General features: G+C 70.8%; 95 protein-coding genes, 2 tRNA genes and 1 riboswitch (2 of these 98 only partly in view). Of the genes, 54 read left to right on the top strand and 43 right to left on the bottom strand.

What is annotated here, in order from left to right:
- On the top strand, window positions 1-121 hold the final stretch of the coding sequence (locus ACZ4N5_RS29615; RefSeq protein WP_467760095.1) for a hypothetical protein. It extends 761 nt beyond the left edge of the window; the window shows 121 of its 882 coding nt (coding positions 762-882); its start codon lies beyond the left edge, outside the window; it ends in the stop codon at window positions 119-121.
- 49 nt (window positions 122-170) lie between these two features.
- Here the strand turns inward: ACZ4N5_RS29615 and ACZ4N5_RS29610 are convergent, their stop codons facing one another.
- Both ACZ4N5_RS29610 and ACZ4N5_RS29605 read right to left on the bottom strand, forming a co-directional pair.
- A complete protein-coding gene (locus tag ACZ4N5_RS29610; RefSeq protein ID WP_467760094.1) occupies window positions 171-491 on the bottom strand; it encodes a hypothetical protein in 321 nt (106 codons plus the stop codon).
- Between the two features lie 40 nt (window positions 492-531).
- Window positions 532-2,232, bottom strand: coding sequence for a sodium:solute symporter family protein (locus ACZ4N5_RS29605; protein ID WP_467760093.1), 1,701 nt, complete (start codon window positions 2,230-2,232; stop codon window positions 532-534).
- A gap of 179 nt (window positions 2,233-2,411) precedes the next feature.
- Between ACZ4N5_RS29605 and galT the strand changes: the two genes are divergently transcribed.
- From galT to galK, 3 genes are read left to right on the top strand one after another with little or no spacing between them, the layout of a single operon-like run.
- Window positions 2,412-3,500, top strand: coding sequence for a galactose-1-phosphate uridylyltransferase (gene galT, locus ACZ4N5_RS29600; protein ID WP_467760092.1), 1,089 nt, complete (start codon window positions 2,412-2,414; stop codon window positions 3,498-3,500).
- Window positions 3,497-4,462: a UDP-glucose 4-epimerase GalE gene (gene galE, locus ACZ4N5_RS29595; protein WP_467760091.1), complete on the top strand. Its 966-nt coding sequence runs from the start codon at window positions 3,497-3,499 to the stop codon at window positions 4,460-4,462. Before galT ends, galE begins: the two co-directional genes overlap by 4 nt.
- A gap of 11 nt (window positions 4,463-4,473) precedes the next feature.
- Window positions 4,474-5,616, top strand: a complete 1,143-nt coding sequence (gene galK, locus ACZ4N5_RS29590) for a galactokinase (protein WP_467760147.1) — start codon at window positions 4,474-4,476, stop codon at window positions 5,614-5,616.
- 122 nt (window positions 5,617-5,738) lie between these two features.
- On the opposite strand, the gene ACZ4N5_RS29585 is transcribed toward galK, so the two are convergent.
- Complete coding sequence (locus tag ACZ4N5_RS29585) at window positions 5,739-6,197, bottom strand: GNAT family N-acetyltransferase (protein WP_467760090.1); 459 nt, start codon at window positions 6,195-6,197, stop codon at window positions 5,739-5,741.
- A 255-nt stretch (window positions 6,198-6,452) separates the two neighbouring features.
- Between ACZ4N5_RS29585 and ACZ4N5_RS29580 the strand changes: the two genes are divergently transcribed.
- The gene (locus tag ACZ4N5_RS29580; protein ID WP_355845887.1) at window positions 6,453-7,220 is read left to right on the top strand and encodes a response regulator transcription factor; all 768 of its coding nucleotides are present in this window, start codon (window positions 6,453-6,455) and stop codon (window positions 7,218-7,220) included.
- Here the strand turns inward: ACZ4N5_RS29580 and ACZ4N5_RS29575 are convergent.
- Window positions 7,179-7,676, bottom strand: coding sequence for a MarR family winged helix-turn-helix transcriptional regulator (locus tag ACZ4N5_RS29575; RefSeq protein ID WP_467760089.1), 498 nt, complete (start codon window positions 7,674-7,676; stop codon window positions 7,179-7,181). The two genes, ACZ4N5_RS29580 and ACZ4N5_RS29575, sit on opposite strands and share 42 nt — an antisense overlap.
- Window positions 7,677-7,867: 191 nt before the next feature.
- Between ACZ4N5_RS29575 and ACZ4N5_RS29570 the strand changes: the two genes are divergently transcribed.
- Both ACZ4N5_RS29570 and ACZ4N5_RS29565 read left to right on the top strand, forming a co-directional pair.
- Window positions 7,868-8,686, top strand: coding sequence for a trans-aconitate 2-methyltransferase (locus tag ACZ4N5_RS29570; RefSeq protein WP_467760088.1), 819 nt, complete (start codon window positions 7,868-7,870; stop codon window positions 8,684-8,686).
- A complete protein-coding gene (locus tag ACZ4N5_RS29565) occupies window positions 8,686-9,054 on the top strand; it encodes a VOC family protein (RefSeq protein WP_467760087.1) in 369 nt (122 codons plus the stop codon). Before ACZ4N5_RS29570 ends, ACZ4N5_RS29565 begins: the two co-directional genes overlap by 1 nt.
- A gap of 102 nt (window positions 9,055-9,156) precedes the next feature.
- Here the strand turns inward: ACZ4N5_RS29565 and ACZ4N5_RS29560 are convergent, their stop codons facing one another.
- Entirely contained in the window at window positions 9,157-9,834 is a 678-nt protein-coding gene (locus ACZ4N5_RS29560) for a TetR/AcrR family transcriptional regulator (RefSeq protein ID WP_355845895.1), read from the bottom strand.
- Complete coding sequence (locus tag ACZ4N5_RS29555; protein ID WP_467760086.1) at window positions 9,831-10,844, bottom strand: acyl-CoA desaturase; 1,014 nt, start codon at window positions 10,842-10,844, stop codon at window positions 9,831-9,833. The genes ACZ4N5_RS29560 and ACZ4N5_RS29555 overlap by 4 nt, the downstream gene beginning before the upstream one ends.
- Window positions 10,845-11,194: 350 nt before the next feature.
- On the opposite strand from ACZ4N5_RS29555, the gene ppc reads away from it, so the two are divergent.
- The gene (ppc, locus tag ACZ4N5_RS29550) at window positions 11,195-13,927 is read left to right on the top strand and encodes a phosphoenolpyruvate carboxylase (protein WP_467760085.1); all 2,733 of its coding nucleotides are present in this window, start codon (window positions 11,195-11,197) and stop codon (window positions 13,925-13,927) included.
- Window positions 13,928-14,074: 147 nt separating this feature from the next.
- Here ppc and ACZ4N5_RS29545 read toward each other — a convergent pair whose 3' ends face one another.
- From ACZ4N5_RS29545 to ACZ4N5_RS29520, 6 genes are all read right to left on the bottom strand, one after another.
- Window positions 14,075-14,572: a hypothetical protein gene (locus ACZ4N5_RS29545; protein WP_467760084.1), complete on the bottom strand. Its 498-nt coding sequence runs from the start codon at window positions 14,570-14,572 to the stop codon at window positions 14,075-14,077.
- A gap of 224 nt (window positions 14,573-14,796) precedes the next feature.
- A complete protein-coding gene (pth, locus tag ACZ4N5_RS29540; protein ID WP_467760083.1) occupies window positions 14,797-15,408 on the bottom strand; it encodes an aminoacyl-tRNA hydrolase in 612 nt (203 codons plus the stop codon).
- Window positions 15,409-15,481: 73 nt separating this feature from the next.
- Window positions 15,482-16,075 (bottom strand): 50S ribosomal protein L25/general stress protein Ctc, encoded by a 594-nt coding sequence (locus ACZ4N5_RS29535; protein WP_467760082.1) that lies wholly within the window; start codon window positions 16,073-16,075, stop codon window positions 15,482-15,484.
- Window positions 16,076-16,269: 194 nt separating this feature from the next.
- Window positions 16,270-17,244 (bottom strand): ribose-phosphate diphosphokinase, encoded by a 975-nt coding sequence (locus ACZ4N5_RS29530; RefSeq protein WP_467760081.1) that lies wholly within the window; start codon window positions 17,242-17,244, stop codon window positions 16,270-16,272.
- A 129-nt stretch (window positions 17,245-17,373) separates the two neighbouring features.
- Window positions 17,374-18,822 (bottom strand): bifunctional UDP-N-acetylglucosamine diphosphorylase/glucosamine-1-phosphate N-acetyltransferase GlmU, encoded by a 1,449-nt coding sequence (glmU, locus tag ACZ4N5_RS29525; protein ID WP_467760080.1) that lies wholly within the window; start codon window positions 18,820-18,822, stop codon window positions 17,374-17,376.
- Window positions 18,823-18,940: 118 nt separating this feature from the next.
- Window positions 18,941-19,012: transfer RNA gene (locus tag ACZ4N5_RS29520), tRNA-Gln, on the bottom strand.
- Window positions 19,013-19,317: 305 nt separating this feature from the next.
- Between ACZ4N5_RS29520 and ACZ4N5_RS29515 the strand changes: the two genes are divergently transcribed.
- Window positions 19,318-20,628: a sensor histidine kinase gene (locus tag ACZ4N5_RS29515; RefSeq protein ID WP_467760079.1), complete on the top strand. Its 1,311-nt coding sequence runs from the start codon at window positions 19,318-19,320 to the stop codon at window positions 20,626-20,628.
- Between the two features lie 310 nt (window positions 20,629-20,938).
- On the opposite strand, the gene ACZ4N5_RS29510 is transcribed toward ACZ4N5_RS29515, so the two are convergent.
- Window positions 20,939-21,469, bottom strand: coding sequence for an SUKH-3 domain-containing protein (locus ACZ4N5_RS29510; RefSeq protein WP_467760078.1), 531 nt, complete (start codon window positions 21,467-21,469; stop codon window positions 20,939-20,941).
- A gap of 78 nt (window positions 21,470-21,547) precedes the next feature.
- The gene (locus ACZ4N5_RS29505) at window positions 21,548-22,051 is read right to left on the bottom strand and encodes a YwqJ-related putative deaminase (protein WP_467760077.1); all 504 of its coding nucleotides are present in this window, start codon (window positions 22,049-22,051) and stop codon (window positions 21,548-21,550) included.
- A 229-nt stretch (window positions 22,052-22,280) separates the two neighbouring features.
- Between ACZ4N5_RS29505 and ACZ4N5_RS29500 the strand changes: the two genes are divergently transcribed.
- The 3 genes from ACZ4N5_RS29500 to ACZ4N5_RS29490 all read left to right on the top strand — a co-directional run bounded on the left by ACZ4N5_RS29500 (window position 22,281) and on the right by ACZ4N5_RS29490 (window position 27,533).
- Entirely contained in the window at window positions 22,281-23,285 is a 1,005-nt protein-coding gene (locus ACZ4N5_RS29500; protein WP_467760076.1) for an SMI1/KNR4 family protein, read from the top strand.
- A 7-nt stretch (window positions 23,286-23,292) separates the two neighbouring features.
- On the top strand, window positions 23,293-26,274 hold the full coding sequence (locus ACZ4N5_RS29495) for an SUKH-4 family immunity protein (protein ID WP_467760075.1): 2,982 nt from the start codon (window positions 23,293-23,295) through the stop codon (window positions 26,272-26,274).
- Window positions 26,275-26,645: 371 nt separating this feature from the next.
- Entirely contained in the window at window positions 26,646-27,533 is an 888-nt protein-coding gene (locus ACZ4N5_RS29490) for a cellulose-binding protein (RefSeq protein WP_467760074.1), read from the top strand.
- 193 nt (window positions 27,534-27,726) lie between these two features.
- On the opposite strand, the gene ACZ4N5_RS29485 is transcribed toward ACZ4N5_RS29490, so the two are convergent.
- Together ACZ4N5_RS29485 and ACZ4N5_RS29480 are read right to left on the bottom strand one after the other, a co-directional pair.
- Window positions 27,727-29,361, bottom strand: a complete 1,635-nt coding sequence (locus ACZ4N5_RS29485; protein ID WP_467760073.1) for a sodium/solute symporter — start codon at window positions 29,359-29,361, stop codon at window positions 27,727-27,729.
- Window positions 29,358-29,735 carry a DUF485 domain-containing protein gene (locus ACZ4N5_RS29480; protein ID WP_467760146.1) on the bottom strand — a complete coding sequence of 126 codons (378 nt, stop codon included), beginning with the start codon at window positions 29,733-29,735 and terminating at the stop codon, window positions 29,358-29,360. Before ACZ4N5_RS29480 ends, ACZ4N5_RS29485 begins: the two co-directional genes overlap by 4 nt.
- A gap of 617 nt (window positions 29,736-30,352) precedes the next feature.
- On the opposite strand from ACZ4N5_RS29480, the gene ACZ4N5_RS29475 reads away from it, so the two are divergent.
- Window positions 30,353-32,116 (top strand): NlpC/P60 family protein, encoded by a 1,764-nt coding sequence (locus ACZ4N5_RS29475; RefSeq protein WP_467760072.1) that lies wholly within the window; start codon window positions 30,353-30,355, stop codon window positions 32,114-32,116.
- Between the two features lie 241 nt (window positions 32,117-32,357).
- Here ACZ4N5_RS29475 and ACZ4N5_RS29470 read toward each other — a convergent pair whose 3' ends face one another.
- Window positions 32,358-33,878 (bottom strand): MFS transporter, encoded by a 1,521-nt coding sequence (locus ACZ4N5_RS29470; RefSeq protein ID WP_467760145.1) that lies wholly within the window; start codon window positions 33,876-33,878, stop codon window positions 32,358-32,360.
- 476 nt (window positions 33,879-34,354) lie between these two features.
- Here ACZ4N5_RS29470 and ACZ4N5_RS29465 point away from each other — a divergent pair, with 476 nt between their 5' ends.
- The 3 genes from ACZ4N5_RS29465 to mfd all read left to right on the top strand — a co-directional run bounded on the left by ACZ4N5_RS29465 (window position 34,355) and on the right by mfd (window position 41,810).
- On the top strand, window positions 34,355-35,143 hold the full coding sequence (locus tag ACZ4N5_RS29465; RefSeq protein WP_467760071.1) for an ABC transporter ATP-binding protein: 789 nt from the start codon (window positions 34,355-34,357) through the stop codon (window positions 35,141-35,143).
- Window positions 35,140-37,704: an ABC transporter permease gene (locus ACZ4N5_RS29460; RefSeq protein ID WP_467760070.1), complete on the top strand. Its 2,565-nt coding sequence runs from the start codon at window positions 35,140-35,142 to the stop codon at window positions 37,702-37,704. The genes ACZ4N5_RS29465 and ACZ4N5_RS29460 overlap by 4 nt, the downstream gene beginning before the upstream one ends.
- Window positions 37,705-38,258: 554 nt before the next feature.
- Window positions 38,259-41,810 (top strand): transcription-repair coupling factor, encoded by a 3,552-nt coding sequence (gene mfd / locus ACZ4N5_RS29455; protein WP_467760069.1) that lies wholly within the window; start codon window positions 38,259-38,261, stop codon window positions 41,808-41,810.
- Between the two features lie 97 nt (window positions 41,811-41,907).
- Here mfd and ACZ4N5_RS29450 read toward each other — a convergent pair whose 3' ends face one another.
- Window positions 41,908-42,498, bottom strand: coding sequence for a TetR/AcrR family transcriptional regulator (locus ACZ4N5_RS29450; protein WP_467760068.1), 591 nt, complete (start codon window positions 42,496-42,498; stop codon window positions 41,908-41,910).
- 208 nt (window positions 42,499-42,706) lie between these two features.
- On the opposite strand from ACZ4N5_RS29450, the gene ACZ4N5_RS29445 reads away from it, so the two are divergent.
- Complete coding sequence (locus ACZ4N5_RS29445; RefSeq protein ID WP_467760067.1) at window positions 42,707-43,678, top strand: SCO6745 family protein; 972 nt, start codon at window positions 42,707-42,709, stop codon at window positions 43,676-43,678.
- Between the two features lie 272 nt (window positions 43,679-43,950).
- Here ACZ4N5_RS29445 and ACZ4N5_RS29440 read toward each other — a convergent pair whose 3' ends face one another.
- The gene (locus ACZ4N5_RS29440; RefSeq protein WP_467760066.1) at window positions 43,951-44,142 is read right to left on the bottom strand and encodes an Rv0909 family putative TA system antitoxin; all 192 of its coding nucleotides are present in this window, start codon (window positions 44,140-44,142) and stop codon (window positions 43,951-43,953) included.
- Between the two features lie 162 nt (window positions 44,143-44,304).
- Between ACZ4N5_RS29440 and ACZ4N5_RS29435 the strand changes: the two genes are divergently transcribed.
- Window positions 44,305-45,036, top strand: a complete 732-nt coding sequence (locus ACZ4N5_RS29435; RefSeq protein ID WP_467760065.1) for an HNH endonuclease family protein — start codon at window positions 44,305-44,307, stop codon at window positions 45,034-45,036.
- A gap of 396 nt (window positions 45,037-45,432) precedes the next feature.
- On the opposite strand, the gene ACZ4N5_RS29430 is transcribed toward ACZ4N5_RS29435, so the two are convergent.
- On the bottom strand, window positions 45,433-46,530 hold the full coding sequence (locus ACZ4N5_RS29430; protein WP_467760064.1) for a hypothetical protein: 1,098 nt from the start codon (window positions 46,528-46,530) through the stop codon (window positions 45,433-45,435).
- A gap of 178 nt (window positions 46,531-46,708) precedes the next feature.
- On the opposite strand from ACZ4N5_RS29430, the gene ACZ4N5_RS29425 reads away from it, so the two are divergent.
- Entirely contained in the window at window positions 46,709-47,449 is a 741-nt protein-coding gene (locus tag ACZ4N5_RS29425; protein WP_467760063.1) for a hypothetical protein, read from the top strand.
- 12 nt (window positions 47,450-47,461) lie between these two features.
- Here ACZ4N5_RS29425 and ACZ4N5_RS29420 read toward each other — a convergent pair whose 3' ends face one another.
- From ACZ4N5_RS29420 to ACZ4N5_RS29405, 4 genes are all read right to left on the bottom strand, one after another.
- Window positions 47,462-49,324, bottom strand: a complete 1,863-nt coding sequence (locus ACZ4N5_RS29420) for a hypothetical protein (protein WP_467760062.1) — start codon at window positions 49,322-49,324, stop codon at window positions 47,462-47,464.
- 160 nt (window positions 49,325-49,484) lie between these two features.
- Window positions 49,485-50,657, bottom strand: coding sequence for a hypothetical protein (locus ACZ4N5_RS29415; protein ID WP_467760061.1), 1,173 nt, complete (start codon window positions 50,655-50,657; stop codon window positions 49,485-49,487).
- Window positions 50,658-50,819: 162 nt separating this feature from the next.
- The gene (locus tag ACZ4N5_RS29410; protein ID WP_467760060.1) at window positions 50,820-51,002 is read right to left on the bottom strand and encodes a DUF397 domain-containing protein; all 183 of its coding nucleotides are present in this window, start codon (window positions 51,000-51,002) and stop codon (window positions 50,820-50,822) included.
- 11 nt (window positions 51,003-51,013) lie between these two features.
- Window positions 51,014-51,868 (bottom strand): helix-turn-helix domain-containing protein, encoded by an 855-nt coding sequence (locus tag ACZ4N5_RS29405; protein WP_467760059.1) that lies wholly within the window; start codon window positions 51,866-51,868, stop codon window positions 51,014-51,016.
- A 265-nt stretch (window positions 51,869-52,133) separates the two neighbouring features.
- Between ACZ4N5_RS29405 and ACZ4N5_RS29400 the strand changes: the two genes are divergently transcribed.
- On the top strand, window positions 52,134-52,619 hold the full coding sequence (locus ACZ4N5_RS29400) for an ATP-binding protein (RefSeq protein WP_467760058.1): 486 nt from the start codon (window positions 52,134-52,136) through the stop codon (window positions 52,617-52,619).
- Here ACZ4N5_RS29400 and ACZ4N5_RS29395 read toward each other — a convergent pair.
- Window positions 52,609-53,052: a hypothetical protein gene (locus ACZ4N5_RS29395; RefSeq protein WP_467760057.1), complete on the bottom strand. Its 444-nt coding sequence runs from the start codon at window positions 53,050-53,052 to the stop codon at window positions 52,609-52,611. The genes ACZ4N5_RS29400 and ACZ4N5_RS29395 overlap by 11 nt on opposite strands.
- 348 nt (window positions 53,053-53,400) lie before the next feature.
- Between ACZ4N5_RS29395 and ACZ4N5_RS29390 the strand changes: the two genes are divergently transcribed.
- Window positions 53,401-54,372, top strand: a complete 972-nt coding sequence (locus ACZ4N5_RS29390) for a hypothetical protein (RefSeq protein ID WP_467760056.1) — start codon at window positions 53,401-53,403, stop codon at window positions 54,370-54,372.
- Window positions 54,373-54,447: 75 nt separating this feature from the next.
- Window positions 54,448-56,196 carry an insulinase family protein gene (locus ACZ4N5_RS29385; RefSeq protein ID WP_467760055.1) on the top strand — a complete coding sequence of 583 codons (1,749 nt, stop codon included), beginning with the start codon at window positions 54,448-54,450 and terminating at the stop codon, window positions 56,194-56,196.
- 156 nt (window positions 56,197-56,352) lie between these two features.
- On the opposite strand, the gene ACZ4N5_RS29380 is transcribed toward ACZ4N5_RS29385, so the two are convergent.
- Together ACZ4N5_RS29380 and ACZ4N5_RS29375 are read right to left on the bottom strand one after the other, a co-directional pair.
- A complete protein-coding gene (locus tag ACZ4N5_RS29380; protein ID WP_467760054.1) occupies window positions 56,353-56,721 on the bottom strand; it encodes a hypothetical protein in 369 nt (122 codons plus the stop codon).
- 84 nt (window positions 56,722-56,805) lie between these two features.
- Window positions 56,806-57,522 carry a hypothetical protein gene (locus tag ACZ4N5_RS29375; RefSeq protein ID WP_467760053.1) on the bottom strand — a complete coding sequence of 239 codons (717 nt, stop codon included), beginning with the start codon at window positions 57,520-57,522 and terminating at the stop codon, window positions 56,806-56,808.
- Window positions 57,523-57,941: 419 nt separating this feature from the next.
- On the opposite strand from ACZ4N5_RS29375, the gene ACZ4N5_RS29370 reads away from it, so the two are divergent.
- The 4 genes from ACZ4N5_RS29370 to ACZ4N5_RS29355 all read left to right on the top strand — a co-directional run bounded on the left by ACZ4N5_RS29370 (window position 57,942) and on the right by ACZ4N5_RS29355 (window position 61,304).
- Entirely contained in the window at window positions 57,942-58,769 is an 828-nt protein-coding gene (locus tag ACZ4N5_RS29370; RefSeq protein ID WP_467760052.1) for a glycoside hydrolase domain-containing protein, read from the top strand.
- A gap of 203 nt (window positions 58,770-58,972) precedes the next feature.
- Complete coding sequence (locus ACZ4N5_RS29365) at window positions 58,973-59,122, top strand: hypothetical protein (protein WP_467760051.1); 150 nt, start codon at window positions 58,973-58,975, stop codon at window positions 59,120-59,122.
- Between the two features lie 366 nt (window positions 59,123-59,488).
- Window positions 59,489-60,148 carry a SurA N-terminal domain-containing protein gene (locus ACZ4N5_RS29360; protein ID WP_467760050.1) on the top strand — a complete coding sequence of 220 codons (660 nt, stop codon included), beginning with the start codon at window positions 59,489-59,491 and terminating at the stop codon, window positions 60,146-60,148.
- A 124-nt stretch (window positions 60,149-60,272) separates the two neighbouring features.
- Window positions 60,273-61,304, top strand: a complete 1,032-nt coding sequence (locus tag ACZ4N5_RS29355) for a nucleoside triphosphate pyrophosphohydrolase (RefSeq protein ID WP_467760144.1) — start codon at window positions 60,273-60,275, stop codon at window positions 61,302-61,304.
- A 45-nt stretch (window positions 61,305-61,349) separates the two neighbouring features.
- Here ACZ4N5_RS29355 and ACZ4N5_RS29350 read toward each other — a convergent pair whose 3' ends face one another.
- Complete coding sequence (locus ACZ4N5_RS29350; RefSeq protein WP_467760049.1) at window positions 61,350-62,561, bottom strand: globin domain-containing protein; 1,212 nt, start codon at window positions 62,559-62,561, stop codon at window positions 61,350-61,352.
- A gap of 298 nt (window positions 62,562-62,859) precedes the next feature.
- Between ACZ4N5_RS29350 and ACZ4N5_RS29345 the strand changes: the two genes are divergently transcribed.
- The 9 genes from ACZ4N5_RS29345 to ACZ4N5_RS29305 all read left to right on the top strand — a co-directional run bounded on the left by ACZ4N5_RS29345 (window position 62,860) and on the right by ACZ4N5_RS29305 (window position 73,788).
- The gene (locus ACZ4N5_RS29345) at window positions 62,860-64,161 is read left to right on the top strand and encodes a cytochrome P450 family protein (RefSeq protein ID WP_467760143.1); all 1,302 of its coding nucleotides are present in this window, start codon (window positions 62,860-62,862) and stop codon (window positions 64,159-64,161) included.
- 315 nt (window positions 64,162-64,476) lie between these two features.
- A complete protein-coding gene (locus tag ACZ4N5_RS29340) occupies window positions 64,477-65,358 on the top strand; it encodes a transglycosylase family protein (RefSeq protein WP_467760048.1) in 882 nt (293 codons plus the stop codon).
- A 183-nt stretch (window positions 65,359-65,541) separates the two neighbouring features.
- Window positions 65,542-65,735: riboswitch (cyclic di-AMP (ydaO/yuaA leader) on the top strand.
- 4 nt (window positions 65,736-65,739) lie between these two features.
- A complete protein-coding gene (locus ACZ4N5_RS29335) occupies window positions 65,740-66,441 on the top strand; it encodes a transglycosylase family protein (protein ID WP_467760047.1) in 702 nt (233 codons plus the stop codon).
- A 347-nt stretch (window positions 66,442-66,788) separates the two neighbouring features.
- Entirely contained in the window at window positions 66,789-68,075 is a 1,287-nt protein-coding gene (gene eno / locus ACZ4N5_RS29330; protein WP_467760046.1) for a phosphopyruvate hydratase, read from the top strand.
- A gap of 119 nt (window positions 68,076-68,194) precedes the next feature.
- A complete protein-coding gene (locus ACZ4N5_RS29325; RefSeq protein ID WP_467760045.1) occupies window positions 68,195-68,671 on the top strand; it encodes an FtsB family cell division protein in 477 nt (158 codons plus the stop codon).
- 39 nt (window positions 68,672-68,710) lie between these two features.
- Window positions 68,711-69,319 (top strand): DUF501 domain-containing protein, encoded by a 609-nt coding sequence (locus tag ACZ4N5_RS29320; RefSeq protein WP_467760044.1) that lies wholly within the window; start codon window positions 68,711-68,713, stop codon window positions 69,317-69,319.
- Window positions 69,316-70,287, top strand: coding sequence for a Ppx/GppA phosphatase family protein (locus ACZ4N5_RS29315; protein ID WP_467760043.1), 972 nt, complete (start codon window positions 69,316-69,318; stop codon window positions 70,285-70,287). The genes ACZ4N5_RS29320 and ACZ4N5_RS29315 overlap by 4 nt, the downstream gene beginning before the upstream one ends.
- A 576-nt stretch (window positions 70,288-70,863) precedes the next feature.
- Window positions 70,864-72,258, top strand: coding sequence for an NAD(P)/FAD-dependent oxidoreductase (locus ACZ4N5_RS29310; RefSeq protein WP_467760042.1), 1,395 nt, complete (start codon window positions 70,864-70,866; stop codon window positions 72,256-72,258).
- Between the two features lie 240 nt (window positions 72,259-72,498).
- On the top strand, window positions 72,499-73,788 hold the full coding sequence (locus tag ACZ4N5_RS29305; RefSeq protein ID WP_467760041.1) for a class I SAM-dependent methyltransferase: 1,290 nt from the start codon (window positions 72,499-72,501) through the stop codon (window positions 73,786-73,788).
- A gap of 102 nt (window positions 73,789-73,890) precedes the next feature.
- On the opposite strand, the gene ACZ4N5_RS29300 is transcribed toward ACZ4N5_RS29305, so the two are convergent.
- Together ACZ4N5_RS29300 and ACZ4N5_RS29295 are read right to left on the bottom strand one after the other, a co-directional pair.
- Window positions 73,891-76,431, bottom strand: coding sequence for an ABC transporter permease (locus tag ACZ4N5_RS29300; RefSeq protein ID WP_467760040.1), 2,541 nt, complete (start codon window positions 76,429-76,431; stop codon window positions 73,891-73,893).
- A gap of 222 nt (window positions 76,432-76,653) precedes the next feature.
- Complete coding sequence (locus ACZ4N5_RS29295) at window positions 76,654-77,454, bottom strand: ABC transporter ATP-binding protein (protein WP_467760039.1); 801 nt, start codon at window positions 77,452-77,454, stop codon at window positions 76,654-76,656.
- 509 nt (window positions 77,455-77,963) lie between these two features.
- On the opposite strand from ACZ4N5_RS29295, the gene ACZ4N5_RS29290 reads away from it, so the two are divergent.
- The 3 genes from ACZ4N5_RS29290 (at window position 77,964) to ACZ4N5_RS29280 (ending at window position 80,764) form a co-directional block, all read left to right on the top strand.
- Window positions 77,964-78,046: transfer RNA gene (locus ACZ4N5_RS29290), tRNA-Leu, on the top strand.
- A 393-nt stretch (window positions 78,047-78,439) separates the two neighbouring features.
- Window positions 78,440-79,624, top strand: coding sequence for a 4-hydroxybenzoate 3-monooxygenase (locus ACZ4N5_RS29285; protein ID WP_467760142.1), 1,185 nt, complete (start codon window positions 78,440-78,442; stop codon window positions 79,622-79,624).
- 258 nt (window positions 79,625-79,882) lie between these two features.
- Window positions 79,883-80,764 (top strand): Bax inhibitor-1/YccA family protein, encoded by an 882-nt coding sequence (locus ACZ4N5_RS29280; protein WP_467760038.1) that lies wholly within the window; start codon window positions 79,883-79,885, stop codon window positions 80,762-80,764.
- Between the two features lie 104 nt (window positions 80,765-80,868).
- Here the strand turns inward: ACZ4N5_RS29280 and ACZ4N5_RS29275 are convergent, their stop codons facing one another.
- Entirely contained in the window at window positions 80,869-81,099 is a 231-nt protein-coding gene (locus tag ACZ4N5_RS29275; protein ID WP_103550712.1) for a DUF4287 domain-containing protein, read from the bottom strand.
- 104 nt (window positions 81,100-81,203) lie between these two features.
- Between ACZ4N5_RS29275 and ACZ4N5_RS29270 the strand changes: the two genes are divergently transcribed.
- The gene (locus ACZ4N5_RS29270) at window positions 81,204-81,515 is read left to right on the top strand and encodes a hypothetical protein (RefSeq protein WP_355846047.1); all 312 of its coding nucleotides are present in this window, start codon (window positions 81,204-81,206) and stop codon (window positions 81,513-81,515) included.
- 148 nt (window positions 81,516-81,663) lie between these two features.
- On the opposite strand, the gene ACZ4N5_RS29265 is transcribed toward ACZ4N5_RS29270, so the two are convergent.
- The 3 genes from ACZ4N5_RS29265 to ACZ4N5_RS29255 form a co-directional block, all read right to left on the bottom strand.
- Window positions 81,664-82,470 (bottom strand): hypothetical protein, encoded by an 807-nt coding sequence (locus ACZ4N5_RS29265; protein WP_467760037.1) that lies wholly within the window; start codon window positions 82,468-82,470, stop codon window positions 81,664-81,666.
- 283 nt (window positions 82,471-82,753) lie between these two features.
- A complete protein-coding gene (locus ACZ4N5_RS29260) occupies window positions 82,754-83,974 on the bottom strand; it encodes an acetyl-CoA C-acetyltransferase (protein WP_467760036.1) in 1,221 nt (406 codons plus the stop codon).
- Window positions 83,975-84,624: 650 nt separating this feature from the next.
- A complete protein-coding gene (locus ACZ4N5_RS29255; protein ID WP_467760035.1) occupies window positions 84,625-85,653 on the bottom strand; it encodes an SGNH/GDSL hydrolase family protein in 1,029 nt (342 codons plus the stop codon).
- Between the two features lie 143 nt (window positions 85,654-85,796).
- Here ACZ4N5_RS29255 and ACZ4N5_RS29250 point away from each other — a divergent pair, with 143 nt between their 5' ends.
- Window positions 85,797-87,191 (top strand): cystathionine beta-synthase, encoded by a 1,395-nt coding sequence (locus tag ACZ4N5_RS29250; RefSeq protein ID WP_467760034.1) that lies wholly within the window; start codon window positions 85,797-85,799, stop codon window positions 87,189-87,191.
- A 616-nt stretch (window positions 87,192-87,807) separates the two neighbouring features.
- Here ACZ4N5_RS29250 and ACZ4N5_RS29245 read toward each other — a convergent pair.
- Entirely contained in the window at window positions 87,808-88,245 is a 438-nt protein-coding gene (locus ACZ4N5_RS29245) for a hypothetical protein (RefSeq protein ID WP_467760033.1), read from the bottom strand.
- A gap of 163 nt (window positions 88,246-88,408) precedes the next feature.
- On the opposite strand from ACZ4N5_RS29245, the gene ACZ4N5_RS29240 reads away from it, so the two are divergent.
- The 3 genes from ACZ4N5_RS29240 to ACZ4N5_RS29230 all read left to right on the top strand — a co-directional run bounded on the left by ACZ4N5_RS29240 (window position 88,409) and on the right by ACZ4N5_RS29230 (window position 91,721).
- Window positions 88,409-90,076: an aromatic amino acid ammonia-lyase gene (locus ACZ4N5_RS29240; RefSeq protein WP_467760141.1), complete on the top strand. Its 1,668-nt coding sequence runs from the start codon at window positions 88,409-88,411 to the stop codon at window positions 90,074-90,076.
- 53 nt (window positions 90,077-90,129) lie between these two features.
- Window positions 90,130-90,999 carry a MurR/RpiR family transcriptional regulator gene (locus ACZ4N5_RS29235; RefSeq protein WP_467760140.1) on the top strand — a complete coding sequence of 290 codons (870 nt, stop codon included), beginning with the start codon at window positions 90,130-90,132 and terminating at the stop codon, window positions 90,997-90,999.
- Between the two features lie 152 nt (window positions 91,000-91,151).
- Window positions 91,152-91,721: a hypothetical protein gene (locus tag ACZ4N5_RS29230; RefSeq protein WP_467760139.1), complete on the top strand. Its 570-nt coding sequence runs from the start codon at window positions 91,152-91,154 to the stop codon at window positions 91,719-91,721.
- Window positions 91,722-91,732: 11 nt separating this feature from the next.
- On the opposite strand, the gene ACZ4N5_RS29225 is transcribed toward ACZ4N5_RS29230, so the two are convergent.
- The 5 genes from ACZ4N5_RS29225 to ACZ4N5_RS29205 all read right to left on the bottom strand — a co-directional run bounded on the left by ACZ4N5_RS29225 (window position 91,733) and on the right by ACZ4N5_RS29205 (window position 95,631).
- Complete coding sequence (locus tag ACZ4N5_RS29225) at window positions 91,733-92,107, bottom strand: roadblock/LC7 domain-containing protein (protein WP_467760032.1); 375 nt, start codon at window positions 92,105-92,107, stop codon at window positions 91,733-91,735.
- Window positions 92,108-92,121: 14 nt separating this feature from the next.
- Entirely contained in the window at window positions 92,122-92,640 is a 519-nt protein-coding gene (locus ACZ4N5_RS29220) for a roadblock/LC7 domain-containing protein (protein WP_467760031.1), read from the bottom strand.
- Window positions 92,641-92,704: 64 nt separating this feature from the next.
- The gene (locus tag ACZ4N5_RS29215) at window positions 92,705-93,517 is read right to left on the bottom strand and encodes a transcriptional regulator (RefSeq protein ID WP_467760030.1); all 813 of its coding nucleotides are present in this window, start codon (window positions 93,515-93,517) and stop codon (window positions 92,705-92,707) included.
- Window positions 93,514-93,921 carry a hypothetical protein gene (locus ACZ4N5_RS29210; RefSeq protein WP_467760029.1) on the bottom strand — a complete coding sequence of 136 codons (408 nt, stop codon included), beginning with the start codon at window positions 93,919-93,921 and terminating at the stop codon, window positions 93,514-93,516. Before ACZ4N5_RS29210 ends, ACZ4N5_RS29215 begins: the two co-directional genes overlap by 4 nt.
- A gap of 360 nt (window positions 93,922-94,281) precedes the next feature.
- Complete coding sequence (locus tag ACZ4N5_RS29205) at window positions 94,282-95,631, bottom strand: type III PLP-dependent enzyme domain-containing protein (protein WP_467760138.1); 1,350 nt, start codon at window positions 95,629-95,631, stop codon at window positions 94,282-94,284.
- Window positions 95,632-96,209: 578 nt separating this feature from the next.
- Here ACZ4N5_RS29205 and hutU point away from each other — a divergent pair.
- From hutU to hutI, 4 genes are read left to right on the top strand one after another with little or no spacing between them, the layout of a single operon-like run.
- Window positions 96,210-97,874 (top strand): urocanate hydratase, encoded by a 1,665-nt coding sequence (gene hutU, locus ACZ4N5_RS29200; protein ID WP_467760028.1) that lies wholly within the window; start codon window positions 96,210-96,212, stop codon window positions 97,872-97,874.
- Window positions 97,871-99,094: an allantoate amidohydrolase gene (locus tag ACZ4N5_RS29195; protein ID WP_467760027.1), complete on the top strand. Its 1,224-nt coding sequence runs from the start codon at window positions 97,871-97,873 to the stop codon at window positions 99,092-99,094. The genes hutU and ACZ4N5_RS29195 overlap by 4 nt, the downstream gene beginning before the upstream one ends.
- The gene (locus ACZ4N5_RS29190) at window positions 99,091-100,449 is read left to right on the top strand and encodes a formimidoylglutamate deiminase (protein ID WP_467760026.1); all 1,359 of its coding nucleotides are present in this window, start codon (window positions 99,091-99,093) and stop codon (window positions 100,447-100,449) included. Before ACZ4N5_RS29195 ends, ACZ4N5_RS29190 begins: the two co-directional genes overlap by 4 nt.
- 32 nt (window positions 100,450-100,481) lie before the next feature.
- Window positions 100,482-101,696 carry an imidazolonepropionase gene (gene hutI, locus ACZ4N5_RS29185; RefSeq protein WP_467760025.1) on the top strand — a complete coding sequence of 405 codons (1,215 nt, stop codon included), beginning with the start codon at window positions 100,482-100,484 and terminating at the stop codon, window positions 101,694-101,696.
- A gap of 402 nt (window positions 101,697-102,098) precedes the next feature.
- Here the strand turns inward: hutI and ACZ4N5_RS29180 are convergent, their stop codons facing one another.
- Together ACZ4N5_RS29180 and ACZ4N5_RS29175 are read right to left on the bottom strand one after the other, a co-directional pair.
- Window positions 102,099-103,667, bottom strand: coding sequence for a ricin-type beta-trefoil lectin domain protein (locus ACZ4N5_RS29180; RefSeq protein WP_467760024.1), 1,569 nt, complete (start codon window positions 103,665-103,667; stop codon window positions 102,099-102,101).
- A gap of 414 nt (window positions 103,668-104,081) precedes the next feature.
- A complete protein-coding gene (locus ACZ4N5_RS29175) occupies window positions 104,082-105,011 on the bottom strand; it encodes an RNA polymerase sigma factor SigF (protein ID WP_467760023.1) in 930 nt (309 codons plus the stop codon).
- A 238-nt stretch (window positions 105,012-105,249) separates the two neighbouring features.
- Here ACZ4N5_RS29175 and ACZ4N5_RS29170 point away from each other — a divergent pair, with 238 nt between their 5' ends.
- The 6 genes from ACZ4N5_RS29170 (at window position 105,250) to ACZ4N5_RS29145 (ending at window position 111,631) form a co-directional block, all read left to right on the top strand.
- Window positions 105,250-105,618: an STAS domain-containing protein gene (locus ACZ4N5_RS29170; RefSeq protein WP_467760022.1), complete on the top strand. Its 369-nt coding sequence runs from the start codon at window positions 105,250-105,252 to the stop codon at window positions 105,616-105,618.
- 285 nt (window positions 105,619-105,903) lie between these two features.
- Entirely contained in the window at window positions 105,904-106,467 is a 564-nt protein-coding gene (locus ACZ4N5_RS29165) for an ATP-binding protein (protein ID WP_467760021.1), read from the top strand.
- A gap of 945 nt (window positions 106,468-107,412) precedes the next feature.
- Window positions 107,413-108,144 (top strand): LPXTG cell wall anchor domain-containing protein, encoded by a 732-nt coding sequence (locus tag ACZ4N5_RS29160; RefSeq protein ID WP_467760020.1) that lies wholly within the window; start codon window positions 107,413-107,415, stop codon window positions 108,142-108,144.
- Window positions 108,145-108,174: 30 nt separating this feature from the next.
- Window positions 108,175-109,155, top strand: a complete 981-nt coding sequence (locus tag ACZ4N5_RS29155; protein ID WP_467760019.1) for a COG1470 family protein — start codon at window positions 108,175-108,177, stop codon at window positions 109,153-109,155.
- A gap of 17 nt (window positions 109,156-109,172) precedes the next feature.
- Window positions 109,173-110,270, top strand: coding sequence for a hypothetical protein (locus ACZ4N5_RS29150; protein ID WP_467760137.1), 1,098 nt, complete (start codon window positions 109,173-109,175; stop codon window positions 110,268-110,270).
- A gap of 62 nt (window positions 110,271-110,332) precedes the next feature.
- The gene (locus ACZ4N5_RS29145; protein ID WP_467760136.1) at window positions 110,333-111,631 is read left to right on the top strand and encodes a hypothetical protein; all 1,299 of its coding nucleotides are present in this window, start codon (window positions 110,333-110,335) and stop codon (window positions 111,629-111,631) included.
- Between the two features lie 165 nt (window positions 111,632-111,796).
- On the opposite strand, the gene ACZ4N5_RS29140 is transcribed toward ACZ4N5_RS29145, so the two are convergent.
- Entirely contained in the window at window positions 111,797-113,293 is a 1,497-nt protein-coding gene (locus tag ACZ4N5_RS29140) for an oligopeptide:H+ symporter (RefSeq protein WP_467760018.1), read from the bottom strand.
- 527 nt (window positions 113,294-113,820) lie between these two features.
- Between ACZ4N5_RS29140 and ACZ4N5_RS29135 the strand changes: the two genes are divergently transcribed.
- On the top strand, window positions 113,821-113,905 hold the 5' end (the start) of the coding sequence (locus ACZ4N5_RS29135; RefSeq protein WP_018566970.1) for a response regulator transcription factor. 593 nt of this gene lie beyond the right edge of the window; the window shows 85 of its 678 coding nt (coding positions 1-85); its start codon is at window positions 113,821-113,823; its stop codon lies beyond the right edge, outside the window.

The following is a 113,905-nucleotide window of genomic DNA, read 5'->3' as shown; positions in this document are numbered from 1 at the left end:
CGACTCCGCCCGGCTTCGCGTACAGGCGTGCTCCGACCTGGAGCAACTCAAGGCGTGGTCGGAGCGGGCCGTCCACGTGACCGACCCGGCCGACCTGTTCACCTCCGCACAGCCCGGGTAGCAGCCAAGAGCCGGAATCCCCTGAGGAACCCCGGCCCCGGGTGCGGGTGTTACTCCGCCGTCGGCGGAGCGTGCTCCTCGGCCGGGGATTCCGGCACCGTCGGCGGCAGTGGCCGCAGCCACAGCCAGGCCAGGAAGAACAGGCCGAGGGCGAGCATGCCGAGGCCGGTCCAGAGGTTGATGTTGATGTCGCCGGCCTTGGCGAGGTCGGCGTCGGAGACCGTGATGCCGGCGATGGTGACGATGACGCCGTAGATCACGAACAGGCCGCCGATGATGCGGCGGATGTCGAACAGGCGAGCAGCGGTCGCGGACTTCTTCTCGAGTTCCGAGACCTCGCGCTGCGCGTCGCGTTCCGAATAGTCGGACATGGTTTCTTGATTCTCCCTCGTCGGAACGGGTCGGGGCTCGTCAGAACGAGAACGGGATGTAGCAGGCGGCGGCCAGGATCATGGCGCCCCAGCCCAGCAGGGCGGGCCTGCGGTACCAGGCGTCGTCGCCGGGGGCCGGCGGCTCGGCCATACCGGGGGACACCGTGCCGTAGACCAGACCCCGCAGCTCCTCCGCGGGCTTCGGGGCGGTGAAGAGCGAGACTCCCACCATCACCACGCCGCCGGCCACGAAGGCGACGATCGCGGAGACGAAGTTGGCGCCCTGGTCGGAGGGGAAGCCGATGATGTCCTGCTTGTAGAGGACGAAGTAGTTCACCATCGCGGCCGTCGTGCCGGCCAGCAGCCCCCAGAAGCCGGACTTCACCGACGCCCGCTTCCAGAACATGCCGACGATGAAGACCGCGAACATCGGCACGTTGAAGAAGGAGAAGAGCGTCTGGAGGTAGCTCATGATGTTGGAGAAGGACGAGGCCAGGAAGGCCGTCCCGATCGACGCCAGGACGCCGATGACCGTGATCAGGCGGCCGAAGCGGACGTAGTAGGAGTCCTCGCGGTCCGTCACCACGTACCTCCTCCAGATGTCCGACGTGAAGACCGTGTTGAAGGACGAGACGTTGGCGGCCATGCCCGCCATGAAGGCGGCCAGCAGGCCGGTCACCGCGATGCCGAGGACACCGTTCGGCAGCAACTCCTGCATGAGGTACGGGATCGCGTCGTTGTACTGGAGATCCGAGCCGCTCGTGCCGATCTTCGGGACCAGGACGGCCGCCACCAGCCCCGGGATCATCACCAGGAAGACGATGAAGATCTTCGGGTAGGCCGCGATGAGCGGGGTGCGCTGGGCCGCGGAGAGGTTCTTGGCCGACAGCGCGCGCTGCACCTCGGCGAAGTTCGTCGTCCAGTAGCCGAAGGACAGCACGAAGCCCAGACCGAGCACGATGGTCAGCCAGTTGGCGCCGAGCGGGTTGTCGCTGCCGATGCCCGTACCGCCCCAGGCCGTCGTGAAGTCCGCGCCGTGGGTCTTGTCGAGGGAGTCGGTCAGGCCGTTCCAGCCGCCCACCCGGTTCAGACCGAGCACGGCGATCGGGATCAGCGCCGCGAGGATCACGAAGAACTGGAGCACCTCGTTGTAGATCGCGGAGGAGAGACCGCCGAGGGTGATGTAGGCGAGGACGAAGAACCCGGCGACCACGATCGCCACCCACTGCGGCCAGCCGAGCAGTGCCTCGACGACGATCGCGAGCGAGTAGAGGTTGACGCCGGCGATGAGGACGGCGGCGAAGGCGAACAGGATCGAACTCAGCAGGTGCGCCCATTTGTCGAAACGCAGCAGCAGGAACTCGGGCACCGAGCGGACCTTGGAGCCGTAGTAGAACGGCATCATCACCAGGCCCAGGAAGACCATCGCCGGGATGGCGCCGATCCAGTACCAGTGCACGGTGTAGACGCCGTACTGGGCGCTGTTGGCGGCCATGCCGAGGATCTCGGTGGCGCCCAGGTTGGCCGAGATGAAGGCCAGGCCGGTGATCCAGGCGGGCAGTGAGCGCCCGGACAGGAAGAAGTCGAGGCTCGTCCTGACCGAGCGGCGGGCCGCGAAGCCGATGCCCAGGACGACCACGAAGTAGATGCCGAGGATTGTGTAGTCGAGTGCGTTCGTGGGGAGTCGCAGCTCGGCGGCGAGCAGGGTGCCCGCTTGGGGCGGATGTGTGGGGGACTGCATCAGAACTCGCTTCGTCGCATGAACCTATCGGACCGGAACCTATGCCTCCGCATGCAGGAAATGCACCCTTCGAGTGGTGTCCTTTGTTTGATTGTGACGTTGACTGTGGTGGTGGCTTGTGGTTTGTTGTGTTCGGTTATGTTTGAAGGTTTGATCGGGTGTTGATGGGGAGTCCGACTGTGAAGAAGACCTCGACCCGGCTCGCCGACGGTCGTGAGCTCATCTATTACGACGCGGGCGACGACCAGGTGCGCGACGCGGTGGACCGGCGCCCGCTCGACCCGACCGTCACCACCTCGGAGGTGCGCCGCGACCCGCTGCTCGGCGACTCGGTGGCGATCGCCTCGCACCGCCAGGGGCGCATCTACCACCCCCCGGCGAACGAGTGCCCGCTGTGCCCGTCCTCCGGCGACCGGCTGAGCGAGATCCCCGACTCCTCGTACGACGTCGTGGTGTTCGAGAACCGCTTCCCCTCGCTGGCCGGCGACTCCGGCCGCTGCGAGGTCGTCTGTTTCACCTCCGACCACGACGCGTCCTTCGCGGATCTGACGGAGGCGCAGGCCGGTCTCGTCCTGGAGGCGTGGACGGACCGGACCGCCGAACTGTCGCATCTGCCCTCCGTCGAACAGGTCTTCTGCTTCGAGAACCGTGGTGCCGAGATCGGTGTGACACTCGGTCACCCGCACGGGCAGATCTACGGCTACCCCTTCACCACCCCCCGTACCGCACTGATGCTGCGCTCGCTCGCCGCGCACAAGGAGGCGACCGGCGGCGAGAACCTGTTCGACGAGGTCCTCGCGCGGGAGCTGGCGGACGGGTCACGGATCGTCCTGTCGAGCGAGCACTGGGTCGCCTTCGTCCCGTACGCCGCCCACTGGCCGTACGAGGTCCACCTCTACCCGCGCCGCCGTGTGCCCGACCTGCTCGGCCTCGACGAGGACGCGCGCACAGAGTTTCCCCAGGTCTATCTGGAACTCTTGAGGCGCTTCGACCGGATCTTCGACGGGCCGGACGGTGGGAAGGAAGGGGCGGGCGAGCCGCCGACGCCGTACATCGCGGCGTGGCACCAGGCTCCCTTCGGCCCGCTGGAGGACTTCGAAGGCGTCAACCGGGACGACTTCGCGCTCCACCTCGAGCTTTTCACCATTCGCCGCACTTCCGGCAAGCTGAAGTTCCTCGCGGGTTCCGAGTCCGGCATGAACGTGTTCATCAACGACGTGCCGCCGGAATCCGCGGCTCAGCGACTGCGAGAGGTAGCGAGTTCATGAGTGGGAAGTATCTGGTCACGGGTGGAGCCGGCTATGTGGGCAGCGTGGTCGCGCGTCATCTGATCGAGGCGGGCCACGAGGTCACCGTCCTCGACAACCTCTCGACGGGATTCCGCGAGGGCGTACCCGCCGGTGCCGCGTTCATCGAGGGTGACATCCGCGACGCCGCCAAGTGGCTGGACTCCTCGTACGACGCCGTCCTGCACTTCGCCGCGTTCTCGCAGGTCGGCGAGTCCGTGGTGAAGCCCGAGAAGTACTGGGACAACAACGTCGGCGGCACCATGGCGCTGCTCTCCGCGATGCGCGAGGCCGGGGTGCGCAAGCTGGTCTTCTCCTCCACGGCCGCGACGTACGGCGAGCCCGAGACCACTCCGATCGTCGAGTCCGCGCCGACCCGGCCCACCAACCCCTACGGCGCCTCCAAGCTCGCCGTCGACCACATGATCACCGGCGAGGCGGCGGCGCACGGACTGGGCGCGGTCTCGCTGCGGTACTTCAACGTGGCGGGCGCGTACGGCGACAGCGGTGAGCGGCACGACCCCGAGTCGCACCTCATCCCGCTGGTCCTCCAGGTCGCGCAGGGCCGCCGCGACGCGATCTCCGTCTTCGGCGACGACTACCCGACGCCGGACGGCACCTGCATCCGCGACTACATCCATGTCGCGGACCTCGCCGAGGCGCACCTGCTCGCGGTCGAGGCCGCGTCCCCGGGCGAGCACCTGATCTGCAACCTCGGCAACGGCAACGGCTTCTCCGTCCGCGAGGTCATCGAGACCGTGCGCCGGGTGACCGGGCACCCGATCCCCGAGGTCGTGGCACCGCGCCGCGGCGGCGACCCGGCGGTCCTGGTCGCCTCGGCGGAGACCGCCCGGGAGCGGCTCGGCTGGAACCCGTCCCGCGCGGATCTCGCGGGCATCGTCGCGGACGCGTGGGAGTTCGCACAGAACGTAGCGAAGGGGTAGCAGTGGAGCAGGTGGGGGTACGTGAGGGCTTCGAGGAGCTGTACGGTGCCGCGCCCGAGGGCGTCTGGGCGGCGCCGGGCCGGGTCAACCTGATCGGCGAGTACACGGACTTCAACGAAGGGTTCGTGATGCCGCTCGCGCTGCCGCACACGGCGGTCGCGGCGGTGTCCCGCCGGTCCGACGGGGTGCTGCGGCTGCACTCGGCGGACATCGACGGACCGGTCGTCGAGCTGCGCGTCGACGAGCTGGTGCCCCGGTCGGACACCGGCTGGGCCGCGTATCCGGCGGGTGTGGTGTGGGCGCTGCGCGAGGCGGGTCACGCCGTCGGCGGCGCGGACATCCACCTGGCCTCCACGGTCCCCACCGGCGCCGGGCTGTCCTCATCGGCGGCCCTGGAGGTCGTCACGGCCCTCGCCCTCGACGACCTGTACGAACTCGGGCTCACCCGCCCCGAGCTGGCACTCCTCGCGCAGCGCGCCGAGAACGACTTCGTCGGCGTGCCGTGCGGCGTCATGGACCAGACGGCGTCGGCGTGCTGCACCGAGGGCCACGCCCTGCACCTCGACTGCCGCGACCTGTCGATCCGCCAGATCCCCTTCGACCTCGCCTCTCAGGGCCTCGAACTCCTCGTCGTCGACACCCGGGTGAAGCACGCGCTCGGGGACGGGGCGTACGCCGAACGGCGCGCGGGCTGCGAGGAGGGGGCGCGGCAGCTGGGTGTGTCCCATCTGCGCGATGTCGCCTACGAGGACCTCGAAGCGGCCCTCGCCCGGCTCTCCGACGAGCGTGTCCGCCGTTACGTCCGCCACGTCGTCTCCGACGACCACCGGGTGGACCGGGTCATCGCCCTGCTGGACGCGGGCGACGTACGGGCGATCGGACCGATCCTGACGGATGGTCACGCCTCGCTGCGTGACGATCTGCGCATCTCCTGCGCCGAGTTGGACCTCACGGTCTCCGCGGCCAACGCCGCCGGTGCGCTGGGGGCCCGTATGACGGGCGGGGGCTTCGGCGGTTCCGCCGTCGTGCTGGTGGAGTCCACCGACGTGGACAGCGTCACCAAGGCGATTGCGGAGGCCTTCACGTCGGCGGGATTCACGACCCCGCGGATCTTCCCGGCCGTTCCTTCGGCGGGGGCCCGGCGCCTCGGCTGACCCCCGGTTTCTTCGCCCCCTTCGCCCCTGCCCGTCCCGTACTCAGGGGGCTCCGCCCCCCCCGAACCCCCCGCTCCTCGAACGCCGGAGGGGCTGAGATCCTCGCCGGAGGAGTCGGATCCTCAGCCGGCTCCCCAGCGCTTCGTCAACGTGTACTCCGTGATCCCCGGCGGATAGTCGGGGATCACGCACACCACCTCGTACCCGTGCTTGCGGTAGAAGTCCGGGGCCTGGAAGTCCCAGGTCTCCAGGCGGGCGGCGTCGCAGCCGCGTTCGCCGGCGGCCCGTTCGGCCTCGGTGAGGAGACGGGTGCCCAGGCCCGCGCCGCGGTGGCGGGCGTCGACCCACAGGTACGTGACGTGGAGCCAGGTCGTCCAGGTGTGGCCCACCAGACCGCCGGCCAGTGCGCCGTCCTCGTCAAGGACCCAGATGTGGAGCGGGAGTTCACGTTCACCTGGGGTTCCGCGCAGCGCGCGCAGCACCGGGGAGGCCGCCGTGTTCGTGTCCAGCAGTTGTCTGCGGAGCAGATCCCGACGGTCTTTGTCGTCTCCTGTCTCGATACGAAACATACGGCTCACCATAAACGGGCCGGCCAACCAGTTCTGCAAATTACCTTCCGCTCCTCGCCCCCGGCCGTACCCTGATGAACAGTGCCGGTGGGGGCCGGTGCTGATCAGGGGGCGAGACAGTCGGGTACGACGCCCGAAGTGGGGGTAGCACTTCCAGCACGGCGGCGGCCGTGCGGCTGCGGCACCTCGGTTTCGGGTCGCAAGCGGGCTCGGAATCGCTTCGGGCGCCGTACCCGTACGGACCGTCCCCCGACAGTGGGGGTTTCTGTGGTTCGCATCCGAGTACTGGTCGTCGACGACCATCGCATCTTCGCCGAGTCGCTCGCCGCCGCTCTCGCGGCCGAGCCCGACGTGGACGTGTCCGCCGCGGGCAGCGGTCCCGCCGCGCTGCGCTGTCTCGAGCGCGCGGCGGCCGAGGGCCGCCGCTTCGACGTGCTGCTCGTCGACGCGGACCTGGGCGGCAATCTGCCCGGCATGCGTCCGGCGGTGCCCGTCCAGGAGAGCAACGAGGACGGTCTGGTGGACGGCATCTCGCTCGTCGCCGGGGTGCGCTCCGGGCAGCCGAGCGTACGGATCGTCGTGCTGGCCGAGAAGGACGATCCGCGCCGGGCCGCGCTCGCCCTGCAGGCCGGGGCCTCGGGGTGGGTCGCCAAGGACTGCTCGCTGTCGCGGCTGCTCACCGTCATACGGGGTGTGCTGCGCGACGAGACCCATCTGCCGCCGGCCCTGCTCACCGGGGTGCTCAGGGAGCTCACCGCGGCGCGCAAGCACCGGACCGAGAGCGAGCGGCTCGTCGAGTCGCTGACGCCCCGGGAGCGCGAGGTGCTGCGGTGCATGGTCGCCGGGCTGGGGCGCAAGGCGGTGGCGGAGCGGCTGTTCCTGTCACCCCACACCGTCCGCACGCATATGCAGAACGTGCTCGGGAAGCTCGGTGTGCACTCCACCCTCGCCGCCGTGGCACTGGCCAGGCGCGCCGGGGTCGGACCCGTCGACCTATCCGGGGATGTTGTCGAACGGGGCGGTCAACTGGCGTAGCAGCCCGGCCAGTTCACCGCGCTGTGCTCTGCTCAGCTCGGCGAGGATGGCCCGCTCCTGGTCGAGCAGACCGGCCAGCGCCTGGTCGGCGCGGTCGCACCCTTCGGCCGTGAGGCGTACGAGCACACCCCTGCGGTCGCTCGGGTCCGGGAGGCGTTCCACCAGACCCTTCTTGGTCAGACGGTCGATGCGGTTCGTCATCGTGCCCGAGGTGACGAGCGTCTGGGTGAGCAGCTGTCCCGGGGAGAGCTGATACGGGGATCCCGCGCGCCGCAGGGCCGTCAGGACGTCGAACTCCCATGGCTCCAGGCTGTGCTCGGCGAACGCCAGCCGACGCGCACGGTCCAGATGCCGGGCCAGCCTGCTCACCCGGCTGAGCACCTCGAGCGGTTCCACGTCGAGGTCCGGGCGCTCCCGGCGCCACGCAGCGACCAGCCGATCGACCTCGTCCTCCATGACGATCAGTGTAGTGGTTGTGTCGACATGAAGTCTCTTGAGATGGAGTCTCTTTATTTCGAGTTTCTTGATGGAAAGTTTCTTGACGTCGAGATATTTTTTCTGTGAGGCTGGAGACCCAGAACGGTCCGGCCACCGCTGTCCCACTCCGCGGTCCGCGACCTCTCCGGCGACTTTCGAGGAGGCCACCCATGACTGCCGCCACCACCCCCAGCTGGGACCCGGGCCAGTATCTGCGCCACTCCCGGCACCGAGCCCGCCCCTTCGCCGACCTTCTCGCCCAGGTCCCGGACCTCCCCGGCGAGCCCGCCCGCATCGCCGACCTCGGCTGCGGCCCCGGCAACGTCACCACCCGGCTCGCCGACCGCTGGCCCACCGCCCACATCACCGGCTACGACAATTCGGCCGAGATGCTCGCCAGGACCGAGGAGTACGCCGGTCCCGTCCCCGGCGGCGGACGGCTCGACTTCGCCCACGCCGACCTCACCGACTGGGCGCCCACAGAGACGTATGACCTGATCACCTCGAACGCCGCGTTCCAGTGGGTGCCGGGACACCTGGAGTCGTTCCCCGGCTGGCTCGACGCGCTCGCGCCCGGTGGCACCCTCGCCTTCCAGATGCCCCACAACATCGACGCCCCGCTGCATGTCCTGCTGCGCGAACTGGCCTCCTCCCCCCGCTGGAAGGGCCTCCTCGGCGACACCCCGCGTCCCACGGACTCCGTCCACGACCCGCTCGTCTACCTGGACCGCCTGGAGGCCCTCGGCTGCCGGACGGACGTCTGGGAGACGACGTACATGCAGCTGCTGACCGGGCCGGACCCGGTGCTCGACTGGGCGAAGGGGACCGCGCTGAGGCCCGTGCTGACCGCCCTCGCGGACGATCCCGAGGCCCTGGACGCCTTCGTCGCCGCCTACCGGGACCTGCTGCGCGACGCCTACCCGGCGCAGCCGTACGGCACGGTGCTGCCGTTTCGCCGGCTGTTCGCCGTGGCCCGGAAGGAGGCCTGATGCTCGCCGCCCTCGACCATGTCCAGCTCGCCGCCCCGCCGGGCTCCGAGGACCGCCTGCGCGCGTACTACGTCGACGCGCTCGGCATGACCGAGATCCCCAAGCCGCCCGTTCTCGCCGCCCGCGGGGGCTGCTGGTTCCGTTCGGGGGACGTCCACCTGCACCTCGGGATCGAGGACTCGTTCCGTCCGGCGAAGAAGGCCCACCCCGGACTGCGCGTCACCGGCATCGACGCGTACGCCGAGCGGATCGCGGCCACGGGCGCCCCCGTCACCTGGGACGAGGACCTGCCCGGTCACCGGCGATTCTTCTCCGAGGACCCCGTCGGCAACCGCCTCGAATTCCTGGAGCCGCTCGTCCGCACATGACGAAAAGCCCCCGGGAGGCTCAGCTCCTCGGGGGCTTTCGTCGTCCTCGTGCGGGCCCGGCCCCGGCCTCGCGTTCTGGCCGTGCGATCCAGGCCTCGCGCCCTAGGCCTTGCGATGCCCGATCAACCGCGGCTTCGGCTCCAGGCCGTCCAGCCCGTGCCACGCCAGATTCACCAGATGCGCGGCCACCTCCGCCTTGCGCGGCTTGCGGACGTCCAGCCACCACTGGCCCGTCAGCGCGACCATGCCGACCAGGGCCTGGGCGTACAGGGGCGCCAGCTTCGAGTCGAAGCCACGGCTCTTGAACTCGCGGCCCAGGATGTCCTCCACCTGGGTGGCGATGTCCGAGATCAGCGACGCGAAGGACCCCGTCGACTGGGGGATGGGGGAGTCGCGGACAAGGATGCGGAAGCCGTCCGTGTACTCCTCGATGTAGTCCAGGAGGGCGAACGCGGCCTGCTCGCACAGCTCGCGCGGATGGCCCGCCGTCAGTGAACTGGTCACCATGTCCAGCAGCCGGCGCATCTCGCGGTCCACCACCACCGCGTACAGACCCTCCTTGCCGCCGAAGTGCTCATAGACCACCGGCTTGGAGACACCGGCCTTCGCCGCGATCTCCTCCACCGACGTGCCCTCGAAGCCCTTGGCCGCGAACAGGGTGCGACCGATCTCCAGCAGCTGCTGACGGCGCTCGGCGCCGGTCATGCGGGTGCGGCGCGCACGCCGCGGCTTTTCATTGCTCGGGGTGCTGCTGGAGTCGGTCGCCACGCCGTCAATCATGCCGCTTCAGCGGTTTCCGTCTTGCGTCGGGAGCTGTTCCCGTCGTCGCTGCGGCGGGAATCGATACGCGAGCGTGACGGCCAGCGCACGTCGTACGCCCAGCCGAGCTGCTCGCACCAGCGGATGATCCGGGCCGAGGAGTCGATCTGGCCACGATCCACACCGTGCCGGGCGGACGTCGGGTCGGCGTGGTGGAGGTTGTGCCAGGACTCGCCGCACGAGAGCACCGCCAGCCACCACACATTGCCCGAGCGGTCACGCGACTTGAAGGGGCGCTTGCCGACCGCGTGGCAGATCGAGTTGATCGACCAGGTCACGTGGTGCAGCAGCGCCACCCGGACGAGGGAGCCCCAGAAGAATCCGGTGAACGCGCCCCACCACGACATCGTCGCCAGGCCGCCGATCAGCGGCGGCAGGGCGATCGAGAGCAGGGTCCAGAGGATGAACTGACGCGAGATCGCCCGGATCACCGGGTCCTTGACCAGATCCGGCGCGTACTTCTCCTGAGAAGTGCGCTCCTCGTCGAACATCCATCCGATGTGCGCCCACCACAGGCCCTTCATCAGCGCCGGGACCGTCTCGCCGTAACGCCACGGCGAGTGCGGGTCACCTTCCGCGTCGGAGAACTTGTGGTGCTTGCGGTGGTCGGCGACCCAGCGCACGAGGGGGCCCTCGACCGCCATGGATCCCGCGATCGCGATCGCGATCCGCAAGGGGCGCTTCGCCTTGAAGGAGCCATGGGTGAAGTAGCGGTGGTAACCGATCGTGACGCCGTGGCAGCCCAGGTAGTAGAAGAAGACCAGCAGACCGAGATCCAGCCAGCTCACCCCCCATCCCCAGGCCAGCGGCACCGCCGCGAGCAGCGCCAGGAACGGGACGGTGATGAAGAGAAGAAGGGTGAGCTGTTCGAGTGACCCCTTCTTCTCGCCGCCGAGGGTGGCGGCGGGGAGCGAGATGTCGTCGTTGTCCGCCTGCGGGGCGTCGTCGATCACATCGGAACTCGTGGTCATGGGCGTCCCCTGTGGGGTTCGAGGGCGAGGAAGGGCGGGGAAGGGTGTCCGGGTGCGAACCCAGGGTCCTCCCGTCGTCCAACGGGAATACCTACGGGTCCGTAACCTACGGCGTCGTAAGTATGTCAGCGCGTAGCCCGGCGGCAAGAGCCCGTGAGCCTGCGCGTCCGAGAGGACACCTATCCTTGGAGTCGGTCGGACAGCGCGGTCCGTTCTGATTTCTTCCCGGATGCCACCTCCCTAAGCGGCACCCGCCGCGCGCGGTCGCCACCCGGGTTCCCTCCCAGACGAGCTTCAGACGAGATTCCCCACTCTTCAGACGAGCTTCAACACTGCAAGGAGCCGCACCTGTGAGCAGTGCCGACGACCAGACCACGACGACCAGCAGCGAACTGCGCGCCGACATCCGCCGCCTGGGCGATCTGCTCGGTGAGACCCTCGTACGTCAGGAGGGCCCCGAGCTCCTGGAACTGGTCGAGAAGGTCCGCCGCCTGACCCGCGAGGACGGCGAGGCCGCCGCCGAGCTGCTGCGCGGCACCGAACTGGAGACCGCCGCCAAGCTGGTCCGCGCCTTCTCGACCTACTTCCACCTCGCCAACGTCACCGAGCAGGTGCACCGCGGCCGGGAGCTGCGCGCCAAGCGCGCCGCCGAGGGAGGCCTCCTCGCCCGTACGGCCGACCGGCTCAAGGACGCCGACCCCGAGCACCTGCGCCAGACGGTCAAGAACCTCAACGTGCGCCCGGTGTTCACCGCCCACCCCACGGAGGCGGCCCGGCGCTCGGTCCTCAACAAGCTGCGGCGCATCGCCGCGCTGCTGGAGACCCCGGTCATCGAGGCCGACCGCCGCCGCTACGACACCCGCCTCGCCGAGAACATCGACCTGGTGTGGCAGACGGACGAGCTCCGGGTCGTCCGCCCCGAGCCCGCCGACGAGGCACGCAACGCCATCTACTACCTGGACGAACTGCACGCCGGCGCCGTCGGCGACGTCCTGGAGGACCTCACAGCCGAGCTGGAGCGCGTCGGCGTCGTCCTCCCGGACGAGACCCGGCCCCTCACCTTCGGCACCTGGATCGGTGGCGACCGCGACGGCAACCCGAACGTCACCCCCGACGTCACCTGGGACGTCCTGATCCTCCAGCACGAGCACGGCATCAACGACGCCCTGGAACTCATCGACGAGCTCCGGGGCTTCCTGTCGAACTCCATCCGCTACACGGGCGCGACGGACGACCTGCTGGACTCCCTCCAGACCGACCTGGAGCGCCTGCCGGAGATCAGCCCCCGCTACAAGCGCCTCAACGCCGAGGAGCCCTACCGCCTCAAGGCCACCTGCGTCCGCCAGAAGCTGGAGAACACCAAGCTCCGGCTGGCCAAGGGCACGCCCCACGAGGACGGCCGGGACTACCTGGGCACCGCGGAACTGCTGCGCGACCTCACGCTCATCCAGACCTCGCTGCGGGAGCACCGCGGCGGCCTGATCGCCGACGGCCGCATGAACCGCACCATCCGCACGCTGGCCGCCTTCGGCCTCCAGCTCGCCACCATGGACGTACGCGAGCACGCGGACGCCCACCACCACGCCCTCGGCCAGCTCTTCGACCGCCTCGGCGAGGAGTCCTGGCGCTACGTGGACATGCCGCGCGACTACCGGGCGAAGCTCCTCGCCAAGGAGCTGCGGTCCCGGCGCCCGCTCGCCCCGACCCCCGCGCCGCTGGACGCCGCCGGCCACAAGACGCTCGGCGTCTTCGAGACCGTCAAGAGGGCCCTGAAGATCTTCGGGCCCGAGGTCATCGAGTCGTACATCATCTCGATGTGCCAGGGCGCCGACGACGTCTTCGCCGCCGCGGTCCTCGCCCGCGAGGCCGGACTGCTCGACCTGCACGCCGGCTGGGCGAAGATCGGCATCGTGCCGCTCCTGGAGACCACCGACGAGCTCAAGGCCGCGGACACGATCCTGGAGGACATGCTCTCCGACCCCTCGTACCGCCGACTGGTGGCGCTGCGCGGGGACGTCCAGGAGGTCATGCTCGGCTACTCCGACTCCTCCAAGTTCGGCGGCATCACCACCTCGCAGTGGGAGATCCACCGCGCCCAGCGCCGGCTGCGCGACGTCGCCCACCGCTACGGCGTACGTCTGCGGCTCTTCCACGGCCGCGGTGGCACCGTCGGCCGCGGCGGCGGCCCCTCGCACGACGCGATCCTCGCGCAGCCCTGGGGCACCCTGGAGGGCGAGATCAAGGTGACCGAGCAGGGCGAGGTCATCTCCGACAAGTACCTGGTCCCCTCGCTGGCCCGCGAGAACCTCGAACTGACGGTCGCCGCCACCCTCCAGGCCTCCGCCCTGCACACCGCGCCCCGTCAGTCCGACGAGGCGCTGGCCCGCTGGGACGCGGCGATGGACGTCGTCTCCGACGCCGCCCACTCCGCCTACCGGCGGCTCGTCGAGGACCCGGATCTGCCGACGTACTTCCTCGCCTCCACGCCGGTCGACCAGCTCGCCGACCTGCACCTGGGCTCGCGGCCCTCCCGCCGCCCCGGCTCGGGCGTCTCGCTCGACGGACTGCGCGCCATCCCGTGGGTCTTCGGCTGGACCCAGTCCCGGCAGATCGTGCCCGGCTGGTTCGGCGTCGGCTCCGGCCTCAAGGCACTGCGCGAAGCGGGCCTGGACACCGTGCTCGACGAGATGCACGAGCAGTGGCACTTCTTCCGGAACTTCCTCTCGAACGTCGAGATGACCCTCGCGAAGACCGACCTGCGCATCGCCCGCCACTACGTCGACACCCTCGTCCCGGACCACCTCAAGCACGTCTTCGCCACCATCGAGGCAGAGCACGAGCTGACCGTCCGCGAGGTACTGCGCATCACCGGCGGGGAGAAGCTGCTCGACACCCACCCGGTGCTCCAGCAGACCTTCGCCATCCGCGACGCCTACCTGGACCCGATCTCCTACCTCCAGGTCGCCCTCCTCAAGCGCCAGCGCGACGAGGCGGCGGCGGGACAGCACCCGGACCCGCTGCTCTCGCGGGCCCTGCTCCTGACCGTCAACGGTGTGGCGGCGGGACTGCGCAACACCGGCTGAGCAGGCGAGAGACCGGTCAGCGGGCAATCCCCGCTGACCGGGCGGCACCGGCCGAGCGGGCGGCACCGGCCGAACACGAGAGAAGGCGCCCTCCGCGCTCGTACCCCGTACGAGCGCGGAGGGCGCCTTCCCACGTCTGTGGGGGTGCTAGAGGGCCAGGAACGCGGCCGTCAGCAGCGCGAGCCCCGTGCCCGCCATCAGCCAGGCCACGCGGGTCAGCCGCAGACCGCCCGCGACCACTATCGAGGCGAGCAGCAGGGCGCCCGCCAGGGGGACCCATGCGTAGAGCAGACCGGCCGGACCGCTGCGGACGACCTCGTCGCTGCCGGGCTTCACCGTGACCGTGTACGTCCGGCCCTTCTTCACCGCCACCGACTGGTCGATGACGACGCGGGACCGCGCCCGTGAACCCGGCGACACCGGCGTGTACGGGCCCGTGCACACCTCGCCCGAGCACGCCCGCACGGCGATCGTGCCCTGCTCCCGGCCCTTGCTCAGCATCACGTGCTGTGCTGTGCCCCAGGAGGCCCAGACGCCCGCGATCAGGATGAGCCCGGTGACCAGGCCCATCGCCGCGAGCTGCCCGATCCGCAGCGCCGCGAACGCGCTCTGACTGGAGGTGACGGCACGCATGGCGGGGATCATTGGCCATGGCCGCGCGCCCGGTCAACTCCGGTGGGGGACAAGTCGGCAGTTGTACGAGTACATCGACCGCCCGGCCGCCCCCTCGGCCGTACCGCCCGGCCGCCCCCTCGGCCGGACAGGTCGGTCGTCGGGTCTCCCCGCGCGGTCGTCCGGCCGTTGCCCCGGTCTTCCAGCCGCCCGCGAGGTCTTCCCGCCCGACCCCCGGGGTCTCTCCCGGCCGTCCCTCAGGTGTTGTACGTGCCCTGGGCCCGCTCCAGGCCCTCGATCACCAGACACTCCACGGCGTCCGCCGCCCGGTCCACGAAGTAGTCCAGCTCCTTGCGCTCGGCCGACGCGAAGTCCTTCAGCACGAAGTCCGCGACCTGCATACGGCCCGGAGGGCGCCCGATGCCGAACCGCACCCGGTGATAGTCGGCGCCCATCGCCTTCGTCATGGACTTCAGCCCGTTGTGGCCGTTGTCGCCGCCGCCCAGCTTCAGCCGCAGCACGCCGTAGTCGATGTCCAACTCGTCATGGACCGCCACGATGTTCGCCGTCGGCACCTTGTAGAAGTCCCGCAGCGCGGTCACGGGGCCACCCGACAGGTTCATGTACGACATCGGCTTGGCCAGGATCACCCGGCGGTTCGCCGGACCGGGCGGCCCGATCCGCCCCTCGATCACCTGCGCCTGCGCCTTGCCCGCCCGCTTGAACTTGCCGCCGATCCGCCCGGCCAGCAGATCGGCCACCATGAAGCCCACGTTGTGCCGGTTCATGGCGTACTCGGGGCCGGGGTTGCCGAGGCCCACGATCAGCCAGGGCGCGTTGGCGTCGGTCGTCACGTCCGTGTCTCCCATGTGTCCTTGATACGCGGCAGCCGCCGCTCCCGACAGGAGCGGCGGCTGACACAGATGAAGATTCCCGGGGGGATCAGGCCTCGGCGGCCGCGTCGCCCGCGGACTCGCCCTCGGCGGCCGGCTCCTCGGCCTGCGCCGACAGGACCTGGATGACGACCGCGTCCTCGTCGATCGCCAGCGTGGTGCCCTTGGGGAGCTTGATGTCCTTGGCGTGGATGGAGGCGCCGGCCTCCAGGCCCGCGATGGAGACGGTGACCGACTCCGGGATGTGGGTGGCCTCGGCCTCGACCGTCAGGGTGTTCAGCACGTTCTCGACGAGGAAGCTGCCCGGGGCCAGCTCGCCCTCGGTCTGCACGAAGACCTCGACGGTGACCTTCTCGCCGCGCTTCACGAGGAGCAGGTCGACGTGCTCGAGGAAACCCTTGATGGCGTCACGCTGGACGGCCTTCGGGATCGCGAGCTCGGTCTTGCCCTCGATGTCCAGGGTGAGCAGGACGTTCGGGGTACGCAGGGCGAGCTGCAGCTCGTGGCCCGGCAGCGTGATGTGGACCGGGTCGGTGCCGTGGCCGTAGACGACCGCGGGGACCTTGGCCTCACGGCGGATGCGGCGCGCGGCGCCCTTGCCGAACTCGTTACGGGTCTCGGCGGCGAGCTTGATCTCGGACATGTCCACTCCTCGTAGATCCTGGGGAAAGAGGTCACCCGGCCAAAACATCGGCCTGCTACGAAGAGCGCGTCGATAACGGACCGCCGTACCCGCTTCTGCAAGCGGTACGGCCTCCCTCGCCGAGCAACTGTGACAGCTTACGGGGCGGGGAGGCCGTACATGAAATCGATCTAGGCGACCGGTGGGGCGAGGGCCTACTGCTCCTCGAACAGGCTCGTCACCGAGCCGTCCTCGAAGACCTCACGCACCGCGTTCGCGATCGTCGGCGCGATCGACAGCACCGTGATCTTGTCGAGCTCCAGCTCGCCCGGAGTCGGCAGGGTGTCCGTGAAGATGAACTCGCTGACCTTGGAGTTCTTCAGACGGTCGGCCGCCGGGCCGGAGAGCACGCCGTGCGTGGCCGTCACGATGACGTCCTCCGCGCCGTGCGCGAACAGCGCGTCCGCCGCGGCGCAGATGGTGCCGCCCGTGTCGATCATGTCGTCGACGAGCACGCAGACGCGGCCCTTCACGTCACCGACCACCTCGTGGACCGTGACCTGGTTGGCGACGTCCTTGTCGCGGCGCTTGTGCACGATGGCCAGCGGAGCGTCGAGACGGTCGCACCAGCGGTCGGCGACCCGCACTCGGCCGGCGTCCGGGGAGACGACGGTGAGCTTGGACTTGTCGACCTTGGCGCCCACGTAGTCCGCGAGGATCGGCAGCGCGAACAGGTGGTCCACCGGACCGTCGAAGAAGCCCTGGATCTGGTCCGTGTGCAGATCGACCGTGAGGATGCGGTCCGCACCGGCCGTGCTCATCAGGTCCGCGATCAGACGCGCCGAGATCGGCTCACGTCCACGGTGCTTCTTGTCCTGACGGGCGTAACCGTAGAAGGGCACGATCACCGTGATGCTCCGGGCGGAGGCCCGCTTCAGAGCGTCGATCATGATCAGCTGCTCCATGATCCACTTGTTGATGGGAGCCGTGTGGCTCTGCATCAGGAAGCAGTCGGCGCCGCGGGCGGACTCCTGGTAGCGGATGTAGATCTCGCCGTTCGCGAAGTCGAAGGCCTTGGTCGGGACAACCCCGACACCCAGCTTGTGGGCGACCTCCTCGGCAAGCTCGGGGTGGGCGCGGCCGGAGAAGAACATCATCTTCTTCTCGCCGGTCGTCTTGATCCCGGTCACAGCACTGTCTCCTCAGAGGTCTTCTCAGTGGGCGGAGAGGTCTCTCAGCTGGGTTGCGAGAGGCCTTCTCAGCTGGGGTGCGGGTATGCACTTATCACGGTACGCCGTCCCGGACGTGCCGCTTTCCGGTCAGCCTTCGCCTTCCGGCTCCCGGGAAGCGGTCTCCGCGGCCTTCGCCGCCGCGCTTCCCGGACGCTTGCGGGCCACCCAGCCCTCGATATTCCGCTGCTGGCCACGGGCCACGGCCAGCGAACCGGGCGGCACGTCCTTGGTGATGACCGAGCCCGCCGCGGTGTACGCGCCGTCCCCGACCGTGACAGGAGCCACAAACATGTTGTCCGAACCGGTACGGCAGTGCGAGCCGATCGTCGTGTGGTGCTTGTCCTGTCCGTCGTAGTTCACGAAGACACTGGCGGCACCGATGTTCGAGTACTCGCCGATCGTCGCGTCGCCCACGTACGACAGGTGCGGGACCTTCGTGCCCTCGCCGATCGTCGCGTTCTTCGTCTCGACGTACGTTCCGACCTTGGCCTTGAGCCCGAGCCGCGTCCCCGGACGGAGGTACGCGAACGGTCCCACGGTCGCCTGCGGACCCACCTCGGCGGTGTCGGCCACGGTGTTGTCGATCCGCGCGCCGGCGCCCACCCGGGTGTCCTTCAGGCGGCAGTTGGGTCCGACCTCGGCGCCCTCGGCGATATGCGTGGCGCCCTGGAGCTGCGTCCCGGGGTGCACGATCGCGTCCTGCTCGAAGGTCACCGTCACATCGACGAAGGTCGTCGCGGGGTCGATGACGCTGACGCCGGCCAGCATGGCCCGGGTGAGCAGCCGGTCGTTCAGGATGCGGCGCGCCTCGGCGAGCTGCACGCGGTTGTTGATGCCGGCGATCTCGCGGTGGTCGGCGGCGACGGCCGCACCGACGCGGTGCCCGGCCTCGCGCAGGATCCCGAGGACGTCCGTCAGGTACTCCTCGCCCTGGCTGTTGTCCGTGCGCACCTTGCCGAGCGCGTCGGCGAGCAGCTGCCCGTCGAACGCGAAGACACCCGAGTTGATCTCACGGATCGCGCGCTGCGAGTCGCTCGCGTCCTTGTGCTCGACGATCGCGGTGACCGCGCCGCTGGCGCCGTCCCGCACGATGCGGCCGTAGCCGGTGGCGTCGGGGACCTCGGCGGTCAGCACGGTGACGGCGTTGCCGTCGGTGCTGTGGGTCGAGGCGAGCGCGAGCAGGGTCTCGCCGCTGAGCAGGGGGGTGTCGCCGCAGACCACGACGACGGTGCCGTCCACGCCGTCCCCGAGCTCCTCGAGGCCCATCCGTACGGCGTGCCCGGTGCCGCTCTGCTCGGCCTGCACCGCGGTCCGGACGCCCGGGTCGATCTCCGTGAGGTGTGCGACGACCTTCTCGCGGGCGTGCCCCACGACGACCACCAGGTTCTCGGGATCCAACTCGCGTGCCGCGGCGAGCACATGACCGACGAGGGAGCGTCCGCAGATGTCGTGCAGGACCTTGGGTGTGGCCGATTTCATACGGGTGCCCTCGCCCGCTGCGAGAACGACGACGGCTGCCGGGCGATTGGCGCTCACGGGTTTGCCCTTCGGCTTCGGATGGCTGGGGGGTGGACATCCGCAGGATACCGGGGCGAATCAGGAGACATATGGGAGAGGGCCCTGACGGCACCGTCAGGACCCGAATCGACCGAGGCTCCCCCGCCAGGACTCGAACCCGGACAGATGGCACCAAAAGCCACAGTGCTGCCAATTACACCACGGGGGATCAAACCCGATCGAACCGGACATTTGGTCGGCTCGTCGAGTCGGCACCCAACACTATGCCGTACCGGGCGCCCTCCGTGCGACGGTACAACTCGGCGCTCCCCGTGCGGCAGATGACGGGGTGGTCCCGGCGGGTGTCCGTGGCGTTCGCGGCGTCCCGGCGTTTGCGTTCCTGCGCTTGCGCTCTCGGGCTCGCCCTGGGGCGGGGCGGCTTTCCGCGGGCGCGTGATTCCCGGCGGGGTGTGGTGTAGGCCAGTCGGAGAAACTCACCGGAAATGGGCCGGGGGGCGACCGTAGGCTGGAGCCATGACCACGACGGGGGAAGAGCACACCGCGGCCGGGACCGGGCCGTGGTGGTGGGTCGGATGGCGTAGTGCGGTGTTGGACGGCGGGCTCGCTCTGGCGTCCGCGGTCGAGTGCGGCGGCGAGGGGGTGCGCTTCGCGCACGACGCGGGACTGCCCGCTCCGGTGGGCGTCGCTTTCGGGACGATCGCGGGGTCCGTGCTCCTGGTGCGGCGGAAGTGGCCGATCGCGGTGGTCCTGGTGTCCATCGCGATCACGCCCGCCCAGATGGGCTTCCTGATGGGGCTCGTCGGGCTGTACACGCTCGCCGCGTCCGAACTGCCGCGGCGGATCATCGCCGCGCTGGCGGGGATGTCCTTCGCCGGCATGCTGATCGTCACGTTCGTCCGGACGCACCAGGGGGTGGTGCGCGGGGACGTGGCGATGGGGGACTGGTTCGTCCCGTTCGCCTCCCTCACGACGGCGATCGGGATGACCGCGCCGCCCGTGCTGCTCGGGCTGTACATGGGGGCCAGGCGGCGGCTCATGGAGAGCCTGCGGGAGCGGGCGGACTCGCTGGAGCGGGAGCTGCAGCTCCTCGCGGAGCGTGCGGAGGAGCGTGCCGAGTGGGCGCGCAACGAGGAGCGCACCCGGATCGCGCGTGAGATGCACGACGTGGTCGCGCATCGGGTCTCCCTGATGGTCGTGCACGCGGCGGCCCTCCAGGCGATCGCCCGGAAGGACCCCGAGAAGGCCGTGAAGAACGCCGCGCTGGTGGGGGACATGGGGCGTCAGGCACTCACGGAGCTGCGGGAGATGCTGGGCGTGCTGCGTACGGGGGACGGGCTGGGCGCGCGGGTGCCGTCGGTCCCGCTGGCGGCGGTGGGGGCGGCCGCGGCCGCCGCCGCATCGCGGGCGGCCGACGATTCCGGGGCCGGCGAGGGGCCGAGTCTGGCCGAGATCGACGAATTGATCGGGCAGTCGGCGGCGGCGGGGATGGTCGTGGCCCTGTCGGTCGAGGGCGACATGCGTGGGTACGCCCGGGAGATCGAGCAGACCGCCTACCGGGTGGTGCAGGAGGCGCTGACGAACGTCCACAAGCACGCGGCGGGGGCGAAGACGTACGTCCGGCTGGCGCATCGGGTGTCCGAGATCGCGATGCAGGTGGAGAACGAGTGTCCGCCGGAGGTGGGGGTGGGCTCGTCCGTGCGGCTGCCCAGCGGGGGGAACGGTTTGCTGGGGATGAAGGAACGGGTGGCCGCCCTGGGGGGCGTGTTCGTGTCGGGGCCCACGGACGCGGGTGGGTATCGGGTGTCGGCGGTGATCCCGGCGTAGCCCTCCGGGTTGTTTGCTGGTGGGGTCCGGTGGGTGGGTCGGGGCCGCGCCGGTACATCCGCCCGCATCCGAACGGATCCCACCGGAGCTTCGAAGCGAGCGCGGGTGCCGATCCGTCCGGCCTGCGGGCATTTGATGTACCGGCACGTTCCCTCCCGCGGGAACCCGGCTGCGGGTGCGTCGTGGTGGCCCTTCCGGCCCCGGCCGGGGAAAGTCCAGCCTCTCCGGCGTTTGAGGAGCGGGGGGCTGGGGCGCGGAGCCCCAGGGTGGGACGGGTAGGGGCGGAGGGGGCGAAAAGAACCGGCCGGGGTCAGGTTGCCGTGAGGCGGGGTGGGGCTGTGCCGGTGAGGAGGGTGGTGAGGGCGGCGTCGATGTGGGGGCCGATGTACCAGTCGCCGGTGTGGTCGAGGGTGTAGACCCGGCCCTCGGCGTCGATGGCGAGCAGGGCGTGGGAGTCGGACTCCTCGCCGAGGGGGCAGACCTCGGTGTCGAGCGCGCGGCCGAGGTCGCCGAGGGTCCGGGCCATGTGCAGCCCGTGCAGGGGGTCGAGATGGAGCAGGGCGGGGGCGAGTTGGCGCCCGGGCCCCTTGGCGCCGACGCGCAGACCTCCGAACTCCGCCCATGCCTCGACCGCCGCGGGAAACACGGCGTGCCGGTGCCCGGCCGGCGACGCGTGTCCGCGCAGCTCGTCGGCCCAGTACTCGGCCTGCTTTATGTCCCAGCGTCCCGGCTGCCATCCCGCCGAGCGCAGTGCGGCGTCCACGGGTTCGGGGAAACGTGACGTGGGTCCCCCCTGTCCGGGAGGGGAGAAGAGGCTGGAGGAGGAGCGGTCGGAGTGCATCTGCCCTTCGTTCGTCGAGGGTCGGGACATCGGCGTCGTGGGGCGCCGTCACAAGTACGTATGCGGGAAAGGGGGAGTTCAGGCGTCCGGTGCTGCCGGGTCGACGACACGTACGCCGAAGTGGTCGCTGAGCGCCGTGCAGGAGCGGCAGGGCGCGGCGAAACTGCCGTGCAGCGGGTCGCCGTCCTCGCGGATGCGGCGTGCGGTGAGCTTGGCCCCCTTGAGGGCCTTGCGGGCCTCGCCGTTGGTCATCGGCTTGCGGGTGGCGCGCCTGCTGCGTTCGGCGTCGACGGTCGCGATGTGCCGGGAGATCAGGATGGCCTCGGCACAGCGGCCGGTGAAGCGGTCGCGTTGTCCGTTCGTGAGGGTGTCGAGGAAGTCCTGGACCAGCGGGTGAAGAGCCGGTGGCTGGTCGCCGCGTGCGGCCGTGCCGGTGAGGGTGGCGCCGCGGACGGAGAGGGCGGCGGCGACAGTGGGGAGTATGCCGTCGCGGCGGTACAGCAGGGTGGGGGCGTGCAGCGCCTCGGCGCTGCTCCAGCCCACCCGGGGGTCCCCGGACGTGCCCGTATGCGTCGCGTTCATGATCGTTTTTCCCTCCCATGCATCCCCCGGTGCGGAGACAGACTGCCAAATGCGGTGGCGGGAGCGGTAGCTGGGGCGCCGCGACACGCCAGGTCTTCGGCTTACGGTCACGGCGGGGTGACGGCTGGTCACGGAACCGGAGGCCCGGTGACCGGTGTCGTACAACCGAATAGGCTGTCGACATCCGCGCTCCATCCAGCTACTGAAGACGCCGCAGGGGGCAACCGCCATGACGACAGGTCGGCTCGGGCAACAAGCCGCGCCGCCGAACGCGGCCTACGCCGGGCAAGTCGTGCACTTCCCGGATCCGGTCCGGGCAGCGCGCCACCCCAGAGGTGTGCGGATCGACGAGCGCGGGTATCCCGACTTCTCGCTCTACGCGCGTGCCGCGGCGGAGATCGCCGAGCCCCCGGAGGGTTTCGGCGTCGACGAGTTGAGGCTGACGGACTACGTCTCCGCGAACGCCGCTCTCGCCGCGTCGGGCCACGAACTGTGGGACACGATTCCGTCGGTGGCGACGCCGCACGGCTGGACGTGGCATCACGTGGCGGGCACCCGGCGGCTGGAGTTGGTGCCGGTCGAGGTGAAGGCGCTGCTGCGGCACCACGGTGGTGTCGCCACCACGGCCGTCGACCATTCCAAGCGCGGGACACGGCCGTTGCAGGAGACGCGGCCCGCGCACTTCGGGCTGCCGAAGTCGTCGGTCGCGGTGACCGAGCAGCAGGTGCTGGGGGTCGAGGAGGACCTCGGCTACCGACTGCCCGGCGCCTACCGGTCGTTCCTGAAGGCGGCGGGCGGATGCGCGCCGGTCGGCGCAGCGCTCGACGCCGAGCTCGGACTGCTGCTGGACCAGCCGTTCTTCACCGTGCGCGACGAGGCCGCCGTCAACGACCTGGTGTACGTCAACAAGTGTCTGCGCGACCATCTGACCAAGGATTACCTGGGCATTGGGTTCGTGCAGGGCGGTCTGCTGGCCGTGAAGGTGAAGGGCGACCGGATCGGTTCGGTCTGGTTCTGCGCGTTCGACGACGCCCGTGACCAGGACGCCTGGCCGCCGGCCGAGCGGGTGCAGCGGCTGCTGCTGCCGTGCGGTGACGACTTCGACCAGTTCCTGTCCCGGCTGGCCGGCGATCCGCCGGAGCTGGAGACGGTGGCGAATCTGATGGTGGACGGCGGTTTCGCGTACGCCGTGCCCGTCTCTTCGGTGTCTTCGGCGTCTTCGGTGGGGGAGTGAGGTTGCGATGGTGACCTTTGCGCAGGCGCAGGAGCGCGCGGAAGAGTGGATCAACGGGGATGTACCCGGGTACCAGCACCGAGAGGTGCGGGTGCGCGAGTTCGAACTCGGGTTTGTCGTATGGGCGGAGGACCGCGCCGAGGGTCCGCGTTCCGACGGGGGTGGGCAGCGGCTCGTCATCGCGCGGGACAGCGGGGAGGCCACGCTGTGGCCCGCACTGCCGGTGGGTGAGGTAATCCGCCGCTACGAGGAGGAGTACGGGACGCCGGACGCGTCCCCCGAACCGGCGCCGGCGCCCGCGGCCCGGGTCGACCTGAATCAGACGTCGTTCCTGCTGAGCCCCCCGGAGTGGCTGCAGGAGGCCGCGGACAGGATGGGCATTCCGGACCGGCGCAACGGGCCGGGATCGTCCGGCTCCGACGGGGCGGGGTCGCGTGCGGCCGCCGCCTCCGCGGGGGACGGGTCCATGAACGGGGCTTCCGGGGCCGGGAGTTCGCTGTCGGGCGCGCCGGGGGACTCCGGGGCGCACGGACTGCCGTCCGCGCCGGGGGAGCATGCCGCTCGCTCCGGGGTGCCGGGTTCGCCGTCCTCGCCCCACTCGGCTCCTCCCACCACGCCAGGTGTGCCGTCGGCTCCGGCTCCCGGTGGGAGCACGCCGTGGCCGGCCGCCGCGACCGACGACGACGAGGTCCCGGCTCCGCAGGACGCGCGGCCGGACATTCCCGCCGACGCGACCCCGTGGACGGGGACGGACACGAACGCCGATCCCGGGGACGACCGTTCCGTACCGCTGCCGGCGACCGTGTTCGCGCCGCCGCTGACCGATGCCGACGACTCCCGCACCCCGCCGCCCGCCGCGGCGGACGCCCAGACCGCCATGATGTCCGGGGGCAGCCAACTCCCGCGTACGACACTGTCACCCGTGGCCGGGGACCCGAACTCCCCCGCGCCGTCCGGTTCTTCACCGGGTCACGGAGTGCCCGGCGGTCCGCCGCCCGGGGCGTCTTCGTACGGGTATCCGCAGGGGCCCGGCGCGCAGGGTCCGCCGCCCGGCGCCTCCGCCTACGGCTATCCGCAGGGTCCGGGCGCGGGTCCGGGCACACCGCCGCCCGGTGCGCCCGTTCCCGGTGGCCCGCAGGGGACGCCTCCGCCGGGCGCGCCCGCGTACGGCTTCCCCCAGGGGCCGGGCATATCGCCGCCCGGCACCCCGCCCGCTCCGGGCACTCTCGGTACGCCGCCGCCCGCCGCGCCGCCGCGACCGCTGCCTGCGAACGCCGGCGACATCGCCGACGCCGCGACCAGCAAGGCGCAGGCGCCGCCCCGTGGGGCGCGTGGTGGCGGGGCGAGCGCTCCGCCTCCGCCGAGCGCCCCCGGGGTGCCGGGTGCGCGGCCGGCCGGCACGCCGCCTCCGCCGTCCGGGCCGGGCGCTCCGGGTGCGCCCGCGGGCGGGTACGTGCCGACACAGCTTGTCTCGCAGCTCGGGCCGGACGGGCCCGAGGGGGCTCCGGGGGCGCCCGGTGCGCCCCAGCCGCCCGGCGCCACGCCTCCGGGCGGTGGAGTCCACCATGCCGCCACGATGCTGGCGGGGCCCGGAGTGGGCGGGCCCGGTGCGCCGCAGCCGCCGGGTGCCCCTGGTGCGCCCGGAGCCCCGGGCGCGCCCTGGCAGCAGGCCGGTCCCGGTGTGCCGAACCCGCCGGGCGTCACGCCTCCGGGTGAAGCGCACCATGCCGCGACGATGCTGGCCGGGCCCCCGGCGGGCGGACCGGGTGCGCCGCAGCCGCCCGGCACCCCTGGTACGCCCGGTGCGCCCCAGCCTCCCGGGGGCACGCCTCCCGGTGGGATGCACCATGCCGCGACCATGTTCTCGGGGCCTCCTGCCGGGGGACCGGGTGCGCCGCCGCAGGCCCTCGGTATGCCGCCGGGCGCCCCTCAGCCGCTGCCCGGACAGCAGCCCGTGCCCGGACAGCCGATGCCGGGGCAGCAGCCGCCCGCGTACGGCTATCCGCAGGCGGGGCAGCCGACCGTCGGGCCCGGCTATCAGGCCGTGCTGCGGTATCGGGCCCACGACGGGTCGGAGCAGCAGCTGATCCGGCGGTCCGCGCCGGGTACACCCCATCCGGAGTGGCAGATCCTGCACGAGCTGCGCGCGATGAACGTGCCGCCGCAGCAAGTTCTGGAGCTGCACACGGAGTTGGAGTCCTGTGAGCTGCCGGGCGCGTACTGCGCGCGGATGATCAGGGAGACCTTCCCGCAGGCGCGGATCACGAGCATCGCGCCGTACGGCACGGATCACGCGAGCCGCCAGCAGGGGATGCATCAACTCCTCGCTCACCAGGGCGAGTTGCACCAGGTCGCGGACGGACCGGCGCGCCCTGCGCCGGTACGGGCGCCGATTCCGCCGGTGCAGCCCGCGCCGCCGATCCCGCCGGAGGCGATCGGGCAGGAGCTGGCGGCGGCGTTCGGGCCGGGGATGTTCCGGTTCGACCAGGCGGCCGTGTCGCGGCAGGGCGTGCCCGACATCGTGGCGCACACCCTGGTCGTGGCCGGACTGCCGGTCGACATGGGGCCGTTCTTCTGGGCGCAGGCCCAGCCCGGCCGTCCGGTGCCCACGCTCGCCGAACTGGCGCAGGAGCGCGGGGTGGCGGCGTCCGCGGACGCGGGCTCGTACCTCGTCATGGGCAGCGACTTCGGCAAGGCGATCTGCGTCCAGTACGGCACGGCGAACATCGTCGCCGTGCCGGTGGAGGCCGGTCCCGGGGGCGCCCCGGTGCCGCCGCAGTTCGTGAACACCGGACTGCCCGAGTTCGCGCGTTGTCTCGCGCTGCTCGGCCGGATGTGGCGGCTGCGGTTCGGCCTCAACCAGGAACAGGCGGGCCGCTGGACCGTCGACTTCCAGGCGCAGCTCGCCTCGCTCGACCCGGCGGCACTCGCCTCCCCGGAGAGCTGGTGGTCGGTCCTGCTGGAGGAGATGTGGGACGGACTGTTGTAGCCGCGGGCCGGTAGGAGAGCGGCGGGACAACCAGGACAACGGCAGTACGGATGAGGCGCTCGACCCGTGTGACGGGTCGGGCGCCTCGTTCGTTCGTACGGGTGGCGCGTCGGTCCCGTACACGGGCGGAATGCGTAGGGGCCCGGGACCGTACGAAGGGCCGAACCGCTTCTCTCTTGCTCCTCTGGCGCACCTCTCCGGGCGTCGTGCCGGCGTCGCGCCTCGGGCCGCTGACCTCAAATGACACGCGGATGATCCGTCTCGGGCCGAATGGGCGGGCGGAGTGTCGCGTTATGAACACTTCCGTGTGATCCATCAAGATGTGCGCGAAATCGTCTTTTTGTGTGTGTCGGGCGGAGAGGGGTCCAAGGATGAGCAGCACATCGGTGTCGCCGCACGGCTTCGTGGCCGTACGGGGACGTGGCTACCGTCCCGAACAGGTCGACGCGTACGCCGCGGCGCTCTCCCGGGGCCGCGACGCCGCGTGGGAGCGGGCCGCGCGGCTCACCGTGCTGGCGAAGGACATGGAGGCCGAGGCGGAGCGGCTGCGGGAGGCCGTGACGCGGCTCGCCCCGCAGACGTACGAGGAACTCGGCGAGCGGGCGCGGCGGATCTTCCAGCTCGGCGAGGAGGAGGCCGAGGCCCTGCGGGAGGAGGCGCGGCGCGAAGCCCGGTCGGTGGCCGAGGAGGCCGAGGCCGCGGGGCGCGAGGTGCGGGAGGCCGCCCAGGCGTACGCCGACGAGGTGCGCGACGCGGCGGAGGAGTGGGCCCTGCAGCGGCTCCTCGACGCGCGTGCCGAGGCCGACGAGGTACGGATCTCCGCGCGGCGGGACGTCAAGGAGAACCGGGGTGAGGGGCTGATCGCGCTGCGGGAGGTGCGCCGGCGGACGGAGGTCCTGGTGACCGAGCAGGAAGCGGAGCACGCCGCGCGGTGGGCGGAGGCGGAGCGGGCGGACGCCGAGCGCGAGGCCGCGTTCGAGGCGCACCATCTCGAAGGCGCGGCGCGTGCCGAGGAGTCGCTCGCCCGGGCCGCCCGGGCCCTCGCCGAGGCGAAGGAGTCGGACCGGCACCGGCAGGAGGACGCTGCGGCGCGGGCCGCCGAACTGCTCGCCGAGGCCCGGGTCAGTGAGGAACGGATCGCCCGGGAGACCGACCGGGTGCTGCGCGAGCACGGGGAGCGGTGGGATCACGTTCGGGCCCATATGGACCACGTACGGAGCAGTCTCACGTCTCTCACGGGGCGGGCCCCGGCGGAGTAGCCCCGCTCCGCGGGCCCGTCACTCCCCGCTCCGCGGCCCCGAACCTTCCCGCTCCGCGGGGTCTCTTCGCCGCTCCGCGGCCCCGACTCCTCCCACTCCGCGGTGCTTCTTCGCCGCTCCGCGGCGGGTTTCCACCCGGCCCGCCCGTCCCGCCCAGTCAAGAGGGCACCCCGTCGCACCCCCTCACGCCCCTTCACCGCCCCCTCCGTATCGCTCCCGCCAGAATCCAGCCCTCCACCGCCTCGTACTGCCTCCGCTGCTCCTCCGCCTTGCGGCGGCCCGAGACCACCGTTCCGATCCACCCGTAGGCGAAGCCCAGCGGGATCGACACGAGGCCGGTCGTGGTGAACGGGAACCAGTTGAAGTCGGCGTCCGGGAACGCGGCGGTGGGGGAGCCGGAGACGAGGTTCGTGCCGGGAATGAGGACGAGGACCGTGAGGGTGCCGCCGATGAGGGTGGCGAGGAGGCCGGTGCGGGTGTACCGACGCCAGAAGAGGCTGTAGACCAGCGCGGGCGCGATCGCGGAGGCGCCGATGCAGAACGACAGGGTGACCAGGGGCTGCAGGCTGCGGTGCTGGGCGAGGGTGGCGAGCAGGATGGCCGGCGCCCCCACCGCCAGCGCCGAGATACGGGCGAGGAGCATCTCGCGGCGCGGGGAGAGTTCGTCGTCGTGGCGACGGCCCCGGAAGAGCCTGCTGTGCGCGAACACGTCGTGGGCGAGGGAGTTGGCGCAGGCCAGGATCATCCCGGCGACGGACGCGAGCAGTGTCAGGAAGATCGCTGTCGTCACGGTGGTGAACAGGAGGGTCTCGGCGGTGGAGACGGATGCGCCGAAGACGGCCCTGGAGCCCAGCAGATAGGCCGTGTTGCCCTGCGGGTCGGCCGTCGCGATCGCGTCGCGGCCGATCATGGCCGTGGCGCCGAAGCCGATGACGCTGACGATCAGCACGAACAGGGCCACGCACGGCACCGCCCAGGACAGCGACCTGCGCACCTGACGGGCACTGTCCGCCGTGTACATGCGCATGGTGATGTGGGGGAGGCAGGCGCCGCCGAGGACGACCGTCAGCTCCGAGGTGATCATGTCCAGGCGGGGGCTGGCGCCGCCCGTGAACTGGAGGCCGGAGCGGAGGAAGGCGTCCCCCACGCCGCTGTTCCCGGCGGCGGCGGCCAGCAGCGTGCCGGGATTCCAGTCGAAGCGCTGCAGGACGAGTACGGCGACCACCGCGCCCGAGCCGAGCAGCATCACGATCTTCAGGATCTGGATGAGGGCGGTGCCCTTCATGCCGCCGATCGCCGCGTAGCTGATCATCAGCGCGCCGAGTCCGATGACACAGCCGGTCTTGAGGGAGCCGCCGGAGAAGCCGAGGATGAACGCCAGCAGGTCGCCCGCGCCCGCCAGTTGGACCAGCATCAGCGGCAGCAGCGCCACGATGGTCACCGCGCAGGCCGTGTTGCGGACCGCACGGCCCGGCGTCCGGCGCGCGAGTGCGTCTCCCATCGTGAACTGGCCCGCGTTGCGCAGTGGTTCGGCCAACAGGAACATCAGCAGCATCAAGGAGAGGGCCGTGCTCAGGGCGAGGACGACACCGTCGTAGCCGGCCAGCGCGATGACGCCGCCGGTGCCGAGCACGCTCGCCGCGGAGATGTAGTCCCCGGCGATGGCAAGGCCGTTGCGCATCGGTGAGAGCGATCCGTAGCCGGTGTAGAACTCGTCCAGGTCGTCGCGGTCCGGGCCGGTCATCACGCACAGCAGCAGGGTGATCGTGGCGACGGCCGTGAACGCCACGAGCGACATGGCCTGCGCGGAACTGGTGAACCCCGTCATCGTGCCGCCTCCCGCTTCGCGTCCAGTTCGGTCTGCTTGCGGATCCGGTCCGCGATCGGGTCGACCCGCCGGCGCGCCGAGTACTCGTACAGCCCGATGGCCAGGCAGGTGACGGGGACCTGGAGCAGCCCGAGCAGCAGGCCGGTCGACAGTCCGCCGGACACCGTGCTCGTCATCAGCGACGGGGCGAAGGCCGACAGCAGGAGGAAGAGGGTGAAGTAGCCGAGCGCGGTGAGGGTCGCGACGCGCCGCTGTCTGCGGTAGGCACCGCGCAGGAGTCTGATGTCGCTGTGCTGCCCGAGCGACTGATGGCGCGGCATCCGCCGCCGCGGGGGCTCGGGAGACCGTGTCTGTGGTTGCCATGGGTAGGTCAACCTGGTGGGAGCGGGGCCGTGGTCGGGCGGTGGATATCCGGCCCGCGGGGGTTGCTGAAGGTGCTCGGGTGGCTCGTCGTAGGGCTGGTACGGCGGTTGGTACGGCGGGTCCGGCTGGTACGGCTGTTGGTACGGGAAGTTCCGCGGAGGCTGGGGCGTCGGGTACTGGCGTTGGTGCGGGCGCTGCTGACGTGGCCTTGGGGGCTCGGGGGACGAGAACGCGTCTGGCATCCCGGTTCTCCTTGCGTGGCTCGGGTCCGGTGCGGGACCGCAGGGAGCTGGGGGGGTGAGCAGCGCACGCTACTCGTAGGTAGTCGGAATGCGCGACCGTTTCACCGAACTGGTCGGTCGGTATGCGCTTACGTCGGTCGCGTCCGCCGGACGGGTTCGAACCGGGCATCGCCCACCGGCCGATCGGGGAGACGCCGATGGGCCACCACGAGGCATGGCGCCGTCTGCGGAAGCAGTGACACGGAGGCGCGGCGAGGCCGGCGGGGAGCGTCAGGGCGAAACGCCCTGGTGGAGGCTCCGGCGTGGACGTGCCACTCCCATCGGAATCCGAACCCGACCAGAGTGCTGCTGTTCAAGTGTCCGGCCCATCCGGGATCATGATCTTCATGTCTCACACCTCTCGAAGAAGACTTCTCGCCGTCCTCGCGGCCTCCGCCGCCTCCGTGCCGCTCGCCGGAGCCGCGGCGACACCGGCCCGTGCCGCCGGATCGGCCGTTCCCGTGGATCCGTTCGCGGGTCCGGCCGGCCTCTCCGCGGCCCGTTCCTCGGTGACCCTGCCGCCGTTGGACGCCTCCTACTTCACCTCGGTGACACTCGCCGCCCCGCTCACCGCGACCGTGCTGGCGGGGACCCCGGCGCGCACCGAGGTCACCTCCGGCGGCCGGCGCGTCGCGTTGCTGACCCACGGTGCGCGGACCGTCGTGGTGCCGGGACCGCAGCGCAGGTTCGCGGAGAACAAGCAGCCCTTCGTGGACGACTTCCAGCGCACCCTGCCCGACCTCTCGCTCGACCTGGCGGACCGGGCCTACTGGGGTACGTCTCCCGGCGGCGGCAGTTGGTCGACGCTCGGGCCGGTGGACACCGACTACTCCGTCGTACCGGGCAGTGGCGTCGTCAGTCTCACCACCGAGAACTACAGCCGGCACGCCAGCCTGCGCGACGACGAGATCACGGACGTCGACGCCCGCTGCACGGCGCGGTTCGACAAGATACCCACCGGTCAGGCGTGTTCGTTCGGGCTGACGTTCGGCTACCAGAGCACGCACAGCAACTACCGGGCCCGGTTGTCGTTCCTGACGTCGGGCGCGGTCGAGCTGCGCGTCGAGAAGGAGGTCGACGACACGGTGACGCAGTTGGCCACCGCACTCACCCTCAGCACGAGTGTCCCCGCGGGAACCGACTGGACGATCCGGGTGCGCCGGGAGGGCACCCGGATCCAGGCCAAGGCATGGCGGTCGGCGTCGGCCGAGCCGTCCGCGTGGGCCGTCGACGTCACCGACTCCACCTTCGCCAAGGGCCGCGTGGGCCTGCGCGCCCTGGCCAACAAGGGCTGTACGAACCTGCCGGTCGCCCTGTCCGTCAGCCGCTACGAGGTGGACGCCGCGAACTGGCAGACCCCGCCCACCGTCACGCACGGCGACTGGGTGCGGGTACTGCCCGAGCCGTTCGACGGGACCTGGACGCCCCAGCTGGAACAGACGATCCGCGGCTGGGCCGGCTCCACGGTGCCCGATGTCCTCGCGTATGCCGCCATGTTCCTCGCGGACGCTCCGGCGGTGACGGCCGGAGCCGGGGCCGCCCAGGGCAAGCAGGTGCTGGGCGAGGCCGGTTACGGCTATCTGGACCCGCAGGGCTACCGCTGCGAGGGCGCCGACTTCCACGAGTACATGAACGTGGGCTGGACCTTCCCCGACGGGACCTACACCGGGCCGAGCAGCAAGCAGGTCGGCAACCTCGACTGCTCGGGTTACACGCGGATGGTCTACGGCTACCACATGGGGGTGCCCCTGGCCGCAGGGGCAGACACGTCCGGGACCCGGATTCCGCGCAAGTCGCGGGACATCGCCGACCACGCGCCCGGGGTTCTCGTCGACCGCACCGACGGCACCGCCCCGCCCGTGGCGGCCTTGCTCCAGCCCGGCGATCTGGTGCTGTTCAACGCGGACTCGAGTGACGACGACACGAACACCGGCACCGTGACCGTCGACCATGTCGGTATCTACCTGGGCCAGGACGCGGCCGGCAAGCGGCGTTTCCTCTCCAGCCGTAAGACGGTCGACGGGCCCACCATGTCCGACCTGGGCGGGGCGTCGCTGCTCGACGGCACGGGCACGTACGCGACGAAGCTGCACACTGTGCGCCGTATCTGAACCTGCCGTATCTGAGCCTGCCGATCGGAACCCGCCCGCAAGGCGGTCGCTCGGTTCCCGGTGGAGCTCGGCCGACGTCCCGGAGACACCGGCGGGTGTGGATCCCGAAGTACGGGAAGGACCGCACCTGCCGGACTCCGTCGATCGGTCCGACGCCGGGGTCGGCCAAGTCCAGGAGGTCTTCGGACCGGGGGTGGCCACCTCGGCGAACAGGCGGGTGGGACGAGCGCCCGTGCCGCGGTCAGTCCGTGGGCTCCGTCGAGTCCGTTGGGTCCTTGAGCACCGGGAAGCGGCGCGGTGCGACGAACAGCAGGACCAGGAAGGCGAGGGCGGCGGCACCGGCGGCGCCCAGATAGACGGCGTGGACCGCGTCGGCGACCGCGTGGCGCAGCTGCCCGGCCGGCGCGCCCGAGTCGAGTGCGCGGGTCACCGCGTCGAGATCCCCGGCGCCGCCGAGCCGCGCGGCCAGCACCCCGTTGGCGACGGCGCCGAACAGGGCGGCGCCCAGGGTCTGTCCGGTCTGCCGGCAGAAGAGGACGGAGGCGGTGGTCGTCCCGCGTTCGGCCCACCCGACGGTGGACTGGACGCCGATGATCAGGGGGAGCTGGAACAGCCCGAGAGCGCCGCCCAGCAGCAGCATCAGCAGGGCGGGCTGCCACGGCTCGCCCGGATAGGGCAGGAAGGGAAAGGCCAGCAGGAGCAGGCTCGCCGTACCGATGCCGAGCATCGCGGTGTTGCGGAAGCCGATGCGGCGGTAGACGTGCTGGCTGAGCGCCGCGGACACCGGCCAGCTCAACGTCCATACGGAGAGCACGAATCCGGCGGCGACCGGGGCGAGGCCGAGGACCGCCTGCGCGTAGGTGGGCAGGAACACCGTCGGCGCGACCATGAGCAGGCCCAGCGCCCCGAGCGCCAGGTTGACCGCGGCGATCGTCCGGCGACGCCACACCCAGCCCGGGATGATCGGTTCGGCGGCCCGCCGTTCGACGGCCACGACGACCGCGACCAGGCAAAGGCCCGTGCCGAACAGGGCGACCGAGGGAGCCGACAGCCAGTCCCAGGCGACACCGCCCTGCACCAGCGCGGTCAGCAGGACACCGCCGCAGGCGAACACCGCGAGGGCGCCCGCCCAGTCGATCCGGGGCCGCCGGGCCGGGCGGGCCCGCTGCGGTTCGTGCAGATGACGGACGATCAGCCACAGGGCGAGCGCGCCGATCGGCAGGTTGACGAGGAAGATCCACCGCCAGTCGGCGTACGCCGCGAGGACTCCACCCAGGGCGGGACCCGCGATGGCCGAGGTCGCCCACACCGTGGACAGCTTGGCCTGGATCTTCGGGCGTTCCCTGAGCGGGTACAGATCGGCGGCGAGCGTCTGCACGGTGCCCTGGAGGGCGCCGCCGCCCAGACCCTGCACGACGCGGAAGGCGATGAGCGCGGCCATGTTCCAGGCGGTGGCGCAGAGCAGTGAACCGAGGAGGAAGACGGCCGCGCCCGCCACGAGGACCGGTTTGCGGCCGAAGGTGTCGGAGAGCTTGCCGTAGACGGGGAGCGTGACCGTGACGGCCAGCAGGTAGCCCGAGAACAGCCAGGAGAAGACGGAGAATCCGCCGAGGTCGCCGACGATCTGCGGAACGGCGGTGGACACGATGGTGGAGTCGAGCGCGGCGAGACCCATCGCGAGCATGAGCGCGGCGACGACGGCGCGGCGCCGCCGGGTCCCGGCGCGGCCGGTTCGGGGAGGGTGCTCCCGTACGACCGGTATCTCGGTGTCCCTGTCGCCCACGGGATTCCTTCCCCCTGCATCTATCTGCCGGGACCAGCTTCCCACTTGAGCCTCACGCCGGGGGAGGGTGGAGGCTGCGTGGGCCCCGGGGTGGAACCGACCCCGAGGAGTTGTCCACCGACGGGTGGAGGACCCCTAGGGGGATCTCCGCATCAGGGGTCGGGGAGGGTTCCTCCCGCTGGAGGACGAGACCGGGCCGAGGAAGTCCTTAACCTGGCTTTACGCCGTCGGGGGCGCGCTCCGGTCGTACGGACCGCACCCGCGGGGGTGGGGTTTTCCCCAGCAGAAGACGGGGCCGTGCACCAGCGCGTCCGACCCCCTCCCGGCACCAGACTTACGGACGTGGCCCAGCGCACCGCGTCCGAACGCGGCGCGGACCTTCGAGGCCCGTCGCATCCGCTCGCAGACTTTCGCAGCCCGGCAGCTTCCCTGTCGGCCGACTTAGGAGACATACCGTGACATCGGCTGTAAGCATTCCCAGGCACGAGGGCACTGGAGGGCGTACGGCCGTCGCCGCGCGGGCGCGGCAGGTCGTCAAGGCGTACGGGTCCGGGGAGACCCAGGTCGTCGCCCTCGACCATGTCGACGTGGACATCGCGCGGGGCCGGTTCACCGCGATCATGGGCCCCTCGGGGTCCGGCAAGTCCACCCTGATGCACTGCCTCGCCGGGCTCGACACCGTCACCTCCGGCCAGATCTTCCTCGACGAGACCGAGATCACCGGGCTCAAGGACAAGAAGCTGACGCAGCTGCGCCGGGACCGGATCGGCTTCATCTTCCAGGCCTTCAACCTGCTGCCGACGCTGAACGCCCTGGAGAACATCACGCTCCCGATGGACATCGCGGGCCGCAAGCCCGACAAGCGCTGGCTGGACCAGGTCGTGGAGACCGTCGGGCTCGCGGACCGGCTCAAGCACCGCCCGAACCAGCTCTCCGGCGGCCAGCAGCAGCGCGTCGCGGTGGCACGGGCGCTGGCGGCCCGCCCCGAGATCATCTTCGGTGACGAGCCGACCGGAAACCTCGACTCCCGGGCCGGCGCCGAAGTGCTGGGCTTCCTGCGGCGCTCGGTGGACGACCTGGGCCAGACCATCGTGATGGTCACGCACGACCCGGTGGCGGCCTCGTACGCGGACCGCGTGCTCTACCTCGCGGACGGCAGGATCGTCGACGAGATGCACCAGCCGACGGCCGACCAGGTCCTGGACCGCATGAAGGACTTCGACTCCCGCGGGCGGACGTCATGACCGTCCTCAAGACCTCGATGCGCAACTTCTTCGCGCACAAGGGACGCATGGCGCTGTCCGCCGTGGCGGTCCTGCTGTCGGTGGCCTTCGTCTGCGGCACGCTCGTGTTCACCGACACGATGAACACGACGTTCGACAAGCTCTTCGCGGCCACCTCCTCCGACGTGACGGTGCTGCCCAAGGCCGCCAAGAGCGACGACACCCCGCAGAACGGCAAGCCCGAGTCGGTGCCGGCCTCCGTGCTGGCGCGGACGCAGCGGACGGACGGCGTCAAGTCCGCCGAGGGCGCGGTCAATTCGATGAACGTGACCGTCGTGAACAGTCACAACAAGAACATGGGCTCCACCACCGGCGCCCCGACCATCGCCGGCAACTGGACGCGCAACGACCTCCGTTCCACGGAGATCACCTCCGGCCGCGCCCCACGCGGACCCACCGAGGTGATGGTCGACGTCGACACCGCCGACAAGCACCACCTCAAGATGGGCGACGAGCTGCGCACCATCGCCGTCACCGGTGACTTCAAGGCCAGGATCGTCGGGATCGCCACCTTCAAGGTGACCAACCCCGGTGCAGCCGTCGTCTGGTTCGACACGGCCACCGCCCAACGCGAACTGCTCGGCTCCACCGGCCGGTTCACCCAGGTCAACGTCACCGCCGCGCCGGGCGTCTCCGACGCGCACCTCAAGCAGAACGTCTCCGCCGCGCTCCACGGGTCGTACAAGATCCAGACGCAGAAGGAGAACGCCGACGAGAACCGCAAGGGCGTCGGCCAGTTCATGAACGTCATCAAGTACGCCATGCTCGGCTTCGCCGGGATCGCGTTCCTGGTGGGCATCTTCCTGATCATCAACACCTTCTCGATGCTGGTCGCCCAGCGCACCCGCGAGATCGGCCTGATGCGCGCCATCGGCTCCTCCCGTAAGCAGGTCAACCGCTCGGTGCTGGTCGAGGCGCTGCTGCTCGGCTTCGTCGGCTCGGTCCTCGGCGTCGCCGCGGGCGTCGGCCTCGCGGTCGGCCTGATGAAACTCATGGCGTCGATGGGCATGGACCTCTCCACGCGTGACCTGACCGTCAAGGCGGCCACCCCGGTCATCGGCATGATCCTCGGTGTCGTCGTCACCGTCCTGGCCGCCTATCTGCCGGCCCGGCGGGCCGGCAAGGTCTCCCCGATGGCCGCGCTGCGGGACGCCGGCACCCCGGCGGACGGCAAGGCGGGTCTCGTCCGCGGACTGATCGGCCTGGCCCTGACCGGCGCCGGAGCGTTCGCGCTCTACACGGCGGCCACCGCCCACAAGGCGAGCGACGGCTCGCTGGTCCTCGGCGCGGGCATCGTCCTCACCCTGATCGGCTTCGTGATCGTCGGCCCGCTGCTCGCGGGCGGCGTGGTCCGGGTGATCAGCGCCGTACTGCTGCGGATGTTCGGCCCGGTCGGCCGGCTCGCCGAACGCAACGCGCTGCGCAACCCGCGCCGCACGGGTGCCACCGGCGCGGCCCTGATGATCGGCCTGGCCCTTGTCGCTTGCCTGTCGGTGGTCGGCTCCTCGATGGTGGCCTCGGCGACCGACGAGCTCGACAGGTCGGTCGGCGCGGACTTCATCGTCCAGGGCCAGCAGCGGATCGTCCCGCAGGCCGAGAAGGCCATGGAGACGACCCCGGGCCTGGAGCACGTCACCCGCTACAAGGACATCGCGGCGAAGACGACCTCGCCGGACGGACAGGTCGACGACTCCGGGATCACCGCGGCCGACCCGTCGTACGCCCAGGACCTGCGGCGCAAGACGACGGCCGGTGACCTGGCGGCGGCCTACGGCAAGAACGCCATGTCGGTGGGCTCGAAGTACGCCAAGAAGCACGGTGTGAAGGTCGGCGACACCCTGACCGTCGCCTTCAAGGGCGGTGCCACGGCGAAGCTCAAGGTCGCGGCCGTCACGGACGACGACGTCGCCATCGACCAGGGCGCCCGGTACACCAGCATCGAGACGATGAAGAAGTACCTGCCCGCGAGCAAGATCCCGCCGAACGAGATCATGTTCGCCAAGGCCAAGCCCGGCCAGGAGAAGCAGGCGTACGCGGCCCTGAAGAAGTCCATGGAGCCGTACCCGCAGTACCAGGTCCGCGACCAGACGGACTACAAGCAGGAACTGAAGGACCAGGTGGGCCAGCTCCTGAACATGGTCTACGGCCTGCTGGGTCTGGCGATCGTGGTGGCGATCCTCGGTGTGGTGAACACCCTGGCGCTGTCGGTCGTCGAGCGCACCCGCGAGATCGGCCTGATGCGCGCCATCGGGCTCTCCCGCCGCCAGCTGCGCCGCATGATCCGTCTGGAGTCGGTCGTCATCGCCCTCTTCGGCGCCCTCCTCGGCCTGGGGCTCGGCATGAGCTGGGGCGCCACCGCCCAGAAACTCCTCGCCCTGGAGGGCCTGAAGGTTCTGGAGATCCCCTGGCCGACCATCATCGGGGTCTTCATCGGCTCGGCCTTCGTGGGCCTGTTCGCCGCCCTGATCCCGGCGTTCCGGGCGGGCCGGATGAACGTACTGAACGCGATCGCCACCGACTAGGACCCGTCCGCTCGGCGGACGATCGAACGGGCCACCGCGTACGGGGGTTGCGGTGGAACGGACGGGCCCGGTCCGAGGAGAGTCACTCTCCTCGGACCGGGCCCGCGGTGCGTCCGGGGCCCGCTCGGGAGTGCGTGCGTGGTCCCCGTTCCGGGAGTACGCGGCCCTTGTTCCGGGACTACGCGGTCACCGTCCCGCGGGTACGCGGTCACCGTTTCCGGGATGGGTGGTCTCCCCGCCGCGGGAGTGCGCGGCCTCCCCGTTCCGGGACGGGAGTGCGTGGTTCCGGCTTCGTTGGTCGGCGGCGGGCGGGCGGCCGGGCGAGCTGGACCAGGCGAGCGAGAGGCGTGGGTCCGGGGTCCTGGACCCGGGGTGCCGGGTCCGGGGCAGGGGTCCTGGGTTCGGGCCCGGGTGCGCGGTGGGTCACCGAGCGGGGCGGGGGCCTCGGTGGACGGTCACGCGCGAGCGGTCGCGGAGTCGTAGGCTGGATGCCCCCGGCCCGTCCCACGTGTCGGGCGTCTCGCGTTGCCCACTCCCCGGGATGGAAGCCCTTCATGAGCCTGCACGGTCTGCTCGACGCCGTCGTCAAGGACGCCGCCCTCACGGAGGCGGTGAAGGCCGCCGCCGACGGCAACCGGATGCACGTCGACCTGGTCGGCCCACCGGCGGCGCGCCCGTTCGCCGTCGCCGCGCTCGCCCGCGAGACCGGCCGTACGGTGCTGGCGGTGACGGCCACCGGCCGCGAGGCCGAGGACCTGGCCGCGGCCCTGCGCTCCCTGCTCCCGCCGGACGGCGTGGCGGAGTACCCGTCGTGGGAGACGCTGCCGCACGAGCGGCTCTCGCCCCGGTCGGACACCGTCGGCCGACGCCTCGCCGTCCTGCGGCGTCTTTCCCACCCACGCCCCGACGACCCCGAGACCGGCCCGGTGTCCGTCGTCGTGGCTCCCGTCCGCTCGGTCCTCCAGCCGCAGGTCAAGGGCCTGGGCGACCTGGAGCCCGTCGTCCTGCGCACCGGCCTGACGGCCGACCTGGGCGAGACCGTCGAGGCGCTCGCGGCAGCCGCGTACTCCCGCGTCGAACTCGTCGAGAAGCGCGGCGAGTTCGCCGTCCGCGGCGGCATCCTGGACGTCTTCCCGCCCACCGAGGAGCACCCGTTGCGGGTGGAGTTCTGGGGCGACGACATCGAGGAGATCCGCTACTTCAAGATCGCGGACCAGCGCTCCCTGGAGGTCGCCGAACACGGCCTGTGGGCCCCGCCCTGCCGCGAACTGCTGCTCACGGAGGATGTGCGGGCGCGGGCCGCGGCCCTCGCCGAGGCCCACCCGGAGCTGGGTGAACTCCTCGGCAAGATCGCCGAGGGCATCGCCGTCGAAGGCATGGAATCGCTCGCCCCGGTCCTCGTCGACGACATGGAACTGCTGCTCGACGTCCTGCCCGAGGGCGCGATGACCGTCGTATGCGATCCGGAGCGGGTACGGACACGGGCCGTGGACCTCGTGGCGACCTCGCAGGAGTTCCTGCAGGCGTCCTGGGCGGCGACGGCCGGGGGCGGCGAGGCCCCCATCGACGTGGGCGCAGCCTCCCTGTGGTCCATCGCGGACGTACGGGACCGGGCGCGCGAGCTGGACATGATGTGGTGGTCGGTGTCGCCGTTCGCGGCCGACGGGGACCTCACGGACGCGTACGCCGGAGGCGTGGGGGACACCCTCAAGCTGGGCATGCACGCCCCCGAGACCTATCGCGGCGACACCGCCCGCGCGCTCGCCGACACCAAGGGCTGGCTGGCCGACGGCTGGCACACGGTCTACGTCACCGAGGCGCACGGCCCGGCGGCACGCACCGTCGAGGTGCTGGGCGGCGAGGGCATCGCCGCCCGCCTGGAGACCGACCTCACCGGGATCGGCCCCTCCGTCGTGCACGTGGCGTGCGGCTCCATCGACTACGGCTTCGTCGACCCGGCGCTCCGGCTCGCCGTCCTGACGGAGACCGACCTCTCCGGCCAGAAGGCGGCCGGCAAGGACGGCGCCCGGATGCCGGCCCGCCGCCGCAAGACGATCGACCCGCTGACCCTGGAGACCGGCGACTACATCGTGCACGAACAGCACGGTGTCGGCCGCTACATCGAGATGGTGCAGCGCACCGTCCAGAGCGCGACCCGCGAGTACCTGGTCGTCGAGTACGCCCCCGCCAAGCGCGGCCAGCCCGGCGACCGCCTCTACATCCCCACCGACCAACTGGAGCAGATCACCAAGTACGTCGGCGGCGAGGCCCCGACGATGCACCGCCTGGGCGGCGCCGACTGGACCAAGACCAAGGCGCGCGCCAAGAAGGCGGTCAAGGAGATCGCCGCGGACCTGATCAAGCTGTACTCGGCGCGGATGGCGGCCCCTGGCCACGCGTTCGGCGCCGACACCCCCTGGCAGCGCGAACTGGAGGACGCGTTCCCGTACGCGGAGACGCCCGACCAGCTGACGACGATCGCCGAGGTCAAGGAGGACATGGAGAAGACGGTCCCGATGGACCGCCTGATCTGCGGCGACGTCGGCTACGGAAAGACGGAGATCGCGGTCCGCGCCGCGTTCAAGGCGGTGCAGGACGGCAAGCAGGTGGCGGTCCTCGTCCCCACGACCCTGCTGGTGCAGCAGCACTTCGGCACGTTCTCCGAGCGCTACTCGCAGTTCCCGGTCAACGTGCGCGCCCTGTCCCGCTTCCAGACGGACACCGAGGCCAAGGCGGTCCTGGAGGGGCTGCGCGAAGGCTCGGTGGACCTCGTCATCGGCACCCACCGGCTGTTCTCCGCGGAGACCAGGTTCAAGGACCTGGGCCTGGTCATCGTCGACGAGGAGCAGCGCTTCGGCGTCGAGCACAAGGAGCAGCTGAAGAAGCTCCGCGCCAACGTCGACGTCCTGACGATGTCCGCGACCCCCATTCCCCGCACGCTCGAGATGGCGGTGACGGGCATCCGCGAGATGTCCACGATCACCACCCCGCCGGAGGAGCGACACCCGGTGCTGACCTTCGTCGGCCCGTACGAGGAGAAGCAGATCGGCGCGGCGATCCGCCGCGAACTGCTGCGTGAGGGACAGGTCTTCTACATCCACAACCGGGTCGAGTCCATCGACCGCGCGGCGTCCCGCCTCAGGGAGATCGTCCCGGAGGCGCGGATCGCCACGGCCCACGGCCAGATGTCGGAGGGGGCGCTGGAGCAGGTGGTCGTGGACTTCTGGGAGAAGAAGTTCGACGTCCTGGTCTCCACGACGATCGTCGAATCGGGCATCGACATCTCGAACGCGAACACGCTGATCGTGGAGCGCGGCGACAACTTCGGCCTGTCGCAGCTGCACCAGCTGCGCGGCCGGGTCGGCCGCGGCCGGGAACGCGGCTACGCCTACTTCCTGTATCCGCCGGAGAAGCCCCTCACCGAGACGGCCCACGAGCGGCTCGCGACGATCGCCCAGCACACCGAGATGGGCGCGGGCATGTACGTGGCGATGAAGGACCTGGAGATCCGGGGCGCGGGCAATCTGCTCGGCGGCGAACAGTCGGGCCACATCGCCGGCGTCGGCTTCGACCTGTACGTACGCATGGTGGGCGAGGCGGTCGCGGACTACCGCGCCTCCCTGGACGGCGGTGTGGAGGAGGAGCCGCCGCTGGAGGTCAAGATCGAGCTGCCGGTCGACGCGCACGTCCCGCACGAGTACGCGCCGGGCGAGCGGCTGCGCCTCCAGGCGTACCGGTCCATCGCCTCCGCGAACACGGAGGAGGACGTCAAGGCCGTACGCGAGGAACTCGTCGACCGCTACGGCAAGCTCCCGGAGCCCGTCGAGAACCTGCTCCTCGTGGCGGGCCTGCGGATGCTCGCGCGCGCCTGCGGGGTCGGCGAGATCGTCCTCCAGGGCAACAACATCCGCTTCGCGCCGGTGGAGTTGAGGGAGTCCCAGGAGCTGCGCCTCCAGCGGCTGTACCCGGGAACCGTCATCAAGCCGACCGCACACCAGATCCTCGTACCCCGCCCGAAGACGGCGAAGGTCGGCGGAAAGCCGCTGGTCGGGCGGGAACTGCTCGGCTGGACCGGGGAGTTCCTGGCTTCGATCCTGGGGTCTTAGCGGTCCTTCCGGTGCCGAGGTACTGATCAGGGCTGCTGGGCTTCCAGTGCCGAGGGCCCGATCAGGGCTGCTGGGGCTTCCGGTGCCGAGGACCTGATCAGGGCTGCTGGGGACGGAACAGCATTCCCGTCAGGGCGTGGAAGACCTCGTCGGGGTCCTCCTCGCCCACCTGGCCGTCCAGGTTGTGGCTGATCAGGAGTGTGGCGAAGCCGTGGGCGAGGGACCAGGCCGCGATGCCGGCGAGGTGGGTGTCGGTGCCGCGGCCCTCCGAGGGGAGCGCGGAGACGGCGGCGCGCAGCCGTACGCCCGCGAGCGTCCGGGCCGTCGTGAGCTCCAGATCGTTCTCGCGGAGCAGTTCAGGGGCGAACATGACCTGGAAGTGGGCGGGGTGCTCCCGAGCGAAACGTACGTAGCGCACGCCCGCGTCGCGCAGGTCGTCGGCGGTGTCGAGCGCGGTCGCCAGGAGCCCGAAGCCCTCCGCCGCGATGGCCGTGAGCAGGCCGACGCGGTCCTTGAAGTGGTGTGCCGGGGCGGCGTGCGAGACGCCCGCGCGGCGGGCCAGATCGCGCAGGCTCACCGCGGAGGGCCCCTCGGCGGCGATGACGTCGAGGGCGGCGCCGAGGATGGCGCGGCGCAGGTCCCCGTGGTGATAGGGGCGCTCGGAGCCGCTGGTCTTCGCGGGATTCATGACAGAAGCGTACGCCGGATCTAGGCATTGCCAAGTTGGTCGGCCGGGGGTGGCCCGGACCGGTCGGTGCTGGTCGGGGATGGCAGGGGTCGGCCGGGCTCGGTCGAGGGCGGCCAGGGAATCTAGTCGTTGACAAGTTTGGTGGGTTCGGGCAATCTTGGCAGTGTCAAGTTATGGAGCGTGTCGTTACGTGACGAGGGGTGGAGCCATGTCCGGGAACGTGAGCGGGGCGAGTGGGGCCGGCGGGGCAGGGGTCGTAGAGGACGGGGTGTCGCAGGGAGAGGTGCCGCAGGGAGGCGGGCCGGAGGAGGGTGCGGCCGTCGACCTCGGCCAGGTGCGCCGGCTCTGGCATCTGCTGGAGCCCCTGCACGCGGTGCTGTACTACGCGCCGGAGGCCTTCGAAGAGGCGGACGCGCTCGGATACGGGACCGAGGAGCGCTGGCCCAGCTACTTCCCCTACCGCGCGGCACCGTTGGGGGCCGTCGGCGGTCGGCGAGTGGCCTCCGCCTTCTACAGCTTCAGCCCGCGCATGGTGGACGAGCACATCAACTCGGCCTGGCGGACGGCGAGTCCGGAGCAGGTGCTCGCGGCGCGGGAGCGAGCCGTCGACCGGGCGTACCGCGCGATACTCGGCGACCGCGTCGCCAGTCCCGAGCTGGCCGAGGCGGCCGCGCTGGCCCGCCGGGCCGCTGAGGCCGCGAACACCGAGGGACGCCAACTCGCCGCTTCGAACGCCGAGTTGCCCTGGCCCGAGGCGCCGCACCTCCAGCTGTGGCACGCGGCGACGATCCTGCGCGAGCACCGTGGCGACGGACACCTCGCGGCGCTGCTCTTGGCCGGCCTCGACCCGGTCGAGTCGCTGGTCTCCTTCGCGGCGACAGGAGCGGCCTCCGTGGAGCGGTTCGAGAGCCGGGGCTGGAGCCCGGAGGAGTGGGCCGCGGCCCGGGACCGTCTGATAGCCCGGGGCCTGGTGGGCGAGGACGGTATCGCCACGGACGCCGGCCGTGAGCTGCGCCGCCAGGTCGAGCACCACACCGACCGCCTCGCCGCCGCGCCCTGGCAGTCGCTCGCCCCGGACGCCGTCACCCGCCTCGCCGACCTGCTCGGGGAGTTCTGGGTCGCGGTGCTGAGCTCGGGACTGCTGCCGTCGGAGACGACGCTGGGGATCGGAAAGGTCTGACGCCCTCGACGTCCATCGACCAGTAGGCATGACGGTGCGGACGGCCATCGACCCCATCCACTGAAGGGCGTGACGGTGCGGACGGCCATCGACCGGAGGGGGTAAGGGAGGTCAAGGGCGTTGGGGAGGCGTGACGGCGTGGACGCCGCCTCGGTATGGGGGTCGGCCGCGGCCTCGGTATGGGGGTCGGTCGCGCGTTGACGACCCCGGCCCCACCCGGCAGGGATGCCGCGATGGGGCTGAAAGGGGAGGCAGTTCTCGAATCGCTCCGGCTACGACTGTCCCGGCCGGTCGCGGTTTCGGTCCATGCCCATCGCGCCTTCGGCCTTCTGTTGCGCGTCGTCGACCTTGTCCGTGTACTTGTCGCCGGTCTTCTTGTTGGCCTGCTTCTCCGCGGCGTCGGACATGTCCGCTGCTTTGTCCTGTGCCGCCCGGCTGCTCTTGAACCTGTCGAAGATGCCCATCCAGAGCTCCTTCCGGGGTGGACTCACGACCGACGATACGCCCGGCGTGCGCCTATTGCCCATTGATGCCCGGTATGGCCGAGGAATGGCGGCCGTTACCTTGGGCAGACGGGAATCACGTCCGATCTGGGCGGACCCGGGGAGGCGAAGGGGAGGGGCGCTGTGCTGCGTCTGAGGGGTGGGGCGGCTGCTGCCGCATTGGTGGTGTTCGTCGTCGGGGCCGGAGTCAGCGGCTGCAAGAAGGGCGACTTGGGGTCGGCGGGACCGCAGGAGACGCCGACCGGCAGCGGAGGCGCCGCTTACGCCGCCGTGGACTCGCTGGCCGTCAAGGGGCGCGCGCCCAAGACCGGGTACACCAGGGAGCGGTTCGGGACGGCCTGGGCCGACACCGACGCGAATTCGTGCGACACCCGTGACGACATCCTCAAGCGGGACCTGAAAGAGGTGAAGTTCAGCGACGGCAAGTGCAGGGTGTCCCGCGGGGTCCTCGAGCCCGATCCGTACGGCGGCAAGGACGTCACCTTCGTCCGCGGGCGCAGCCTGGTCGACATCGACCACCTCGTCGCACTCTCGGACGCTTGGCAGACCGGCGCCAAGTACTGGGACGCGAGCAAGCGAATAGCGCTGGCCAACGATCCGCTCAACCTCCGTGCCGTCGGCGCGAGCGCCAACCGCAGCAAGGGCGACGGCGACACGGCGACCTGGCTCCCGCCCAACAAGGCGTACCGCTGCACGTATGTCGCCGCGCAGGTGGCGGTGAAGAAGAAGTACGGGCTGTGGGTCACGAGCGCCGAGAAGGCGGCCATGAAAAAGGTGCTGGGCGGATGCCCCGGCCAGAAACTGCCCTCGGGCGGCAATCCGACCGAGGCGCCGAAGAGGTTTCACGCGAAGTGACGCGGGAGGTTCCGTCGGCTCGACGCTCCCCGTCGGACAAACCTAAGCGGCAATCAAAGTGCTCATTCTGCAAAGTTGTTCACAAGAAGCAAAGGGGTAAGTCGAAACAAGTCGGCGTGGATCAGTAAGAGGTGGTCAAAATCCGCGGCGGTCTATTGGAACTGAAGCGAGTGGGCCTTGCCGAGTAGGCCGGCGCCGCGATGACGGCCGAGCTTCTACGACTCAGTTCGCCGCACCGGTTCTTGTGGTTCATCGGCGACTGATCGACCCCGATCGTGACGCTTGGGCTTGACACCGTGGGGATCGAAAATCTCTACAGGCAGCTCTACCGGCTCGACTCCGGTACTCATGGCCGACGCCACGACGAAGGCGATCGTCAGAAAGTGACGGCAGCGGTCAGGCCTCTTCGGTACGGCGCCACAGGTGTACGGACGTTCCGTCCTCGGAGACGGTGTACCAAGTGCCGTTCCCTGCCGAGCGGGCGGGCCCGGAGACAGTGAAGGGGTAGAGGATCTGGCCGACGAGGGTCATCCCGTGTGGGTCGATCAGCCAGTGTCGGACCGTGTCGTACCGGGCGTCGCACTCGGACGTACCGGCGACGATGGTGTCGTCGTCCACGAAGGCCGCCTCGTAGTCCCAGTACACCCTTCCCTCGCCGGTGCTCGCCGGGTGCGGCGGCACGGTGTCCTGGGCGTCCAGTTTCCGCAGGACGGAGCCGTCGTCCGCCTGGTGGAGGCAGAGGGACCACTGTCCGACGGGAACGGTCAGGAGGTGTCGGCCGGACGGGCTTGCGCCCAGGAGGATCCGCTCGATTCCGAGGGGCTCGGCGGTCAGTCGCTGTCCGTCCCAGCGCCCCCACAGCGCGGGCGACCTCTCCTCGCCCTCGCCGATGCTCAACCCCATTCGCGTGGGGTCCGGGTGTGGAGTGTGTGCCGAGTCGGAGGCCACCGTCATGGTGTCCACCCGGCCCAGGATCGTTCCGTCCGTGGCTTCCAGGACCACCCACAGTTCCTGGTCGTCCGCCGTGTCCCCGTCGCTCTCCAACGGGCCGCGGACGTGCGACCAGACGAGTCTGCCGTCCGCGGAGACAGCGACTGAGCCGCTGTCGGCGTAGAGGTGGTCCTTGTCGTGGGCGTATTCGTCGAAGGACAGGTGCGCGAGGGGACAACCGCCGTCCCAGCAGCCGTGCCGCGTCTCCCATCGCGTCGCACCGGTCGCGTGCACAGACCGCACCGCGTGCAGGCCGGCGAACACCGCCGTGTCCCGCTCCGGCGACACGGTCGCCGATCCGAAGTGGCGTGGCCAGGGCGCAGGGAAACGGACCTCGGGCTCCCGGCCCGTACTGGCTGCGTCCAGGTCGAGAGCCACCAATTCGGTGTCACCACGCTGAACCAGAAGCCTGCGGCCGGGCCAGTGCAGCACCTGCGGAGCCTCCGCCGTTGCCGGGTCCAGGGGAGCGGCGACGGTCGTGACGAGACGAGCGGCGATGGTCACGGAATCCTCCGGGCCGGGCACGACTGCCCACGCTTGCGAGAGCCTGACGGCCTCACCTTATGAGGGAACGCGGACGGCCCCCACGAACGTGGACGCGTTCGTTCCGGGGAACTGGCCACCCGAATCTGCCGATTCGTCGTCGGGCTGCTCGTTCCTGCGACCTGGGTACGCTCCGGCCATGACTGTTGCCCTGGCGATCCCGGAGTATTACGAAGATGTCGAGCTGGTCGCCGGTGACCAGCTCGCGCGCGACTCCGCCTTCTGGCTCGCCCACGTCCTGCTGACCATGGGAGACCCGGGAGAGCGGCCGGAGCGCTTCGGCGTGGAGTCCTCGGGCTACGACGCCATGGAGGACCGCCTCGGGGACACCGAGCAGCCGTGGCCCGTCCTGCGCGTGCCCTTCGACGGCGGACACACGGCCTACGTCGTGTACGCCAACTCCGAGGACATGAGCGACATCGAGTTCTTCGTCCGCCATCCCGCGTGGGGGCGGCTCGGATTTCTCGGGGACTGCGGCGGCGACCATGCCGGTCCCGGGCTGTCCTGGAACGAACTCACCGCAATCGCCGCGAGCACGTCGGACGACGGCGAAGGTCTCTCCGACCCCTCCCAGCGTCTGCTGCTCCTGCTTCCGATGCTCGGCGACGCCGACATGCCCGAGGAAGCGACCGATGTGGTGGCGCGGGCGCTGGTCCACTGCGGGATACGCGCCGACACGGCCCACGAGTTGGCCGCCGCTGTGCTGCCCGATCCCGGTCAAGAGCCCCGGTGGACCGTCACCGACGACAGTCCGATCGCCGTCTGCTCGGCGCCCTACAGCGCCCGCCGTGTGCCGATCGCTCTCGGCATCACGCCGGCCCAGGCCCAGGCCCTGGCCGACGCGCTGGGCGGATCCGGTCGCCGAGCGGGAGCCCTGTGAGGCCGGACGCGGCTAATCCGGTCGGCCGATCATGAGCAACATCCGGGACAGCGTGCGGAGTTCGTCGTCCGCGTGGTCCTGGCCCGACAAGGGGGAGTCGGTGATGAGGCGCTTCGGGGAGGAGACGTAGGAGCGGAGAGTGGGGTGGAGTTCCGCCGGACACCGGCCCGTCGCGGCGAGGGCCTTGAGGGCGCTGAGGCCGACCGGGGTGGTGCCGACCAGGTCTGCGAGGACGGGGACGGCGCGGTCCGGGGATCCGGTGATCCAGTGGTGGGCCTCCGCGGCCGCCTTGCGCGTCCAGTCGCCGGCCTCCAGGAGGGGCTCGATGCGAGGGAGCAGCGGAGCTGCGGCGCTGCCCATCGGCTCCAGGCCGCTCAGGTACCAACTGGTCTGGCCCCGGGACGACAGCAGCGCCTCGTAGGTGCGAAGTGCCGTGTCGGGGTCACCTGTCAGCCGATAGTGGGCTACGGCCGCCGAAGCCCACAGCGAGGAGTCGCTGCTCTGCGTGGCGTCGCGCAGCAGGTCGGTGATCTCCGGCGTACGGATGCCGTTGGCGCCGAGCAAGCGGGCGGCGACGATGGCCGCGCGACGGGTTCTGAGGCAGTCGACCAGTTCGGGCTGGGCCGCGCGGGCCGCGGTGCCGAACGAGGCCAGTGCCTGGACCAGGGCGGTGCCGTCGTTGCCGGTGGCACCGGCGGCCAGCTCGCGGCGGATCAGGGGTATCAGCTCGTCGGCCGCGTCCGGGAAGCGCCGCGCCGCCGCTGCGAGCAGCTGGGCGGAGGGGCGCTTGAGCACCAGTTCCAGGGCGCGGGGATCGCGGGAGTGCGTCAGGGCGAGGAGCGCGGGTTCGGCGGCCTCGCCGTCGCCACTGGCGTACCGGTGCAGTCCGTCCCTCAGGGCGGCGTCCGGCTCGGGCAGGACCTCGATCCAGTAGCCGATCGTACGGAACAGGGCGGTGGGTCTGCTCTGATGGGGCAGCGCGGACAGCAACAGGTCCAGGACTTCGCGCTCGCGGTCGCGCCACTTCCCGGCGATCTCCCGGGCCAGCCAGGAACCGCGTGAGCCGAGGTCCCCGGCCGCGATCCAGCGGGCGGCCACGGTGAGGCCGACGTCCGGATCCTGGGTGAGCAGGTCGGTGAGCCGCTGCTCCTGGGTGGTGGTGTCCGACCACGGGTAGTCGTCGTCCCCGGGGTCGGGCTCGGCGCCGTCCTCGGCGAAGACCTCCACGAGTTCGGGTGCGTACGGCGGTCCGGACCGTTCGGCGGCCAGCTGGGCCGCGGCGAGCCTCACCTCGGGCAGCGAGCTGTCCAGGGGTTCCAGCACCCGGCCGAACCGGTTCAGGGCGACCAGCGCGTCCGCCCGTACCGCCGGGACGGGGTCGTCGGCGTAGAGCGCGTCGACCTGCTCGACGGCCAGGACCCACGGCTTGTACGGGAGCAGGTCGGCCACGGCAGCGACCACCCGGAGCGCCGCCCGGCGTACCCCGCGCTCGGGGTCCCCGAGGCACGGCAGCAGCTCCGGGAGCACCTCACAGAGTTCCGCGCAGACCGCGGCGACATCGCTGCCGGGCCAGTGCGGCGACTCGACGGCGGCGGGGTCGTGATCGGCGAGGACGGCGAGCAGCATCAGCAGTTCGTCACGCTTGCCCGGCGCGTGCAGCACCGCGTGGGCGAGGAAGGGGACGGCGGGTGCCGAGGCCCGGTAGATCGTGCCCTGGTGGTGGATGTTGCCGTAGAGCTCGTAGACCGCCTCGCCGGCCGTTTCCTCGTCGTCCTCGTAGAGCGCCCTGATCAGCTCGGGTACGTCCTCGGCGGGCCCGTAGGCGTGGGCCAGGTCGGACCACCGGACGTCGTCCAGTTCGGCCGGAGATCTCATGCGCACGCTCCTCGACTGATCAGGTGCGCCGACCATATCCACCGCCTCTGACAACGGTGTGGTGGAAGGAATCCGGCGACGGAACTCTTCCGGTTCGGAGCTGTTCCGTAGCCGGGCCGGTGGCCGACCTGCCCTCATCTCAGTGAGTCGCGGGACGTGTTCAGGACTGTCGGCGCCTGCGGGCCGCGGCGAACAGGACCGTGCCGAGGCCCGCGGCGAGGACGCCCGCCGCCCCGGCGATCCACGGAGTACCACCGGTGCCGCCCGTCGTGCCCGGCACCTTCACGGTGATGGCGGCGGTGTCGTTCTTCGGGTTGCTGTCGTGCTCGGAGCGCACCTTCAGCGAGACCCTGCCGGGCTTGAGGGCGGACGCCTTGTCGATGTACAGGTCGAAGGACCACACGAGGCGCTCTTTGGGGCCGACCCACCAGTCGTTGACCTTGTTCGCGCAGCTGTAGCTGTGGACGTCGGGATGCCTGCCGTCGTCGAACGACTGGCACTCTTTCGGCACCTTCACCGCGATCGTGCCCGGGGGAACGATGACCGTCGTCCTCACCGAAAGGTCTTCGATGGGCTCGCTGCCCCTCCAGGTGGGCATTCCGCCAGGACCGTTGTTGCGGTACCCGACGTCCACCGTGACCACGTCACCCGGCCGTCCCTCCGCCGAGGCGCCGAGGGCTTCGATGTCCGCCGTGTTGTCGACCTCGTAGCCAACTCCGAGATCGGTATCCTGCGGCTTCCCCTGGGGTGCGCTGTCCGGGCGCGGTACGAGCTTCAGTTCCGGGCCCTTGCCGGGGTGGACGCCGGTCATCTTCGCCCGGTCGATGTACGAGTCCGTGGTTCCCGGCCGGCCGTTCCAGTGGGCGCTGCGTGCGTCGTCGTCGATCCTGAGCGGGCCCGGGGACACGTCGAAGGAGTCGCCCACCTCGATCGTGTCGTCGAAGTGACAGATCGCCGCCGGGAATGCCCGGTCGGTGAGCTTCCCGCTCTCGTATATGTAGACCGGCATCGTGCCGTAGTCGCAGTTGCTGAACTCCTGCTCGAACGACGCGCCCCAGGCATCCATGAAGAAGTCGGTGCCCTTGAGCGTGTTCGCGCCGAAATAGGTGAAGCCCGCCCCGGGATGCACCTCGGCTCCGGGCTTCACTTTGCCCTTCACCTCTCCCGTCACCCGGTCCTGGACGAACCCCTTGTCCATGGTGTCGACCTTCCACACCCGCTCGGCGGTCGCGGCAGCGAGGGCACGCTCGGACGGCACACCCACCGCCGCCGCGGCCACCGCCAGCACCCCGGCCGCGGCCCACACCCCGCGCCGCACCTCGCCGATCTTCACGGGACCCTCCAACGGTCAAGCTCACACACCATGAACGGTGCGAGAACAATGACCTTCCAGACAGGGCATGGCATCGAAAGGTTGTACGGGCTTCCGCTTGAGCGGCGCAGGCCGGTGACTGGGTGGACCGGCGAGGAACGGGACGAGGTGTTGCCGATGCCGCTAGCGGTGCGCCGGTCGCAAGGCGGCTATCAGGGCGCCGAGTTGGCGCGGCCCGGTGGTGAGGATCGTTTCCGGGGCGTCGCTCTCGCGGAGGAGGATCGTTCCGGTGGGGGTGGTGGCCATGTAGACGCAGGAGGAGGCCTCCTGGCTGTACGTGGACTTCTGCCAGTTCAGTTCGGGCATCGAAGGTTCCTTCAGAGGTCGTTGGCGAGTTGGGCGATGAACTCGCGAGACTCGGCCTGGGGGAGTGCGGCTTGCTGTACGCGGTCCAGAACCAGCTGGTAGCGCTCCAACTGAGCTGGCGCGTCGATGAGTTCGGCGCCGTGATCGGTGTCCAGCTGGACGGTGTCGAGCTGGTGGACCGGGCCGTGGAAGTAGTCGATCCCCTGGCCGGACGTATGGAACGCGCCACTGGCGAAGGGGATGACGGCGATCGTGACGTGGTCCAGTTCGCTCATGTCGTTGAGGTGGCGGAGCTGTGCCCTGACCGTGGTGCGGTCACCGAAGCGCATGCGCAGGGCGGCTTCGTGAATGATCGCGGTGTACGGCTGTGGCCGCTCGCGGTGCAGGAGTGCCTGGCGTTTGATGCGGTGCGAGACGCGGTGCTCGATCTCGTGGGGCTTCAGTGGTGGCACGGTGTGACGGAACAGGGCGCGAGCGTGGTCCGCGGTCTGGAGCAGACCGGGGATGTTGATGACGTTCGCTACGCGGAGTGCGACGGCGTGGTGCTCGACCTCGGTGAGGTCCAGCATGCGCGGCGAGAGGATCTCGCGGTACTCCTCCCACCAGCCGCGCCGACGTTCGCCGGTCATGGCCGCGAGCGAGTCGATCAGAGGTTCGTCGGTGCAGTCGTAGTGGCGGGCCAGGGAGCGCACGCGGTCCGCGCTGACCCCGTAGCGGCCGGCCTCGATGTTGCTCACGCGTGACTGTGTGGCGCCGACCAGTGTGGCGGCCTGCGTGGCGGACAGGTCCGCGCGCTCGCGCAGTCTTCGCAGTTCGACACCCAGCCGTCGGCGTCGCGCGGTGGGTAGAGGGCTCGGCTGCGGCATGAGCGGCGACTTCCCGTTCGTACGTTTGGCGCGTGGGTCACCCACACGAAGGTATTAGGGACTACATTCCCTGCAATTCATGGAATGTAGTCCATGGATCGCTCTACGGTGAGTCCCAAGCCGCTCAACTCGCCCCGCTCATAAGCCGGAAGCGCACCGCGCCACCCCGTACACCCGCGTGCCTACGTGTACGTCCCCCCGCGACATGCCACCGCCCGGCCGGACCAGTAGAGCGAACCAAGTACCCCCACCGCAGGAGGCGTTCATGGTCACCGTATCCCCGGAGAAGTCCGATGCGTCCCCATCTTGGACGTACGCCCTGCAGTTGCCGCACGATCCGCTCGCGCCGCGCGTCGCCCGGGTCACCCTCAGGGCCGTGCTGAACGGCCACGGAATGGCCCGCATCGCCGACACGGCCGAGTTGCTGGCCTCGGAGCTCGTCACGAACGCCTACCGGCACTCCGCGGGGCCCGCGACACTTCGGCTCCGTGCTCTCGGGGGTGGCCGTCTTCGCGTCAGCGTCTGGGACGCGGACCCGCACATCCCGCCCCCGTTCGACAGGCGGCACGGCGCGCTTCATCCCGTGCCGGCCGAGGCGGACGGCGGGCGGGGGCTGTTCCTCGTATGCCATTACGCGGACGCCTGGGGCGGATACCCGCTCGGGGACGATCTGTTCGGCAGGAGCGGGAAGTTGCTGTGGTGCGAGGTGGGGCCGCCGTGGGCGGCGGCCCCGGAGGGTGTCAGCGCGTGACCGGCAGGGCCCCGGCGAACACGTGGCCGTCGGTGCGGGTCTGGACCGGGAAGTCGACCTTGAGGGCGCCCTCCTGGCCCTCGATGGTCAGGTGGGTGACCGTCTTGAGGCCCAGGAAGGCCTTCCTGGCCGCGGTCGCGGTGACGTACGGACGCGGGATGTTCATCAGCAACTTGCCCGGCTTGCCGCCCCGGTTGCCGTCGAAGAACAGGATGCGCTGGTTCGTCAGGACGACGTAGACAGCGCGCGGCCTGACCGTCGCCACCACCATGCCCAGGGTGAGCACCGCGACCACGATCGTGGTGAGGGCCTGCTTGCGCACCGAGACCGTGCCGACGCCGGCCAGGCTGGTGAGTTCGACCTGCTCGCCCTGGAGCAGCAAGGGGGCCGACGTTTCCAGCAGTTGTCTGGCGCGGCGGGCGTTCATTGCCATGAAAGGGGCTCCTGGTGACGGGGTGGGGACGGGGGACCACGGTGGGAAAGGCGGGTGCGGTGGGGGCGGCGGGTGCGGTGGCGCCGGCTGCCCCTGCGGCCGCCATCGGTCTCTCGCCCGTTGCCCCTCGCCCGTCTCCCCTCATCCGCCCAGGGATTGTTCCAAGCCGAACGAAAGGTGGGCGATCACTTCACACAAGACGAACTCAAGTTCGAGTCATGGGCGAGTCAAGGTCGTTCATCGACGGGTCAAGTCGGCTCCTGTATGCACTGTTTGACCCGTGTGTTCCCACACGCTCTCCTTACCTCGGCGGAAACCGCTTCCAATCCGCCACCTACCATCCGCTCCATGCCGACCGATGCATCCCTCTCACCCCCGGACTTCGAGCTCGCCTCCGCCTTTCCCGAAGCCGGATGGCTACGGCAGGTCGCCGCCGCGCGGGACTGGGCGGCGATCCGGCAGTACGTCGACGGGCTGCCGCACGGCACCGACCGGGCGTTCCTCGTCCGCGTGGTCGCCGAAGTGCCCGGTGTCGAGCACTTCCTGCGGGAAGTCGTCGCCGCCGCCCCCGACGACGTACTCGCCCTGACGATGCTCGGGAGCCGCGAGATCGAGATCGGCTGGTCGATCCGGACGGCCGCGCGGGCCAAGGACGTCAGCCGGGAGCAGTTCCGGCAGATGCACGAACACCTGCGGCAGGCCGAACAGTTGCTGATCCGGGCAACCGCCCTCGACCCGACCCACGACGCGGCCTGGGCCGCGCGCCTGAACACGGCCAGGGGACTGGAACTCGGGCAGAACGAGGCACGGCGTCGATACGACCGGCTGGCCGCTCACCATCCGAACCACTTCACCGGACAGGCCCGGCTGCTCCAGCAGCTGTGCCCGAAGTGGAGCGGGAGCTGGGAGGCGGCGCACGGCTTCGCCCGCGAGTGTCTGCTCGGAGCGCCCGAAGGGGCTTTGAACGGGGGGCTGGTGGCCGAGGCGCATCTGGAGCACTGGCTCGCTCTGTCCTCCACCGGGAACGCGCGCACCGAGTACCTGCGGCAGGCCAACGTCCACCCCGAACTCGTCGAGGCGGCCGAACGGTCCGTCCTGCACCCGAACTACCGGCCGACGTACGGCTGGGTCGCGGTCCAGGGCGACTTCGCCGCGCTCTTCTCGCTGATCGGGGACACCGCCCGTGCCGCCGCGCACTTCCGCGCGCTCGGCAATCTGGCCTCCAAGTACCCGTGGAGCTATCTCGGCGAACCCGCGGAGGCATACGTACGACACCGTTCCGCCGCCCTCGGAAGAGCCGGAAGAACCGGACGAGGCTGAGCGGATGCCGGACGCGACAGGCAGAGACAGACGCAGCCACGGACAGAGAAGCAGCGGCAGAGGTAGGGACGGACGATGAGCCAGGCCATCCATCACACCGAGGTCGACGGCATACCGACCCTCTTCGCGTACGCCACCGGGCCCATGCGGGCCGGACTCGTCTTCCGCGTCGGTGTCGCCGACGAGACGCTCGCCGGCGCCGGGATCACGCACCTGGTCGAGCATCTGGCCCTGTACCGCCAGGGTCTGGCCGACTACCACTTCAACGGGGCGACCAAGGCCGCGTTCACCCACTTCCATGTGGAGGGCGCGGAGCACGAGGTCGTGGCGTACCTCGGCGGCGTGTGCACCTCCCTTCTCGATCTGCCCATGGAGCGGCTGGAGACCGAGAAGGAGATCCTGCGCACCGAGGAGGCGCGGCGCGAAGTGGGACAGCTCCCGCTGTGGCGGTACGGGGCCCAGGGGTACGGGCTGACCAGCTATCCCGAGTGGGGCGTACGGCAGCTGCGGCCGGACGACGTACGACGGTGGGCGGCGACCTGGTTCACGCGGGACAACGCCGTGCTGTGGATCGCGGGGGAACGGCTGCCCGCCGGACTCTCACTGAAGCTGCCCGGTGGCGAGCGCCGCCCGATGCCCGCGGTGACCTCCGCACTGCCCACGACTCCCGCCTACTTCTCCGACGGCAAGGGCGGTGTCCTGCTCGACGCCGTCGTCGCCGACACCACCGCCGCCCGGATGTACGCGGGCGTCCTGGAGCGCGAACTCTCCCGCTCGCTCCGCCAGGAGGGCGGCTACTCGTACACGGCGGCCAGTGACTACACCTCCCGCCGGGACGGTTTCGCGACCGTCACCGCCTTCGCGGACGCCCTGGCCGCCAAGCAGGACGCGGTGCTCGGAGGCTTCGTCGACGTTCTCGCGGGGCTCCAGGTCGGCCGGATCGCGCAGGCCGACCTGGACGCCGTACGCGGCCGCAGCGACGCCACGCTGACCGCGCCCGACGCGGCCGTACGACGGCTGCCCGGCGCCGCGGAGGACCTGCTCGCCCACCGGCCGCCGCGCGCGCTCGACGAACTGCGGGCCGAACTGTGGGCGACGACCCCGCAGCAGGTGCACGCGGTCGCGCTGGAGGCCGCCGGGACGGCGCTGCTCCAGGTGCCCTCGGGGCACAGCGCCGACTGGGCCGGTTACACGGCCGCCCCGACCAAGTCCTCGTACGCCGTCACGGGCAAGCGGTTCGAGTCCGTACGCAAGGACAGGACGGCCCTGATCGTCGGGGGCGAGGGGGTCAGCCTGACGGCGGGGGGCGAGGCGGCCACCGTGCTCTACCGCGACTGCGCCGCGTTGCTGACCTGGCCGGACGGCGGCCGTCGGCTCATCGGCACCGACGGGCTGTGCGTGGAGGTGGAGCCGGGGGCGTACGGGATCGACGCGCACACCATGGCGACGATCGACGCGGCGGTGCCTCCGGGCGCGGTGGTGCAGTTGCCGCCCCGGACGCGGCGTCCCGAACGCGCCACTCGGGAGGGTGAGGGCACGGAGCGGGAGGCTGAGGGCAGGGAGGGTGAGGGCCGGGACTCCGGCTCGGCCGGTCGGCAGAGGGCGACGACGCGACGTACCGGAGGTCAGACGGCGGTCCTCGTCATCTTCGGGATCCTCGCCGGGCTCTGGTGCCTCCTGGCCCTGATTTACACCGTCTTCGGCGTCTCCGATCCGGAGACCACCTTCGGAGAGTGGGCCGCGCTCACCGTCTTCCTCTGGTGCGCCGGCGGGCTGCTGGCCTGGCCGGCCGTCAGGATCCTGCGCGGCACCCGGCGGGGATGAACCCGCCGGGCGCCGGTGCGTGGATACGCTGCGCCGGGCGCCTTCGCCCGAACGCGGGGCGCCCGGGTGCGTGTCCGTCCGGCGTCCGTCCGCGTCCGTGTCTGCGGACGCGGATGCGGGGGCCGCCGGGTGCCTGTCCGCAAGAGTTTCCGGGCGTCAGCGCAGATACGGATTGCCGGGTGCCTGGCCCGGCCAGGCGGCCGGAGCCGGTCCCGCGCCGACCATGGTGTTCTTCGGCGTGGGTTTGTCGAACAGCGGGAACATCAGCAGCCACACGGCCATCGCGATGGTGGCGCAGGCGGTCGCCCCGAGGACGGGATCCCCCGCGTCCGCCTGGACGGACGCCCACGGCAGCGTCACCAGCTCGTAGAGCGCGAACGAGGAGAAGACACCCCAGTCGGAGCCCCGGCCCCGGCGGATCGCCACGTACAGGAACGGCACCCACACCAGCAGACCGAGCGACCCGACCGCCAGAACCGACCACACCAGCCGCTGGAACCAGCCGGCTTCCAAACGCTTGTCCATCACACCCCCGAATACCCGAGCCCCCCGAGAGGTTTCCCGGGTCCCGAGGAACCTCTCGGGGGCGTCATGCTCCCATCCGACGGGTCAGGCGTGCGCGTGTTCGCCCTTCAGGGACGTCACGATCCGGTCGGCCAGCTTCTTCCCCGTGGCCGCGCCGTTGTCGTGTCCGTCCGTGGACATCACCGTGACGACGTCCGTTCCGGCGCGCGCGGCGATGAGGGTCATGCCGTTCTGCCAAGCGCTGTTGGTCAGGGTGATGGTGTACGCGGCGTCGCCGAGACCGGCGGTGTCGGCACCGGCGACGTGGACCTTGGTGTGGCTGTCCGAGTCGGTGTAACCGGCACAGGCGGCGACGACCTTCTTCAGGTCGGCGAGTACGGTCGCCGCGCTCGTGCCGCGGTAGGTGTCGATCTCCTGCGCGATGTCCTCGGACGTGGCCTTGCTGACGTAGTCGTTCTCGGCGAAGGAGACGCCCGAGTCACCGGTGACCGTTATCCAGCTGGTGCCGCCGAGAAGATTGCAGTCGGGCTTCGCGGCGGGGGAGGAGCTCGGCGCGGTGTACGTGGTGCCGGAGTCCCGCGCCCCCTTGGGGTCGACCGCGAAACCGGCGGCGAAGAAGGAGGCGGGCGCCAGCGCCTTCTTGAGCTGCGCGCCCGTCAGCAGGCCGGCGTTGGGGTCCTTGGGCTTTTTCGCCGTGGCGGACGACGACGAAGTGCCGGTCGCTGAGGCGCAGGCGGTCAGGGCCAGCGGGAGCACGGCGGCGGCGAGCAGCGCCTTGGCCGCGCGGGAGGGATGACGCATCGGGATCTTTGATGTCCTTCGACGTGACGGTCCGGAGGGGCCGAGTGCCCGTCCGAGCGGGGCCTTCGGCCCGAACGGACTCTAAAGGCACACAGGGAGCACACAGTCATGTTCGTGTCAAGACTGTGCAAAGACGGGGATCGGTGAGTTCGGGTTCCCTGAACGCACCTGTTTTTGCTGTGCCTTGAGAGAATCTTGTGGCGAACGAGGTTCAGCGTTTCCCGAGTGAAGGGGTGGCGTCGGTTACGGTGCGATCCGCTCCCGGCGCAGGGGGTCGGCGCCCTTCGCGGGCGGGCCGGGTGGGGGCGCCGCATCAGGGGCCCATTCGTTCTTTATGCTTGATCGCTTTTCGTCGTCCTGGGTTCACGGGTCGACCAGGTTTTGCGTGCTGTGACGTGCGTGTCATGAATGGGGTGGGAATGTCCGGTCATCGGATGTCCAAGAAGGGCCGCTACATCGCTTGGGCGACGGCGGGAGCGGCCGTGGTCGCCGGAGCCGGGATCGCGGCCAAGGCGTCGATGGCGACGACCACGTGGCCCGCCCAGAAGACCTTCACGGGCCGCGCCTTCGACACCTGCACAGCCCCCTCGCCGGCCGCCATGAAGGCCTGGAACACCGGCTTCTACGGCGCGGCCGCCGTCTACGTCGGCGGCAAGAACCGCGGTTGCAGCCAGCCCAACCTGACCGCCTCCTGGGTGAAGTCGGTCAGCGCGCTCGGCTGGAAGCTCATACCGCTGTACGTCGGCGCCCAGCCGTCCTGCCAGACCGGCAGCAGCCCCGAGAAGCTCACCGCCTCGACCGCCGCGTCCATGGGCGCGACCGACGGCGCGGACGCGGTCGCCAAGGCCGCCGCCCTCGGCATGAAGGCCGGCAGCCCGGTCTACCTCGACATGGAGTCGTACGACATCACCGACAAGGCGTGCAACGACGCCGTGCTGACGTACGTGCGCGCCTTCGACAAGGCCCTGCACGCCAAGACGTACCGCACCGGGTACTACGGCTTCACCAGCTCCAGCGCCAAGGCCGTCGCGACCGCGACCGACAAGACGGATCTGCCGGGCAACCTCTGGTACGCGCTGTGGGACAAGACGAACACCACGACCACCGACTGGCCGTTCGGCGCCACCCAGTACCCCGGCCACAGCCGCGCCCACCAGTACATGGTCAACAGCAAGGAGGTCCGCGGCGGTTACACGATCACCGTGGACCGCGACGCCTGGGACGCGCCGGTCGCCATCACCGGCTGACATACGCAACCGTCCGAAGAGCGACTGAGAACGTCCGACGAACATCTGCAGGAGGAGCAGGGTATGAGGGTCGAAAGGATTCCGGCGCTAGTCGTCCCGTCCGTTGTCCGTGCCGGGCTGGCGGGTGCCCTGTTCCGTCCCTCCTGATCGCCCTGCGGAGGGGTACCCGTGCGGACTGGGCCGCCTTCGGGGTGTTCTGCGCGGTGCTGGTGGCATGGGTCATGCAGCTCTCCTTCACGCCCGAGACCACGCACGGGCTGGAGTTCGCCGACGACCTGCTGCTCATCCTGTTGTCGATGGCCGGGGCTGCCGTGCACGCCTGGACGGCCTGGCCCCGGCGCGCCGGGCACTAGCGGGATGCCTGGCGGAACGCCAGGACGGCTGGGAACACCGGGCGCACCGGTGATCGCCGGTGCACCGGAACCACCGGGCACACCGGTGGACAACCGACGGAAACAGCAACGGCACAGGCCGGTCGGCGGGCGGACGCGATCGACCGTACGAGGGGACGCCGGCGGTCCCGGTCGACCGGGTGATCGACCGGGTGTGGTCACTCGTAAGAGCGGACCGGGGGCCTTCCGCGAGGCGAGGATCGCGCGACGGTGCCTGAAGTCGTGGTGAATCGTTGGTCGAATGGCTGGCCGGGAGGCCGACCACTGCCTACCATCGATCACCGCAAGACTTTGTGCACCGTCGCACAATCTCCTCGGGAGGCTTCCTTGCACCGCCGCCGTCGCACCGCGCTCGTCCTCTCCGCCGCGATCGTCGCCGCGGCCCCTCTGCTGACCGGCTGTGGCAGCGACGCCCATCCGGGCGCCGCGGCTGTCGTCGACGGCCAGAGGATCACCGTCGCGCAGCTCGAGGGCCGGGTGAACGAGGTGCGCTCGGCGCAGCGGGCCGCCAGCAAGGACGATGCCCAGTACGAGCAGGTCATCGCCAACAGCGGCACCCTCACCCGCGACACCCTGCACGGCATGGTCCTGGACCGGGTGCTGGACCGGGCGGCCAAGAACGCCGGTGTGACCGTCACCCGCAAGGACTCCCAGCAGATGCGGTCGGCCCTCGAGCAGCAGGCGGGCGGCTCGAAGGCCCTGGAGACGGCCTGGCTGTCGAACTACGGCGTGGCGCCCAAGCGCCTCGACGACAGCCTGCGTACCGAGATCGAGGCCCGGAAACTCGCCGCCGCACTCGGTGTCGACATGAACACCACCGACGGCAAGGCCACCTTCTGGAAGGCGATGTCCACCGCCTCCAAGCAGCTCCACGTCGACCTGAACCCGCGCTACGGCGCCTGGGACGTCCAGAAGAGCAGCCGCGTCGACGCGAAGACGCCGTGGCTGCGGGACGTCTCGTCGGCGGGGACCCAGCAGCCCGCCTAACCGTCGCCGGGCCCTTCGGGGCTCGGCGGTGTCCCCAGGCCTGTGGACAACCGCAGGGGCTGTCGGCGGTGTGGGTTACGTTCGAGGGGTGAACGCAACCAGCAGCTTCGGCGACGACGAGCGGATCGCTGCCGACACGACCGCCGTCGGCCCCGACCCCGGCCGTATCGTCCTGCTCACCACCAGCCACCGTGTCGCGCCCGGTCTGTTGTCCTGGCCGGCCTGGCAGGCGCTGCGCGGCGCCGACCGGGTGCTGTGCGCGGACCCCGGGCATCCGCAGGTGCCGTATCTGCGCGAAGCCGGTGTCAGAGTCGACGAGGAGTCCCCGACCGCGCAGGAGCTGGTCGACGCGTGTGCGGGCGGACGCTCGCTGGTCGTCGTCGCCAGTGGAGAGGGCGAGCCCCGCCTCACCGACGGTCTGGCCCGGCTGGCGGGCTCCGGCCGCATACGGATGCCGGACCTGGAGCTGCTCCCCGCCTCGTACGACCTGCCGGGCGCCCGCCTGCTCGACCTCGTCCAGGTGATGGACCGCATCCGCGGCGAGTGCCCCTGGTCGTCCCAGCAGACACACAAGGGCCTGGCGAAGTACGGCATCGAGGAGGCGTACGAGCTGGTCGAGGCCATCGAGGAAGGCGACCGGGACGAGCTGCGCGAAGAGCTCGGCGACGTCCTGCTTCAGGTCGTGTTCCACTCCCGGATCGCCGAGGACGACGTGGAGGCCCCCTTCTCGATCGACGACGTGGCCGGCGGCATCGTCGCCAAGCTGATCCACCGGCACCCCCATGTCTTCGGCGACGAGACGGCCACGACGCCCGAGGAGGTCAAGGCGCACTGGCTGCGAACCAAGGCCGAGGAGAAGCGGCGCACCTCCGTCACCGAGGGCGTCCCGCTGGGCCAGCCGGGCCTGGCCCTGTCGGCCAAGCTGTCGTCCCGGGTGCGTACGGCGGGACTGGAGGTCCCGCTGCCCGCGGGCGAGGGCGTGGGGTACGAGCTGCTGGCGATGGCCGTGCGCGCCGAGGCGGAGGGCGTGGACCCGGAGGCGGCGCTGCGGGCGGCGGCACGGGCGTACCGGGACGCGATCCGCGGGGCGGAGGGCTTCGTGGAGACGGACACCGAGGACGACCGCGAGGACGCCCACGGGGGCGGTGAAGAGTAGGACGTAATAAGGGGTATGGCGAGGCTGGGCCTGGGGGGGCCGGTGTCACGCTCCCGGGGCGCGGCCGGACGGGTTGTGCCAGGTCGGCGGGGGGCGGTCGAGCAGCCACTCCGCCGCGCCCACCGGGCGGGGACGGCTCTCCCCGGTCGGCGGCAGCGGATCGTGGAAGACGCGGTCGGCCGGTGTGCCCAGGGAGGGCAGGGTCTCGCCGACCTCCTCGACGAGATCGGGCGGCCCGGCGACATAGACGTCGTGCCGGGTCCAGCCGGCCCGGTTGCCCAGCGCGGTGAGCAGCCGTTCGGTCGCCTGGGCCTTGGGACGGCCGGGCGCGGGGGTGATGAAGGTGACGGCGAGCTTGGGGAGCCTGGCCCGCAGGCGTTCGACGGCGGGCCGGTCGTAGAGGTACGCGATGTCACGGGCGACGAGGAACAGGCGGGCCTCGTGGGCGGGGTGGAGCTGTTCCAGCAGGGCCTTCACCGGCGCCCAGCCCGTGCCGGCCGCGATGAGGGTCAGAGGCCGGTCGGCCGGTGTCCGCAGGGTGAGGCCGCCGCCGGGTGCGCCCAGCCGCAGTACGTCGCCCACGCGGGTCTGCCTGACGAGGGCGGTGGAGAGCACGCCGTCCTCGACGCGGCTGATGTGCAGGTCGACGGTGCGGTCGGCGCGGGGCGCGTTGGCGAGGGAGTAGGGGCGCCAGACGCACGGCAGATGGGACACGCTGACGCTGACGTACTGACCGGGGGAGTAGGTGAGCCGCTGGCGTGGCCGCAGGGTGAGGACGACGAGGTCGTCGCCGTGCCGGGTGCGGGAGACGACCTCCGCGTCCCACCAGGGGGGCTCGCCGTGGTGCTGGGCCTCCTCGGCGCCCTGGAGCATGAGCTGGGCGATCGACCCGTACGCCTCGGCCCAGGCCTTCTCGGCCTCGGCGCTCCAGGCCGAGCCCGCGACGACCGCGAACGCGGCGATCAGACTCGCCCCCACGGCCGCGTAGTGCTCCGGCTGGGTCAGGTACTTCCGGTGGTCGCGCCCGAGATCCCGTAGATACCGTGGCAGGTCCGGATCCTCCAGCCCGTCCATGACGAACGTGAGCGCCGCGAAGAGCCGGTCCCGCTGCCGCTCCATGTCCTGCGGGAGGTCCGCCGGGAACAGCGCGCGGAGCTCCGGGTTGTGACGGAAGAGGTGCGAGTAGAAGTACTTGACCGCGAACTCGGCCCGTCTTTCCACGACCGCGAAGCTGGATCTGAGTATTTCGGGGTCCACTGCGTGAATGTAGGGAGGTGCCGAGAGGCCGAGTCAAACAGTCGGCCATGTCCGGACAGCCTGGGGCGAAATGGGTGGGGACGGTCTCCGTCGCCGTCGTGCACCGGACACCGTGCTCCTCGGATCCCGCACGAATGCCGCCCAGGTGCTGCGCGAACACTGCCTCAACTGCCGCCCGAACGCCGTTCCAGGTGCCGCTCGAGTGCAGCCTCCAGCGTCGCTCGAGTGCAGCCTCCAGTGGCGCCCGAGCGCGGTCTCCGGCCCCGCCCGAGAGTCCCGATCGTCGGTCGGCCCGGGAGTGCCCGCCTCCTGCGGTTACGGTCGAGGGGTGACCGAGCACGAAGCCTCCGCCAGCGCCGCCCCCGAACTCTTCACCTGGGAGTTCGCCACCGATCCCTACCCGGCCTATGCCTGGCTCAGGGAGCACGCTCCCGTGCACCGCACGCGACTGCCCAGCGGGGTGGAGGCCTGGCTCGTCACGCGGTACGCCGACGCCAAGCAGACGCTCGCCGACCAGCGGCTGTCCAAGAATCCCGCGCATCACGCCGAGCCCGCGCACGCGAAGGGCAGGACCGGGATTCCCGGGGAGCGCAAGGCCGAGCTGATGACGCATCTGCTGAACATCGATCCGCCGGACCACACCCGGCTGCGGCGGCTCGTCAGCAAGGCGTTCACACCGCGGCGGGTCGCCGAATTCGCCCCGCGGGTGCAGGAGTTGACGGATCAGCTCATCGGCGAGTTCGCGGCCAGGGGCTCGGCGGACCTCATTCACGAGTTCGCCTTCCCGCTCCCCATCTACGCCATCTGCGACCTGCTCGGCGTCCCGCGCGAGGACCAGGACGACTTCCGTGACTGGGCGGGGATGATGATCCGGCACGGCGGCGGGCCGAGGGGCGGGGTCGCCCGGTCCGTCAAGAAGATGCGCGGGTATCTCGCCGAGCTCATCCACCGCAAGCGCGAGGCGCTGACCGCGGAGCCCGCACCCGGCGAGGACCTCATCTCCGGGCTCATCCGCGCCTCCGACCACGGCGAGCACCTCACCGAGAACGAGGCCGCCGCCATGGCCTTCATCCTGCTCTTCGCGGGGTTCGAGACCACGGTCAATCTCATCGGGAACGGGATGCACGCCCTCCTCACCCACCCCGAGCAGCGGGCGCGTCTGCAGGCCTCCCTCGCGGCCGGGGAGAGCGGGCTGCTCGAAACGGGTGTCGAGGAGCTCCTGCGCTACGACGGGCCCGTGGAGCTGGCCACCTGGCGGTTCGCGACCGAGGACGTGCGGATCGGCGGGCAGGACATCGCGGCCGGCGACCCCGTGCTCGTGGTCCTCGCCGCCGCGGACCGCGACCCCGAGCGGTTCGAGCAGCCGGACACGCTCGATCTCGCACGGCGTGACCTTCAGCACTTGGGCTACGGCCACGGCATCCACTACTGCCTGGGCGCTCCGCTCGCCCGACTGGAGGGGCAGACCGCGCTCGGCACGCTCCTCAACCGCCTGCCCGACCTCCAACTCGCAGGAGAATCGGCCGATTTGCGCTGGCGCGGGGGGCTCATTATGCGTGGATTGCGCACGCTTCCTGTGGAGTTCACCCCGGTCAAATAGTCCCTGATCGGTTCATCGGCGACCCTTCGGAACCCCTTTCCGGGAAGTTCTCCCGAATACCGGAAAGGGCACCTTTCCGGCTACCGGAACGTGACGATCCATCAAATCTGTGATCTTCACGTGATCTGTACTGCATCGACTTGTGACAAGTGATCGAGTCCGGCTACGTTCACCCATCAACGCGGCGGCTCCGCTTCTTACTTCGCTGGAGCCGCGGTGGTCCCCCGCTGTCACGCGAAAGGTTTCCGCATGCTCTCCGGGAACGGCCGTCACCGTCGCCCTCGTCAAGCCCCTGCCCTCGTTGTCGCCGCGGGAGTGACCGGATCGGCCATCGTCATCCCGTTGCTCGCCGCGTCGGGTGCGAGCGCGGCCGACGGGACCACCTGGGACCGGGTGGCGCAGTGCGAGAGCGGTGGCGCGTGGAGCGCCGACCAGGGCAACGGGTACTACGGCGGGCTCCAGCTCGACCAGGAGGACTGGGAGGCGTACGGCGGTCTCGAGTACGCCCCGAGCGCCGACCAGGCCAGTCGCTCGCAGCAGATAGCCGTCGCCGAGAAGCTGCTCGACGACCAGGGTCTCGCGGCCTGGCCGACCTGCGGACCGCTCTCCGGTCTCAGCAAGGGCTCGGCCGAGGTCCAGGTCGACACGGGCGTGGCCGACGGTTCGTCGAGTGGCGGGAATGACGCCGGCTCACACGGCTCTTCCGGTTTGTCCACTTCGCCCAGTTCATCTTCTTTGTCGGATCTGATTGGTTCGACCGATTCGGGTGAATCCTCGGGTGCGACCCATGGCGCCGGGAAGCCCGACGCCTCGCCGAGCCCCAGCGCCTCGGCCCGAGCGACCGACAAGGGTGACGAGTCGGGCAAGTCCGGACAGAAGCACGCCTCTTCGAGTGCCTCCGACGCCGCGAGCGCCGGCACCGGGCGGCATCGTGGCGGAGACGCCGCGGAGAGCGCGACCGGCAGCCCTGCCGACAACGCCACGGGGCGGCACGCCTCGAGCGCCCCGAGCGACGCCGTCGACAACCCGTACGTCGTGGACGCCGGCACGAATCTCTGGAACGTCTCCGACGTCCTCGGCCTCGAAGGCGGATCGGGCGACCTGTCCGCCTCGTACGGCGCGGCGGCGACCGACGGTCCCGGCCTCGTCGTCCCCGGTCGGAGCATTGCCGGCACTGCTGAAACGGTGCAGAACTAGCGGGAGTTCACGTCATGGTTCGCTGTGGAATGTCCGGTTTGGTGCGAGTGAGACATGAGTCTCAGAAGCCCTGATCGTCTTTGATATTCCGCCGATCGACTGCTTACGGTCGTGACCGCTCGCCACAGCGGGCCCCGACGGTCACAACGCCGAATCCTGCCAGCGGCCGTACGGGAACAGTCGTCGCGTCATGCGCCGTAGGCAGGAGCGGGGGACCCAAGGTAGGCGCCGCGTCCGGGAGTTGAGAGACACCCGGAAACGGCTTGGGGTTAAGTCGCGTGTCGGACGTCCTGGAGACGGGGTCGACGACACGCGGCCGGGCAACTCAACCGGCCCGAACCCGACAGCTCACCTCGCAGGCGTCGGTGAGGGGATCACTCCATGCTGTTTTCCAGCAAGGGCAAGCACCGCCGCCCGAACAAGGCCACCCGCGTCGCCACGCTCGCCGGTGTCACCGGCGTCGCCATCGCCGCCCCGCTGATGGCTGTCGGCAACGCCTCCGCCGCCACCGCCTCCGAGTGGGACGCCGTCGCCCAGTGCGAGGCCGGCGGCAACTGGTCGATCAACACCGGCAACGGCTACTACGGCGGCCTGCAGTTCTCCGCCTCCACCTGGGCCGCGTACGGCGGCACCGCCTACGCCTCGACCGCCGACCAGGCCTCGAAGTCGCAGCAGATCACCATCGGCGAGAAGGTTCTCGCCGCCCAGGGCAAGGGTGCCTGGCCGACCTGTGGCACCGGCCTGTCGAGCGCCGCGTACAGCGGTGGCGCCTCGGCCCCGTCGACCTCCTCCGGCTCCTCCTCGTCGAGCGGCTCGCAGAGCGCCCCCACCACCCGTACGACGGAGCAGCCCGCCTCCCGTTCCGCGGAGCGCCCCGCCGCCCAGAAGACCGTCACCACCCCGACCGGCAAGAAGGTCAAGAAGGGTGACGGCGAGTACAAGGTCGTCAAGGGTGACACCCTCAGCTCGATCGCTGAGAAGAAGCACGTCAAGGGCGGCTGGCAGAAGCTGTTCAAGCTGAACAAGGACATCGTCGCCGACGCCGACTTCATCTACCCGGGCCAGCAGCTGCACCTCCGCTGAGCGCGGCCGCACGCCGGCCCGACGGGGTCGCCTTCGGCGGAGGGTGACCGTGGTCCCGGCCGTGCGCAGCATCGCCCCAGCTGAATGACAGCTCCCTCATCGGCCGGGCCTCCACCTCGGAGGCCTGGTGAGGGCCCCGTCCCCACGGGCTCCCCGCTCCGGTGCGTGTTCCCCCGCACGCGCCGGAGCGGGGTTTTTCATTTCTTTTTTTGTTCCGTTCAGGAACAATATGTACTCTCACTTCTGCTCAAGGGGTGGTCGATCGGCTGGCCGATCCCCCTGGGCCGGATAGGCTCATCCCGCAGGGCTGCCAAGCCCCGCATACCCGCGTCACATCCCAGAAGGAGATGCTCGTGCCGTCCATCGACGTCGTCGTAGCCCGGGAAATCCTGGACTCCCGAGGCAACCCCACGGTCGAGGTCGAGGTCGGCCTCGACGACGGCAGCACGGGTCGTGCCGCCGTTCCGTCCGGCGCCTCCACCGGAGCGTTCGAGGCCATCGAGCTTCGTGACGGCGACCCCAACCGCTACCAGGGCAAGGGCGTCGAGAAGGCCGTCCTCGCCGTCATCGAGCAGATCGGCCCGGAGCTCGTCGGTTACGACGCCACCGAGCAGCGCCTGATCGACCAGGCGATGTTCGACCTGGACGCCACCGACAACAAGGGCTCGCTCGGCGCCAACGCCATCCTCGGCGTCTCGCTCGCCGTCGCGCACGCCGCTTCCGAGGCGTCCGACCTGCCGCTCTTCCGCTACCTGGGCGGCCCGAACGCGCACCTGCTGCCCGTTCCGATGATGAACATCCTGAACGGCGGGTCGCACGCCGACTCGAACGTGGACATCCAGGAGTTCATGATCGCCCCCATCGGCGCGGAGTCCTTCTCCGAGGCCCTGCGCTGGGGCACCGAGGTCTACCACACCCTCAAGTCCGTCCTGAAGTCCAAGGGCCTGTCCACCGGCCTCGGCGACGAGGGCGGCTTCGCCCCGAACCTGGACTCCAACCGCGCCGCGCTCGACCTCATCCTCGAAGCCATCAAGCAGGCCGGTTACGTCCCCGGCGAGCAGGTCGCGCTCGCCCTCGACGTCGCCGCGTCCGAGTTCTACAAGGACGGCAAGTACGAGTTCGAGGGCAAGTCCCGCTCGGCCGCCGAGATGACCGAGTACTACGAGGAGCTCGTGGCGGCCTACCCGCTCGTCTCCATCGAGGACCCGCTCTTCGAGGACGACTGGGCCGGCTGGAAGGTCCTCACCGACCGCCTCGGCGACAAGGTCCAGATCGTCGGCGACGACCTGTTCGTCACCAATCCGGAGCGCCTGGCCCGCGGCATCGAGGAGGGCACCGCCAACGCCCTGCTGGTCAAGGTCAACCAGATCGGTTCGCTGACCGAGACCCTGGACGCCGTCGAGATGGCCCAGCGCAGCGGCTACAAGTGCATGATGTCCCACCGCTCCGGCGAGACCGAGGACGTCACCATCGCCGACCTGGCCGTCGCCACCAACTGCGGCCAGATCAAGACCGGCGCCCCGGCCCGCTCCGAGCGCGTCGCCAAGTACAACCAGCTGCTGCGCATCGAGGAGATCCTCGACGACGCCGCGGTGTACGCCGGCCGCTCGGCGTTCCCCCGCTTCAAGGACTGACCCCGCAAGGCTCAGGAAGCGTCGTCCGTACGTCCCCGCACCCGGTCCCGTACCGTGTGCGGGGACGTACGCGCGTGACGGGCCCCATCGACGGGCCGGCAACTGGGGAGGCGGGACTCATGGCCGTGAAGGACCGGGACCGGTTCTCCACCTCGACCAGGCTGAAGCTGCTCGGCGAGCAGACGGCGGCCCGGGTCTACCGCTCCCAGACCAAACGGCAGGCGCGCCGCTCCCGGCTGACCGGCCGGGCCGCGCTGCTCGCCCTGGTCCTGTGCTCCCTGATCGTCGCCCTCGCGTACCCGATGCGGCAGTACGTCTCCCAGCGCGCCCAGGTCGCCGACCTGGAGCGGCAGCGGGAGCAGGCCCGGCAACGGGTCGAGCAGCTGCGCGACCTCAAGGCGCGCTGGCAGGACGACGCGTACGCGAAGCAGCAGATCCGGCAGCGACTGCACTATGTGATGCCGGGCGAGACCGGCTACGTCGTGATCGACCCGGACGCGGCGAAGCAGGCCCGCGCCGAACAGGGCACCGCCGACCGCCCCTGGTACACCAATGTCTGGGACGGCGTGGACAAGTCCGACGCCGCCGACCAGTGACGACCCATGAACTGACCAGAAAGACACGTGACTCACGGCATGGAAACGCCACCCCCCACCACCCCGCGCACCGAGCCCACCGACGCCGACGTCGAGGCCTTCAAGCAGCAGCTCGGCCGGCCGCCGCGCGGGCTGCGCGCGATCGTGCACCGCTGCCCCTGCGGTCAGCCGGACGTGGTGGAGACGGCGCCCCGCCTCCCCGACGGGACGCCGTTCCCGACCACGTACTACCTGACGTGCCCGCGGGCCGCGTCCGCGATCGGGACGCTGGAGGCCAACGGGGTCATGAAGGAGATGACCGACCGGCTGGCCACCGACCCCGAACTGGCCGCGGCCTACCGCGCCGCGCACGAGGACTACATCGCGCGCCGTGACGCCATCGAGGTCCTGGCGGGCTTCCCGAGCGCGGGCGGCATGCCGGACCGGGTGAAGTGCCTGCACGTCCTGGTCGCCCACTCGCTGGCCGCCGGACCGGGCGTCAACCCGCTCGGCGACGAGGCCATCGCGATGCTGCCCCAGTGGTGGCGCAAGGGCGCCTGCGTGACGCTCCCCGCGGAGGACGGCTCCACGGGGCCCGCCAAGGACGCCGGTGACACGGCCGACGAGGGTGACTCCGCGCAGGACGCCGCGCCCGGAGAGGGCCAGTGACCCGGGTCGCGGCCGTCGACTGCGGTACGAACTCCATCCGGCTCCTGGTGGCCGACGCCGACCCGCGGACGGGCGAACTCGCCGACCTGGACCGGCGGATGACCATCGTCCGGCTGGGCCAGGGCGTCGACCGCACCGGCCGGCTCGCCCCCGAGGCGCTGGAGCGGACCTTCGCCGCCTGCCACGAGTACGCGGCGGCCATAAAGGAGCACGGTGCCGAGCGGCTCCGCTTCGTCGCCACCTCGGCCTCCCGGGACGCCGAGAACCGGGACGAGTTCGTGCGCGGGGTGCTGGACATCCTCGGCGTCGAGCCGGAGGTCATCACCGGGGACCAGGAGGCGGAGTTCTCCTTCACCGGCGCGACCAAGGAACTGGCCGGGCGCGACGACCTCGCCACGCCCTACCTGGTCGTGGACATCGGCGGCGGCTCGACCGAGTTCGTCGTCGGCGCCGACCACGTGCGCGCGGCACGCTCCGTGGACATCGGCTGCGTGCGGATGACGGAACGTCACCTCGTGCACGACGGTGCCGTGACCGACCCGCCCACCGCCGAGCAGGTCGCGGCCATGCGTGCCGACATCGAGGCCGCCCTCGACCTCGCCGAGGAGACGGTCCCGCTGCGCGAGGCGCGCACCCTGGTGGGGCTGGCCGGCTCGGTCACCACGGTCGCCGCGATCGCGCTGGAACTCGACGAGTACGACTCCGCGAGGATCCACCACTCGCGGATCTCCCTCGCCCGCGTCCGCGAGATCACGGAGTGGCTGCTGCGCTCAACGCACGCCGAGCGCGCGGCGATCCCCTCGATGCACCCGGGCAGGGTGGACGTCATCGGGGCGGGCGCCCTCGTCCTGCTCTCGATCATGGAGCGGACCGGGGCGGCGGAGGTCGTGGTCAGCGAGCACGACATCCTCGACGGCATCGCCTTCAAGGTGGCGGAAGACGCCGAAGCGGGCGGGCGGGACGACTGACGTGCGGTGACGCGTCGAGACGCGTCGAGAGCGGACGTGGGGCGGCCCCGGTACCTCTTCCCGAGGGACCGGGGCCGTCGTCGTTGCACGGGCCGAACGGAGCCCTGGACACGATGTCCGGAGGTGTCGCGAGGGCGTGGTTCAGGTCTCGTTTGCTACTGATCGGTAGCCTCGGCTGAGCGTGTCGGATAACGTATGAGCGTGCCCGAGGGGGTCACGGAACCCCTTAGGTGAGGCCCCGTCGAGAAACTTCGTGAAGTTCTTCACAAGGAAAAAAGCCCTGCTGGGCGAGGAAGAGGCCAGTTGGGCCCTTTCGTAGGGCTCAGGCGGTCGGGCAGCATGCTCCAAGGAGCGTTGCGACCGTGTTTCCGAGTGGTGAAACAGGGGTGCGGTCCGCTGGGCCGAATGGCTTGGAGTGCAGCTCACGCGGTGTTGACAACGGTACGAACCGTACGGTGGTTTACCCCGGCTGCCATGACCTCGATCACGTGGGCGGCGGAGTGTAGCAGAGCCCCCGCCCAAGCTTGTGAAGGGGCGCACGAGCGACCCCCCTGGAGCGGGTGGATACTCGATGGCATGAGCACCACGGAGCGTCCCAGGATCCTCGTAGTAGGCGGTGGGTACGTAGGCCTGTACGCAGCTCGGCGCATCCTCAAGCAGATGCGCTACGGAGAGGCGACCGTCACGGTCGTCGATCCCCGGTCGTACATGACCTACCAGCCCTTCCTCCCCGAAGCCGCCGCCGGCAGCATCTCCCCGCGGCACGTCGTCGTCCCGCTGCGACGTGTACTTCCCAAGGCGGAGGTCCTCACCGGCCGGGTCACCACCATCGACCAGGACCGCAAGGTCGCCACCGTTGCCCCCCTCGTGGGCGAGGCGTACGAGCTGCCTTTCGACTACCTCGTCATCGCGATGGGCGCGGTCTCCCGCACCTTCCCGATCCCCGGCCTCGCCGAACAGGGCATCGGTATGAAGGGCATCGAGGAGGCCATCGGCCTGCGCAACCACGTCCTCGAGCAGCTCGACAAGGCCGACTCCACCACGGACGAGGACGTCCGCCGCAAGGCGCTGACCTTCGTCTTCGTGGGTGGCGGCTTCGCCGGCGCCGAGACCATCGGTGAAGTCGAGGACATGGCCCGCGACGCGGCCAAGTACTACAGCAGCGTGTCCCGCGAGGACATGCGCTTCGTCCTCGTCGACGCCGCGGACAAGATCCTTCCCGAGGTCGGCCCCAAGCTCGGCCAGTACGGCAAGGAGCACCTGGAGAGCCGCGGTGTGGAGATCTACCTCTCCACCTCCATGGACTCCTGCGTCGACGGTCACGTGGTGCTGAAGAACGGCCTCGAGGTCGACTCCAACACGATCGTCTGGACGGCCGGCGTCAAGCCGAACCCCGTTCTCTCCCGCTTCGGTCTGCCGCTCGGCCCGCGTGGCCACGTGGACACCCAGACCACCCTCCAGGTGCAGGGCACGGACTACATCTGGGCCGCGGGCGACAACGCCCAGGTGCCGGACGTCGCCGCCCGCAAGGCCGGCGTCGAGAACGCCTGGTGCCCGCCGAACGCTCAGCACGCGCTGCGTCAGGCCAAGATCCTCGGCGACAACGTGATCTCCGGTATGCGGGGCTTCCCGCAGAAGGAGTACGCGCACGCCAACAAGGGTGCGGTCGCCGGTCTCGGCCTCCACAAGGGCGTCGCGATGATCGTCCTGGGCAAGACGAAGATCAAGCTCAAGGGCCGTCTCGCCTGGTACATGCACCGTGGCTACCACGGTCTGGCCATGCCGACCTGGAACCGCAAGATCCGCGTCTTCGCGGACTGGACGCTCGCGATGTTCCTCAAGCGCGAGGTCGTCTCCCTCGGCGCCATGGAATCTCCTCGCGAGGAGTTCTACGAGGCCGCCAAGCCGGCTCCGGCCGTGGCTGCCCCGGCGCCCGCCGCCAAGACCGAGGCGAAGGCCAAGGCCTCCTGACCTCCGGTCACCGAACGCCCCGAAGGGGCCGCCCGCCATCCGTGGTGCGGGCGGCCCCTTCGGCGTTTCCCCGAGGCGCGCGGTGCGGCGCGTGAAACACGGTGCGCAGACCGGCGCGCAAAACGTGGCGCGTACACGTATTTTGCGAATCTGTAACGCGCAGGACGGACTGCGCGCTGAGCGGGTAGATGTTTACGTGGTGTCGGAGCGTTCGGGAGTGTTGTCTCGGAGGTATACGCCATGCAGGATGCCGCGCCGCGGCTGAAGAGCCTTGTCGAACAGATGCTGGGAGTCCCCCTCCCGTTGCGCATCCGCGCCTGGGACGGTTCGGAAGCGGGTCCGCCCGGGGCTCCGGCGCTCGTCGTCCACAACCGGCGGGCCCTGCGCCGTCTGCTGTGGAAACCGGGCGAGTTGGGACTCGCCCGCGCCTGGGTCTCCGGCGACCTGGGTGTCGAGGGCGACCTGTACACCGCCCTGGACCTGATGTCCGGGTTCGTCTGGGAACGCGGCGAGGACGCGCGCGGGCTCGGGGAGGCGCTGCGCGACCCCGGGGTGCGCGCCGCGGTGCGCGGGCTGGTGAAGCTGGCCGGGCTGCCGCTGCCGCCCGCCCCGCCCGTCGAGGAGGTGCGCAGACGTCGCCACCTGCACACCAAGCGCAGCGACCGACGGGCCATCAGCCACCACTACGACGTCGGCAACGACTTCTACGAGATCGTCCTCGGCCCGTCGATGGTCTACTCGTGCGCCTACTGGGAGGAGGGCGCCACCCTGGAGGAGGCCCAGCGCGACAAGCTGGAACTCATCGCCGGGAAGCTGGGTCTGAAGCCCGGTCAGCGGCTCCTCGACGTCGGCTGCGGCTGGGGCTCGATGGCCATCCACGCCGCCCGCGAGCACGGCGCGAGGGTGGTCGGGGTGACGCTGTCGCAGGAACAGGCCGTGTACGCCCGTAAGCGGGTCGCCGACGAGGGGCTGACCGACAAGGTGGAGATCCGGGTGCAGGACTACCGGGACGTCGCCGACGGGCCCTACGACGCGATCTCGTCCATCGGTATGGCCGAACACGTCGGCGCCGAGCGCTACCTGGAGTACGCGGAGGTGCTGAACCGCCTCCTCAAGCCAGGCGGGCGGCTGCTCAACCACCAGATCGCGCGGCGTCCGCAGCGGGACGAATCGACGTACTCCGTCGACGAGTTCATCGACGCCTACGTCTTCCCCGACGGCGAACTCGCGCCCCTCGGGACGACCGTGACGCAGCTCGAACGAGCCGGGTTCGAGGTGCGCGACGTCGAGGCGATCCGCGAGCACTACGCGCTCACCCTGCGCCGCTGGGTCGCCAACCTGGAGAGCGGGTGGTCCCGTGCCGTCCGGCTCACCAGCGTCGGCCGGGCCCGCGTCTGGCGCCTGTACATGGCGGCCAGCGCGGTCGCCTTCGAACGCAACCAGATCGGTGTCAACCAGGTCCTGGCGGTCAAGACCCCTGGCGGGACGGGCTCGTCCGGGATGCCGCTGCGCGCGAGGACCTGGAACTGAGGCTGGACAGAGGCCGAATGCGCAGGGAGGGGTCCCGTTCCGTCCGGAACGGGACCCCTCCCTGTGCGTTGCGCGGGCAGCCGCTCCGGTCCCGCCGCTCCGCTATTCCGACTTGATCGCCGTCAGCATGTTCAGGCGGGCCGCCCGGCGGGCCGGCCACAGCGCCGCGAGGACGCCGACGGCCGCCGCGAGGAGCAGGAAGACCGCCATCCGGCCCCAGGGCAGGACCAGTTCGTACGTCGACATCTTGCTGCCCAGCAGTTCGCCGGCCGCCCAGCCGAAGAACACGCCGAGACCGACTCCGAGGACACCGCCGAAGAGCGAGATGACCAGGGACTCCAGACGGACCATCCGCTTGATGCCCTTGCGGTCCAGGCCGATCGCGCGGAGCATCCCGATCTCCTGCGAGCGCTCGAAGACCGACATCGCGAGGGTGTTGATGACACCGAGGACAGCGACGATGACCGCCATCGCCAGGAGGCCGTAGAGCATGTTGAGCATCAGCGTGAACATCTTCGCGATGTCGTCGGAGATGTCCTGCTTGTCCTGGACCTTGATGGCCGGGTTGTTGCCGAGGGCCTTCTCCAGCTTGTCCTTGGTCGCGGCGGACGCGCCGTTCGACGTCTTCAGCATGACCTGCATGTCGGCGGCGTCGCGCTGGTGCGGGGAGAGCGTGGCGTTGTCGAGGATGATGCCTCGGATCACCTCGTTGGCCTCGTACACCCCGGCGACGGTCAGGTTCTCCTTCTTGCCGTCCTCGTAGGAGACCTTGAAGTCCGAACCTGCCTTCCAGCCATGGGACGTGGCGGTGTCCGAGTCGACCACGACCCGTGTGCCGCCGACCCGGAACGAGCCGTCGGTGACGGCGAGGTCGGTGAGCTTGCCGATGGCCGCGCCGTTGACGCCGGTCAGGAACTCGGTCTGGCGGTCGATGCGTACGGGGGCGTTGCGCAGCGAGCTGGTGTCGGTGACCCCGTCGACCGCGGCGAGCTTCTTCTCGACGTCCGGGGAGAGGGAATTGCCGTTCGCCATCGACACCATGTAGTCCGCCTTGATCGCCGAACTGGCCATCTTGTCGATCGACTTCTGCAGACTGCCCGCCATCACCGTCATACCGGTGATCAGGGTGAGGCCGATCATCAGGGCGGAGGCGGTGGCGGCCGTACGGCGCGGATTGCGCACGGAGTTCTGCCGGGCCAGCTTGCCGGAGATCCCGAAGACGCGAAGGACGGGAGCCGCCGCGGCGATCATCGGACGGGACAGCAGCGGGGTGAGGACGAAGACGCCGATGATGAGCAGCACCGCGCCGAGACCCATCGGGGCCTGGCCGTCCGAGCCGTCCATCGTCGTGGCGTAGAGGACCACGGCGACACCAGCGGCCGCGAACAGGGCACCGATCGTGTTCCGCACGACCAGGGACTTCGTCGTCGCCTTGGCGTGGACGCTGCTCATCGCGGCGACCGGCGGGATCTTCGCGGCGCGGCGGCCCGGCAGCCACGCGGCCAGCATCGTGATGAGGACACCGACCAGCAGCGCCGTGGCGACCGTGCCGGGCGAGACGACCAGCGGGCCGTCCGGCACCGTGGCGCCGAGCGTGCCCATCAGGGAGCGCATTCCGGCGCCGATGCCGATGCCCGCGGCGAGCCCGCCGACGGCGGCGACCGCGCCGACCACGAACGCCTCGATCAGCACCGAGCGGGTGACCTGGCGGCGGGAGGCGCCGACGGCGCGCAGCAGCGCCAGCTCCTTGGTGCGCTGGGCGACCAGCATGGTGAAGGTGTTGGCGATGATGAACGTACCGACGAACAGCGCGATCCCGGCGAAGACCAGCAGGCCCGTCTTCATGCCGCTCATCGCCGAGGAGATCTGCTCGGCCTGGTCGTCGGCGAGCTTCCGGCCGGTCGTGGTGGAGGCGACGTCCTTCGGCACGACGTCGTCGAGCGCGTTGCGCAGCGCGGTCTGACTGGTGCCCGGCGCGGCCTTCACGTCGATCTCGTCGTAGGAGCCGACCGAGTGGAACAGCCGCTGCGCGGTCGCCGTGTCGAACAGGGCGAGGCTGCCGCCCGCGGCGACATTGCCGTCGTCGGTGGTGAAGATGCCGGTCACCACGGGCTTGAGGACAGGGCCGTCGACCGAGAGACGTATGGTGTCGCCGACTTTGTAGCCGGCCCGCTTCGCGGTCTCCGCGTCGATCGCGACCTCGCCCGAGCCGTGGGGCGCGTGTCCGGAGGCCAGGGGATAGCGGGGGTCCTTCCCGCCGTCCTTCGCGCTCCAGTAGTTGCCGCCCTGCGACTGGAAGCCGCCGCCGATCAGCTTGCCGTCCTTGTCGGCGATGGCGGTGAAGCCGTTGACGACGCCGATCGCGGAGGCGGCTCCGGGCACCCCGGCCGCCTTGTCGAGCAGCGGCTGCGTGAGCTTGTGCGTGCGGCCGACCCTGTCGCCCGTGTCCGGCGCGCTCTCCGGGTGGATGGCGACGTCGACCTGGTCGAAGCCCTTGGCGGAGCTCTTCTGGTAGGCGTCCGAGATGGTGTTGGTGAAGACCAGGGTCCCCGACACGAATGCGACGCCGAGCAGGACGGCGAGCACGGTCATCAGGAGCCTGGCCTTGTGCGCGAATACGTTGCGCAAGGCGGTACGGAACATGGGTCTTCTCAGTCCAGGAGTCGCGGGAGGGCGCGGGAAGCCGCGGGCCGGCGCGCAAAGGGCGCGGAAGGCCACGGGCGGGCACGGGGAGCGTGCGGAAAGGTGCGGGAAGTCGGCGCTCGGTGTCCAGGGCGCGGAGTCCGGAGCGCAGGGCTCGGAACTCAGGGCTCGGAATTCAGGGCTCAGGGCTCGGAGTGCCGGGGTGAGCGGTCCGGCCGGGTGTCAGCTGGTGCGGCCCTTGCCGTCGGATTCGGAGGTCCGGGGGTTTCCCCCGGGAAGACTCCGCATGAGGTCCAGGACGGAGTCGGCGGTCGGCTCGTACACCTCGTCGACGATCCGTCCGTCGGCGAGGAAGACGACCCGGTCCGCGTAGGCGGCGGCCACCGGGTCGTGCGTCACCATCACCACGGTCTGGCCCAGCTCCCGTACGGAGTTGCGCAGGAAGCCGAGGACCTCCGAGCCCGAGCGGGAGTCGAGGTTTCCGGTCGGCTCGTCGCCGAAGATGATGTCGGGGCGGGAGGCGAGGGCGCGGGCGACGGCGACGCGCTGCTGCTGGCCGCCGGAGAGCTGGGAGGGGCGGTGGCTCAGACGGTCGGCGAGGCCGATCATCTTGATGACCTTGTCCAGCCACTCCTTGTCGGGCTTGCGGCCGGCGATGTCCATCGGGAGGGTGATGTTCTCCAGGGCCGTCAGGGTCGGCAGCAGGTTGAACGCCTGGAAGATGAAGCCGATCTTGTCCCGGCGCAACTTGGTGAGCTGCTTGTCCTTCAGGGAGCCGAGCTCCGTGTCGCCGATGCGCACGGAGCCGGAGGAGAAGCTGTCCAGTCCCGCCACACAGTGCATCAGCGTGGACTTGCCGGACCCCGAGGGGCCCATGATCGCGGTGAACTCGGCCTGCCGGAAGTCGACGGTGACCCGGTCGAGGGCGATCACCTGGGTCTCGCCCTGCCCGTAGACCTTCGACAGTTCCGTGGCGCGGGCTGCGACCGCGGTGCTTGTGCCTGCGAGGGGGGTGGTGGTCACGGGAGGGTGCTCCTGTCGGGACGACGATGTTGATGGGGACGTGTTCCATCGTCCGTGCCGATCCGCGGGATGGAGTCACCCGCTGTTCCGGTTCCGGGGGCAGCCTGGGGTCGGACCGGGAGCGGTTGTGTCATACCTGGGGATGACGGAGCTCCCCTGAGAACCGTCCGGGTCGGGGCGCCGCGAAGACGTCTGGGAAGCCCTCGGTGAGCGCGCCGCGGACGCTCGGGGAGCGCGCGCCCCGCGGTCGCTCTCCTGGGAGTTCGCCCGGGAGTTCGCCCGGCACCTCGTCCGAGGCTCGTTCCGATCGTGTTCGGACGGTGAAATTCCGTCAATCCGTGTACGCGGGCCCGGAGCGTCCGAAAGGCTGTTGGCAAGTGCTGACGGCCTGTACCGCGTGCTGATGCACCCTCAGACGTCAATAAAATAAGACAACATCGGTCCGCACGCCCGCTGTTCGGGTTACGCGCCCCGATAGGCTCGGAACCTCGATGCGGAGCCCATGGTCTGCCCGGATGGTGGAATGCAGACACGGCGAGCTTAAACCTCGCTGCCCCTCGCGGGCGTACCGGTTCAAGTCCGGTTCCGGGCACTTTCCGCACCTGTATCGCGGGACGCGGGCCACAGTCGGAACACTCCGAGCGTGGCCCGCCGGCTGCGAGTCTGGTTGCTCCCGAAGTCCAGGGGCTGGAAGCCGCTGGCCGAGCAGCGGTTGACGGTTCCGCCGACGTAAGTCCGGGCGTACATGCCGGTTGAGTCCTGACTGAGGTGGACGCCGAACGGAACTCCGGTCAGCTTGGCGGAGAGTGTGGTTGCACCCGAACCGCGGCGGTGTGCGGGTTTCTGACGTTCATTCAGGTTGCCGGTCCCCCGATGGGTGATCCGGCCGTTGACAGTGGTTCCGTGGCGGCGGAGACTCGCGGGTGATGAAGGTGAAAGAAATTTCACTGAGCGAACGGCGCGAGGGAGAGGTGTGAGCATGGCGATGCGTACCACCGTGGGGATCGTCGGGGCCGGGCCGGCCGGGTTGTTGCTGGCTCGGCTGTTGCATCGCGCCGGGATCGAGTCCGTGGTTCTGGAGAGCCGGGACCGGACCCATGTGGAGCAGCGGCAGCGGGCCGGGATCCTGGAGCAGGGGACTGTGGACGCGCTGCGGGCCGCCGGGGCCGGGGAACGGATGGACCGGGAGGGGCTGCGGCACGACGGGATCGAGCTGCGGTACCGGGGAAAGCGGCACCGGATCGACTTTCCGGCGCTCACCGGCGGGCGCTCCGTGATGGTGTACGCACAGACCGAGGTGTGCAAGGACCTCGTCGCGCTGCAGCTCAAGGAGGGCGGCCCGCTGCTCTTCGGGGCCGAGGCGCTGGCCGTCGAGGGGGCCGAGAGCGACCGGGCCCGTGTGCGGTTCCGGCACGAGGGGCGGGAGGACGTGCTCGAGTGCGAGTACGTCGTCGGGTGCGACGGCTTCTGGGGCGTCGCCCGCAAGGCCGTGCCCGCCGCGCTCTCCCGTACTTTCGAGCGCTCGTACCCCTTCGGCTGGCTCGGCATCCTCGCCGACGTCCCGCCCTCGCACGACGAGCTCGTCTACGCCCGTCACGATCGCGGCTTCGCCCTGCTCAGCATGCGTTCGCCCGTCGTCTCCCGCCTCTATCTCCAGGTGCCCGAGGGGACGGATGCCCGGGCGTGGAGCGACGAGGAGATCTGGGACGAGCTGGAACGGCGTCTGGAGACCGCCGACGACTGGCGGCTGCGACGCGGCCCCGTCACCGCCAAGTCCGTCACACCCATGAGGAGTTACGTCCACGAGCCGATGCGGCACGGCCGTCTCTTCCTTGCCGGTGACGCCGCTCACATCGTGCCGCCGACCGGCGCCAAGGGCCTCAACCTCGCCGTCGGCGACGTCGTCACCTTCGCCCGCGCCCTGATCCAGCTCAGGGACACCGGATCGGCCGAACGGCTCGACGCCTATTCCGAGACCTGTCTGCGCCGGATCTGGCAGACCGAGCGGTTCTCGTACGACATGACGGCCCTGCTGCACCGCGACCCCGCCGCGACCCCCTTCGAGGACCGCGTCCAACTGGCCCGCCTGGAGCGGATCGCGAGCTCACGCGCGGCCGCGACGGACCTCGCGGAGGGGTACACGGGCTTCCCCCTCGGCGAACGGGAGTGAACGGAAGCGGACGGGAACGGGTGGGATCGGGGCGACAGGAATAGGAAGGGATCACGGCGGCTTGAGAGGGCAGGTGATCTCCACGGAGCCTGTGTCACCGACGCTGGTGTCACGGCTTCGTACCAGTGCGGGCGTGCCGGAGGGCACACGCGTACGGTGGCACAACGAGGGAAAGATCCTCCTCAAGCACTAGGGTCATTCCTTTGCCTACCTATTACTCTTGAGCCAAGGTCACGAGGGTGGCCATGGAGGAGCGAAATGAGGAGCAGTAACCCGGTCTTCTCGCGACGGGGGTTCAGCCGCGACAACGGCTACGCGGGCTTCAACGCGGCGCCGCAGGCCGGGGGACCCGCTGTCGGCACGCAGGGGAACCCGTACGCCCAGCAGGGCGGCAACCCCTACGCGCAGAACCCGTACGCACAGCAGGGCCTTCAGTACGGCGCTCCGCCGCAGGCCCCGGCCACCACCGGCCGGATGACGATGGACGACGTCGTCGTGCGCTCGGCCATGACGCTCGGCACCGTCGTCGTCGGCGCCATCCTGGCCTGGGCGCTGCTGCCGGTCTCCGCGACGAGCTACGGCCTGGCCGTCGGCTCCGCGCTGGTCGCCTTCGTGCTCGCGATGGTGCAGTCCTTCAAGCGCGTCGCCTCGCCCGCGCTGATCATCGGGTACGCCGCCTTCGAAGGCGTCTTCCTCGGGGTCATCAGCGAGATGTACAACGCGCGGTGGCACGGCGCACCCTTCCAGGCCGTGCTCGGCACGATGGCCGTCGCAGGCGCCACCCTGCTCGTCTACAAGGCGGGCTGGATCCGAGTGACCGCGCGGTACGCGCGCATCGGTCTGACGATCGCCATCGCGTTCATCGTCGTCATGGCGGTGAACCTGCTGCTGGTCGCCTTCGGTGTCGCCCCGGACGGCGGACTGCGCAGCAGCGGCCCGCTCGGCGCGATCGTCGGCATCCTGGCGATCCTGATCGGCGCGTTCTTCCTGACCCTCGACTTCAAGCAGATCGAGGACGGCATCACCTACGGTGCGCCGAAGGAAGAAGCCTGGCTGGCCGCGTTCGGCCTGACCATGACCCTCGTGTGGATCTACGTCGAGATGCTGCGACTGGTCGCCATCTTCAGCGGCAGAGACTAGTGACGCCGACGGCCGGACAGGCCGTCAGGTGACCTGAAGGGCCCGCGAACCACCGGTTCGCGGGCCCTTCGTCGTCGGGTGCCTGTCGTCTCGGTGGTGCGCGCTCACAGCAGTTTGCGCGCAGCCCTCCTCAGGTCGTACTCGTGAATGATCGCTTTGGCATGGCCGTACGCGAGGTCGTGTTCGGCGCGGAGCCAGCTGACCTTCTCCTCGAAGCGGAAGAGGGCGGGTCCTTCGTCGACGGTGCGAAGCCAGTCGGAGATCTCACGACCGGTGCAATGGGGGATGCGGGCGAGCAGGTTGCGATGGGTCTCCTCGGAGAAGACTTGGGACATCGGCGCCTCCGAACGCAAAGGGGATGTAAGCCGGTCCTTCACGCCACCGTGCCTGAGGGTTGGGTTGTTGGCAACAGTCCCGCAGCTGCGCGTAGTCTCGCGGCGTGCTGGATACGACGCCGTTGACCCATGCCGTGGACCATTTCGCCGACCGGTTGCGGGCCGCACCGCAGAGCCGCCTGCAACGAGGTGCCGCGGCTGAGGCACTAGGGCTGGCCAGGGAGTTCGCGCTCCGCACCCAGCGGGTCGAGGACCCGTCGGGGGAGCCCCGGGAGATGCCCGACGCCGGGATGTTCGCCGCCGCCGACCAAATCACGGTCGCCGCGCACGACTTGGCCCTCGTACTGAAGAACGAGGAGGAACTGGCGGAAGCGGTCACGCTCGTGGCGGAGGCACAGAAACGCGCCGGCGTCTGATCCGTTGATCGACTCCGGCGCGGTTGCCCGGCCCCCTCGGCGCGTCGGCCCCCCGGCTCCGGGGGGCGGCCGGGGTGAGGTCGTGCGTTCACGGCGGCGCTGCGCGGTTCGCGAAGGCGCCGTGCGCGTCACCGTGACGCCCGGCGGGTCACAGTGACGCTATGACGCGGTCCGCCAGGATGTAGACGTTCTCCTCGCCGAAGGCGAAGGTCAGGGCGTACGCGCCCGAGACACCGGAGCCGCCGAGCAGGACCGGGGTCTCACCGGCCTCCAGAGCCGCGGCGAGCTGCTGCGCGGTCTCACGGTGGCCCGGGGTCATGCACAGCGTCGTACCGTCGGCGAAGACGTAGACGTCGAGGGTGCCGAGTGGGCCGGGGCGGACGTCCGCCAGCTCCGTACGGGACTCGGCGAGCTCCTCCAGGCAGGCCACCGTGCGTTCGTGGTCGTTGACCACGGGTGACTGGACGGGAACGAAGTCCGGGTGCGATGGGTGACGGCGGCGGGCCGCGGCGAGCTCCGGGGAGTCGCCGGCGGTGCCGGTCTGGAGGAACTCCTCGAGGTCCGTGCCGGCCTCGGCCACCGGCTCCAGGTGCTCCAGGCCCACGAAGTCCGAGTGGCGCGGCAGGAACAGTTCGCTGTCCGGCAGGCCGAGCAGCGAGGGCGCGTCGGAGGCGTCACGCGCCTCCTGGGCGGCCCAGAAGGCCCGCGCCTCGGCGAGCTCCCGCTCCCGCTCGTCGGCGAGCGCCTCGGCCACGGCCATGCGTATCTCGTCCGCGTCGGCGGCTCCTCGCGCGGCGGGCACGAGACCTCGCGCGGCACCGGCGCGGCTCTCGGCAAGTTCACTGTGCAGGGCTGCGACCTGCCGACGCAGACTCTGCAGAGTGTGCAGAACGGCGACGCCCACGGCCGCGGTGGCGGCGGTGGTGAGCAGCAAAGCAATCGGCATGGCGCTCACTGACGTACTCCCGGTTCAAAGTCGGCCCCCGACTTCCTACATCAGCTTGAAGGGCGAACCACCAAACTGTCAGTGCGTAACGTCACGAATAGGACAGGACTTTGGGCCTCGGGTTTAGCTGCGCAACACCTCTGACCTGCGGAAATGGCCATTCGAAGGGACATAGGTCACATCTTGGGGGGGATTGGATCACAAAACGGCCCAGAGTCCCGGTGGTTACGGGCTTCTGGGCCGATTCGTTCACGCTGGGTTCAACTCCCGTTACAGGAACGGGTCACCGCGGTCAGCTGAGGCGCTCGATGACCATCGCCATGCCCTGGCCGCCGCCGACGCACATCGTCTCCAGACCGAACTGCTTGTCGTGGAACTGGAGGCTGTTGATGAGCGTGCCGGTGATGCGGGCGCCGGTCATGCCGAAGGGGTGGCCGACGGCGATGGCGCCACCGTTCACGTTCAGCTTGTCCAGCGGGATGTTCAGGTCGCGGTAGCTCGGGATCACCTGGGCGGCGAAGGCCTCGTTGATCTCGAACAGGTCGATGTCGTCGACGGTGAGGCCGGCGCGGCGGAGCGCCTGCTTGCTGGCCTCCACCGGGCCGAGGCCCATGATCTCCGGGGAGAGGCCGGTGACACCGGTCGAGACGATGCGGGCGAGCGGGGTCAGGCCGAGCTCGCGGGCCTTCGTGTCGGACATGATCACGAGGGCGGCGGCGCCGTCGTTCAGCGGGCAGCAGTTGGCCGCGGTGACCATGCCGTCGGGGCGGAAGACCGGCTTCAGGCCCTGGACGCCCTCCAGCGTCACGCCGGCGCGCGGGCCGTCGTCCTTGCTGACGACCGTGCCGTCCGGGGTCGTGATCGGGGTGATCTCGCGCTCCCAGAAGCCGTTCTTGATGGCTTCCTCGGCGAGGTTCTGCGAGCGCACGCCGAACTCGTCCATGTCCTGGCGGGTGACGCCCTTGAGGCGGGCCAGGTTCTCGGCGGTCTGGCCCATCGCGATGTACGCGTCCGGGATCAGGCCGTCCTCGCGCGGGTCGTGCCAGGTCGACCCCTCCGACTGCGCGACCTCGACCGTGCGGGCCTCGGCGTCGGCGAAGAGGGGGTTGTGGGTGTCGGGAATGCCGTCGGAGGTGCCCTTGACGGACCGCGACACCATCTCGACGCCCGCCGAGATGAAGACGTCGCCCTCGCCCGCCTTGATGGCGTGCAGGGCCATGCGGGAGGTCTGCAGGGAGGAGGAACAGTAACGCGTGATGGTGCAGCCCGGGAGGTGGTCCATTCCCATCTGCACGGCCACGATCCGGCCGAGGTTGTGGCCCTGCTCGCCGCCGGGGAGGCCACAGCCGAGCATCAGGTCGTCGATGTCCCTCGGGTCCAGCTCGGGGACCTTGGCGAGGGCTGCCTGGATGATCGTGGCGGTCAGGTCGTCGGGGCGCACGTCCTTCAGGGAGCCCTTGAAGGCACGGCCGATCGGTGAGCGGGTGGCTGAGACGATCACGGCTTCGGGCATCACGGCTCCATTGGCGTACGGGAAGTGTGCAGGGCTGATTGGGAAGTTACCCGCACGTACCGTCGAGGTCACCGGTCTTGGTGTGTGACACCGGACGCACTTTTCTAAGCGCTTGCTTTTCTCTGGCGGGGGCGCCTTCTGCGGGGGGCCCGTTGCACGGGGGCTTGGTGAGGGGTGAACCCCCTCTTGGGCCGGCCTTTCTGGGGCTCTGCCCCAGACCCCGCTCCTCAAACGCCGGAGGGGCTGGATCTGGGCTCTGCTGATGTGGGCCGTGCCTTGACCCCGCTCTTCGAAGGCCGGAGGGGCTGGATCTGTGCTGTGCCCTGGCCTCGCTTCTCGAACGCCGGCTGGATTTGGGCTCTGCCCTGGCGCCGCTCCCCAAACGCCGGAGGAGCTGATCTTTCGCTCGCCCGGGCTGGTTCTTCGCCGGCCGGGGTGACGGGCTCAGGGGCGCGGGGAACTGCGCGACCAGCCCCCACGCACCCGCACCCGCAACTGGGCCCGCGGCCCCGGAACCCGGGACTGCCGCACCCGCAACTGGGCCCGCGCCCCCGGAACCCGGGACCGCCCCGGAACCCGGGATCGGTTCCGGGGTCGGTTCCGGGGTCGGGAAGCCGTCCCGGGGTCGGGGAGTCGTTGATCTGGAGGGGTCAGTTGTAGGGGGTTGGGGCTGGGTCTGTGGCGGGGAGGCGTTGGCGGCGGCGGCGTTTGAGGAGGGCCCAGGGGCCGCGGGGGCCGGTGGGCATGGCGGCGGCGACCTCGGTGCCGGGCTCGGAGGCGGCTTCGGCTGCCGCACGGGCGACCGGCAGGAATCCCTCGTGGCGCGAGACGTCCGGACGCTCCTCCTCGGCCGGCCAGAGGCCGAGTGCCGCGCAGACCGTCGGCAGGAGTGCCATGGCCGCCGTGGCGTACCCCTCCGCCGAGGGGTGGTAGTGGTCCGGGCCGAACAGCTCGCGCGGGTTCGCCTCGAACTCGGGGCCCAGCAGGTCGCCCAGCGACACCGTACGGCCGCCCTGCTCGACCGTTCCGATCGTCTGGGCCGCGGCCAGCTGGCGGGACGCGCGCCGGGCCAGCCAGCGCAGCGGCTGCTGGACCTGCTCGACCGTGCCCAGGTCGGGACAGGTGCCGACGACCACCTCGGCACCGGCCGTGCGCAGCCGGCGTACCGCCGCGGACAGGTGACGCACGGAGCGCGTCGGCGGCATCCGGTGCGTCACGTCGTTCGCCCCGATCATGATCACGCAGATGTCGGGCAGTCGCGAGGTGTCCGTGAGGGCGAGGGCGACCTGGCGGTCCAGGTCGTCCGACTGGGCGCCGGGCAGCGCCACGTTGCACAGCTCCACCGGCCGCTCGGCCACCGCCGCGAGCCCGGAGGACAGCAGGGCGCCCGGGGTCTGGCGGGCCCGGCGCACCCCCTGTCCCGCGGCCGTCGAGTCGCCGAGCATCGTCAGGCGCAGCGGGGATTCGTCAGCGGAGGCACCGGCGTAGTCGTACCCGTAGAGACCGTCCGCGCGCGGGGCGTAGGGAGCGTGCCCGTTGCCCACATGCCGCTTCGCGAGCTGCACCTCGGCCAGCACAAGACCGACGGCCGCCGCACCCACCAGTCCGACCCCGCCCCCGCCGTACGCCGCGCCCGCAGCGATCCGCCTGGCCACCCTCGCCCTCGACAAGCTCGACATCCGTCGCCGCCACCTCCTGTAGCCGTACAACCACTGCTTGCCCCGAAGAGCGGGTGGGCCAATCTCAACGGCGCGTGAACGGCTGTTCAGGGCCGTAGGCTGACGGGACCATTCCTGTTGAAAACGCAGCTCCGGAGACAACGGTGCAATTCCACGACTCGATGATCAGTCTCGTCGGCAACACCCCGCTGGTGAGACTCAACAACGTGACCGCGGGCATCCAGGCGACCGTCCTGGCGAAGGTTGAGTACTTCAACCCCGGCGGATCCGTGAAGGACCGCATCGCCCTGCGCATGATCGAGGCCGCGGAGGAGAGCGGCGCCCTCAAGCCCGGCGGCACGATCGTCGAGCCGACCAGTGGGAACACCGGTGTGGGGCTCGCCATCGTGGCGCAGCAGAAGGGGTACAAGTGCATCTTCGTGTGCCCCGACAAGGTCTCCACCGACAAGATCAACGTGCTGCGCGCGTACGGGGCCGAGGTCGTGGTCTGCCCCACCGCCGTCGACCCGGAGCACCCGGACTCGTACTACAACGTCTCCGACCGGCTGGTCCGGGAGACCCCGGGAGCCTGGAAGCCCGACCAGTACTCCAACCCGAACAACCCCCTCTCGCACTATCACTCGACCGGCCCCGAGCTGTGGGAGCAGACGGAGGGGAAGATCACCCACTTCGTCGCGGGTGTGGGGACCGGCGGCACGATCTCCGGTACCGGCCGGTATCTGAAGGACGCGAGCGACGGAAAGGTGCAGGTCGTCGGCGCCGACCCCGAGGGGTCCGTGTACTCCGGCGGCTCCGGCCGGCCCTACCTCGTCGAGGGCGTCGGTGAGGACTTCTGGCCGACCGCGTACGACCGTACGGTCGCGGACGAGATCGTCGCCGTGTCCGACAAGGACTCCTTCCAGATGACGCGGCGGCTGGCCAAGGAGGAGGGGCTGCTCGTCGGCGGCTCCTGCGGCATGGCCGTGGTCGCCGCGCTGCGGGTCGCCGAGCGCCTCGGCCCCGACGACGTCGTGGTCGTGCTGCTCCCCGACAGCGGGCGCGGATACCTCAGCAAGATCTTCAACGACGAGTGGATGGCCGACTACGGCTTCCTGGAGGACACCGGCCCGAGCGCCCGTGTCGCCGACGTGCTGAACGACAAGGCGGGCGCCACGATCCCCTCGCTCGTCCACATGCACCCGGAGGAGACCGTCGGCGAGGCCATCGAGGTGCTGCGCGAGTACGGCGTCTCGCAGATGCCGATCGTCAAGCCGGGCGCCGGCCACCCGGACGTGATGGCCGCCGAGGTCATCGGGTCGGTCGTGGAGCGCGAGCTCCTCGACGCGCTGTTCACCAAGCGGGCGTCGCTGGACGACCCGCTGGAGAAGCACATGTCGTCGCCGCTGCCGCAGGTCGGTTCCGGTGAGCCGGTCGCCGACCTGATGTCCGTGCTCGGCCGCGCCGACGCCGCGATCGTGCTCGTCGAGGGCAAGCCCACCGGTGTCGTCAGCCGGCAGGACCTGCTGTCGTTCCTGGCCAAGGGCGGCACCAGGGCGTGACTCCCGCGTGACTGCCGGGGCCCGCGGGAACGTGCCGGGGCCACGGGAGACAACCGGGGTGCGCGCCGGGCAGTGGCCCGGGGCGCACGGGTGACGGTCAGAGGCATCGCCGGGCGCAGAACGTTCGGTCGTTCGGGGTCCGAGCGGGATATTTGTTCGAAGTGTCGGATCCGTGTGGATCTTCAGGCTCCGGCCGAGGTGAACTTCGCGGAAGTGGTACGAGCGCGTCACGTCCGCGCAGCACCCGCTTAACACGGGTCCGGCACATTGATGGGTGTCGGCAGGGCGGGAGCGGCTCCCCGCCCCGGCCGGCGCCAAAACGGCGCCAAGGACCTCCGGAGCGGCTCCCGGACCTCCATGGACGCCTAGGACGCGTAAGCCCGGTCCTGACCCGGCCCGCGTCCCTCGCGGGGACCGCCGTCGTCCCGCCCCCCGGTATCGGGGGTGCGGCGGTCCCCGCGCAACACGTCGAAGGGCCCGGCACTTGTCTCAAGTGCCGGGCCCTTTCGTGCGCCGTACGAGGCTGCGCGGCGCCCGTTTCCCCGTACGGGCGGGGCTCCGCGGCGCACCTACCCCGCCGTGCGTCGGCCAAATTCCTCGCGCCCATGCGCTGCGCCTACCCCTCCCAGTCCGACTCCGGCCGGGTCTTGCGGCGGCCGAAGAAGCCCGGGGAGAGGCGCGCTGCCTGGACCACGTTCACGCCCACGATGCCGACCCAGGCGACGAGCAGTCCGGGCAGGTGGGCGATTCCGCCGCCGATCGCGGACAGCGGGACCGCGAGGACGAGCGAGACGATCCCGAAGCCGAAACGCTCGCCCCAGGAGTCGGACGACTGGGGCGAACGCGCGCCGCGCGCCACCACCATCTGCTGTTCGGCGAGCTGGCGCCGCACCCGGCGGTCGACGGCGCCGTCGAGATGCTGCTCGACCTTCTCCAGGAACGAGTCGACCAGCGCCGATTCGTACTCGTCGCCGAGTTCCCTGCGGGCGTGCAGGGTGGCGTTGAGTTCCTTCTTCAGTTCCGCGTCGTCATGGCGGGCTTCCATACCGGTCATGTTCATCACGTTAGGCAGCCGAGGTCCGAGTGGCACTGGGGATAGCCCCCCTGTTGCGACTGGGCCGAGCCCCCGGCAGGTGCCCCTTGCCGGGTCTGCATATCGTCATGCAGAGTTCTCGGTACCTGAATAGAAAGGTGTGCGCGTGGTGTCGTCTCGGATCATGGCCACGTCCTGTGCGGTGACGCCTCCGGCGGACGTCGCGCTCGTGGTCCTGGACGGTCGCGGCACCGGTGTCGACGACGTCGTACGGCTCGCCGACGGGGCCGCGCGGCCGGTCCCCGGCACGGATGCCATGAAGCGCGTCGAGGAGTCCTGGTGCGCCGCCCGGCAGATCGCCGCCACCGGCCGCGTCTACGGCCGCTCCACCGGAGTCGGCGCGAACCGGAACGAGGACGTGCCGACGGAGGCCGCCGCCGGCCACGGCCTGCGCCTGCTGCGCAGCCACGCCGGCGCCATCGGCGAGGAACTGCCCGCCCGGCAGATCCGCGCGATGCTCGCCGTCCGCGCGAACCAGCTCCTCGCGGGCGGCGCGGGACTGCGGCCCACCGTCGTGACGGCCCTGTGCGAGGCGCTGGAGAACGGCGCGTACCCGGTCGTCAACGAGTTCGGCTCGGTCGGGACCGGGGACATCGCCGCCCTGGCCCAGGTGGGCCTGGCCCTCGCGGGGGAGCACCCGTGGAGGGGGCCGGACGGTTCGCTGGTGCGGTCCGGTGGGGCGGACGGGGATGGGGAGGGAGCGGTCGTCGGGGTCCCGAGGGCCGGGGTCCCAGGAGCAGGGGAGTGGTCCCGGGCGGGTGCGGGTGGATCCGTGGTGCCGGCCGGCGGAGGGCCGGAGGCCTGGTCCGGCGGCGTGGCTCCCGAGCCGCAGGCGCTCGACAACAACGACGCCCTCGCGCTCATCAGCAGCAACGCGCTCACCCTCGGGCAGTCCGCGCTCGCGCTGCACGAACTGCGCGGGCTGATCGGCGCCACGCAGGTCGTCGCGGCCCTGTCGCTGCTGGCGGTCGACGGGTCCCACGAGGCGTACGCGGCGCCCGTGCACGCCGCCCGGCCGCACCGGGGATCGATCGAAGTGGCCCGCCGGATGCGGGAGTTGATCGGCGCCGCGGACCGGCCCACGCCACCGCTCGGGCGGATCCAGGACCCGTACGGCTTCCGCTGCCTCCCGCAGATCCACGGCCCCGCGCACGACGCGGCGGACGCGCTGGAGACGGTCCTCGCCGTGGAGATCAACGCCGCCGCGGAGAATCCCCTCATCTCCCCGGAGGACATGGCCGCCTACCACCACGGTGGCTTCTACCAGGCCCAACTCGCCCTCGCGCTGGACCACTTCAGGCTCGCCGTCACCCAGGTGGCACGTCTGTCCACCTCCCGCCTGTCCACCCTCAACGAACCCGCCTACACCCGGCTTCGCCCCTTCCTCGCCGACCACGAACCGGCGTCCTCCGGCGTGATGATCCTGGAGTACGCAGCCGGTGCCGCACTCGGTGACCTGCGGGCCTTCTCCGCGCCCGCCTCGCTCGGTCACGCTGTACTCTCCCGGGGCGTCGAGGAACAGGCGAGCTTCGCCTCGCTCGCCGCACGTCAGACGCTGCGGGCGTGCGGTGCGTACCGTCTCGTCGTCGGCTGCGAACTGGTCGCCGCGGTGCGGGCGCTGCGCCAGCGCGATCTGCGGCCCGACCCGGAGCTGCCGGCCGGGCGGGCAATGGAACTGGCCGAGGCGGTGCTCGACGCGGAGCAGGCCGACCGGCCGCTCACGGACGACGTGACGGCGGCCGCCGCACTGCTCGACCGGTTCACGGACATCTGGAGGGGGAGCACGTCATGAGCACGGGCAGCGGTATGGCCGGGGGCAGCGACAAGAACGGGGACGGCAGGGCGATGGGGGACGGCGGCGTGGAGAGCGACACGGGTGTGAGCGACAGCCCCGCCGGGCGGCTCCAGGCCCTCTTCGAGGGGCGCCGGCTGACGCCGACCCAGCGGCGCATCGCCCACAGCATGGTGCGGCGCGCCGCCGACGTGCCGTTCCTGTCCAGCGTCGAACTCGCCGAACTCGCCGGAGTCAGCCAGCCCTCCGTCACCCGCTTCGCGGTCGCCCTCGGCTTCGACGGCTACCCTGCGCTGCGCAGGCACCTGCGCGAGGTCGCGCCCGCCGAACCGGCCACCGACACCGCCTCGTACAACGAGTACCAGCAGGCCGTCGAGGCCGAGATCGAGAACCTGCGCCACCTCGCGGCGGTGCTCGCCGATCCGCGCCCGGTCGCGAGAGCGGGACGCCTGCTGGCCGCGTCCCGTCCGCTGCCCGTCCTCGGGCTGCGCGCCGCCGCCTCCCAGGCCTACGGCTTCGCCTACTTCGCCGCCAAGGTGCACCCCGACGTACGGCTGCTGCACGAGGGCGGCACGATGCTCCAGGACCGCATCGACGCGGCCGTCCGGGCCGGGGCCACCTCCCTGCTGTGCTTCGCGCTGCCCCGGCACCCGCGCGAGGTCGTCGACGCCCTGGGCTACGCGAAGGAGGCCGGGCTGACCGTCGTCACGGTCGCGGACTCCGCGTTCGCTCCGGTGGCGAAGGTGTCCGACCTGCTGCTCCCCGCCGCCGTCGGCACCGGCCTCGCCTTCGACACGGCGTGCGCGCCGATGCTGCTGGGCCGCGTTCTGCTGGAGGCCATGTGCGACGACCTGCCGGACGCGCAGGCGCGGTTGGAGCAGTTCGACGCGCGGGCCGCGGTGCGGGGACTGTTCGTCGAGTAGGCGCCGAATCCCGAATTCGGGCGTGCGAATTCGGGTGTTTCTCAGACTCGTCTCACCTTCCGTGGCTAGCCTGCGCGCCCAGAGACACACGGGCGCGGCGGCGGTCGGCGACGTACCCGTGGGCGTGAAGGCGCTGAGACGGGAGGCAGATGGTGGCGCGCGGAGGACAGGGGTTGGCCCGGATGGCCGTCGTGGTGCGGGCCGGAGCCGCACCACTGTGGTGGAGCGGGGTGCTGGCTGCCGGAGTCGGGGTGGTCTTCCCCGGACTGACGGGGCGCAGGATCGGCGTCATGGCGGGGGCCGCGCTGTTTCTCGTCGCGGCGGCCGTGGTGCCGTACTGGCGCAGGAAGCGGTACGCCGCTCTGGTCCGCTCCGCCGTGCGTGCCAGTAAGCACGATGTGCTCCAGGACCGTGCCGTGACGGTTCGCAACTGGCGCCGGGGCCACCGCTGGTGGCTGCTCCTCGCCTTCGCGGCAGCGCTGGGCAGCTCGTTCGCCGTGCCCGCCGCGGGCGGCATGCTGCTCGCCGGCGCGGGCGTCGGACTGTGGCTGAAGGCCGGCCGGCTCGGGCGCCTGGAGCGGGCCGAGCAGGCGCTGATCTGGGTGCGTGTCGACTGGCTCGGCCCGCGCGCCGGTGCCCCTGTGGGCAAGCCGGTCCGGGCCGTCCGCGCCACCGGAGTGGCGGCGGGCGACGCCGCGCCCGGTGGGGCGCGACGTCGCTGACCGGCCCGGAACTAAACCTCCAGGTCGGCCTCGATCCTCTTCAGTTGGTGCCGGGCCATCGCCAGATTGGCGCGCTTCTGGTCGAGCACCAGGTACAGGAAGAGGCCGTTTCCGCCACGCCCCTTGATCAACCGGATCAGGTGGTACTGGTCGGAGAGCGTGATCAGGATGTCCTCGATGTCGCCCTTCAGCCCCAGGTGCTCCATGGTGCGGAGCTTGGCGCGGACGACGTCCGTGTTGCCGGCGGCCGCGACGGTGAGGTCGAAACTCTTGCTGCCACCGATCGTGCCCAGCGCCATTCCGCTGGTGTAGTCGACGAGGGCGGCTCCGGTCGCGCCCTCGATGGACGCCAGTGCCTCTTTGAGCGCGGTCTCGGTGTTCGTCATGATGCTGTGCTCCTTCAACTCTCTGATGTTCTCGGGTGGTTGGTGGCAGGGGTAGAAGTGGGGCGCGCGGCGGTCGTGCCGCGTGCCGTGCGTGTGCGCGATGGGGCCGACGAGGGCTTCGCAGACGGCTTGGGTGGGTCGGCGACCAGCTCGCCGCGTGCTGTGGCGGCGTCGACGAGCTCCCCGATCCGGGTGCCGGAACGCCGCCCCTCCAGGTGCAGCCGGCCGACATTGACCCGGTCCTGGGCCAGCAGCGTCAGGACGGCGGAGCCGCCTGCCGCGTAGGTCGCCACATAGCCGTGCACACCGCGGACCAGCAGTTCACGCAGATCGCCGTGCCCGGTTGACTCGGCCATCCGTATGGCGACTCCCAGTGCGGCCGCGGTGAGCGCGGCCAGGCCGTCCGGTTCCACACCGGGCGTGTCGTGGGCGAGGACGAGACCGTCGGCGCTGGCCGCGAGCGCTCCGGTCAGCTGGGGCACGCGGGCCCTCAACCGATGGAGTTCGTCGAGGACTTCGGGTTCCGCCGCCATCAGCAGTCTCCTCTCGGCACGCTGTCGTAGCGCGCGGATCACAAGGCCTCCCGCGGGTTGGGACTCACAAGGCCTCCAGCGCGTCTCTGAGTCGTCGCAGCAACGCGACGTCGGGATCGGTGGAGGTCTGGGTGAGCACGCTGGGCGGGGGGAGCGGCTGCGGTGGCGGAGCGGCCGTCACGAGTCCGGCGGCGGCGAGTCGGCGCAGGTCGACGAGCGTGTGGAAGGCGGGCCGTCCCAGCGCGAGGGACACGTCCGCCGCCGTGCGGACGCCGTCCACCCGGCCGAGGACGGCCTCCTGGCGCAGCGGCACCGTCGGCCCCGCGGCGAGCAGGGCGCGCCGGAGCGGCGCGGTGTCGGTCGCCGGGTCGGGCCATATGCGGTGCAGGAGTTCGCGCCGACGTACCGTCTCGCGCTCCAGCGCGGCGACGGGGACGGGGCGGAGCGGGCCGAACCAGTGCGCGGCGCCGTACCGGAAGCGGCTCGGAGTGCTGCTCGGCCCGAGTACGAAGTACGCCGCGTCGTACAGGGAGCCGAGATGGCACAGCTCCAGCGCGCCCTCCGCGATCCACCCGCTGTCGATCAGGAACCGGCCGACCCGTCGGCGCGCCCCGGCCGCGGCGACCGCCTCCCGCCACACCTCGGCGTCCAGCACGCCGCGGACGGAGAACAGCACGTCGAGCCCCGGTGTGGCCGGGCTCTCGGCGTGCACCACCTCACCGTCGGCGAGATAGAGGGTGCCGCGCTCGCGGATGAGGACGCCGGTGGCCCGCTCCTCGGCGAGGCGGCTGAGCATCGGCGAGGCGCCGGCCGCGGCGCTCGGCGCCCTGTCCCGCACCGGGAGCCGGGGCGGAGGAGGTGTCCTGACCGTGGTCATACGAGCACCAGCCGTCCGGCCATCTCGCCGAGCCGGATGCGTGCCAGGGCGAGATTGCCGTCCGAGCGGGCCAGCCACAGGTGCAGGAAGACGCTGCTGTCGAAGGTGGTCCGGACGAAACGCAGGACGTGATAGCTGTCGCGGTTGCTGATGATCAAGTCTTCGATCGGGGTCTCCTGATCGGACCACTCGGACCAGTCGGAGCCGTCCTTGGGGGCGAACGAGCGGTTCTCCGCGGCGAGCCGGGCCAGCTCGGCGGCCTCGGCAGCGGTCGTCTCGTGGTCGTCTCCCGGTGCGTCGCCCACCGTGCCCAGGGCCAGGCCGCTGGTCCAGTCGACCACCGAGGCACCCCGCGCACCGGGCAGTGTCATGGCTTCCAGCAGGCACTCGTCGATTCCAGGCACCGTGTCTCCCCTCCCGCCAAGGGTTCGGCCGAGTGACGAAGAAGTTACGCACTGTGCGCACGGGAAGGGAGTGATCGGGCATTTTCCTGTGGAACATGCCCGCGATGACTAAGGTGGGTCAACTGGCCACATTCTCCGGCGTGCTGAAACCGACCGTGGCCGGTTTGTGCTGCCCTGAGGGGCGCGGCAGGGGTGCTCGCGAGTGTGATCGGGCGCGCGGCATGCGCGTGCGCCCCGGGACCGGAACCTGCCGGTGCGTGGACCCGGCAGTCCCGCGGATCCCGTCGGTCGAGGTGCGCTTTGGCGCGTGCCGCCCGTCCCCCGTCGCTCGTGCCGCCGTCCCCGCAGCGAGGGCGGTGGCTACAGCGCGGTGAGCGACGGCCCGTGCGCGACGCCCGACTCCGCGACGATCTCGTCGAGCGTCTGCGGCTCCCGTACGACCGCGAAGCGCGTGCCGCCCGCGTCGTCGCCGGCCGGTGCGAAGCCGTAGATGCCGGGACGGGCGAGCGAGTTGTACGCGTAATGGTGGGCGAAATAGTAGGCGCCGGTGTCCAGCGCGGCCACGTGGTCGCCCTGTTCGAGCAGCGGAAGCGCGCGGCCCTCGGCCAGCAGGTCGCCCGCGAAGCAGGCGGGGCCCGCGACGTCCTGGACGACGTCCGGCCCCGTCTTGGACCGGCCCTTCGCGTCGTACGCGGCGATCCGCAGCGGCCAGGCCCCCGGCGCGTAGACCGTGCGGGTCGCCACCTGCACCCCGGCGTGGGTGATCGCGACCGCCCGGCCCCCGGCGGACTTCACGTACTCGACCCGCGCCAGCACCGTCCCGTGCTTGGCGAGCAGGGACCGCCCGAACTCGGTGACCAGCCCGTAGCGTCCGTCGAACAGTCCCGGCGCCACCTCGGCGAGCAGCCGCGCGTACTGCGCGTACGTCGGTGTCGTCGCGTCGGAGCCGAAGTTGACCGGCAGTCCGCCGCCGATGTCGATCGTGTCGACCTGCCGCCGCCCGACGTGCCGGTTGATCTCCTCCGCCAGCGCGTACGTCTCCGCCACGCCCTGCGCCATCAGGGAGAGCGGCATGCCCTGCGAGCCCGAGTGCGCGTGCAGCCGGGTCAGCCAGGGACGATCGGCGTACGCCCGCACGATCCACGAGCGGGCCCCCTCGTCCCGCAGCGCGACCCCGAACTTGGAGGTCGCCGTCGCCGTGGACAGCGCCTCGATCGAACCCCCGCCGACCTGCGGGTTCACCCGGAGCCCGATGGGGGAGTCGGTGGCCGCCGAGCACACCATGGCGTCGATGCGGTCCAGTTCCTGCGGGCTGTCCGCGTTGATCGCGACGCCCAGTGCCAGCGCCTCGCGCAGTTCGGCGAGTGTCTTGGCCGGCGAGTCGAGCACGGTCCGCGCGGGCGGGATCCCGGCCGCCCGGGCGAGCGCGAGCTCTCCCGGGCTCGCCACCTCCGCGCCGATGCCCTGCTCGCGCAGCAGCCGCAGGACGGGCACGAGGGGCGTCGCCTTCACCGCGAAGGCGTGCAGCACGGGCGTGCCGGGAGCGGCCACCGCGTCGAAGGCGGCGTGCAGTGCGGCGGCCGAGGCCCGGATGCCGGGGACGTCGAGGAGCGCGACGATGGGGTGGCCCGGGGAGAGGAGGCACTGTTCCACGGCGGCGCGCACGGCGTCGTCCCGCCGGGCGACCCGCTCGGAGTCCGGCTCGCCCATGCCCACGCCCCCGCCCCGATCTGCCGTCCGGTCCCGGCCCGCAGTCCGACCCCGGTTCGTCGTCCCGCCGTCCTTCGCCGCCGTTCCGCCGCCGTGCGTCGTCCGGCCCCGGTTCGCCGTCCCATCGCCGTTCGCGGCCGTCCGGTCCTCGTCTGTCGTCCCGTCGCCGTTCGTGGCCGTCCGGTCGCCGTTCGTCGTCCCGTCGCCGTTCGTGGCCGTCCGGTCGCCGTTCGTCGTCCCGTCGCCGTTCGCCGTCGTCCCGTCCCCGTCCCTCGTCCCGTCGCCGTCTGCCGTCCTGCTGTCCCCGTCCGTCGCCGTCGGGCCCCCGTCCCCGTCCGTCCCCTCGCCTTCGTTCGCCGTCGCGTCGCCCGAAGGCGTCCTCGAAGCCTCTGCCGAAGACATCGCAGCCCCACTCGCCCCGTCGCCCGCCGGATCCCCTGCCCTGTCCATGTCTGCGCCCATACATCCCAGCCAAACATCCGGGAGGAGCGCGTGCGGGGCCGTGCAGCTATTGACTAGCTCTATTCAAAGAGCCAGGATGTGAATATCTACAGCAACAGTTCGCTAGGAGGCAGACCATGTCAGGACCCCGCCCCGTCCGAGCACCGCGCGGTACGGAACTGAGCGCCCTGGGATGGCAGCAGGAAGCCGCCCTGCGGATGCTGCAGAACAACCTCGACCCAGAGGTCGCCGAGCACCCCGACAAGCTCGTCGTCTACGGCGGCACCGGCAAGGCCGCCCGTGACTGGCGCTCCTTCGACGCCATGGTCCGCACGCTCAGGACGCTCAAGCAGGACGAGACGATGCTCGTCCAGTCCGGCCGCCCCGTCGGCGTCATGCAGACCCACGAGTGGGCCCCGCGCGTCCTCATCGCCAACTCCAACCTGGTCGGCGACTGGGCGAACTGGGAGGAGTTCCGGCGCCTGGAGGCCCTCGGCCTCACCATGTACGGCCAGATGACCGCCGGTTCCTGGATCTACATCGGTACCCAGGGCATCCTCCAGGGCACCTACGAGACCTTCTCCGCCGTCGCCGCGAAGAAGTTCAACGGCACCCTCGCCGGCACGATCACGCTGACCGCCGGTCTCGGCGGCATGGGCGGCGCCCAGCCGCTCGCCGTGACGATGAACGACGGCGTCGCGATCTGCATCGACGTCGACCCGCGCGCCATCGAGCGCCGCATCGAGCACCGCTACCTGGACGTGAAGGCCGACTCCCTGGAGCACGCCCTCCAGCTCGCCGTCGAGGCCCGCGACCAGCGCAAGCCGCTCTCCATCGGCCTCCTCGGCAACGCGGCCGAGCTGCTGCCGCGGATGCTCGCCGAGGGCGCCCCCATCGACATCGTGACCGACCAGACCTCGGCCCACGACCCGCTCGCCTACCTCCCCATCGGCATCGACTTCGACGACATGGCCGACGCGGCCGCCAAGGACCCGGCGGGCTTCACCACCCGCGCCCGCGAGTCCATGGCCAAGCACGTCGAGGCCATGGTCGGCTTCATGGACGCCGGCGCCGAGGTCTTCGACTACGGCAACTCGATCCGCGGAGAGGCCCAGCTCGCCGGGTACGACCGCGCCTTCGCCTTCCCCGGCTTCGTCCCCGCCTACATCCGCCCCCTCTTCTCCGAGGGCAAGGGCCCCTTCCGCTGGGCGGCCCTCTCCGGCGAGGCCTCCGACATCCACAAGACGGACAAGGCGATCCTCGACCTCTTCCCGGAGAACGAGTCCCTGCACCGCTGGATCAAGCTGGCCGGCGAGCGCGTCCACTTCCAGGGCCTGCCCGCCCGTATCTGCTGGCTCGGCTACGGCGAGCGCGACAAGGCAGGCGAGCGCTTCAACGACATGGTGGCGTCCGGCGAACTCGCCGCCCCCCTCGCCATCGGCCGCGACCACCTCGACTGCGGCTCCGTCGCCTCCCCGTACCGCGAGACCGAGGCCATGCTCGACGGCTCCGACGCGATCGCCGACTGGCCGCTGCTGAACGCCATGGTGAACGTCGCCTCGGGCGCCTCCTGGGTCTCCATCCACCACGGCGGCGGCGTCGGCATGGGCCGCTCCATCCACGCGGGCCAGGTCTCCGTGGCCGACGGCACCAAGCTCGCCGGCGAGAAGATCCGCCGCGTGCTGACGAACGACCCCGGCATGGGTGTCATCCGCCACGTCGACGCCGGCTACGACATCGCCGAGTCCGTCGCGGACGAGCGTGGTGTGCGCATCCCGATGCGCGAGGGTGACGACGCGTGACGTTCCACAGCATGTGGGCGGAGCTGCTGCCGATCGGCCGCAGCTCCGCCTCCGGCGGCTACCGCCGGTTCGCCTGGACCGGGGCCGACACCGAGTGCCGCGCCTGGTTCAGGCAGCAGGCCGAATCCCGCGGACTGACCTACGAGCTCGACCGCAACGGCAACCAGTGGGCCTGGCTCGGCGACCCCGCCGCGGGGGACGCCGTGGTCACCGGATCCCACCTGGACTCCGTGCCCGACGGCGGCGCCTTCGACGGCCCCCTCGGTGTCGTCTCCTCCTTCGCCGCCCTCGATGAACTCCGCGCCCGGGGCGTGCAGTTCACCAAGCCCCTCGCCATCGTCAACTTCGGCGACGAGGAGGGCGCCCGGTTCGGGCTCGCCTGCGTCGGCTCCCGGCTGGCCGCCGGGCAGCTCACCGTCGAACAGGCGCACCGGCTGACCGACGCCGACGGCATCACCCTGCCGCAGGCCATGGAGCGGGCCGGATACGACGCGGGCACCATCGGCCCCGACCCCGAGCGGCTCGGCCGGATCGGCGCCTTCGTCGAACTGCACGTCGAGCAGGGCCGCGCCCTCGACCTCGGCGGCGACCAGGTCGGCATCGCCAGTGCCATCTGGCCGCACGGCCGCTGGCGCTTCGACTTCCGCGGCGAGGCCAACCACGCCGGCACGACCCGCCTCGTGGACCGCCACGACCCGATGCTGCCGTACGCCGAGACCGTCCTCGCCGCCCGCCGCGAGGCCCGACTCGCGGGCGCCGTCGCCACGTTCGGCAAGATCGCCGTCGAGCCGAACGGCGTGAACGCCATTCCCTCCCTGGTGCGCGGCTGGCTCGACTCGCGCGCCGCCGATCAGGCGACCCTGGACACGGTCGTCACCGGCGTCGAGAAGGCGGCGCGCGAGTACGCGGACGCGCAGGGCGTCGAACTCGACGTGGTCCGCGAGTCGTTCACCCCTGTCGTCGAGTTCGAGCACGCCCTGCGCGACGAACTCGCCCGCATCCTGGGCAAGGAGCGGGACGCCGTCCTGAGCGTCCCCGTTCTGGGGACGGGGGCCGGACACGATGCCGGAATCCTCTCCGGCACCGTCCCGACCGCCATGCTGTTCGTACGCAACCCCACGGGTGTCTCGCACTCCCCGGCCGAGTACGCCGCCGAGGACGACTGCGTGGCCGGGGTGACCGCACTCGCCGACGTACTCGAAGGGCTGGCCTGCAGGTGACGCAGACGTACTGGCTGGAACACGCCTGGCTCGACACGAACGTCGAGCCGGGCGTCGCGGTGACCGTGTCGGCCGGCGGCTCCGAAGCCGGGGCACAGGGCCGCGTCACCGACGTCCGCACGGGCGTCGACACCCCGCCGCCGGGCGCCGAGATCCTCCGCGGACTCACCCTCCCCGGTCTCGCCAATGCCCACTCGCACGCCTTCCACCGCGCCCTGCGCGGCACCGTCCAGGTCGGCTCCGGCACCTTCTGGACCTGGCGCGAGATCATGTACTCCTTCGCGGACCGGCTGACCCCGGAGACCTACCACGCGCTGGCCCGCGCGGTGTACGCGGAGATGGCGCTCGCCGGAGTCACCGCCGTGGGGGAGTTCCACTACGTGCACCACGCCCACGACGGCACCCCCTACGCCGACCCCAACGCCATGGGCGAGGCACTCATCGCCGCCGCCGCCGACGCCGGGATCCGCATCACCCTGCTCGACACGGCCTACCTCTCCTCCGGCTTCGGGCAGCCGCCCAACCCGCACCAGCGGCGCTTCTCCGACGGCACCGCCGACGCCTGGGCGGAACGCTCTTCACTTCTCAAGGACCGGGATCACGCACGGATCGGTGCGGCGATCCACTCCGTACGGGCCGTGCCCGCCGGACAGCTCGCCACCGTGGCGCGCTGGGCCGAGGAGCGGCGCGCCCCGCTCCATGTGCACCTGTCCGAGCAGACGGCGGAGAACGAGGCCTGCCACGCCACCCACGGCTGCACGCCCACCCGACTGCTCGCCGACCACGGGGTCCTCGGCCCGCGGACCACCGGCGTCCACAACACGCACCTCACGGACGAGGACATCGCCCTGCTCGGTGACTCCGGCACCGGCACCTGCATGTGCCCGACCACCGAACGCGACCTCGCCGACGGCATCGGCCCCGCCGTCGCCCTCCAGCGCGCGGGCTCACCCCTCTCGCTCGGCTCCGACAGCCACGCCGTCATCGACCTCCTCGAAGAGGCCCGCGCGATGGAGCTGAACGAGCGGCTGCGCACCCGCACCCGCGGTCACTGGACGGCCGCCGCCCTGCTGCGCGCAGCCTCCGCCGACGGCCACGCGGCCCTCGGCTGGGACGACGCGGGCAGCATCGCGACGGGCGCGCTCGCCGACTTCACCACGATCGCGCTCGACTCGGTCAGAACAGCGGGACCGGTGCCACGCCTCGGCGCCGAGACCGCCGTATTCGCGGCCACGGCCGCCGATGTCCGGCACACGGTCGTGGCGGGCCGGCACGTCGTACGCGACGGCGCGCACACCCTCGTACAGGATGTGCCGGCAGCTCTCGCGGACGCCGTCGAAGCCCTGCGCTCCTGAAACCCGGACACGGGCCCGACCTCGCGCGCCCGATGCCGCCCACCAGCAGTCCCGCCACCCCTGAGGACGCCATGAGCAGCACGACCGTCATCACCAACATCGCCAGTCTGGTCACCAACGATCCCTCCCTGGGCGACGGTTCTCCCCTCGGTCTGATCCAGGACGCGGCCGTCGTCATCGACGGCGACCGCATCGCGTGGACCGGTGAATCAAGCAAAGCACCCGCCACTGACAACCGGGTCGACGCCGGTGGCCGCGCGGTGATCCCGGGCTTCGTCGACTCCCACTCGCACCTGGTCTTCGCCGGTGACCGCACCCAGGAGTTCAACGCCCGGATGTCCGGCCGCGCGTACAGCGCGGGGGGCATCCGCACCACCGTCGCCGCCACCCGCGCCGCCTCCGACGAGGAACTGGAGCACAACCTCACGCGCTACCTGCGCGAAGCCCTCCGCCAGGGCACCACGACCTTCGAGACCAAGTCGGGCTACGGCCTGACCGTCGAGGACGAGGCCCGCGCGCTGCGCATCGCCGCGTCGCACACCGACGAGGTCACCTACCTCGGCGCGCACATCGTCCCGCCCGACTACGCCGACGACCCGGCCGGCTATGTCGCCCTGGTGACCGGCGAGATGCTCGACGCCTGTGCCCCGTACGCCCGTTGGGTGGACGTCTTCTGCGAGAAGGGCGCCTTCGACGGCGACCAGGCGCGGGCGATCCTCACGGCCGGCAAGGCGAAGGGCCTGCACCCGCGCGTGCACGCCAACCAGCTCTCGTACGGCCCCGGAGTCCAGCTCGCCGTCGAGCTGGACGCGGCGAGCGCCGACCACTGCACGCACCTGACGGACGCGGACGTCGACGCCCTCGCGAGCGGTGACACCGTGGCGACCCTGCTCCCCGGCGCCGAGTTCTCCACCCGTGCCGAGTGGCCGAACGCCCGGCGGCTGATCGACGCGGGTGTCACGGTCGCGCTGTCCACCGACTGCAACCCCGGCTCGTCCTTCACGTCGTCCGTGCCCTTCTGTATCGCGCTCGCGGTGCGGGACATGCGGATGACCCCGGACGAGGCCATGTGGTCGGCGACCGCGGGCGGCGCGAAGGCCCTGCGCCGGGACGACGTCGGGCGACTCGTGCCGGGCGCCTACGCGGACCTGGTCCTGCTGGACGCCCCCAGCCACGTCCACCTCGCCTACCGTCCGGGCGTCCCGCTGGTCACCGGTGTCTGGCGACGCGGCGTCCGCGAGGTCTGAGAATCCGGCGGTCCGTGGCCCGCGCCCTGACGGGCGGCGGGCCGAACGGGCGAGGGTGCGGGTCTGCCGGTCCGAGGGTGCGGGCTCGGCTGGTCCGAGGGTGCGGGTCTGCCGGTCCGAAGATGCGGGCCCTGCGGGTCCGAGGGTGCGGGCTCGGCGGCTTCGAGGTCCGAGAGTGCGGGTCGGCAGACCCGAAGATGCGGGCCCTGCGGGTCCGAGGGGGCGGGCTCGGTGGGTCCGAGGCGTGAGCCCTGCGGGTCCGAGGGTGCGGGTCGGCCGGTCCGAAGGTGCGGGCCCTGCGGATTCGAGGGGTGGGCTCGGCTTGGTCCGAGGGGTGGGCCGTCGGGGGATCCGGACGGTATGGGGATCCGGAGGGAATCCGGAGGGGATTCGAAAAGGCGGTCAGAGGGCGCCCGCGCGCCAGCGCTGGCCGGTGCCCCCGTTCAGCGGCACCAGCGACAGCCCGTCGTCGCCGTCCGGCGTGACCGCCGTCTCGATGGCCACGGCCGGGCGGATGACGCCGTCCCCGTCGACCGTGAACCGCAGGTTGTCGCCGTGGTCGCCGTCGAGCGAGGAGCACTCCCAGATGCCCACGCCGTTGTCGACGGAGCCGCGGCTGTCCAGACAGAAGCTGTCGTCGGCGGCGGACCGCAGGGAAGCACTGTCCGTGTCGACGCGCCAGCGCTGGGTGGAGGAGGAGCTGCAGGGCGCCGTCACGACGTCCGTGCCCTTCGTCAGATCACCGTCGCGGATGTCCAGGCACAGACCCGAGGCGACGTTCACCACCTGGGCGTAGACGCTGCCCGGCGGGCGGAACGTGACGGTCGGGGTCGGCTTCGGGCTCGGTGACCTCGGCGGCGCCGAACTGTGGGTCGGGGAGGGTGACGCGGAGGTCGCCGAGGGCGAGGCAGCGGGGGCCGACGGGGTGACCGGGACCGTGGCCGTGACGGTCACCGGAGGCGGGCCCGAGGGCGTGGAGACCGAGCCCGCCGCGTCCGTCGAGGGCGCGCCGCCCGAGGAGAGCAGCAGGAACAGGACCGGCGCCAGGGCCACGCCGAGCGCCGTCGCCGAGGTCAGCACGAACCGGCGGGACGGCGGCCAGGGCAGCGCCGACGCCCTTGTACGGGTGGGGGTTTCGGGCGGGACGGGCCCCGCCCCGGGCACGTCGTTCGTGACGTACGCCGTACCCGCCCACGGCAGCAGGCCCTCGGCCAGGGCGGAGCGCGGATGGTCGCGCAGGGCGGTCAGTTCGTCGTACGCGGTCGAGCAGTGCGCGCAGCGCGCCATGTGGTTGTGCAGGTCGGTGCTGGAACGGGGGTTGTCGGGCCGGACCGACTCCTCGATCAGCCGGCGGAAGTCTCCGCAGCGCGGATCGTCGGAGGCGGCCAGCCGGTACCTCAGACAGGCCTGGCCCAGGGACTGGAGCGCCTGGTCCGTGCCGTACGTGATGTCCCCGGGAGTGAGTCCGAGCAGGACCGCCGTCCGTTCCGCGGACTCGCCCTCCACGATCGCGTACCAGATGAGGCCCTGGGCACGGGACGCCAGGGACTGGAAGGCGGGGAGCAGCGACGGGACGGGACCGTCGGGGCCCGCCGTGCTGAGGACCAGGAGCAGACCGGGGTCGAGGCCGGCGGCCCGCTGGTCCCTGGCCCACGAGGCGGCCACCCGCCCGGCCAGCAGCAGGAGTTGGTGCCGCCACGGGACGTTCGGATCGATGCCGCGCGCCGTCTCGCGGGCCGCGAGGGTGAAGGTCTGCGCCGCGAGCTGTCCGGCCCCGGACTCGCCGGTGGTGCACAGCCGGGCGTAGGCGAGGACCGAGGCGCGGTGGCGTCCGCGGAGCTCCTGGAGGGCGGCGTACGCGGTCGAGGTGCCGCCGCGCAGCAGCTCGGTCAGCCGTGCGTCGGACGCTTCCGCGGGCAGCCCGTTGCCCTCGGCCGCTGTGTCTCTGTCGGCCGGGTCGCTCTGCGCCATGTTCGTCCGCCTTCCCACACCTGGTGCGTGCTCGTCCCGTCCTGACGTACCAGCCAGTTTGGGATGCCCATAGTGGCGGGGTTGGTCTCTTGGGGAAAGAGTTGAAGAGTGGATTTCCTCGCGGAGCGGCGCCGAACTTCCCTGCGTGGCACAGAAGTTGCCTGGGCAGCACAGAAGCTCCCTGTGCGGCGCGGAAGTTCTCCGGATGCCGGGGTGGGCGGAATGTTGGCCGGGCCGGGCGGCCGGAATGGAGGCCGGGCCGGGCGGAATGCAGGCGGGGCCGGGCCGTCTGAAGGGAGACCGGGCCGGGCAGTCGGAACGCAGACCGGAGTGGCGGCGGCCAAGGAAGGAGCGGTCCGGCGCTGCAGGCGCCGGACCGCTCGGATGCGCGGCCCCGTGGGCCACGAAGCCCTGTCACTCCTCGACGGTCAAGCCCTTCCGGAGTCGCACGAGGGTGCGCGACAGCAGCCGGGAGACATGCATCTGGGAGATGCCGAGTTCGTCGCCGATCTCGGACTGGGTCATGTTCGCCACGAAGCGCAGCGAGAGGATCTGCCGGTCGCGCTGCGGGAGTTCCGCGATCAGCGGCTTGAGGGACTCCACGTACTCGATGCCCTCGAGTCCGTTGTCCTCGTAGCCGATGCGGTCCGCGAGCGCGCCCTCGGAGTCGTCCTCCTCGGGCTGGGCGTCCAGCGAACTGGCCGTGTAGGCGTTCGACGCGGCCATGCCCTCGACGACCTCGTCGTTGCTGATGCCGAGGCGTGCCGCCAGTTCACCCACGGTCGGGGCGCGGTCGAGGCGCTGGGCCAGCTCGTCGCCGGCCTTGGCCAGGTCGAGCCGGAGTTCCTGAAGCCTGCGGGGTACCCGCACCGACCAGGACGTGTCGCGGAAGAAGCGCTTGATCTCGCCGATGATCGTCGGCATCGCGAAGGTGGGGAACTCGACACCGCGGCTCAGTTCGAACCGGTCGATCGCCTTGATCAGGCCGATGGTGCCGACCTGGATGATGTCCTCCATCGGCTCACTGCGTGAACGGAAGCGGGAGGCGGCGAACTTCACCAGCGCGAGGTTGAGTTCGACGAGTGTGTTGCGGACATACGCGTAGTCGTGCGTGCCCTCTTCGAGGGACTCCAGTCGCGCGAAGAGTGTCTTGGACAGAGCCCGTGCGTCCACCGGCCCCACCTCGTCGTACGGGGGGATCTCCGGAAGCCCGTCGAGTCCGGTGAGTCCGTCGGTTCCGTCGGTTCCGGTTTCGTCGACGTGCTCCAGGGGATCCGGAGAAGGTGTCGACGTCGCCGTCCGGGTCTGCGATGCGTCGAGCCGGGGTGACATGGTGTCCTCCATCGTTCTCGGCATATGGCCGCCGATGCCTGTACGTGCACTGCGGTGTGCGGCGCCTCCAAAGCCGGCCGGGTCGAATAGCTGTCTGTACTAGCCCTACCCGGTTTCCCGAACTCACCGCAAGTGTCGTCTGTGGTGAAATGTCCATTTTCGGGGGGTTGTTCGGGTGTCGGGTGACGTAGAGAAGGCGTAGTGTTCGAGTGCGTACATCAGCAGTAGCGACGCTCGGGAGAGAGACGGCATGGACCGCGGGACGGTCGGCAGCGCACAGTCTGGCCGGCTTCTTGTCGAGGTGCGGGAAGAGGGCACAAGTGCCGTCGTGACCCCCGCGGGTGAGCTCGATCACCACACGGCCGATTTGTTGCGTGAGCCACTCGAGGAGTGCCTCGGTAAGGGGTATGCGCGGCTCGTCATCGATTGCTCCCGTCTGGAGTTCTGTGACTCCACCGGGCTCAATGTGCTGCTCGGTGCCCGGCTTAAGGCCGAGGCGGCGGGTGGTGGCGTCCACCTGGCCGCGATGCAGCCGGTGGTGGCCCGGGTCTTCGAGATCACCGGGGCGGAGGCCGTCTTCACCGTGCACGACACGCTCGAAGCGGCCCTGTCCGACTGATCCGGCGGGCCTTCGATCATGGCGCCGTCAATGTCCCAGATGCCCCTGAGTGAGCGACGCGTTACTCGCGTCACAGGTTCCGTGCCGAATAAGTGGGTGTTCGGACGGTTCCGTCGGGCAGGAGACATCCTGGATGCATCGGCAGCGCATATGACGGCAGCCGGCGCGGCGGAAGTCGTTGATCCACAAGCGGCGAAAGCCGTTGATCCATCCGTACTGAGTACTGCGTACTGAGTCTTGAGAGTCTTGAATCGTGAACCGGTGAATCGGTGAGGTGAAGCGCTGATGAGCACCACCCGGCCTTGCTCGCCGGGCGACCGCGGCCCGGAGCCGGGCGACGGCGGCGCTTCCGCGGTGTCCGCGCGGGGCGTGGCACCCGTGGACGGCGGGACGCCCGTCGACGGAGCCTCCCCGGCGGGCGCGGCACCCGCGCCCGTCGGCCGCCAAGCCCGCAGTCTGAGCCTCGACGGCGAGAGCGGCGTCGTGCCGCTGGCCCGCGACTTCGCCCGGCAGGCGTTGTACGCGTGGGGCTGGCTGCCCGCCGAGAGCGCCGACCGGCGGGCGGCCGCCGAGGACGTCCTGCTGGTCGTCTCCGAGCTGGTCACCAACGCCTGTCTGCACGCCGAGGGCCCGGACGAACTCCGGATCTCCTGCGACAACAAGGTGCTGCGCATCGAGGTCTCCGACCGCGGGGCCGGCCAGCCCGCTCCGCGCACCCCGCACCGTGCCGGACGCCCCGGTGGCCACGGCATGTTCATCGTGCAGCGGCTCTGCCTGGACTGGGGGGTCGTGCGGACGCCCGGAGTCGCGGGCAAGACCGTATGGGCGGAGCTCGGGGCCCCGGCGTAGCCTGCCCGGCCTGCCTGCTCAGCCCGTCCGCCCCCGCCAACGGCCCGCCCGGCCTGCCCGCTCAGCCCGTCCGCCCCCGCCAACGGCCCGCCCGGCCTGCCCGCTCAGCCCGTCCGCCCCCGCCAACGGCCTGCCCGCTGAGCCCCTTTGCCCCGGCCGAGCGGCCTGACCGCTCGCCGTGGCCCGCCGGTTCGCGCGCCCTGCCGCCCGGCCTGCGTGCTCGGCCCGCTTGCCCGGCCCGCCGGTTCGCACGCCCGGCCCGCTCGCCTGGCCGCCGGCCTGCGTGCTCGGCCCGCTCGCCGCGGCCAACCTGTTCCCGTGCTCGGCCTGCCGGCCCCCGCCGACCTGCCCGCTCAGCCCATCCGCCCCCGCCAACGGCCTGCCTGCTGAGCCCCTTGCCCCGGCCGGGCGGCCTGTCCGCTGAGCCCCCTCGCCCCGGCCGGGTGGCCCGTCTGTGCAGGCCGCTCGCCCCGGTCGACGGGCCTGCCTGAACTGTTCGCGCACCCCGGCCGCCCGGTTCGTCGTTCTGCCCAGGGCGATCAGCCGGTCGGCCACGTCGGGCGCCCAACTGGGCTGCCCGTGCTCGTCGTCGACGGACCGCTCACCCGAGCCTCTTCCCGGACGGCCGTCCCGAAGTGTGCTCCCGGGAGGGCGTCCCGAATCGCCCAACGGGGTCGTCCTTCTGGGCCGCTGTCGTGAACTGCCCGACGGGTTCAACTGGTTGGGTCGCGGCCGGGGCGCTCTCCCGGATCACCCCCGCGAACCGCCCTGCCGGTGTCCGCCTTTGGTTACCCGCGGTTCGAACCCTTCTTCGTACGTCACCCGGTGCGCGCCGGATCCCCACGGATCCGGCGCGCACTTTGTCTTCCCTCCACAAGTCCCCGGGCGTACCTTGACGGCCGATCTGATGTTCCGTCAGGAAAAATGCCAAGGATGCCGTCAGGAATGAGGGGCAGGCCCGTGTCGTACCGGACGTACCAGAAACGAACCGCCGCGCTCGCGTTCGCCGCGGCCCTGGCCGGCTCGGCGGTGCTGATGGCCGCCCCCGCAGCCCAGGCCGACGTGGTGGACGTCAACTACCAGTGCAAGACGCCGATCGGCGACAAGAGCGCCGTCTCGCCCATCGACATCAAGGGCGTCAAGAGCGGCAGCGCCTACAAGCTCACCATGTCCTGGCAGAAGGGTGTCTCCTCCAGCCCGGTCGAACTCGGCAAGGGCGCGATGACGCCGAGCGCCGTCATCAAGGTGGGCGGCGCGGACAGCGGCACGGTGGCGGTCAGCGGACCGGCCAACGCGGCCGCCATCCCCGCCAACACCCCCATCAAGATCAATGACTTGAGCGGCACGTACACGCCCAAGAAGTCCGGCAAGGTCACCTTCACCGCGGGTGTCCTCACCATCAAGGCCCTCGGCACCACGACCACGTGCACGCCCTCGAACAGCCCCAAGCCCTCGCTGACCCTCGACGTCACGGCCGCTGGCGGTTCGGGCTCCTCGACGTCCGGCTCCTCGGGTTCCAGCGGGACCCAGAGCGGCACCGACTCCGGCGGTTCGCTCCCGCAGACCGGCCCCGAGGACTCCGTGATCGCGCTCGGCACCCTCGGCGGCACCGTCCTGCTCGCGGGCGCGGCGGGCGTGCTGTGGCTGACGCGCAGGCATCAGGCGGTCCGCCGCTGACCTTCCCGCACCACGACCTGGAGCCGCCGCATGCCGTACGCACTCCCCGCTGCCCGCGTGCTGGGCCTGACCCTGGTGCTGCTGAGCGCGGCACCGACGGCCCTGGCCGCCGAGGGCTGGTCCGTGGTGCCGGCCGCGGGCGGCGCGGCCGACGGACGGCCCTCCGTCTACGCGGAGGGCGCGCCCGGCACGGTCCTCCAGGACTCCGTGTCCGTGCTCAATCCGGGTGCGCGGCCCCTCACCGTCCGGCTGCGCGGCGCCGACGCGGACAACACCGCCGACGGTGCCTTCACCGTGCGCGAACGGCCGACGGGCACGGGCGCGTGGATCGCCTTCGCCGGACACGAGGACGGCCGCCGGACCGCGGTGCGCGACCTGTCCGTACGGGTGCCGGCGCACACCCGCGCCGATGTGCCGTTCACCATCGGGGTCCCGGCCGGCGTCGCGCCCGGCGACCACCCCGGCGCGATCGTGGCGAGCGGCGGCGGCCGCACCTCGGCGGTCCGGGTCCAACTCCGCGTGGCGGGACCGACGTTGTCGGCGCTGACGGTCGAGCACGTCCGGGTGGGCGGCGGGCGGATCTCGTACGAGCTGGTCAACCGCGGAACCACGGTTCTCGCTCCGCGGCTCGCCGTGCACGCCGACGGTGTCTTCGGCACCCTGCTCGACCGCGCCCCGCGCGCCCTGCCCGTCGAACTCCTGCCGGGCCGCCGCGTCACGCTCCGCGAGCCGTGGACCGGCCCCCCGGCGCTCGACGCGGCCGACCTGCGGCTGACGGTGACGGCGTCGGGAGGCGTGCGCTCCACCGCGACCGCGTCGGTGCGGTTCGTGCCGTGGGGGGCGGTGGCCGGGGCCGGAGGTGTCCTCGCGGCGGTGGGCGCCTTCTTCGTCGTACGGCATCGGGGGCGGTCCGGGGTGCGAGGGCCATGGCGTCGCGGGCGCCGGACGGAGGACGGCGGGGCAAGTGAAGAGTCCCGCGCGGAAGTCGAGTTGACGGGAGCGGTGTCGTGAGCGTCCTGGGCGGCAAGATGCGGACGGCGGCGCTGGGGGCGGTGCTGGCGCTCGTCCTGGTCCCGTTGGCGGGGGCGGTCTCGGTGTCCCCGGCGTCAGCCGCCGGAAAACCGAGCGTGACGTTGTCCAAGTCCGAGGCGGGTGCCAGTGGTTCGGTCACCGTGACCGGCAGCGGATGGCGGCCCGGGGTGCTGCTGATGATGCTGATCTGCGGGCAGTCCGTGCCCTCGCGCGGGGTGATCGGCGGCACCAACTCCTGTGCCAACGCCGACGGGCGGGCCGTCACCACCGACGCCAAGGGCGGCTTCAGCAAGAATCTGCCGGTCGCCGAGCCGCCCAAACCGTGCCCCTGTGTGGTGCATGTCGCCACCGTCACCGGCGAGAAGGCCGAGGCGGACGCCATCTTCATGGTGGCCGGCCACTCGGTCGAGCCGCTGCCGAAGGAGGAGGGCGGCGGCCGGCTCTCGGTGCTGACCGACACCCGGCTCGACGGGTCGAGCGGTCTGCTGACCTGGTTCGGATCGCCCCCCTCGCGCACCCTCGTCTTCACGGTCGGCAACGTCGGCACCGCCCCGGTGAAGAACCCTGTCTTCCAAGTCGGCACCTCCCACGGGGTGTTCGCCCCGCAGTGGGACGAACAGCAGTGGCGCGGCAGCATCGCGCCCGGCCGCAAGGCACAGATCGAGCTCCCGGTCGAACTGTCGGCCGGGGCGCACGGCGACTACACGATCTCGCTGAAGTACGGCGGGAAGGTGCTCGCCGAGCAGCCGTGGGGCGTGGGCCGCCCCTGGGGCGTCACCGTCTTCTGGATCCTGCTCTGCTTGGTCGTCCCGGCCGCGGTGTTCCGCGCCGGCATGGCCGTGGTGGACCGGGTGCGCCCGCGCAGGTCGACCGGGCGGGCCGGGCGGCACCGGGGTCTGAGGCTGACCGAGCTCACGCTGCGCATGCCCAGGACGAGCCCCACCCAGCAGACTCCGGCGGACGCCTCGGCCTCCCCGGTTCCGGCCCTGCCGTGGTTCACCCCGGACAACGATCCGGGGACCGCGGCGAACGGTCAGCTCTCCGCACCGCACGAGAACGGTCCGACGACGCAGACGAGAAAGGGACATACGTGAGCACGCAACGGAGAGTGGTACCGGCCGGCGGACGCAGAGCGGGCGCGGCCGGGGTCGCGCTGATGCTCGGCGGTGCGGGCATCCTGCTGGGAGTGGCCGCCGCCCCGGCGCAGGCCGCCGAGGTGTCGTACAAGACGGAATGCATTCCGCCGTCGATCTCCGGGCTGCCTCCCGTGGAGGGCACCACGAAGGTGGAGATCACCGCGCCCGCCGAGGCGAAGGTGGGCGACGAGGTCACCATCACCTGGAAGTTCACCCAGGCCGCCTCCAAGAACCCCGATGTCCTCGACCTCGACAAGGACACCGTCAAGCCGACCGGCACACTGAAGGCGGCCGGCGCCCAGACGGCGGACATCGCGATGGAGGGACCGCGGCAGAACCCCGCGATCCCCAAGAACAGCGCCATGAAGCTGTCCGACATGACCGGCAAGCTGAAACTGACGGCGGCGGGCGATGTCACGCTCACCCCGGACGCGTACAACATCAATGTCAGCAAGCCGATCTCCACCGACACCAAGTGCACGCCCAAGGAGACGGTGCACTCCTCCGCGACCATCAAGGTGACGAGCGGCGGGACGGGCGGCACCCCGACCCCGACTCTCCCGACCGGTCTGCCCACTCTCCCGACCGGTCTGCCGACGCTGCCGACCGGGTCGGCCACCCCGTCGCCGAGTGGCGGCGGGACCGACGGAGGCAGTGACAGCGGCGGTTCCGACGGAGGCGGCAGCGGCGGGCAGACGGACTTCACGGGCAAGGAGGTCTCCGTCGCCTACGCGTGCAAGACGCCCATCGGAGACAAGAACGCCACGTCTCCCGTGCAGATCAACGCCAAGAAGAACGGCGGGAGCTACGACCTGACCGTGCAGTTCAAGAAGTCCGTGATGGACAGCCCGGCCGACATCCCCGCCGACTCGGTCAAGCCGTCGATGGAGGTGGCCCTCGGAGGCGCCGACAAGGGCACCGTCCATGTCGAGGGCCCGACCAACTCCGCGGCGATCAAGTCCGGAGACCCGATCGAGGTCCCCGACCTGACAGGCACCTACAAGCCGGGCGCGACCGGTACGTCGACCCTGTCTCCGGGTGTGCTGACCGTGATGGCCCTGGGCACGACGACGACCTGCACCCCGGCCAAGTCGGAGGTCTCCTTGACCCTGGACACCTCGCAGCAGGCGAGCGGCGCCTCGGGCGGCGGGTCCACCTCGTCCGGCTCCGGTTCAGCCGGTACGTCGTCCAGCGGCGGCCTGGCGGAGACGGGCTCCGACAGCCACAGCGCGCTCAAGGCGCTCGGACTGGTGGCGGGCACGGTCATCCTGCTCGGCGGCGCGGTCTTCACCTTCATGCCGGGGCGCCGGACGCGCTGATCCGCGCCCGCGCCCCTCGATCCGGTCCTCGCCCCGGCCGCCGGCCGGCGCGCAGGAGCGGCCACGGCGGCCGGGCTGCCGGGCGACGCCCGGCCGACCCGCAAACGGCGAAGGGCCGCCGCACCGAACGGTGCGGCGGCCCTTCGCCGTGTCTTGGACCTGACGTCAGTGGACGTCGCCCATGAGCGCCTTGACCTTCTTGCGGTACATCCACACTGCGGCACCGGCGATCACGGCGAGCGTGGCCTCCAGCGCGACGATGCCCGTCTTGTTGAGGTCGACGTTGGCGATGGAGAGCAGACCGGTCGTGGCGTCACCGGCGGTGACGGCCAGGAACCAGACACCCATCATCTGGGAGGCGTACCTCGCCGGAGCCATCTTCGTGGTGACGGAGAGGCCGACCGGGGAGAGCAGCAGTTCACCGACGGTCTGCACGAAGTAGATCGCCACCAGCCACATCGCGGCCGCCTTGTGACCGCCCTCGGCGATCGTCAGCGGGGCCAGGAAGAGGAAGAACGACGCGCCGATCAGGATGAGACCCGAGGCGAACTTCGTCGCCGTGCTCGGCTCCTTGCCGCGCTTGTTCAGCCACAGCCACGCCCAGGCGAAGACCGGGGCGAGCGCCATGATCATGACCGGGTTGACGGACTGGTACCAGGAGACCGGGAACTCCCAGCCGAAGATCGTGTTCTTCGCGGACTCGTCGGCGAAGATCGACATCGTCGAGCCGCCCTGGTCGTAGATCATCCAGAAGACGGCCGCGGCGACGAAGAACCAGATGTACGCGGACATCTTCGACTGGTCGGCACGGTCCAGGGACTTGTCCCGCTTGATGCGCCCGATGACCAGGACCGGGATGGCCAGACCGGCGATCGTGATCGGAACCAGCAGCCAGTTCAGCGTGTAGTGGCCCGAGAAGCCGACGATCGAGTAGAAGACGACGGCGACAGCGGCCCACAGTGCGGACTTGCGCAGCGTCGCGGACTTCTCCTGGGCCGTCAGAGGCGTGGGGACCTCGTGCGAGCGGGCGCTGAGGTGACGGCCGCCGAGCAGGTACTGGGCGAGACCCAGCGCCATGCCGAGCGCGGCGAGGGCGAAGCCCAGGTGCCAGTTCACGTTCTCACCGACGGTGCCGATGATCAGCGGAGCGGCGAAGGCGCCGAGGTTGATGCCGACGTAGAACAGCGTGAAGCCACCGTCACGGCGCGCGTCGTCCGGGCCCTCGTAGAGGTGGCCCACCATCGTGGAGATGTTGGCCTTCAGCAGACCGGAACCGATCGCCACGAGGCCGAGGCCGGCGTAGAAGGTGCCGGAGGAGGGCAGAGCCAGCGTGAGGTGGCCCAGCATGATGATCACGCCCGCGACGGCGACCGTCTTGCGGGGGCCGAGGACACGGTCGGCGAACCAGCCGCCCGGCAGGGCGAGCAGGTACACGAGGGAGAGGTACACCGAGTAGATCGCGGTCGCGGTGGCCGCGCTGAGGTGCAGACCGCCCGGTGCCACCAAGTACAGCGGGAGCAGTGCCTTCATGCCGTAGTAGGAGAAACGCTCCCACATCTCGGTCATGAAGAGAGTGGCCAGTCCGCGGGGGTGGCCGAAGAAGGTCTTCTCGGAACCGGGGGTTCCCGGAGTCACCGAGTCCTTCGTCAGGCTGGACGCCATGGTCGTTCCTTGCTGGTCTGGGACGCGCTGTTGGGGGGTCCCCCGCGCTCCGGTGCAACCGAGAGCCCGGGAGGGTTACGCGCCCATGAGGGACGGCCGGCACCGGCGGGAGTTCGGCGTCCGTCCCCACGCCCACGGGGAGTCCGCTCCGGATTGCGAAGCGGCGGACGGCGACCACCGGGATCCACGCCCGTAACGCATCAGCGCGTCCGGGCCCGGCCACAGGTCTTTCCTTCAAGGCTGGCTGACACCAGCCCGCACACAGAAGAGACCTTCAGCAACAAGTGCGCGCCAAAGGTCCTGATGTAGTGCTTGAGGCGTCTGGTCACCATACGACATGGCAATGCGGCATATGGAAGGACTTGAGACATGGATCACAGGCGATCATGGAACCGCGGGCGATCATTCGAAGGTGTTCTTCAGGATCGCATCCCATACCCGCAGGTAAGAAACACCCGGATGGAGGGTGTGAATCACGGAGGCGGATCACTGCCCGGGCGTCGTCCGCGGCGGACTACCATCACCCCATGACCCGTGTACTGCTCGCCGAGGACGACGCGTCCATCTCGGAGCCGCTGGCCCGTGCCCTGCGCCGGGAGGGTTACGAGGTCG

The organism is Streptomyces sp. NPDC026500 (assembly GCF_055567635.1).
The sequence above is the reverse complement of the archived record's forward strand: the minus strand, read 5'-3'. Positions and strand labels throughout refer to the sequence as shown.

Coding starts and splice junctions, on each gene's coding strand:
- ACZ4N5_RS29610 (WP_467760094.1), bottom strand. CDS start 491: ATGTCCGACTATTCGGAACGCGACGCGCAGCGCGAGGTCTCGGAACTC.
- ACZ4N5_RS29605 (WP_467760093.1), bottom strand. CDS start 2,232: ATGCAGTCCCCCACACATCCGCCCCAAGCGGGCACCCTGCTCGCCGCC.
- galE (WP_467760091.1), top strand. CDS start 3,497: ATGAGTGGGAAGTATCTGGTCACGGGTGGAGCCGGCTATGTGGGCAGC.
- ACZ4N5_RS29585 (WP_467760090.1), bottom strand. CDS start 6,197: ATGGTGAGCCGTATGTTTCGTATCGAGACAGGAGACGACAAAGACCGT.
- ACZ4N5_RS29575 (WP_467760089.1), bottom strand. CDS start 7,676: ATGGAGGACGAGGTCGATCGGCTGGTCGCTGCGTGGCGCCGGGAGCGC.
- ACZ4N5_RS29570 (WP_467760088.1), top strand. CDS start 7,868: ATGACTGCCGCCACCACCCCCAGCTGGGACCCGGGCCAGTATCTGCGC.
- ACZ4N5_RS29565 (WP_467760087.1), top strand. CDS start 8,686: ATGCTCGCCGCCCTCGACCATGTCCAGCTCGCCGCCCCGCCGGGCTCC.
- ACZ4N5_RS29560 (WP_355845895.1), bottom strand. CDS start 9,834: ATGATTGACGGCGTGGCGACCGACTCCAGCAGCACCCCGAGCAATGAA.
- ACZ4N5_RS29555 (WP_467760086.1), bottom strand. CDS start 10,844: ATGACCACGAGTTCCGATGTGATCGACGACGCCCCGCAGGCGGACAAC.
- ACZ4N5_RS29545 (WP_467760084.1), bottom strand. CDS start 14,572: ATGATCCCCGCCATGCGTGCCGTCACCTCCAGTCAGAGCGCGTTCGCG.
- pth (WP_467760083.1), bottom strand. CDS start 15,408: ATGGGAGACACGGACGTGACGACCGACGCCAACGCGCCCTGGCTGATC.
- ACZ4N5_RS29535 (WP_467760082.1), bottom strand. CDS start 16,075: ATGTCCGAGATCAAGCTCGCCGCCGAGACCCGTAACGAGTTCGGCAAG.
- ACZ4N5_RS29515 (WP_467760079.1), top strand. CDS start 19,318: ATGACCACGACGGGGGAAGAGCACACCGCGGCCGGGACCGGGCCGTGG.
- ACZ4N5_RS29510 (WP_467760078.1), bottom strand. CDS start 21,469: ATGCACTCCGACCGCTCCTCCTCCAGCCTCTTCTCCCCTCCCGGACAG.
- ACZ4N5_RS29505 (WP_467760077.1), bottom strand. CDS start 22,051: ATGAACGCGACGCATACGGGCACGTCCGGGGACCCCCGGGTGGGCTGG.
- ACZ4N5_RS29500 (WP_467760076.1), top strand. CDS start 22,281: ATGACGACAGGTCGGCTCGGGCAACAAGCCGCGCCGCCGAACGCGGCC.
- ACZ4N5_RS29495 (WP_467760075.1), top strand. CDS start 23,293: ATGGTGACCTTTGCGCAGGCGCAGGAGCGCGCGGAAGAGTGGATCAAC.
- ACZ4N5_RS29490 (WP_467760074.1), top strand. CDS start 26,646: ATGAGCAGCACATCGGTGTCGCCGCACGGCTTCGTGGCCGTACGGGGA.
- ACZ4N5_RS29485 (WP_467760073.1), bottom strand. CDS start 29,361: ATGACGGGGTTCACCAGTTCCGCGCAGGCCATGTCGCTCGTGGCGTTC.
- ACZ4N5_RS29475 (WP_467760072.1), top strand. CDS start 30,353: ATGTCTCACACCTCTCGAAGAAGACTTCTCGCCGTCCTCGCGGCCTCC.
- ACZ4N5_RS29460 (WP_467760070.1), top strand. CDS start 35,140: ATGACCGTCCTCAAGACCTCGATGCGCAACTTCTTCGCGCACAAGGGA.
- mfd (WP_467760069.1), top strand. CDS start 38,259: ATGAGCCTGCACGGTCTGCTCGACGCCGTCGTCAAGGACGCCGCCCTC.
- ACZ4N5_RS29450 (WP_467760068.1), bottom strand. CDS start 42,498: ATGAATCCCGCGAAGACCAGCGGCTCCGAGCGCCCCTATCACCACGGG.
- ACZ4N5_RS29445 (WP_467760067.1), top strand. CDS start 42,707: ATGTCCGGGAACGTGAGCGGGGCGAGTGGGGCCGGCGGGGCAGGGGTC.
- ACZ4N5_RS29440 (WP_467760066.1), bottom strand. CDS start 44,142: ATGGGCATCTTCGACAGGTTCAAGAGCAGCCGGGCGGCACAGGACAAA.
- ACZ4N5_RS29425 (WP_467760063.1), top strand. CDS start 46,709: ATGACTGTTGCCCTGGCGATCCCGGAGTATTACGAAGATGTCGAGCTG.
- ACZ4N5_RS29420 (WP_467760062.1), bottom strand. CDS start 49,324: ATGAGATCTCCGGCCGAACTGGACGACGTCCGGTGGTCCGACCTGGCC.
- ACZ4N5_RS29410 (WP_467760060.1), bottom strand. CDS start 51,002: ATGCCCGAACTGAACTGGCAGAAGTCCACGTACAGCCAGGAGGCCTCC.
- ACZ4N5_RS29405 (WP_467760059.1), bottom strand. CDS start 51,868: ATGCCGCAGCCGAGCCCTCTACCCACCGCGCGACGCCGACGGCTGGGT.
- ACZ4N5_RS29400 (WP_467760058.1), top strand. CDS start 52,134: ATGGTCACCGTATCCCCGGAGAAGTCCGATGCGTCCCCATCTTGGACG.
- ACZ4N5_RS29395 (WP_467760057.1), bottom strand. CDS start 53,052: ATGGCAATGAACGCCCGCCGCGCCAGACAACTGCTGGAAACGTCGGCC.
- ACZ4N5_RS29390 (WP_467760056.1), top strand. CDS start 53,401: ATGCCGACCGATGCATCCCTCTCACCCCCGGACTTCGAGCTCGCCTCC.
- ACZ4N5_RS29385 (WP_467760055.1), top strand. CDS start 54,448: ATGAGCCAGGCCATCCATCACACCGAGGTCGACGGCATACCGACCCTC.
- ACZ4N5_RS29380 (WP_467760054.1), bottom strand. CDS start 56,721: ATGGACAAGCGTTTGGAAGCCGGCTGGTTCCAGCGGCTGGTGTGGTCG.
- ACZ4N5_RS29375 (WP_467760053.1), bottom strand. CDS start 57,522: ATGCGTCATCCCTCCCGCGCGGCCAAGGCGCTGCTCGCCGCCGCCGTG.
- ACZ4N5_RS29370 (WP_467760052.1), top strand. CDS start 57,942: ATGTCCGGTCATCGGATGTCCAAGAAGGGCCGCTACATCGCTTGGGCG.
- ACZ4N5_RS29335 (WP_467760047.1), top strand. CDS start 65,740: ATGCTGTTTTCCAGCAAGGGCAAGCACCGCCGCCCGAACAAGGCCACC.
- eno (WP_467760046.1), top strand. CDS start 66,789: ATGCTCGTGCCGTCCATCGACGTCGTCGTAGCCCGGGAAATCCTGGAC.
- ACZ4N5_RS29325 (WP_467760045.1), top strand. CDS start 68,195: ATGGCCGTGAAGGACCGGGACCGGTTCTCCACCTCGACCAGGCTGAAG.
- ACZ4N5_RS29320 (WP_467760044.1), top strand. CDS start 68,711: ATGGAAACGCCACCCCCCACCACCCCGCGCACCGAGCCCACCGACGCC.
- ACZ4N5_RS29310 (WP_467760042.1), top strand. CDS start 70,864: ATGAGCACCACGGAGCGTCCCAGGATCCTCGTAGTAGGCGGTGGGTAC.
- ACZ4N5_RS29305 (WP_467760041.1), top strand. CDS start 72,499: ATGCAGGATGCCGCGCCGCGGCTGAAGAGCCTTGTCGAACAGATGCTG.
- ACZ4N5_RS29300 (WP_467760040.1), bottom strand. CDS start 76,431: ATGTTCCGTACCGCCTTGCGCAACGTATTCGCGCACAAGGCCAGGCTC.
- ACZ4N5_RS29285 (WP_467760142.1), top strand. CDS start 78,440: ATGCGTACCACCGTGGGGATCGTCGGGGCCGGGCCGGCCGGGTTGTTG.
- ACZ4N5_RS29280 (WP_467760038.1), top strand. CDS start 79,883: ATGAGGAGCAGTAACCCGGTCTTCTCGCGACGGGGGTTCAGCCGCGAC.
- ACZ4N5_RS29275 (WP_103550712.1), bottom strand. CDS start 81,099: ATGTCCCAAGTCTTCTCCGAGGAGACCCATCGCAACCTGCTCGCCCGC.
- ACZ4N5_RS29260 (WP_467760036.1), bottom strand. CDS start 83,974: ATGCCCGAAGCCGTGATCGTCTCAGCCACCCGCTCACCGATCGGCCGT.
- ACZ4N5_RS29255 (WP_467760035.1), bottom strand. CDS start 85,653: ATGTCGAGCTTGTCGAGGGCGAGGGTGGCCAGGCGGATCGCTGCGGGC.
- ACZ4N5_RS29245 (WP_467760033.1), bottom strand. CDS start 88,245: ATGACCGGTATGGAAGCCCGCCATGACGACGCGGAACTGAAGAAGGAA.
- ACZ4N5_RS29240 (WP_467760141.1), top strand. CDS start 88,409: ATGGCCACGTCCTGTGCGGTGACGCCTCCGGCGGACGTCGCGCTCGTG.
- ACZ4N5_RS29235 (WP_467760140.1), top strand. CDS start 90,130: ATGGGGGACGGCGGCGTGGAGAGCGACACGGGTGTGAGCGACAGCCCC.
- ACZ4N5_RS29225 (WP_467760032.1), bottom strand. CDS start 92,107: ATGACGAACACCGAGACCGCGCTCAAAGAGGCACTGGCGTCCATCGAG.
- ACZ4N5_RS29220 (WP_467760031.1), bottom strand. CDS start 92,640: ATGGCGGCGGAACCCGAAGTCCTCGACGAACTCCATCGGTTGAGGGCC.
- ACZ4N5_RS29215 (WP_467760030.1), bottom strand. CDS start 93,517: ATGACCACGGTCAGGACACCTCCTCCGCCCCGGCTCCCGGTGCGGGAC.
- ACZ4N5_RS29205 (WP_467760138.1), bottom strand. CDS start 95,631: ATGGGCGAGCCGGACTCCGAGCGGGTCGCCCGGCGGGACGACGCCGTG.
- hutU (WP_467760028.1), top strand. CDS start 96,210: ATGTCAGGACCCCGCCCCGTCCGAGCACCGCGCGGTACGGAACTGAGC.
- hutI (WP_467760025.1), top strand. CDS start 100,482: ATGCCGCCCACCAGCAGTCCCGCCACCCCTGAGGACGCCATGAGCAGC.
- ACZ4N5_RS29180 (WP_467760024.1), bottom strand. CDS start 103,667: ATGGCGCAGAGCGACCCGGCCGACAGAGACACAGCGGCCGAGGGCAAC.
- ACZ4N5_RS29175 (WP_467760023.1), bottom strand. CDS start 105,011: ATGGAGGACACCATGTCACCCCGGCTCGACGCATCGCAGACCCGGACG.
- ACZ4N5_RS29170 (WP_467760022.1), top strand. CDS start 105,250: ATGGACCGCGGGACGGTCGGCAGCGCACAGTCTGGCCGGCTTCTTGTC.
- ACZ4N5_RS29165 (WP_467760021.1), top strand. CDS start 105,904: ATGAGCACCACCCGGCCTTGCTCGCCGGGCGACCGCGGCCCGGAGCCG.
- ACZ4N5_RS29160 (WP_467760020.1), top strand. CDS start 107,413: ATGAGGGGCAGGCCCGTGTCGTACCGGACGTACCAGAAACGAACCGCC.
- ACZ4N5_RS29155 (WP_467760019.1), top strand. CDS start 108,175: ATGCCGTACGCACTCCCCGCTGCCCGCGTGCTGGGCCTGACCCTGGTG.
- ACZ4N5_RS29150 (WP_467760137.1), top strand. CDS start 109,173: ATGCGGACGGCGGCGCTGGGGGCGGTGCTGGCGCTCGTCCTGGTCCCG.
- ACZ4N5_RS29145 (WP_467760136.1), top strand. CDS start 110,333: ATGCTCGGCGGTGCGGGCATCCTGCTGGGAGTGGCCGCCGCCCCGGCG.
- ACZ4N5_RS29140 (WP_467760018.1), bottom strand. CDS start 113,293: ATGGCGTCCAGCCTGACGAAGGACTCGGTGACTCCGGGAACCCCCGGT.